General features: G+C 50.9%; 83 protein-coding genes. 34 read left to right on the top strand and 49 right to left on the bottom strand.

Annotation, left to right across the window (positions count from 1 at the left end; genetic code table 11):
• Positions 1-489 precede the first annotated feature (489 nt).
• The 7 genes from R2X38_RS22515 to gmhB all read right to left on the bottom strand — a co-directional run bounded on the left by R2X38_RS22515 (position 490) and on the right by gmhB (position 8,826).
• The gene (locus R2X38_RS22515) at positions 490-2,310 is read right to left on the bottom strand and encodes an extracellular solute-binding protein (protein WP_317524603.1); all 1,821 of its coding nucleotides are present in this window, start codon (positions 2,308-2,310) and stop codon (positions 490-492) included.
• A gap of 72 nt (positions 2,311-2,382) precedes the next feature.
• Positions 2,383-3,219 carry an ABC transporter ATP-binding protein gene (locus tag R2X38_RS22510; protein ID WP_317524601.1) on the bottom strand — a complete coding sequence of 279 codons (837 nt, stop codon included), beginning with the start codon at positions 3,217-3,219 and terminating at the stop codon, positions 2,383-2,385.
• 33 nt (positions 3,220-3,252) lie between these two features.
• Positions 3,253-4,119, bottom strand: a complete 867-nt coding sequence (locus R2X38_RS22505) for an ABC transporter ATP-binding protein (RefSeq protein ID WP_317524600.1) — start codon at positions 4,117-4,119, stop codon at positions 3,253-3,255.
• Positions 4,120-4,131: 12 nt separating this feature from the next.
• Positions 4,132-5,958, bottom strand: a complete 1,827-nt coding sequence (locus R2X38_RS22500; RefSeq protein ID WP_411185773.1) for an extracellular solute-binding protein — start codon at positions 5,956-5,958, stop codon at positions 4,132-4,134.
• A 45-nt stretch (positions 5,959-6,003) separates the two neighbouring features.
• Positions 6,004-7,047 carry an ABC transporter permease gene (locus tag R2X38_RS22495; RefSeq protein ID WP_317524597.1) on the bottom strand — a complete coding sequence of 348 codons (1,044 nt, stop codon included), beginning with the start codon at positions 7,045-7,047 and terminating at the stop codon, positions 6,004-6,006.
• Between the two features lie 2 nt (positions 7,048-7,049).
• The gene (locus R2X38_RS22490) at positions 7,050-8,075 is read right to left on the bottom strand and encodes an ABC transporter permease subunit (protein ID WP_317524596.1); all 1,026 of its coding nucleotides are present in this window, start codon (positions 8,073-8,075) and stop codon (positions 7,050-7,052) included.
• 196 nt (positions 8,076-8,271) lie between these two features.
• On the bottom strand, positions 8,272-8,826 hold the full coding sequence (gene gmhB / locus R2X38_RS22485; protein WP_317524595.1) for a D-glycero-beta-D-manno-heptose 1,7-bisphosphate 7-phosphatase: 555 nt from the start codon (positions 8,824-8,826) through the stop codon (positions 8,272-8,274).
• Positions 8,827-9,161: 335 nt separating this feature from the next.
• On the opposite strand from gmhB, the gene metN reads away from it, so the two are divergent.
• The 3 genes from metN to R2X38_RS22470 all read left to right on the top strand — a co-directional run bounded on the left by metN (position 9,162) and on the right by R2X38_RS22470 (position 11,784).
• A complete protein-coding gene (metN, locus tag R2X38_RS22480) occupies positions 9,162-10,196 on the top strand; it encodes a methionine ABC transporter ATP-binding protein MetN (RefSeq protein ID WP_317524594.1) in 1,035 nt (344 codons plus the stop codon).
• Positions 10,186-10,872: a methionine ABC transporter permease gene (locus R2X38_RS22475; protein ID WP_317524593.1), complete on the top strand. Its 687-nt coding sequence runs from the start codon at positions 10,186-10,188 to the stop codon at positions 10,870-10,872. Before metN ends, R2X38_RS22475 begins: the two co-directional genes overlap by 11 nt.
• Before the next feature lie 96 nt (positions 10,873-10,968).
• On the top strand, positions 10,969-11,784 hold the full coding sequence (locus R2X38_RS22470) for a MetQ/NlpA family lipoprotein (protein WP_317524591.1): 816 nt from the start codon (positions 10,969-10,971) through the stop codon (positions 11,782-11,784).
• Between the two features lie 106 nt (positions 11,785-11,890).
• Here the strand turns inward: R2X38_RS22470 and R2X38_RS22465 are convergent, their stop codons facing one another.
• The 3 genes from R2X38_RS22465 to fabV form a co-directional block, all read right to left on the bottom strand.
• Positions 11,891-12,943, bottom strand: a complete 1,053-nt coding sequence (locus R2X38_RS22465; RefSeq protein WP_317524590.1) for a helix-turn-helix transcriptional regulator — start codon at positions 12,941-12,943, stop codon at positions 11,891-11,893.
• A gap of 349 nt (positions 12,944-13,292) precedes the next feature.
• Positions 13,293-13,775, bottom strand: coding sequence for a hypothetical protein (locus tag R2X38_RS22460; protein WP_317524589.1), 483 nt, complete (start codon positions 13,773-13,775; stop codon positions 13,293-13,295).
• Positions 13,776-13,914: 139 nt separating this feature from the next.
• Positions 13,915-15,051, bottom strand: a complete 1,137-nt coding sequence (fabV, locus tag R2X38_RS22455) for an enoyl-ACP reductase FabV (protein ID WP_317524588.1) — start codon at positions 15,049-15,051, stop codon at positions 13,915-13,917.
• A gap of 542 nt (positions 15,052-15,593) precedes the next feature.
• Here fabV and R2X38_RS22450 point away from each other — a divergent pair.
• From R2X38_RS22450 to fadA, 3 genes are read left to right on the top strand one after another with little or no spacing between them, the layout of a single operon-like run.
• On the top strand, positions 15,594-16,901 hold the full coding sequence (locus tag R2X38_RS22450) for an acetyl-CoA hydrolase/transferase family protein (RefSeq protein WP_317524587.1): 1,308 nt from the start codon (positions 15,594-15,596) through the stop codon (positions 16,899-16,901).
• Between the two features lie 31 nt (positions 16,902-16,932).
• Complete coding sequence (fadB, locus tag R2X38_RS22445) at positions 16,933-19,074, top strand: fatty acid oxidation complex subunit alpha FadB (RefSeq protein ID WP_317524586.1); 2,142 nt, start codon at positions 16,933-16,935, stop codon at positions 19,072-19,074.
• Between the two features lie 15 nt (positions 19,075-19,089).
• A complete protein-coding gene (gene fadA / locus R2X38_RS22440) occupies positions 19,090-20,253 on the top strand; it encodes an acetyl-CoA C-acyltransferase FadA (protein ID WP_317524585.1) in 1,164 nt (387 codons plus the stop codon).
• Positions 20,254-20,377: 124 nt separating this feature from the next.
• On the opposite strand, the gene ykgO is transcribed toward fadA, so the two are convergent.
• Together ykgO and R2X38_RS22430 are read right to left on the bottom strand one after the other, a co-directional pair.
• Positions 20,378-20,518 carry a type B 50S ribosomal protein L36 gene (gene ykgO, locus R2X38_RS22435; RefSeq protein WP_317524584.1) on the bottom strand — a complete coding sequence of 47 codons (141 nt, stop codon included), beginning with the start codon at positions 20,516-20,518 and terminating at the stop codon, positions 20,378-20,380.
• A 1-nt stretch (position 20,519) separates the two neighbouring features.
• The gene (locus R2X38_RS22430; protein WP_317524583.1) at positions 20,520-20,783 is read right to left on the bottom strand and encodes a type B 50S ribosomal protein L31; all 264 of its coding nucleotides are present in this window, start codon (positions 20,781-20,783) and stop codon (positions 20,520-20,522) included.
• Positions 20,784-20,925: 142 nt separating this feature from the next.
• On the opposite strand from R2X38_RS22430, the gene tsaA reads away from it, so the two are divergent.
• From tsaA to R2X38_RS22400, 6 genes are all read left to right on the top strand, one after another.
• On the top strand, positions 20,926-21,630 hold the full coding sequence (gene tsaA, locus R2X38_RS22425) for a tRNA (N6-threonylcarbamoyladenosine(37)-N6)-methyltransferase TrmO (protein ID WP_317524582.1): 705 nt from the start codon (positions 20,926-20,928) through the stop codon (positions 21,628-21,630).
• A 204-nt stretch (positions 21,631-21,834) separates the two neighbouring features.
• The gene (locus R2X38_RS22420) at positions 21,835-23,550 is read left to right on the top strand and encodes a proline--tRNA ligase (protein ID WP_317524581.1); all 1,716 of its coding nucleotides are present in this window, start codon (positions 21,835-21,837) and stop codon (positions 23,548-23,550) included.
• A gap of 224 nt (positions 23,551-23,774) precedes the next feature.
• Positions 23,775-24,908, top strand: coding sequence for a patatin-like phospholipase family protein (locus R2X38_RS22415; protein WP_317524580.1), 1,134 nt, complete (start codon positions 23,775-23,777; stop codon positions 24,906-24,908).
• Between the two features lie 79 nt (positions 24,909-24,987).
• Positions 24,988-25,848 (top strand): GGDEF domain-containing protein, encoded by an 861-nt coding sequence (locus R2X38_RS22410; RefSeq protein ID WP_317524579.1) that lies wholly within the window; start codon positions 24,988-24,990, stop codon positions 25,846-25,848.
• A 118-nt stretch (positions 25,849-25,966) separates the two neighbouring features.
• Positions 25,967-26,173, top strand: coding sequence for a YaeP family protein (locus R2X38_RS22405; RefSeq protein ID WP_317524578.1), 207 nt, complete (start codon positions 25,967-25,969; stop codon positions 26,171-26,173).
• A complete protein-coding gene (locus R2X38_RS22400; RefSeq protein ID WP_317524577.1) occupies positions 26,173-26,361 on the top strand; it encodes a DUF4250 domain-containing protein in 189 nt (62 codons plus the stop codon). The genes R2X38_RS22405 and R2X38_RS22400 overlap by 1 nt, the downstream gene beginning before the upstream one ends.
• A 127-nt stretch (positions 26,362-26,488) precedes the next feature.
• On the opposite strand, the gene R2X38_RS22395 is transcribed toward R2X38_RS22400, so the two are convergent.
• The 20 genes from R2X38_RS22395 to rpsB form a co-directional block, all read right to left on the bottom strand.
• Positions 26,489-27,700, bottom strand: coding sequence for an aromatic amino acid transporter (locus R2X38_RS22395; protein ID WP_317524576.1), 1,212 nt, complete (start codon positions 27,698-27,700; stop codon positions 26,489-26,491).
• Between the two features lie 236 nt (positions 27,701-27,936).
• Complete coding sequence (locus R2X38_RS22390) at positions 27,937-28,248, bottom strand: cytochrome c (protein WP_317524575.1); 312 nt, start codon at positions 28,246-28,248, stop codon at positions 27,937-27,939.
• A 139-nt stretch (positions 28,249-28,387) separates the two neighbouring features.
• Positions 28,388-29,710 carry a tRNA lysidine(34) synthetase TilS gene (gene tilS, locus R2X38_RS22385; protein WP_317524574.1) on the bottom strand — a complete coding sequence of 441 codons (1,323 nt, stop codon included), beginning with the start codon at positions 29,708-29,710 and terminating at the stop codon, positions 28,388-28,390.
• 158 nt (positions 29,711-29,868) lie between these two features.
• Complete coding sequence (accA, locus tag R2X38_RS22380; RefSeq protein ID WP_317524573.1) at positions 29,869-30,828, bottom strand: acetyl-CoA carboxylase carboxyl transferase subunit alpha; 960 nt, start codon at positions 30,826-30,828, stop codon at positions 29,869-29,871.
• A 60-nt stretch (positions 30,829-30,888) separates the two neighbouring features.
• Positions 30,889-34,368 (bottom strand): DNA polymerase III subunit alpha, encoded by a 3,480-nt coding sequence (gene dnaE, locus R2X38_RS22375; protein ID WP_317524572.1) that lies wholly within the window; start codon positions 34,366-34,368, stop codon positions 30,889-30,891.
• 145 nt (positions 34,369-34,513) lie between these two features.
• A complete protein-coding gene (rnhB, locus tag R2X38_RS22370; RefSeq protein WP_317524571.1) occupies positions 34,514-35,119 on the bottom strand; it encodes a ribonuclease HII in 606 nt (201 codons plus the stop codon).
• A 1-nt stretch (position 35,120) separates the two neighbouring features.
• On the bottom strand, positions 35,121-36,260 hold the full coding sequence (lpxB, locus tag R2X38_RS22365) for a lipid-A-disaccharide synthase (RefSeq protein WP_317524569.1): 1,140 nt from the start codon (positions 36,258-36,260) through the stop codon (positions 35,121-35,123).
• 1 nt (position 36,261) lies between these two features.
• Entirely contained in the window at positions 36,262-37,050 is a 789-nt protein-coding gene (gene lpxA, locus R2X38_RS22360) for an acyl-ACP--UDP-N-acetylglucosamine O-acyltransferase (RefSeq protein WP_187461378.1), read from the bottom strand.
• Positions 37,050-37,502: a 3-hydroxyacyl-ACP dehydratase FabZ gene (fabZ, locus tag R2X38_RS22355; RefSeq protein WP_039458239.1), complete on the bottom strand. Its 453-nt coding sequence runs from the start codon at positions 37,500-37,502 to the stop codon at positions 37,050-37,052. The genes lpxA and fabZ overlap by 1 nt, the downstream gene beginning before the upstream one ends.
• 94 nt (positions 37,503-37,596) lie before the next feature.
• Positions 37,597-38,622, bottom strand: a complete 1,026-nt coding sequence (gene lpxD / locus R2X38_RS22350; protein WP_317524568.1) for a UDP-3-O-(3-hydroxymyristoyl)glucosamine N-acyltransferase — start codon at positions 38,620-38,622, stop codon at positions 37,597-37,599.
• 278 nt (positions 38,623-38,900) lie between these two features.
• Positions 38,901-39,410, bottom strand: a complete 510-nt coding sequence (locus R2X38_RS22345; RefSeq protein WP_317524567.1) for an OmpH family outer membrane protein — start codon at positions 39,408-39,410, stop codon at positions 38,901-38,903.
• 19 nt (positions 39,411-39,429) lie between these two features.
• Complete coding sequence (gene bamA, locus R2X38_RS22340; RefSeq protein WP_317524566.1) at positions 39,430-41,835, bottom strand: outer membrane protein assembly factor BamA; 2,406 nt, start codon at positions 41,833-41,835, stop codon at positions 39,430-39,432.
• Positions 41,836-41,870: 35 nt separating this feature from the next.
• Positions 41,871-43,223: a sigma E protease regulator RseP gene (gene rseP / locus R2X38_RS22335; RefSeq protein ID WP_317524565.1), complete on the bottom strand. Its 1,353-nt coding sequence runs from the start codon at positions 43,221-43,223 to the stop codon at positions 41,871-41,873.
• Positions 43,220-44,416 carry a 1-deoxy-D-xylulose-5-phosphate reductoisomerase gene (gene ispC, locus R2X38_RS22330; RefSeq protein ID WP_317524564.1) on the bottom strand — a complete coding sequence of 399 codons (1,197 nt, stop codon included), beginning with the start codon at positions 44,414-44,416 and terminating at the stop codon, positions 43,220-43,222. Before ispC ends, rseP begins: the two co-directional genes overlap by 4 nt.
• A 112-nt stretch (positions 44,417-44,528) precedes the next feature.
• Positions 44,529-45,392, bottom strand: a complete 864-nt coding sequence (locus R2X38_RS22325; RefSeq protein WP_317524563.1) for a phosphatidate cytidylyltransferase — start codon at positions 45,390-45,392, stop codon at positions 44,529-44,531.
• A 129-nt stretch (positions 45,393-45,521) separates the two neighbouring features.
• A complete protein-coding gene (locus tag R2X38_RS22320; protein ID WP_317524562.1) occupies positions 45,522-46,286 on the bottom strand; it encodes an isoprenyl transferase in 765 nt (254 codons plus the stop codon).
• An 80-nt stretch (positions 46,287-46,366) separates the two neighbouring features.
• A complete protein-coding gene (frr, locus tag R2X38_RS22315) occupies positions 46,367-46,924 on the bottom strand; it encodes a ribosome recycling factor (RefSeq protein ID WP_107301033.1) in 558 nt (185 codons plus the stop codon).
• Between the two features lie 82 nt (positions 46,925-47,006).
• Positions 47,007-47,735, bottom strand: coding sequence for a UMP kinase (pyrH, locus tag R2X38_RS22310; RefSeq protein ID WP_222552711.1), 729 nt, complete (start codon positions 47,733-47,735; stop codon positions 47,007-47,009).
• Positions 47,736-47,826: 91 nt separating this feature from the next.
• A complete protein-coding gene (gene tsf / locus R2X38_RS22305; RefSeq protein ID WP_317524561.1) occupies positions 47,827-48,672 on the bottom strand; it encodes a translation elongation factor Ts in 846 nt (281 codons plus the stop codon).
• A 114-nt stretch (positions 48,673-48,786) separates the two neighbouring features.
• Positions 48,787-49,515 carry a 30S ribosomal protein S2 gene (gene rpsB / locus R2X38_RS22300; protein WP_281026495.1) on the bottom strand — a complete coding sequence of 243 codons (729 nt, stop codon included), beginning with the start codon at positions 49,513-49,515 and terminating at the stop codon, positions 48,787-48,789.
• 326 nt (positions 49,516-49,841) lie between these two features.
• Here rpsB and map point away from each other — a divergent pair, with 326 nt between their 5' ends.
• The 3 genes from map (at position 49,842) to R2X38_RS22285 (ending at position 53,952) form a co-directional block, all read left to right on the top strand.
• Positions 49,842-50,717 (top strand): type I methionyl aminopeptidase, encoded by an 876-nt coding sequence (map, locus tag R2X38_RS22295; protein ID WP_317524560.1) that lies wholly within the window; start codon positions 49,842-49,844, stop codon positions 50,715-50,717.
• 163 nt (positions 50,718-50,880) lie between these two features.
• A complete protein-coding gene (gene glnD / locus R2X38_RS22290; protein WP_411185771.1) occupies positions 50,881-53,454 on the top strand; it encodes a bifunctional uridylyltransferase/uridylyl-removing protein GlnD in 2,574 nt (857 codons plus the stop codon).
• A gap of 117 nt (positions 53,455-53,571) precedes the next feature.
• Positions 53,572-53,952, top strand: coding sequence for a DUF3461 family protein (locus tag R2X38_RS22285; protein ID WP_317524558.1), 381 nt, complete (start codon positions 53,572-53,574; stop codon positions 53,950-53,952).
• A gap of 96 nt (positions 53,953-54,048) precedes the next feature.
• Here R2X38_RS22285 and R2X38_RS22280 read toward each other — a convergent pair whose 3' ends face one another.
• The 3 genes from R2X38_RS22280 to R2X38_RS22270 form a co-directional block, all read right to left on the bottom strand.
• The gene (locus R2X38_RS22280) at positions 54,049-54,513 is read right to left on the bottom strand and encodes a flavodoxin (RefSeq protein WP_317524557.1); all 465 of its coding nucleotides are present in this window, start codon (positions 54,511-54,513) and stop codon (positions 54,049-54,051) included.
• 128 nt (positions 54,514-54,641) lie between these two features.
• Positions 54,642-55,385 carry a tRNA pseudouridine(65) synthase TruC gene (gene truC, locus R2X38_RS22275; protein WP_317524556.1) on the bottom strand — a complete coding sequence of 248 codons (744 nt, stop codon included), beginning with the start codon at positions 55,383-55,385 and terminating at the stop codon, positions 54,642-54,644.
• A 2-nt stretch (positions 55,386-55,387) separates the two neighbouring features.
• A complete protein-coding gene (locus R2X38_RS22270; protein ID WP_317524555.1) occupies positions 55,388-55,708 on the bottom strand; it encodes a YqcC family protein in 321 nt (106 codons plus the stop codon).
• A gap of 192 nt (positions 55,709-55,900) precedes the next feature.
• Here R2X38_RS22270 and R2X38_RS22265 point away from each other — a divergent pair, with 192 nt between their 5' ends.
• From R2X38_RS22265 to R2X38_RS22250, 4 genes are all read left to right on the top strand, one after another.
• The gene (locus tag R2X38_RS22265) at positions 55,901-56,944 is read left to right on the top strand and encodes a DUF3549 family protein (protein WP_317524554.1); all 1,044 of its coding nucleotides are present in this window, start codon (positions 55,901-55,903) and stop codon (positions 56,942-56,944) included.
• A 58-nt stretch (positions 56,945-57,002) separates the two neighbouring features.
• On the top strand, positions 57,003-57,308 hold the full coding sequence (locus R2X38_RS22260) for a DUF3301 domain-containing protein (RefSeq protein WP_317524553.1): 306 nt from the start codon (positions 57,003-57,005) through the stop codon (positions 57,306-57,308).
• A 1,602-nt stretch (positions 57,309-58,910) separates the two neighbouring features.
• On the top strand, positions 58,911-59,141 hold the full coding sequence (locus tag R2X38_RS22255; protein ID WP_317524552.1) for a DUF2789 domain-containing protein: 231 nt from the start codon (positions 58,911-58,913) through the stop codon (positions 59,139-59,141).
• A gap of 101 nt (positions 59,142-59,242) precedes the next feature.
• Positions 59,243-59,521: a hypothetical protein gene (locus tag R2X38_RS22250; protein ID WP_317524551.1), complete on the top strand. Its 279-nt coding sequence runs from the start codon at positions 59,243-59,245 to the stop codon at positions 59,519-59,521.
• Between the two features lie 71 nt (positions 59,522-59,592).
• Here R2X38_RS22250 and R2X38_RS22245 read toward each other — a convergent pair whose 3' ends face one another.
• Both R2X38_RS22245 and syd read right to left on the bottom strand, forming a co-directional pair.
• Positions 59,593-60,369 carry a Zn-ribbon-containing protein gene (locus tag R2X38_RS22245; RefSeq protein ID WP_317524550.1) on the bottom strand — a complete coding sequence of 259 codons (777 nt, stop codon included), beginning with the start codon at positions 60,367-60,369 and terminating at the stop codon, positions 59,593-59,595.
• Between the two features lie 3 nt (positions 60,370-60,372).
• Positions 60,373-60,939 (bottom strand): SecY-interacting protein, encoded by a 567-nt coding sequence (syd, locus tag R2X38_RS22240; protein ID WP_317524549.1) that lies wholly within the window; start codon positions 60,937-60,939, stop codon positions 60,373-60,375.
• A 63-nt stretch (positions 60,940-61,002) separates the two neighbouring features.
• On the opposite strand from syd, the gene queF reads away from it, so the two are divergent.
• The 5 genes from queF (at position 61,003) to xni (ending at position 68,477) form a co-directional block, all read left to right on the top strand.
• Positions 61,003-61,848, top strand: coding sequence for an NADPH-dependent 7-cyano-7-deazaguanine reductase QueF (gene queF / locus R2X38_RS22235; RefSeq protein WP_317524548.1), 846 nt, complete (start codon positions 61,003-61,005; stop codon positions 61,846-61,848).
• 175 nt (positions 61,849-62,023) lie between these two features.
• The gene (locus R2X38_RS22230) at positions 62,024-64,303 is read left to right on the top strand and encodes a GGDEF domain-containing protein (protein WP_317524547.1); all 2,280 of its coding nucleotides are present in this window, start codon (positions 62,024-62,026) and stop codon (positions 64,301-64,303) included.
• Positions 64,304-64,440: 137 nt separating this feature from the next.
• On the top strand, positions 64,441-65,997 hold the full coding sequence (locus R2X38_RS22225; protein WP_317524545.1) for a GGDEF domain-containing protein: 1,557 nt from the start codon (positions 64,441-64,443) through the stop codon (positions 65,995-65,997).
• A gap of 229 nt (positions 65,998-66,226) precedes the next feature.
• On the top strand, positions 66,227-67,603 hold the full coding sequence (ppnN, locus tag R2X38_RS22220) for a nucleotide 5'-monophosphate nucleosidase PpnN (RefSeq protein WP_317524543.1): 1,377 nt from the start codon (positions 66,227-66,229) through the stop codon (positions 67,601-67,603).
• 100 nt (positions 67,604-67,703) lie between these two features.
• Positions 67,704-68,477, top strand: a complete 774-nt coding sequence (gene xni, locus R2X38_RS22215) for a flap endonuclease Xni (RefSeq protein ID WP_317524542.1) — start codon at positions 67,704-67,706, stop codon at positions 68,475-68,477.
• 190 nt (positions 68,478-68,667) lie between these two features.
• On the opposite strand, the gene rlmM is transcribed toward xni, so the two are convergent.
• From rlmM to R2X38_RS22195, 4 genes are read right to left on the bottom strand one after another with little or no spacing between them, the layout of a single operon-like run.
• Positions 68,668-69,750, bottom strand: coding sequence for a 23S rRNA (cytidine(2498)-2'-O)-methyltransferase RlmM (gene rlmM, locus R2X38_RS22210; protein WP_317524541.1), 1,083 nt, complete (start codon positions 69,748-69,750; stop codon positions 68,668-68,670).
• Positions 69,751-69,759: 9 nt separating this feature from the next.
• On the bottom strand, positions 69,760-70,143 hold the full coding sequence (locus R2X38_RS22205) for a DUF423 domain-containing protein (protein ID WP_317524540.1): 384 nt from the start codon (positions 70,141-70,143) through the stop codon (positions 69,760-69,762).
• A 3-nt stretch (positions 70,144-70,146) separates the two neighbouring features.
• Positions 70,147-70,818, bottom strand: coding sequence for an alpha/beta family hydrolase (locus tag R2X38_RS22200; RefSeq protein ID WP_317524539.1), 672 nt, complete (start codon positions 70,816-70,818; stop codon positions 70,147-70,149).
• Positions 70,819-70,842: 24 nt separating this feature from the next.
• Positions 70,843-71,763, bottom strand: a complete 921-nt coding sequence (locus tag R2X38_RS22195; RefSeq protein ID WP_317524537.1) for a transcriptional regulator GcvA — start codon at positions 71,761-71,763, stop codon at positions 70,843-70,845.
• 432 nt (positions 71,764-72,195) lie between these two features.
• Between R2X38_RS22195 and csdA the strand changes: the two genes are divergently transcribed.
• The gene (gene csdA, locus R2X38_RS22190; RefSeq protein WP_317524536.1) at positions 72,196-73,416 is read left to right on the top strand and encodes a cysteine desulfurase CsdA; all 1,221 of its coding nucleotides are present in this window, start codon (positions 72,196-72,198) and stop codon (positions 73,414-73,416) included.
• Positions 73,417-73,424: 8 nt separating this feature from the next.
• A complete protein-coding gene (csdE, locus tag R2X38_RS22185) occupies positions 73,425-73,856 on the top strand; it encodes a cysteine desulfurase sulfur acceptor subunit CsdE (protein ID WP_317524535.1) in 432 nt (143 codons plus the stop codon).
• A gap of 82 nt (positions 73,857-73,938) precedes the next feature.
• On the opposite strand, the gene tcdA is transcribed toward csdE, so the two are convergent.
• Positions 73,939-74,751 carry a tRNA cyclic N6-threonylcarbamoyladenosine(37) synthase TcdA gene (gene tcdA, locus R2X38_RS22180; RefSeq protein ID WP_317524534.1) on the bottom strand — a complete coding sequence of 271 codons (813 nt, stop codon included), beginning with the start codon at positions 74,749-74,751 and terminating at the stop codon, positions 73,939-73,941.
• Between the two features lie 123 nt (positions 74,752-74,874).
• Positions 74,875-75,963, bottom strand: a complete 1,089-nt coding sequence (gene mltA / locus R2X38_RS22175; protein ID WP_317524533.1) for a murein transglycosylase A — start codon at positions 75,961-75,963, stop codon at positions 74,875-74,877.
• 259 nt (positions 75,964-76,222) lie between these two features.
• Here mltA and R2X38_RS22170 point away from each other — a divergent pair, with 259 nt between their 5' ends.
• A complete protein-coding gene (locus R2X38_RS22170) occupies positions 76,223-76,456 on the top strand; it encodes a hypothetical protein (RefSeq protein WP_317524532.1) in 234 nt (77 codons plus the stop codon).
• Here R2X38_RS22170 and R2X38_RS22165 read toward each other — a convergent pair.
• Complete coding sequence (locus R2X38_RS22165) at positions 76,453-76,872, bottom strand: DUF2850 domain-containing protein (protein ID WP_317524531.1); 420 nt, start codon at positions 76,870-76,872, stop codon at positions 76,453-76,455. The two genes, R2X38_RS22170 and R2X38_RS22165, sit on opposite strands and share 4 nt — an antisense overlap.
• Before the next feature lie 235 nt (positions 76,873-77,107).
• On the opposite strand from R2X38_RS22165, the gene argA reads away from it, so the two are divergent.
• Positions 77,108-78,433: an amino-acid N-acetyltransferase gene (gene argA / locus R2X38_RS22160; RefSeq protein WP_317524530.1), complete on the top strand. Its 1,326-nt coding sequence runs from the start codon at positions 77,108-77,110 to the stop codon at positions 78,431-78,433.
• A 183-nt stretch (positions 78,434-78,616) separates the two neighbouring features.
• On the opposite strand, the gene recD is transcribed toward argA, so the two are convergent.
• From recD to R2X38_RS22140, 4 genes are all read right to left on the bottom strand, one after another.
• Entirely contained in the window at positions 78,617-80,716 is a 2,100-nt protein-coding gene (recD, locus tag R2X38_RS22155) for an exodeoxyribonuclease V subunit alpha (RefSeq protein WP_317524529.1), read from the bottom strand.
• Positions 80,709-84,323, bottom strand: coding sequence for an exodeoxyribonuclease V subunit beta (gene recB / locus R2X38_RS22150; protein ID WP_317524528.1), 3,615 nt, complete (start codon positions 84,321-84,323; stop codon positions 80,709-80,711). Before recB ends, recD begins: the two co-directional genes overlap by 8 nt.
• A 294-nt stretch (positions 84,324-84,617) precedes the next feature.
• On the bottom strand, positions 84,618-88,076 hold the full coding sequence (gene recC / locus R2X38_RS22145; RefSeq protein ID WP_317524527.1) for an exodeoxyribonuclease V subunit gamma: 3,459 nt from the start codon (positions 88,074-88,076) through the stop codon (positions 84,618-84,620).
• Positions 88,077-88,218: 142 nt separating this feature from the next.
• Positions 88,219-89,199: a TDT family transporter gene (locus R2X38_RS22140; protein ID WP_317524526.1), complete on the bottom strand. Its 981-nt coding sequence runs from the start codon at positions 89,197-89,199 to the stop codon at positions 88,219-88,221.
• A 130-nt stretch (positions 89,200-89,329) separates the two neighbouring features.
• Here R2X38_RS22140 and R2X38_RS22135 point away from each other — a divergent pair, with 130 nt between their 5' ends.
• Positions 89,330-90,250, top strand: coding sequence for a LysR substrate-binding domain-containing protein (locus tag R2X38_RS22135; RefSeq protein ID WP_317524525.1), 921 nt, complete (start codon positions 89,330-89,332; stop codon positions 90,248-90,250).
• Here the strand turns inward: R2X38_RS22135 and R2X38_RS22130 are convergent.
• The gene (locus tag R2X38_RS22130) at positions 90,247-90,933 is read right to left on the bottom strand and encodes a DNA-3-methyladenine glycosylase I (RefSeq protein WP_317524604.1); all 687 of its coding nucleotides are present in this window, start codon (positions 90,931-90,933) and stop codon (positions 90,247-90,249) included. The genes R2X38_RS22135 and R2X38_RS22130 overlap by 4 nt on opposite strands.
• Positions 90,934-91,016: 83 nt before the next feature.
• Between R2X38_RS22130 and R2X38_RS22125 the strand changes: the two genes are divergently transcribed.
• The 5 genes from R2X38_RS22125 (at position 91,017) to R2X38_RS22105 (ending at position 95,091) form a co-directional block, all read left to right on the top strand.
• Positions 91,017-91,316 (top strand): YebG family protein, encoded by a 300-nt coding sequence (locus tag R2X38_RS22125; protein WP_317524524.1) that lies wholly within the window; start codon positions 91,017-91,019, stop codon positions 91,314-91,316.
• A 254-nt stretch (positions 91,317-91,570) separates the two neighbouring features.
• The gene (gene dapD / locus R2X38_RS22120; RefSeq protein WP_317524523.1) at positions 91,571-92,602 is read left to right on the top strand and encodes a 2,3,4,5-tetrahydropyridine-2,6-dicarboxylate N-succinyltransferase; all 1,032 of its coding nucleotides are present in this window, start codon (positions 91,571-91,573) and stop codon (positions 92,600-92,602) included.
• A gap of 254 nt (positions 92,603-92,856) precedes the next feature.
• Positions 92,857-93,156, top strand: coding sequence for a hypothetical protein (locus tag R2X38_RS22115; protein ID WP_317524522.1), 300 nt, complete (start codon positions 92,857-92,859; stop codon positions 93,154-93,156).
• Positions 93,157-93,509: 353 nt separating this feature from the next.
• Positions 93,510-94,709, top strand: coding sequence for a multidrug effflux MFS transporter (locus tag R2X38_RS22110; protein ID WP_317524521.1), 1,200 nt, complete (start codon positions 93,510-93,512; stop codon positions 94,707-94,709).
• 37 nt (positions 94,710-94,746) lie between these two features.
• Positions 94,747-95,091, top strand: coding sequence for a hypothetical protein (locus R2X38_RS22105; protein WP_317524519.1), 345 nt, complete (start codon positions 94,747-94,749; stop codon positions 95,089-95,091).
• Positions 95,092-95,312 lie beyond the last annotated feature (221 nt).

Below are 95,312 nucleotides of genomic sequence, written 5' to 3'. Positions count from 1 at the left end.
TTAGGCCTGCCGCCAGCGTTCAATCTGAGCCATGATCAAACTCTTCAATTAAAGTTTTGGCTCAATGAATACTGTTATTACTTCCAATTTATTTCACTTTAAAAAGTGAAGACAAAAAGTAAGTAAGAATTGACTGTGCCGATATAGCCGAAGCTATTTCGTATTGGTCACTCAGTTTCATTGATAATGCTTTTGTTGACTATCATTTCACGAGTGCCCACACAGATTGCATGGTCAAATTGTTAAAGAACAATACTGATTGGTCAACGGCTTAAGTTGCCGTACTCCGTGTCAGTGAGGCGGCATTATAGAGAGTTGAACGAAGCTGACAAGCCCTAAATTCATAAAAAAATGCCAAAACAAAACAACCGCGTGTTTTTTGCACAGTTACTTGTTATTTAGTTTGTAAATGAAACAAGCCACCCTCACGAGTGCCTGGATATATCCGATACGCTTAGCCGACTAAGGTTTGTGGCTCTGATTTGTAGACTATGGTTTATATCTGGTGTCCATAACCGTGACAGGCTCAAAGCTCTGCCCTTGCTGCACTGCCTTTTGTGTCGCTTTTTTCACCTCTTGGTCAATCCAATAGGTTCCAAAATCATCCATACGGCCGATAGTGAACAAAGCCTCGGTTTTCTTCTGCATCGGATTGGCTGGGTATTTCATCCAACGCCAGTAGCCTGCACGAATGTACGGTGACATTACACCGGGCACAATCACGGTCGCATCATGTACCTGCCGCTGAATCTCACGAGACAACCTCTCTTTTTCCTTACTTGAGAACACCGAGCGAAATTGCATAATCAATTCGTCTAACTCCGGCGTACTGTAATTAGTAAAGTTGTTATTCTGAGGTTTGCCGGCATTGGCGCTGTGGAAATACTCCCAGTATTGCGGTCGAGGTGCAGTCCCCATCGAGTGATAGGAGATTTCATGCTTTTTCTCAAGCGCGAACTTAAAGGCCGACGAACCGTCTACCAGATTCATGGTCAATTCTAACCCGGCGGCTTTCGCTTGCTCTTTTAGGTAAGCCAGCTGCGGCGTAACCACCTGCTGGCTATAGGTCACCGCGAAACTCAGGCGCTGATTATCCTTATTGACACGGATACCGTCAGCAGCAATACGGTCAAACCCTGCCAGTTCGAAATACTTAATCGCCGCTTCCGGCTCAAAAGGTAGTGGCGATAACTCCTTATTGGTAAAGGCTCCCAACCCCACACCGAGCCCATTCGGTTTACGGCTAAAGTCTCCCCGGAAAATTTTTTCGTTCAGACCTTCCACATTCAATGCATGGGCAATCCCTTTGCGGATATTGATGTCATCGAGCATCGGTTTATCTGTATTGAGCCAAAAGCCCCCAGCCCCAACTTCCATTTGGTTATAGCCCCAGAAACGGTGGATATAACCATTCTTAAATGGCTTTGACTGACTTTTATCGTACCAGAGCTCAGGTCGCCCCAGAGAATAGACATCCAGGTTACCCTTTTCGAAGTGCTTAAACGCAATATCCTCATCACGGATTATCTTGATACTCACTTTCTCTACGTTATAGCGATTCTGGTAATAGCGGTTAGTGTAGCCCCACCAATCCTCACCGACGTGCTGCATGGTGATGGATTTGCCTTTGCGCACCTTCCCGACATGGTATGCCCCCAGTGTTGGCTCAGGCTTGAAGTTAAAGCGGCGTACGAAATTATCATCGACACCATCATTATTCTTGTCTGTTTTCGGTTTCAGGAAGTGCTCAGCGCGCGGCTTGAGGCGGTGGGTAAAATACAGCAGTGCCTCATTATCCAACTCCTTGGCAAATACCACCTCGATTGTGTGCTCATCCAGAGCATCAATGCGATCGATTTGGGTACGGTAATACGTGTTATACCAAGGGTCTATAATATCCTTGGAACGGTAGAACTGAAGCATATAGCTAAAGTCCGATGCCTTGAGAGGCTCGCCGTCCGACCATTTCGCTTTGGGATTCAGCTTGAGGTAAATGGTCTTGTTATCATCACCAAAAGCCCAGTGGGTGGCGATATCCGGAATGTAATTCAATGTATCTGGATGGCGCTGCAGCAACTGCGGCTGCTTATCAAGCAACCACACCCTGAATGCACCATTACCATCCGGGCCAACGGTACGGAACGTTTGTGGAAAGCTCGGCATAGATGTACGCAACGTACCGCCAAACTTGGCCTCTGGGGAGGCAAACAGCGGCTCATTATTGTTAGTGATCCATTCAAGGTTGTCGGGCAACACGGCCCATGACACCGCCGGGAATAATATAGCTGTGGTGAGTAGCGTCCTTTTCATTCTGTTTCTTCCTTTTTGCCGCTAAGTTCTGCCGGCAATTGCCATTATTCAATTACTCACTCAAGGTCGTGGTCAGGCGACATGGGGACTTTTGTCCGCCCGCCTCTTACGCTTCCTGTCTTTCGGGTGGGTGATCGGAATTGCCGATAACAACTTCTTGGTGTAATCCGCCTGGGGGTTGGCATAAATCTCGGCGGCCGGCCCCATCTCGACAACTTTGCCAAAATACATCACCACCACGTTGTCCGAGACATGCTTGACGACCGACAAATCGTGGGAAATGAAAATGATTGCCAAATTCATCTCTTTCTGTAACTGCAATAACAAGTTGAGGATCTGTGCTTGTACAGAGACATCCAGGGCAGATACCGACTCGTCACAAATCAACAATTTTGGCTTCAAAGCAATGGCGCGGGCAATACCGATGCGCTGCCGCTGCCCTCCCGAGAACTCATGGGGGTAGCGGTTTGCGGCGCTTTCAGACAACCCGACTTTAACCAGCAGCTCTTTCACCCAGACCTTGCGCTCCTGCGGTGTACCAATCTTATGAATGATGAAAGGCTCTTCCAAAATCATGCCTATAGTATGGCGCTGATTCAGAGACTCCATTGGGTCCTGAAATACAATCTGCATGTCTTTGCGCAGCGGTCGCATAGCCTTGGCCGACAAGTCGGTGATATCTTCACCTTCGAAGAAAATCTTGCCTTCGGTTGGCTCGTAGAGTTTCAAAATGGTACGACCCAAGGTACTTTTCCCGCACCCGGACTCCCCGACCAAGCCCAGGGTTTCCCCGCGAGAAACAGAAAAGGAGACGCCGTCTACCGCTTTGACGGTATAGCCTTTTTTGAAAATTCCCTTCCCTGAGACAAAATGCTGCTTGAGGTTTTCTATCCGTAATACTTCTGTCATAACGTCCTCTTTTACATCACCGCGCCCGGTGGCCTAACCTTTAAACTCAGGAAATTGGGTGATATCAATCGGTTTGATTTCAATCGGCTGCTTCGGCTCACTCTCCAGGCTTGGCATCAGCCCCATCAATCGCTCGGTATAGGGATGCTGGGGGTTGTCAAACAAATCAAAAATATCTGCATATTCAACAATTTTACCTCCATACATCACGGCCACATCATCACAGATCTCTGCCACCACCCCCAAGTCATGGGTGATGAAGATCATTGCCATACCCGTTTCTTCCTGCAGCTCATTCATCAATTCTAGGATCGACGCCTGTACCGTTACGTCCAACGCGGTTGTCGGCTCGTCACAAATAAGTATGTCAGGTTTACAAGCCAGTGCCATGGCGATCATCACCCGCTGGCGCATACCACCCGAAAGGTTATGGGGGTATTCATTGAGCCGCTTTTCCGGCATCGGGATTTTGACCCTCTTGAGCATCTCCAGCGAATACGCGGTACGCTGCGCCTTATCTAGGTCTGGGCGGTGGAGCTCTAGCACCTCATTGAGCTGGCGGCCAACACTGTGGACCGGGTTCAAGGCGGTCATCGGATCCTGGAAGATCACCGAGATCTTGTTACCGCGCATCGCATACATCTCTTCAGGAGGCAAACTCACCAAGTCTGTCCCGCGGTAAAGGATCTGCCCCTTGGTAATTTGCCCATAGGGTTTGGGCAGCAGCCCCATAATGGACATAGAGGTCACGCTTTTTCCACAACCTGATTCGCCCACCAGCCCTAGGGTCCTGCCTTTGCGCACATCGAAATTCACCCCGTGAAGGATCTTCACGACGCCATCATCAGTAGTAAATTCCGTTTCTAGATCGCGAACACTTAAAATCACATCATCTTGCATAATAGACAGGCCTTACAGCTTATAGGTGTCGTCGATCACAGTGACCGGCTCAAAGGTTTTGCCTTTCTTCATCGCTGATTGGGTCGCTTTCTTTTCATCTTCATCAATCCAGAAGGTCGCCAAATCAACCACAGAGAACATGGCCTCGGTTTTTTTTGTCATCGCAGGGGTCGGGTACTTCATCCAGCGCCAGTACCCCTCACGAGTATACGGCACCATGTAACCAGGAATGATCAGGTACTCATCTGAGACGATTTTTTGGATTTGGTGGGAAATGGCTTGCTTCTTTTGCAGTTCAAATTCTTTGGTATAGCTGTCGATCAACTTGTCCATTTCCGGTGAGCGGAAATTGGTATGGTTGTTGGTTTGGGGTTTGGCATTGACCGAGTGGAGGTACTCCCAATAGGCCGGGATCTCCCCTCCCCCCATATTGATAAAGGCCAGGTCATGCTTCTTTTCCAGCACGTACTTAAAGGCCGAAGACCCATCTACAAGGTTGAGGGTAAATTCAAGACCCGCTTGCTTTGCTTGCTCTTTGAGATAAGCAATACGTGGTGTGTGCGGCTGATAACCATAAGTAATGGCAAAGCTCAAACGCTGCCCCTTGTCATTGAGCCGGATCCCATCCGGCCCAATCTTGTCGAACCCGGCTTTGGCAAAATACTCTGCCGCCTTTTCTGGTGCAAAAGCCGGAGGGCTATTATCACTGCGGTCATAGCCACCATGGCCGAAGCCTAAACCATGGGGCTTGCGGCTGTAATCGCCACGCAACACGTTTGCGATCATGCCATCAAAATCCGTCGCATAAGTGATCCCTGCGCGGATGTTACGGTCATCAAGCAATGGTTGGGCCGTATTCATCCATAGCCCACCCGCCCCTTGGACTGCCTGGTTAAAGCCCCAGAATTTATGGATATAGCCATTTTGGTAAGGCTTAGTATTTGCTTTCTCATGCCACAGACTTGGCAGGATCAAGCCAAAGGTATCTAGGCTGCCTTTCTCAAAATGCTTGCGGGCAATATCACTGTCGCGGATCACGGTGTAGCGTACTTTTTCTACGTTGTAGCGGTTTTGGTAATAGCGGTTACTGTAGCCCCACCAGTCTTCGCCAACATGCTTGAATGTAACACTCTTGCCTTTTCTAACCTTATCCATGTAATAAGGTCCGGTGGTAGGCTCACTTTTGAAGTTATAACGGCGGACGAAGTCATCATCGATACCGTCATTGTTTTCATCCTTCTTCGGTTTGAAGAAGTGTTCCGGCCGAGGCTGCAAGCCATTGCTTGGTAGGTTGATTTGAACCATCAGCTCATCATCAGTCATCTTGACGGCTGACTTCACGGCAATGGTGTAGTCATCAAACTTGACGACATCCTCAATCTTGTTGGTAAAGAAATCGTTGTACCACGGCGAGATAATATCTTTGGAGCGATAATACTTGAGCATGAAGAGGTAATCGTCGGCCGTCACCTTCTCTCCATCCGACCAACGGGCTTTAGGATCCAACTTGAAGTATACGGTTTGGTTGTCATCATCAAAGGCCCATTCCTTTGCCAGTTGAGGGATCCATTTATCGGTATTAGGATGGCGGGCTGCGAGTTTGGGCACCCCGTCCATGAAGTGATGGCGAAGCCCCGAATTCGAATCCGGCCCCACACTGCGCAAAGTCTGTGGAAAGCTGGCCATATGGGTGCGCAAGGTTCCACCAAACTTGGCATCAGGGGAGGCAAAGAGAGGCTCCTCCATGTTTGACTCCCACGACAAACCTGCGGGTAACTCTGCCGCTGTTACCGCACTACCAAGTGCAGCCATAATCGCGGCAGCTGAAAATGAGAGCATGTTTTTCATTATTAATATCCTTATTACAACAGCTGCAAACAAAGTTTAAACATAGCGGGTAAATTTCTTCGGATCGAAAGCAGCACGGATTGCTTCACCGATGAAAGTCACCATCACCAACACCAATACAATGGCACTGACAACCGAGGTTACAATCCACGGTGAGTCGAGGTTGGACTTCCCTTGCTGCAACAGCTCCCCCCAGCTCGGTGTCGGAGGCATCAGGCCGAGACCCAAGTAGTCCAGCGCAGTCAGGGCCGTGATGTTGGCCGCGATAGTAAAAGGCGCCAAGGTCACAATCATTACCATGGTGTTAGGCAAGATATGGCGAAAGATAATACGCAGGGTTGACGCCCCCAGAGCCTTGGCTGCCATAACATATTCCCGGGCCGATTCTTTGTAGGTCATGGTCCGCATATACCAGGTCATCCCCATCCAGCCGAACAACACGTTTATTCCAACGAACAAAGCGAATGTCGGCTGGGTGATCGACACCAAAATCATGATGACATAAAGGAAAGGCACCATTGACCACACCTCGATCAAGCGCTGGACAAACAAGTCAAACTTTCCCCCGAAAAAGCCCATGGCACAGCCGACCGCCGTACCAATGGCGTACGAGACTGCCATCGTGATCAAGGCAAACCCCATGGCGGTTCGAAAGCCGTAGACCAAACGGGCCAGAATATCGCGTCCGATCACATCGGTTCCGAGGTAGTGTTTATCGGCAGCACTCGGCGCTGTCGGCGGGTAATCGCCGGAAAAGTCCTGCTCATACGGATTCCAAGGCACCAGCGGCATCACGACAAAGTTGCCTTCGCCCTGCTCGGCAAAGAGTGCCTGCAGTTCGCGGTAATTTGCCTCACTCGACGACGATTGACCGAATTCACTGCCAAGGCGAACTTCCGATAGTACCGGGAAGCTGTACTCCCCGTTGTATTTGACAATCAGCGCCTTGCCATTAATCAACAACTCGACAAACAGGGACAGCACCAGCAAGCAGGACAGCAGCAAGAAAGACCAGTAGCCTCGCTTGATTTCCTTAAAGCGCTTGATCTTTTTCAGTGTCAGGGGGGTTAAGTTCAACATGATCAGGCTCCAAACTTCACTCGAGGATCAACGAGGGCAACGCAAATATCGGAAATGATATTGCCCATCAACAGCATGCCGGCATTGATGGCGACAATGCCCATCACCACCGGATAATCACGCTCGATGATCGACTCGTAGCCAAGCAGGCCAATACCGTCAATATTGAAAATAACCTCGATCAGGAACGACCCGGTCATGAAGAACAGCAACGAGTTACCGAAGTGGCTGGCAATCGGGATCAAACTATTGCGCAGGGCGTGCTTGCGTACCGCTTTTTTGAACGGCAGCCCCTTGGCGATAGCCGTACGGATATAGTCAGAAGACAAGTTCTCCATCAGGTTGTTTTTCATGGTCATGGTCAGGGTGGCGAAGTCACCGATCAAATAACAGATCAGCGGCAGCACCGCATGCCACATCACATCTTTGGCCCGCTCGAAGAAGGTGTCATAGTCATCAAAGTCGTCTCCGACAAAGCCCCCCATCGGGAACCATTCCAAGTGATAACTAAACAGGGTAATAAGCAGGACACCGACCACGTATCCGGGTAAGGCATAACCGACAAAGATCAGGATCGATGAGCCGGAATCAAACACCGAGCCGTGTTTGAGAGCCTTGTAATAACCGAGGGGGATAGAAATAAAATAACTAATAAAGAATGTCATGCCGCCGTAGAACAGTGAAACCGGCAACCGCTCGGCAATCATGTCAGAGACGGGCTCGTAATAACGGGTGGATTCACCGAAATCCAGTACCATCAATTTACCCAGCCATTCGGTATAGGCCTCCAATACGGGTTTATCCAACCCATAGAAGGCATTCAACTCGGCAATTTGATCTTCAGACAGTGCCGAGTTGCCCCCGGCAGAGGTCATGGCTGCAGAGCCATCTCCCTGGGCCTGCATATTGGCCAGCATCCGCTCCACCGGCCCGCCAGGAACAAACCGGGTAATGGCAAAGATTAGGATAGTGATCCCCAAAAACGTCGGGACAACCAATACAAACCGACGCAAGAAATATGACAGCATGTTTTAACTACTCCATGTTAAACAGGCAAAGTACATAACCTCGATACCACCATCCACAAATGGCGATAAAACAGCGTCGAAAAACGCCCGGTTAATTTAACTTTATAATAACAACGGCGTAGAGGAAGAGATTTAGCAGGAAAAAGATAAAAATAAAGGCCGCAGAATGCGGCCTTGATAACAAATGAAGGTTAGATTAACGCGCAGCTAACCAAGCCGGTACATCAGCGACACTATCGAGTACAGCATCAGCCAGCTGCTCACCTTCTTCGGTGATTGCTTTACCGGTACGGACCAGGATTTTGGTCCCCACTTCGGCTGCGCCAGCGGCTTTCATGTCATCGGCCTTGTCACCGATCATCACCGAGCCGGCCATATCAATCTTGAGGAAGTCACGGGCAGAGATAAACATACCAGGCTTAGGCTTGCGGCAGTTGCAATCCTGCAGGTAGTCACCCTTGCCTTCTGTTGGATGGTGAGGGCAATAGTAGATGCCATCGAACTCAACACCATTGTCGACAAAATTCCAATCCATCCATTCTGTCAGGGTCAGGAACTCGTCTTCGGTAAACATACCACGGGCAATGCCAGACTGGTTGGTCACCAACACCAACATGTACCCCATTGCCTTAAGTTTCTTACAGGCTTCAAACACACCCTCGACATATTCGAAATCATCGGTAGTGTGGACATAGCCGTGATCAATGTTAATCACGCCATCACGGTCAATAAAAACTGCTGGTTTGGCCAAGCGTCAGCCCTCTGTCTCGCTGTATTCGTTATGCCCCAAATTATGGCACGGCTGGCAATGGGATTCACCTGTTTCTCTCAACCCTATAAAGAAGAACAACCTATAATAATCACACTGGCACTATGGCTATAAAGCCATTTAGACGTCCAGACGTAAAAATATCTATTGACTTCATTTATGTTAGCCCATAGCATCAAAGCCATAGATGCAATTGGCAGACAGGCTTCAAGCATCAATAAAATAATGCAAATGCAATACACAACATAACAATATACCGGTCGCAGCCACTGATGGGCGTGCCCGTCATCAACACGGTATAGGATTTGGGAAAAACGATGATAGAAATAAACAGAGTCAATAAAGTCTTCTATCAAGGGGCCAAGGAGATCCACGCTCTGCGTGAGATCAACCTGACCATTGAACAGGGCACCATCTTCGGGGTAATTGGTTCTTCCGGTGCCGGTAAAAGTACCCTGATCCGCTGTGTTAACCTGCTCGAGCGCCCGACCAGCGGCCATGTCATTGTTGATGGTATCGACCTGACGCAACTCTCAAACAAAGAGCTGACCCAGGCTCGCCGCAAGATCGGCATGATCTTCCAGCACTTCAACCTACTGTCATCCCGTACCGTTTTCGACAACATAGCCCTGCCTCTAGAGCTAGCAGGTACCAGCAAAGCAGCCATTAAGGCCAAAGTCGACGAATTGCTAGAGCTGGTTGGTTTGGCTGACAAGAGCGAGTCCTACCCATCCAACCTCAGTGGTGGTCAGAAACAACGTGTGGCGATTGCCCGTGCACTGGCTTCTGATCCGAAAGTGTTGCTGTGTGACGAAGCCACCAGCGCCCTTGATCCAGCGACGACCCAGTCGATCCTGACACTGCTTAAAGAAATTAACCGCAAGCTCAACCTGACTATCTTGCTGATCACCCACGAAATGGATGTCGTCAAAAGCATCTGCTCCGAAGTGGCGATCATCGGTGGCGGTGAACTAGTCGAAAAAGGCCCGGTCGGCGACATCTTCGCCCACCCGAAAACCGAACTGGCGCGCGAATTTATCCGCTCAACCTTGGATCTCTCTATTCCGGAAGACTACCGTGCCCGGATGGTTGAATCCCGCGTCGACAACAGCTACCCGCTGATCCGCCTAGAGTTTACCGGTGCATCGGTCGATGCCCCGCTGATTTCCCAGGTGGCCCGAGAGTTCAACATTGATATCAGTATCCTGAGCTCAGACATGGATTACGCCGGCGGCGTCAAGTTCGGTCTGATGCTAGCCGAGTTCTTCGGTACCGAACAAGCGGCAGAACAAGCCATTAATTTCCTTCGCGATCACAAAGTAAATGTAGAGGTATTGGGCTATGTTGCTTGATTCAATTACCACATGGTGGACCCAGAACGAACGTTTGGTTGATCTGCTGATCGATGCTCTCGGCCAAACCCTGATCATGGTCTTCGCCTCAGGCCTTATTGGCTTTTTGATCGGTATCCCGGTCGGCGTTGCCCTGCACCTGACCAAAGAGAATGGCCTGCTGGCCAACCCGGCGCTCAACAAAGTGTTGGGGATCGTGACCAACATCGGCCGCTCGATCCCATTTATTATCCTCTTGGTGGCGATAATCCCGTTCACCCGCTTCGTGGTGGGCAGCTCAATCGGTACTGCGGCAGCTATCGTGCCATTGACCGTCGGCGCGATCCCATTTATTGCCCGCTTGGTTGAAGGTGCGCTATTGGAGGTCCCAACCGGTTTGGTGGAAGCGGCACAGGCAATGGGGGCGACCCCACGCCAGATCATCAGCAAGGTACTGCTGCCTGAAGCACTACCGGGCATCATCAATGCGGTTACGATTACCCTGGTGACCTTGGTGAGCTACTCGGCGATGGCCGGTACAGTCGGCGGCGGCGGCCTCGGTGATGTCGGTATCCGCTACGGCTACCAGCGTTTTGACGGTACCGTTATGCTGATCACCGTGGTGATGCTGGTTATTCTGGTTCAACTGATCCAGTCTGCCGGCGACCATCTGGTCAAGCGCTTCGACCACAGGTAAGGCGCAGCAAGAATAACGAACAATATCGACAACAAACACAGAATAACCATATTCCATCTAGTATTACGGAAAACCCCAGTTTTAAGGAGAAGTAACATGGCTTTTAATTTGAAGAACCTATTCGCCGTCGCCGGCCTGGCATCTGCATTGGTACTGACCGGTTGTGGCGAAAAAGAAGCAGTGGTTGATAACAGCAAGATTAAAATTGGGGTAATGGCTGGCGCAGAAGAGCAAGTCGCAGAGATTGCAGCGAAAGAAGCCAAGGAAAAATACGGCCTGGATGTAGAGCTGATTACCTTTACCGATTACGTGTCACCAAATGCTGCTCTGGAAGAAGGCTCTATCGATGCCAATGCCTTCCAGCACAAGCCATACCTTGACCAGCAAATCACTGACCGCGGCTACAAATTCGCTGTTGCCGGAAACACGTTTGTCTACCCAATTGCCGGCTACTCGAGCAAAATCGAATCTATCGATGAGCTAAATGACGGCGACCAGATTGCAGTACCAAACGACCCAACTAACCTTGGCCGTTCGCTACTTCTGCTTGAGCAGAAAGGCCTGCTAACACTGAAAGAAGGTGTTGGCCTGACAGCAACAGTACTGGATATCGCAGAAAATCCGAAGAACCTGAAAATTGTCGAGCTAGAAGCTGCCCAGCTTCCTCGCTCCCTGGATGACGTGCAGCTGGCCATCATCAACACCACTTACGCGAGCAGCATCAACCTGACGCCAGAGCGTGACGGTGTCTTTGTTGAAGACAAAGAGTCTCCTTACGTAAACCTGATTGTTGCGCGCGAAGATAACGTTAACAATGAAAACGTTCAGACCTTCATCAAGGCATATCAGTCTGAAGTGGTTTACGAAGCAGCTAAAGAAATCTTCCAAGGTGGCGTTGTGAAAGGCTGGTAATCCCTCCTCAAGTAACAATTTCTCTAATAAAACAAACAAGCCCCTCAATCGAGGGGCTTCAGATGACTGAAAAAGGTCTATACCCAAGTTACTTCAAGGTGCTGGCTCAATACAATAACGCTTTATTGATAGCATCATATTGCTTAAGGCTCTTCTCGCGAAAATCAGATGGTGATTCTCCAGTCCACAGTTTAAAAGCTCTTGAGAAGCTACTCAGCTCAGAAAACCCTAACTGGTAGGCAACCTCAGTATTATTCACATCTGGATCCGATAGCAGCAGTAAGGCTTTTTGCATACGGTATAATTGAAGCAAATTTTTGAATGTAGTATCAACTTGGGAAAGACGTCGGCTCAGCGTTCTCGGTGTAGTAAGCATCTCATGTGCTACATGATTGAGAGTGATGTCAGCCAGTGACTTTTGCTGATCAAAAATAGCAAAAATCTGCTGACGCACATCATTGGTGCGTAATTTATACGCCACTTTGCGAACGGCAGCTATGTTACATTCGTACGTATCACGGCAATAATTAGGGTTTTTTATATCAAGTTCATGGCGCTGAAATCGAATTTTACGCACCCCTCCTTTGTGGATATGTCGGCAATTGTAACGTTGCTTAAAATGCTCAACCTCTTCATTTGGTATTTCGATTTTTCTTACAAACAACTCACAGGCAATACTTTGGTTGTGATTCACGATTTTTAGAGTCTCTAGAATTATTGATATGACGAGAGCGATCCCCAGCGAAGTGCTTCTATAAGAAGTAGGATCAGAGTTATCAAGTAAGAAGAGATCAACATACTGATCAGAGACCTTTAGGACTAGATCCAATTGTCCGGCAACATAAATGAAGTAGGCTTCAAATACTTTAAGCACATCAAGTAAAGATTCTGCTGTATGGGTGGCCACAGAAAAGCAACCAAAGGTCAGAGGATCTAAACCAGCAGCGCTTCTAATCGATGGTACTTTTCCTGTTTTATTAATAATATCTTGATGAACTTGCAGAACATAGTTGATGTCATTAGCTTGCTCTGGGTATTGCTGGAGCAGTTTTTGGTATTCGACACGATAAGAAGAGGTGTTAAACGCATAGTTGGTTAGGAGCTTTAACCAGCCTTGATGGATGCGAAATCGAGGGTCAACGGTAGTGATATCAGTCATTAGTTCCGCTCTTTGTCATACAATGCAAGTCTTTTTATGTTTATAATAATACTTAACGTTTGCAATAAATTATAATAGCGGAAGTCTGAACCGTGATTTTAATCAAGAAGAAGATAGAAGCCCGAACACAACACTTAATAAAGTGTTATTTTTAATTAAAAATTGTAAGATTACTATTGTTACAAGAAGTAATACCTACTCACCTATATCAAACATAAATACAATCATAACTATCAATTTAATATCATGAGTGATGGCTACAATATATAAATATAATTTTGTATGCCCATCACAATAGAGTTCGTAATGGGCATCGTTTGTCAATTTGGGGGATAAGGAAACAAATCGGTTATTCAGCGGCGAGCTTAGGTAGCACTTTATAAGTAGCAATATACAAACAGCCTATGATGAAGCTGCCACCGATAAGGTGAGTTAAGAGCCAAGTGAAACTCTCTGCCGCGGCAACATCGATGTATAGCAGGCTTAGTAGACCATAAGCGAAAGTCATTGGGTTAAAATAGCTATGGGCAATTGGTTTCATTCCAATAACAATTGCTAAACTTACTCCTAAAACAATGTAGTAACCTAGAGACGGACCAAAGCTTTCAACCAATGCTGGCATGGCAAAAGTGAAACCATAACCAAAGAAAAGACCAACCACACCACTACCCATGATTGATGGGATCTTTTTATTATCAAACTCACTAAGGAAATAAAAGATCACAGCAAGAAAAGCAGGCCAAGGCACAATATGCATCTCATGCATTACAACAGTACCAATCATTAAAGCAGATACGAGAATAAAAGTTGTTTTAAAGTGCTGAATGTTCATGATTGAGTCTCATTAAATATTAATTATTTAATCAGCCAGAAAAATAGAAATAAGAAAGTGTCTGGCAGAGGTTTATATTTTAAATATGTAGTGTTTTGATAAAGCACTGCCCTAATAATTAGGGCAGTGCTGAAAAAAATTATGCGGCAAAACCGTTGATTTTCATAAACTCAGAAACGAAACCCTGATAGTCCCCCACTTCAGGAGACTTGAAGTTTTCATGTGTGATTTGAGCCATCATCTCTTTCACTTTTTCCTGAACTTCTGGGTTGAGCTCATAGTTGTCTGGACGTAATAGACGACTATCATCCACCTGAACGCCCTCCTCGTTATACAAGAAATCGGTCATCAAGCGGTGCATGTGCTCAGCACATGTTTCGTATTCACCACGCTCTTTCAGTAGCTTAAACAGGGCAAGCATGTAGCTTGATAGGCCAGGGATGAACACTGATGCCTTTGATACGATTGATTTACAGATACCGACGTATGCGCCGCCATCCAGATCTTTTAGTTGTGCATCCAGGTCATCCGCTGTTGCATGAAGGTGCTGCTTCGCTTTACCCAAAGTACCACCAAAATAAACTGGGTAAGTGATCTCTGAACCAATGTAAGAGTAAGCGACCGTTTTCACGCCTTTCTCCAGTACATCCGCTTCTTTTAGGCAGCTGATCCACTCCTGCCAGTCTTCACCACCCATCACTTTTACGGTGTTATTCACCTCTTCCTCAGAAGCAACAGGTAGAGTCATTTCAACCATCGCTTCTTTTTCAATATTGATGAAGTTCCCCGTGAAAGGCTGGCCTAGCGCTTTTAGCGATGATTGCCACATACCACCTTCTGGATTTGGACGCACACCCGTTGCAAGGCTGTAAACGACACAATCTAGCTTGCCACCGAACTCATTTTTCACATATTCGATCACTTGCTTGCGCAGCTCTGGAGAGAAAGCATCACCAACGAAATTCTTTGCGATCAGACCTTTTGCTTCCGCAGCTTCAGTGAAGGCGATGTTATTGTGCCAACCAGCAGTACCCGTGTGATCTTCTGAAGGTGGACGCTCGAATGAGATACCAATTGTGTCAGCATTACCACCAAAAGCGAGTGAAACGCGAGAGCCTAAACCTAGACCTGAAGAAGCACCAATAACCAATACTTTTTTCGGCGCATTATTAATTGGTTTCGCTGCAAGGACTTCATTAATTTGTTCCTGAACGGCTTCTTTACAACCTTCTGGATTACAGTTCTTAGCAATTACACCTTTAATAATCGGCTTCATAATATTTACCTTAATTTATTTAGATTAATGTTTAACTGGCGAGAAATATAATATGGCTTGTATTAGAAAAAATAGAGGCGGATCACCTCCAAGCGTAATGGCATGTTTTGTCAAATCATTGGCAGAGAATGACTATTGGAAGCAGTGTAATTTCTCGCAAGTCAACATTGATATCGTTAAATTCATGCTATCTAGTGTTAAATATTAACAGAACAACCTCAATTAATTAAAAATTCTGGCGCCCATGTAAAAACAATGATCACTTGTTAGGCATTTGTTGGCGCCTTGTTGCTCTGTGATCGCGATAACAATTGATGATGATAAAGTGTGAGGATATTCAAAGAAGGGTTGGGATGGCGAGTTTTGTCAAACTACTGACCGAATAAGTCAATCTTGAAAAGCTAGTTTATGGATATAGTGAATTCATCGGTTAGATAGAGAGATTTAATAATTAATAATCTTTTTCTATTTATTATTAATTTATTTTAAAGCTGTCATCTATCTAAATAAAACTAATACTATACCCTACACGAGGTTATTCCATGAACTGGAAGAATAAGTATCAAGACAAATTAATCACTCTTGAAGAAACCGCTAAAAAAATTAATTCTGGTGACAAAATATGGGCTGGTGGTTTCTTGTCTGTGCCAGTATTGGCGCTGCAAGAGCTTGATAAAGTCGCTCTTGAACTAGAAGGTGCTGAGCTATATGCGGGTTTATTGACGTACCCATATGAGTTTCTAAAACCTGACTACCTAGGAAAGCTAACATACCGTAGCCTTTTCATGGGGCCTCTAGAGAAAAAATTCCAAAATGGCGGCAATGCTGAAATCATTTGTTACCACCTTTCTAATGTTAAAGAAGTGCTAGATCGTATCGATTTCAATGTTGTTGTAGTTGAAATGACGCCACCAAACGAAGAAGGCTTCATGAGCATGGGCGCTTGCGGTGGTGTTGGTAACAAAGCTATCTTGGATCGCAATATCGATACAGTTATCGCTGTGATCAATGACCAACAGCCGTTTGTTGGCAATGCCGAGAACCTTGTCCACATCAATGACGTAGATTTCATTGCAGAAGGCAATCATCCGATTGGCGGCCCGAAACCTGCTGCACCTTCTGAGACAGAAAAGCAAATCGCGAGCCATATCCTACCGATGATTAAAGACGGTTCGACGATTCAAATCGGCATTGGTACTTTGTCTGATGCAGTTGGCATGGGACTTAAGAACCACAAAAATCTAGGTATTCATACCGAGATGTTTACCGAATCTATGATGGAGCTTTGCAAAGCTGGCGCAGTGACTGGTTCAGAAAAAAATTACCAGCCAAATAAAATCATTACCGCATTCGCTGCAGGCTCTCAAGAGCTAATCGATTTCATTGATCACAATGAGCAAATTGAAATCGGCGATGTTGTTACAGTTAACAACCCAACTGAAATCGCGAAGAATGATAACTTTGTTTCTATCAACACCTGCATCATGACCGATTTAACCGGGCAAGTTGCATCTGAAGGTGTGGGCCACACCCAAATCTCAGGTTCTGGTGGTCAAGTTGACTTTGTACGCGGTGCTCGTATGTCCAAAGATGGCTTGAGTGTGATTGCATTGGCGTCGCAATACCGAAGCAAAGACGATATTGAGTCAACCATTAAACTGGCTCTACCTCAAGGCACACCAGTAACGACATTGCGTAATGATGTTCAAGTGATTGTTACAGAGCATGGTGCCGCTGACTTGCGTGGTCTAAGTACAGCGCAGCGCGCTGAAGCACTGATCGCCATTGCCCATCCAGACTTCCGCGAGTCACTTCGTCAAGAAGCGAAAGCAATCAACCTAATCAAATAATCGCTGCAAGCGCATTTCTGAGGATAATATTATGTACCAAGGACAACACTTTCAGGTCGCTAAACGTGGCCAATTTGCTGACCTTATTTTTGATGCACAAGAGAGCCCTGTAAACATTCTGAGCAAAGAAGCGCTACAGGACTTGGAGCAGTGTGTTGAAGTCATTCGCCAAAGCGATTGCCGTGGTTTGATGATTCGTTCTAATAAGCGCGGGTTTAGTGGCGGTGCGAATGTTAAAGCGTTCCGTGAACTATTTAAAGGTGACACAAGCGTACTTGAAGAATACATCACCTGGGTTCATTCGATCTACAATGGTCTTGAAGATCTGCCAATGCCAAAAGTTGTGGTAATGAACAACTCTGTGGTAGGTGGCAGCCTTGAGCTTGCACTATTGGCTGATTACCGTCTTGCTACAGAAGATGCGCGCCTTAACTTCCCTGAAGTAAAACTGGGTATTCTACCGGGTTGGGGTGGTGTAACTCGTATGCCACGTATCGTTGGTCTAGACACTGCGCTAGCTTGGACTACAACAGGTAAAAACTACCGTGCAGAGCAAGCTCTAAAGGATGGCGTTGTTGATGGCATCATCGCAGCCGATCAAGACCCAATTGCACAAGCTGAAGCCTTGCTTGAATCTTGTATCAATGGTGACCTGGACTGGAAAGGCCGTTATCAAGAAAAACAAGCGCCACTGATGCTCAACGATTATGAGGTTGGTATGTCCATCAATGTCGCTAAAGGCATGGTGGCTAAAGCGGCGGGTAAACACTACCCAGCACCACACATCATTGTGGATGCTCTGCATAAATCAGCTAAATTAAGTCGTGATGAAGCTATTGCCGTTGAATTGCAGGCTTTCCTTAAATGTGCGACTTCAGGTGTTGCAGACGCGCTTGTTTCAGTGTTGCTAAATGACCTAGATGTAAAAGCAAAAACTAAGAACATTATTAAAGGCGCAGAGTCTGCCCAAGAAGTTGGCGTCATTGGCGCTGGCATCATGGGCGGTGGTGTTGCTTATGTAACGGCAGACAAAGGCATGGATGTTGTCCTGAAAGACATCAACAAAGCTGGTCTTGCTCTGGGTCTCGATGAAGCGAACAGCTTGCTATCTAAACAAGTTGAGCGTCGTCGTAAGACTCCTAAAGCGATGGGGGACACCCTGAATCGCATTCAACCAACGCTACACAATGAATCACTTCAAGCTACTGATATGATTATCGAAGCGGTAGTTGAAAACCCGAAAGTAAAAGAAGTCGTTCTCGCTGAACTTGAGCAAGTAGCGCCAAATGCGGTTATCGCATCAAATACGTCGACACTGATGATCAGTGGCCTTGCACAAGCACTGAAGAAACCTGAAAACTTCTGTGGAATTCACTTCTTCAACCCAGTGCCTAAAATGCCATTGGTTGAGGTTATCCGTGGTGAGAAAACCAGCGATGAAACCATTCAACGTGCCGTTAAGTACGTAGCACAACTGGGTAAGACGCCAATCGTTGTTAATGACTGTGCGGGCTTCCTAGTCAACCGCTGCCTAGCGCCTTACTTCCACGCGTTCAACCAACTGGTTGTCGATGGTGGTCATATCCCAACCATCGACAAAGTGATGAGCAAAGAGTTCGGTTGGCCAATGGGTCCTGCGTATCTACTTGATGTTATTGGTCTAGATACGGCTGCTCACTGTTTGGATGTAATGGAAGAAGCTTTCCCTGGCCGTATGACGAAACCTGAGAAAAACCTTATCCAAGCGATGGTGGACTTGGATCATTACGGTCAGAAGAACAAACAAGGCTTCTTCACGCACACTCCAGACAGAAAAGGCCGCCTGAAGCCATCTGGTAACGAAGCTGCGGATCAACTAGTGGCATCTATGGCTGCTCCAGCTCAAGAGTTTACGGCAGATGACATCACGATGCGTATGATGCTGCCAATGATGTTTGAAGCAATCCGTTGCCTAGATGAAGGCATTGTTGCGACTCCGGGTGAAGCTGATATTGCAATGATTTACGGTACGGGTTTCCCTCCATTCCGCGGTGGTATCTTCTACTACATGGATCTAATTGGTCTAGATAAGTTGCTAGAAGCCTCAGAGAAATATGCGCACCTAGGTGAGCTATATCAAGCGCCGGCAAGTCTTGTCGCTCGTGTTGAAAACAACGAGAAATTCTACGCATAATTAGGGGTATTTGAGATGAAAAATGTAGTAATTGTAGATGCAATCCGTACCCCAATGGGTCGTTCAAAAAATGGTGTTTTCCGCCATACTCGTGCCGATGATTTGTCTGCACACCTAATGAAGTCAATGTTTGCGCGTCAGCCAAACGTTAAGCCTGAAATGGTTGATGACATTATCTGGGGTTGTGTGCAGCAAACAGGTGAGCAAGGTGCCAACATGGCACGTCTTGCGGCTATCCAAGCGGGACTTCCAGTTGAAGTACCAGCAACAACGGTTAACCGTCTGTGTGGCTCTTCAATGGACGCACTGCACATGGCAGCTCGTGCTATCAAAGCTGAGGATGCAGAAATTGTTCTCGTGGGTGGTGTTGAGCACATGGGCCACGTGCCAATGACTCATGGTTTGAACTTCAACCCAGCGGCGGACAAGCATCAAGCTCAAGCATCAAACGCAATGGGTATGACAGCAGAAGCACTGGGTAAACTGCACAAAGTGAGCCGTGAAGATCAAGACGCACTGGGCGCACGTTCTCACCGCCTTGCTCATCAAGCCACGCTAGAAGGCTCTTTTGACAATGAAATCGTCCCAACAATGGGCCACGATGCGAACGGCTTGCCTACACTGATTAAGCACGATGAAGTGATTCGTCCTGAAACCACAGAAGAGAGCCTAGCCCAACTTCGTCCAGTGTTTGACCCTGTAACAGGTACAGTCACAGCAGGTACTTCTTCAGCGCTATCTGATGGTGCATCTTGTCTGCTTGTGATGAGTGAAGAAAAAGCAAAAGAGCTTGGTGTGACACCACGTGCGCGCATCGTGTCTATGACGACAGCGGGTGTACCAGCAGCAATCATGGGTTACGGCCCAGTACCGGCAACACAAAAAGCACTCGCTAAAGCAAACTTGACGATTGAAGACATCGATTTTGCAGAAGTTAACGAAGCCTTTGCAGCGCAAGCTATCCCATGTTTGAAAGACTTAGGTCTTTGGGATGTACGTGAAGACAAAGTTAACTTACACGGCGGTGCAATCTCTCTAGGCCACCCACTGGGTTGTTCTGGTGCGCGTATTGTCGGCACACTGATGAATGTGATGGAGCAACGCGACGGTAAATATGGTCTAGCAACCATGTGTATCGGTATGGGTCAGGGCATTGCCACTATCATTGAGCGTGTTTAATCACTTTAAACATCATACTAACTTGGGGCTGAGTTTCTGAGCCCTAAGGCGACTAACAAAGGTCTAGCTTTCAATCTGAAGCCCCTCAATCGAGGGGCTTGTTTATTTCTGGTCTTTCCTATCACTACTTCTTTTTTACCCTGCCCTGTACCGCTTTGAGGCGCGGATTCGACTTACAAATAACGTATATACGGCCACGGCGCTTTACCACCTGGCAATCGCGCTGCCGGTTTTTGGCACTTTTCAGCGAACTCAATACCTGCATCTTATTTACCTTTCTTACCACCAAACTGGCCAAAGCGGCGGTTGAAGTTAGCCATCCGCCCTTCTGAGCTGATCACGCGTTGCTTGCCGGTGTAAAACGGGTGGGATTCAGACGACACATCCAGCGTGAAATACGGATACTCCTTGCCATCTTCCCAGGTAATGGTTTTATCGGTTTTCAGTGTAGAACCGACCACGAAATACTTATCAACACTGGTGTCGTGGAACACCACGGCTCGATACTCGGGATGAATACCTGCTTTCATTTTCTTGTCCTCAGAGAGCAATTAACACATTAGATATGTTATAACATATCACTTGATAACTATTATCAACAAGCGCTATTTGTTTTTTTATGGTATTTTCAGCGTCAAATAAACTAGCCAGCTGTAGAGCTAAGCAAGCAAGATGCACTACCAGATTGAACCTATCGGCATTGTCCGCTCCCCGTACAAAGAAAAATTTGCCGTCCCGCGCCAGCCGGGATTGGTTCCCAGTGCACGCTCTGAAATCGTCCTGCAAGGCGAGGCCAATGCCCTTGAGGCCGTTCGTGGGCTAGAGCAGTTCAGCCACTTGTGGCTGCTGTTTTTGTTTGACCAGAATTTGGAAGCAGGCTGGCGACCAACCGTGCGCCCGCCACGCCTTGGCGGCAACGAGCGTATTGGGGTTTTTGCCAGTCGGGCAACCTTCCGCCCCAATGGCATTGGCATGTCTGCCGTCGAATTGCTGGGTGTGCGCCAGCAAGGCAGCGACGTCATCATCGAGCTCGGCGGGGTAGATTTGGTCGACGGTACCCCGATTGTCGATATCAAGCCCTACATTCCCTACTCCGATAGCCTGCCTCATGCCCATGGTGGCTTTGCCGATGGCGAGCCGACAACCTTGCCGGTGGTCTTTAGTGGCAAGGCCGAGAGCCAACTCAAGGGAAAACAACTCGCACGCCAACGAGCCGTTATTGCAGAGGTACTGGCACAGGATCCGCGCCCGGCCTACAAAAAAGGCAAGGAAGACAGCAAGGAGTATGCGGTCCACCTGTTCGACTACAATGTTAAGTTCACCGTTGCCAACGATGTAGTGACCGTGACGGCATTGGATAAGCCCATAACAAAATAATCGCCAAACCTTAGCCAAATAAATACCAAACCACCGTCAAATAACCCGGGGCTATCGATTTAGGGGCATTTTCCCTACTGCGGTTATCCAATCCCTTTGGCTAACGGGCAATTGGCTGGTAGTATATGCGGTTACCGCCGTTATCGGTGGCTGGGGCCTGTCCCCCACAATTCTTATTTTCATCTAAACAAACGGATACCATCAATGCGTACCAGTAACTATCTTCTTTCTACTCTGAAGGAGACTCCAAATGACGCAGAAGTTGTTAGCCATCAGCTAATGCTTCGTGCAGGTATGATCCGTAAGCTGGCTTCAGGTCTTTACACCTGGCTGCCTACAGGTCTGCGTGTTTTACGTAAGGTCGAGAACATTGTTCGCGAAGAAATCAACAATGCAGGTGCTGTTGAGACTTTGATGCCCGTGGTTCAGCCGTTCGAACTATGGGAAGAGACAGGCCGATCTGAAAAGATGGGTGCTGAACTACTTCGCTTTACTGACCGTCATGAGCGTCCGTTTGTACTTAGCCCGACAGCTGAAGAAGTGATCACTAGCCTTGTGCGAAACGAAGTGAGCTCTTACAAGCAGCTGCCGCTGAACCTATACCAAATCCAGACTAAATTCCGTGATGAACGCCGTCCTCGCTTCGGTGTAATGCGTGCACGTGAATTCTGCATGATGGATGCGTACAGCTTTGACATCGACAAAGAAGGTTTGCAGAAGTCTTACGATGCCATGCACGAAGCATACTGCAAGGCATTTGACCGTATGGGTCTTGACTACCGTCCAGTATTGGCTGATACCGGTGCCATCGGTGGTAGCGGCTCTCACGAGTTCCACGTGCTGGCTGAGAGCGGCGAAGACTTGATCGCTTTCTCTACCGAGTCTGACTACGCGGCAAACATCGAAAAAGCAGAAGCACTAGCCCCTGCGACCGAGCTGGCTGCGCCAACTCAAGAGATGACGCTGGTTGACACACCGAACGCGAAAACTATCGCTGAGCTGGTTGAGCAGTTCGACCTGCCAATCGAGAAAACCGTTAAGACGCTATTCGTTAAGGCTTCTGACGAAGTCGACGCAGAGCTTGTTGCCCTGATCATCCGTGGTGATCACGAGCTAAACGAAGTGAAAGCAGAAAACCTTAAAGACGTTGCTTCTCCGCTTGAGATGGCAACCGAAGAAGAAATCCGTGCCCTTATCGGTGCCGGCCCAGGTTCACTAGGCCCTGTTGGCCTGAAGCTGCCGTTCATCGTTGACCGCTCAGTAGCGGTAATGAGCGACTTTGGCGCGGGTGCTAACGTTGATGACAAGCACTACTTCGGTATCAACTGGGGGCGTGATGTTGAGCTTGGTCAGGTAGAAGATCTACGTAACGTGGTTGAAGGCGACCCAAGCCCATGTGGTCAGGGTACTATCCAGCTTAAGCGTGGTATCGAAGTAGGCCATATCTTCCAGCTGGGTACAAACTACTCAGAGAAGATGAACTGTGGCGTCCTTGGCCCTGACGGCAAGAACGTTATCCTAGAGATGGGCTGTTACGGCATCGGTGTATCCCGTGTGGTTGCTTCTGCTATCGAGCAGAACAGCGATGAAAACGGCATCATCTGGCCTGACGCGATTGCCCCATTCCAGGTATCTATCGTACCGATGAACATGGCGAAATCGGCTGAAGTGAAGGAAGCGGCTGAGAAGCTATACGCTGACCTAACAGCTGCGGGTATCGAAGTGCTATTCGACGATCGTAAAGAGCGTCCAGGTGTCATGTTCGCCGACCACGAACTGATCGGTATCCCGCACACTATCGTGATCGGTAACCGCAGCCTAGAAAACGGCGAGATGGAATACAAAGACCGCCGCGCCGGCACCAAAGAAGGTGTTGCTGTAGCTGACATCGTTGAGTTCGTTAAGCAGAAACTGGCTTAATCGCAAATCGATTTCCGTTTCAAAAAGCCTCCCTTCACTTGCGGAGGCTTTTTTATATCACTTTCTCAACCAAACTGAACCGCGCCAGTAACCGCCCCCTAGAAAACTTCGAACATATCAGCCCAGTGAAGGAACAAGACTCCCCCCGATAGCATCGAGATAAGCCTATATTCCACCATAAAATAGGGATATAGTTGTAAATATAAGCAAAAGAAAGGAGCGCTATGGGCAAGGAAAAGCCAAAGATCAGCCTGCTCCTCACCGGAGGGGGAGCGCGGGCAGCCTATCAGGTTGGGGTACTCAAGGCTATTTCGGAATGGTACCCACGGGTTCACCATAGCCCGTTCAGTATTTACTGCGGTACCTCGGCAGGGGCTATCAATGCCACGTCGATTGCCTGCTATGCCTCCTGCTTCAGACTCGGGGTCAAAAAACTCGAGTGGATTTGGTCCCGGCTACACAGTCGGCGTATTTTTGCCACCACTCCACTCGGTATGGGCGGCTACCTGGCCAGCCAGTGGTTTGCCCGCCTCCAGGCCCACCACCACGAACGGCCCCCCTTCGGCTTGCTCAACAACCGTCCCCTGCGCCAGCTGCTCAACCAGGTCAACAACTACTCCCGTCTGGAAAACCAGATTGCCACCGGTGCCCTCCACGGCATTTCCATTACCGCCTCCAGCTACAAAAGTGGTCACTCCGTCAGCTTTTTCCAAGGCCAGCCAGAGATCCACGAGTGGGACCGGGCCAAATCGAAAGGCCGCCGCTCGCTGATCACCACCGATCACCTGCTGGCTTCCTCTGCGATCCCCTTGGTCTTTCCTGCTACCCGTATCGGGCAAGCCTACTATGGGGATGGCTCGATCCACCAGCTGGCACCACTGCGCCCGTCACTGAAAATGGGTGCCGATAAAATACTGATCATCGACCTCATCAACCAGAAACTCGGTAGTCCGGATCATACCCGGGCTCCCGGGCTGGCAGCGTTGGGCGGGCACCTTATGGATACCATTTTCAGTGATACCCTCACTGCCGATTTGGAAAACCTATCTAGGATCAATACGTTAATCGATAGTTTACCTGAAGCTGAAACCAAACAAAAACTGCGGAAAATTGAGCATATCCACCTGTCACCCAGCCACTCTTTTGAACAATTGGCCCGCGAGCACTACTGCCACCTTCCTCCCATGACCCGGGGGCTGATGCAGTTGATAGGAATAAGCCCTAAAGATGATGCGGCCATCACCAGCTATATCCTGTTCGAACCAGCTTATATCCATGCCCTGATCAAGATGGGATATCAAGACACCCTGGAAAAAGAAGCCCATCTTCGCAGTTTCTTAATTAAATCAGATGATTAATAATATAAACTCGGTTTAGGTATTGAAATGGCTTAATATTTGCCTATAGTAACTTCCCTATTTATTTTTTGACACATATATGGATCCACTCCACTGGAACGATAAGCTGGCCGATAGCCAATATGCAAAACCAAGGACCAAACCCCTTGGGGCTGATCAGCGCCTGCTGCTTTTACAAAAACTCCAGGGGAAGCTGGATATCAGCTTGTTGTTTGATATCTTCAGTCGTGAGGTTGAAAAGCAGATAGATATCAGCAGGTTAATATGGAACTCGGACAATACCACAACTCTTGTACGTCAAGGTGCCAGTAGTCAGTTCCGACAAACTTTCATCCTGCGCTTCAATAAAATTGAGCTAGGCAAGCTGCAATACCACACGCCTTACGCCCTCGACCAAGACGAAGTCAACCTGCTTCATACCTATCATCGCCTGTTTGCCGGACCGCTAGCCTGTGCTTTGGAATATCGCCGAGTCAAAAATATGGCACTGCGTGACTACCTCTCAGGTCTTGGCAATCGCAACAGCTTCGAGCAAGATCTCAATCACGCGATTGCGATGAGTGAAAGGCGTAACATCGGTCTGGTATTGGCGATGTTCGACCTCGATAATTTCAAACAGGTCAATGACCGCTTCGGCCACCCCGATGGTGATAAGGTGATCCGTCACTTTTCGCTACTGTTGAAAAAGTCTGTCCGTGCCACCGACCGCTGCTACCGTGTCGGCGGTGATGAGTTTGCTGTACTACTGCAACCGGCAACCGATACCTCTGCCCTACATGTGATCCGAAGGCTGGACACCCTGATGGCAGATGATTCAACGTTGCGAACATTGAAAATCGGCTGCTCCAGTGGCTTCAGTGTTTACCAGAAAGGCGATACCAATATCACTCTGGTCGACCGCGCTGACCGTCATCTGTACAAACAAAAGCGTACCCGCTAAATCTCCCTGCCGTCCCCTGCCAGTCTTTGGTATAGTAAAAACCTGATAAGCATGTTTTCGCCAGTCTACTGTATCTTCCCAGCCGGCTGCCGAAATCACTGTTTATGAAGGACAAACTATGAAAATTTATGAGTGCTGCGAACAAGTACGCATGATCTACGCGCAGATCGGTGGTGGTGAACTGGGCTACATTCCCAATGCAATTCATTGTGCCGTCAAGGCACTGAATGATATCGCCGCCAATGACACGCTACCGGAAGATATTCGCGAGCGTGCTGCCTTTGCTGCGGCCAACTTGCTGATGAGCGACCACGAGGACGCATAATGGATTTAAACAAATACGAGACCATGGATCCTGTCATGCTGATGAGCATCGTCAACATGAAGATCCGTGATGAGTTCGGCGATCTGGATGCCCTGGTCAAATACTACGATATCGACAAGGATAAACTGGTTGCCAGGCTCGCAAGTGCTGGCTTTGACTATCTGCCGGAAGCCAAGCAATTTAGGTAAGTGCTGGCAATTGGCGATTGGCGATTGGCGATTGCAAAATCGAGTACGCTAACCAATAAAAAAACGGAAGCCTCGGCTTCCGTTTTTTGTATCTCTATAACTGAATGCTCAGTATTAACTTAGCTTTTTAGCCACTAAATACCGGCAGTAACTTCGCCATTGCCATGAGGTGGAAGGCTGCTGTCAGTACCCCGAAAGCAATGACGACATAAATTGTTGCATTGCCGCCCGGAACCACGAAACCTTCTTGCTCTGGTGCACGCTGGCGCAACGTTTTTGCCAGTGTCGCCGGGATGATACAGGTCCAAATTGTCGCCGCCGCACCCGCCAAGCCAATCGCCGCAACAAAACCAAACGGTGCAACTAGTGAGAACACCAATGGCGGCAGAAAAGTCACGCCCCAGGTTTTTAGGCGGCCTTGCTTGGAGTCTTCGAAGCCAAACAGATCAGCCAAGTAATCGAACACACCCAAACCAACACCAATAAATGATGAGACAATCGCCGCAATGGAAAAGATATGTAGCGCTTGTTTGATGCTGTTCGAATCAATAGCCGTTGTCAGGGCCGCCATCAGGGCATCTACGCCACCACCAGCAGTGACAACCGGGCCGAAGTCTTGACGCGGTAGGTTACCGAAGATACAGATCACCCAGCCCAAGTAGAATGTCAGGGCGATAACCGTACCACCTAGGATCGCTTTTTTAGCACGGTGCTCATCCTGGTAGTAGTCGCGCATGGTACTTACTGAATGGTGGTAGCCAAACGAGGTCAACGCTACTGGCAGTAAGGCTAGCGCATAGGCAGAATAAGAGCTTTCAGCTTCGCCTTGGGCGAACAACGTCGGCACACTGATATTTGAAGCCAGACCGGAAACCCCCAGCACAAAGCTAATGATCATAAACAGGATCAGCACAATGGAGATACGGTCCACGGCACGGGTCGAATGCAGAACAAAAGCCGAGCAAAGTGCAACGAACAATACCGAAGCCAACTCTCGGGTCATACCCAGTATTTCACTGAAAATCATACCTGACGATGAAATGTACGCGTACAGCAGAATACCACCGACGAAATATAGAGATAGGTTATTGACAAAATTAACTTTTTTACTCAATACGTCTTTGGCAACAGTATTAAATGAAGCTTTAAGCTCGTAATGTTTAAGCGCTTCCAGCAATAACCAGCCAGACAGCGTCATCATGATCATGGTGAAAGAAATGGCGATCACACTCCATAACGTCCACGCACCCGCACCTGCACTTGGCAATCCAAGCATGCCTGCCCCAACACAAACACTGGCGATAATACACGCGCCCCCAAGTGTGGATGGTTTACTCATAATGACTCCTAAACAACATTAACGTATCAGCGTGCTAGTACAATAAGGTGTTCTGTGATTTTTAGCAACAACAGAGGAATCATTTGGGCAAAAGATAATCAGCCAGATGGAAATATTAGTTTACGCTATTCATTCATAAAAAATCGCCCCGCCTTATTGGTATAAAGGCAGGGCGATTCATCGTCTGGAGTCATGCCAGGCTTTATTGCAAAGAAATGAAGCCAGGCAAAACAGGTTTACTTCATCTGGGCAAAATACGCTGCAACATTGGCAATATCAGTATCGCTGAGCATCGAAGCCTGCGGCTGCATCACCATCGCCATACCGCCAGTGCGCTCTTTGTTTTTGTACGCCTTCAGCGAGCTAACCAAATACTGCTCATTCTGCCCTTTCAGATTCGGGTAGCCGGGAATAACGGCCATGCCATCGGCGCCATGGCAGGCGGCACATACCGTGGCTTTCGCCTTCCCGGCAACCGGATCGCCTGCAGCCATAGCAGGACTTGCCATCACGGCAGCGAACATCACACAAGCTAGAACTTTCTTCATCTGGTCCTCATTATTATTTCTGTTATCCGTACTGTTCCCAGTGACTGGGTATATTTTGCTGGCACGACAAGACACGCAGCTTGCTAAATTGTGCCTTTTTTCAACAACAAATACTAAATAAAGTCATAATATTGTGCACTCATTCCTGCTCGTAGTGCCAAGTTAGCTCACACTCCTTGCCCGCAAACGCCTCGACGACAAACAGCCCAGCCACCGCCACCAACTGTTCCCCATAAAACAGCAATGGCGTTCGCCGCCGCAGCCAGCTCGGCACACCATACTCCTGAAATAGTTTCTTCAGCTTGCGCTTGCCTACCCGCCCCACAGGCTGGACTTCCAATCCAGCAGGTTCGAAGCGCACCGTTACCGGCTCATCTGCTCTTGGCAAGCGAAGCTGACCAGCTCCTGACTCCGACAACGACAGTGACCCAATCGCGGCAGGAAGCCGACAGGCTTGATTCAATTGCAAAGCAACCACCGCATCAGATATATCCTCATAAGGCTGAATGACATGCAAACACTGCCTGAAGCGTCGTACTTCGACTTCTCCCCAGCCTACCTTGGGGTTGGCATCTGGCTGGGCCAAGACCACGGAGTGCCAAACCTGCTCCAGCTGCGCTTGCGAAGGCATTTTCACGCCAACAGCCGCCAGCCAATGACGTAACAGTGCTTTGCCCCGGCGCTCACTGCCCGGCTTCTCCGGATGCAAGCAGGCGATATCCAAACTTTGGTCGGCTGACATCGCCTGGCCGAGCTGCTCGGCCAGCAGCTCCTGCAATAAGGCTTCCTGCTCAGCGCAAAGTGCGGCACTGCGGGTCACCGCCTTGCGGATCCCCGGCCAGCGGGTATTCAACAACGGTGTAACCTGATGCCGGAGGAAATTGCGGTCATAGCGCTCGTCGCTGTTGCTCTCGTCTTCGACCCAGTCAAGCCTATGCTCACTGGCATACTGCTCAATGGCCGTGCGAGGCTGATCGAGCAAAGGGCGAACATGCCAGCCAGTCGCAAAAGCCGTGCATTGCGGCATGGCTGACAGTCCTGCCGGCCCACTCCCCCGCTTCAAGGCAAGCAGCACGGTTTCCAGCTGATCATCAGCATGCTGGGCCGTGAGCAGGACATCGCCGAGCTGGATGTGTGCCCGCAAAGCGGTGTAGCGGGCATCCCTCGCCTGCTGCTCGACGCTTGTCCGCTTACCCAGTGCCAAAGTCACTTTCTCGAGTACAAAATCTACCCCCGCTTCCGCAGCCCAACGGGCACATAACGCCGCCCAGTCATCCGCATTCGCACTCAAGCCATGATGCACATGAACCGCTTTACAGGAAGCTTCTGGATATCGCTCAAGGTAGCGCCCCATCAAATGCAGCAGTACCCGTGAATCCATTCCCCCGCTGAGGGCAAGAACGAAACGGGCTGAAGGGGTCGTAAGGGTGGCAAGATTGGCTTCTAGGTTGGCATAAAGCATTGAGCGACATCCGAAATAACACACAGCAAAAGTATACCCTTCCCGCCCCAGTAAAGGTAAACCCAGAATAAAAAAACGGGCCAGCCCGAAGGCTGACCCGTTCTATTCAAAGTCTAACTCACTGAGCTAGCAAACTGGCAATTAGCAGTAAGCTTTGATTAACAATAACCGTAGCTCATCAAGCGCTGGTAACGGCGCTCAAGCAGTGCTTCGGTATCAAGCTGATCAAGCTCTTCTAGTGTTGCTAGGATCTGCTTCTTCAACGACTCAGCCATCTCAACCACATTGCGGTGTGCACCACCTAGCGGCTCTTCGATGATGTTGTCGATAAGCTCAAGCTCTTTCAGACGATCAGCAGTCATGCCCATCGCTTCTGCTGCCTGAGGTGCCTTGTCAGAATCACGCCACAGGATAGAAGCACAACCTTCAGGCGAGATCACCGAATAGGTTGAGTACTGCAGCATGTTCACGCAGTCACCCACACCGATCGCAAGAGCACCCCCAGAACCGCCTTCACCCACAACGTTACAGATAACAGGAACAGTAAGACCGGCCATCTCTTTAAGGTTGGTTGCAATCGCTTCTGACTGACCGCGCTCTTCCGCACCGACACCAGGGTATGCACCCGCGGTGTCAATGAAAGTCACGATAGGCATTTTGAAGCGCTCAGCCATCTTCATCAGGCGAAGGGCTTTACGGTAACCTTCCGGCTTTGGCATACCGAAGTTGCGCAGCACTTTCTCTTTGGTCTCACGGCCTTTCTGGTGGCCAATCACCATCACTGGGCGACCGTCAAGGCGGGCAATACCGCCAACCAGGGCTTTGTCATCAGCAAACGCGCGATCACCAGCCAGTTCGTCGAACTCGGTAAACATGTTCTCGACATAATCGAACGTGTATGGGCGCTGTGGGTGACGTGCCAACTGAGCCACCTGCCAAGCACCAAGATCACCAAAGATTTTCTTGGTCAGCTCGAGGCTTTTCTTTTCCAGTTGCTCAATTTCTTTATCCAAATCAACCGATTTAGATTCATCACGACGCGATACGTCACGCAGTGCTTCGATTTTTGCTTCTAGTTCAGCAATCGGTTGTTCAAACTCAAGGAAGTTCAGGCTCATACCATTTCAGTCCTTTTGCTCATAATTCTGGGTATCTATAACAGATAACTATGGGCTATTTTAATTAAACTCAAGCTCAACCTGCTTATCACCCAGCAAAATTTTGAGATCAGAGATTAGTTGATCTGCCGGGGTAACACGCCACTCTGTTCCCAGAGTCAATTTGGCGCGGGCATTCGAGCGCTGATAGTACACGTTGACAGGTACGGTACCTGCACGGTGCGGTTCCAGCACTTTGCTGAAACGTTCAAAAAACTGTTCATCAATTTGCCTCTCTGTAAGCGAGATGGCAAGGCCGCGTAGGTGCTTTTCTCTCGCATCTGCGATGTCTAGCACTTCCCGGGCCGACATTTTAAGGCCGCCATTGAAATCATCAAAGCTGACCTGTCCGGAAACGACCAAAATTCTATCTTTTTCAATCAAATCCAAGTGACGTTCCAATGCTTCTGAGAACAACATCACTTCCATCCGGCCACTGCGGTCATCAAGAGAGAGAATTCCAATCCGGGTGCCGCGCTTGGTCGTCATCACCCGGGCTCCGATAACCAACCCGGCAACCGTGACGACTTTGTCCCGTCCGGTCGGATGGGCATCCTTCAGACGCCAAGTGGTGTAGTGCTTGAGCTCCGGCACGTAGGCATTGATCGGGTGGCCAGTCAGGTACAGCCCGAGAGTCTCGCGCTCTCCTTCCAGCCAGACTTTATCCGGCCATTCAGGAATATTGGCATAGGCGTGCTCCACCTCTTCCGGCGCAGCCGTCAGTACACCGAACATATCCGTCTGACCAAACGCCTCGGCCTGATGGTGTTGGCTCGCGGCACGGATAGCGTCGTCCAACGTTGCCATCATGGCGGCACGGTTCGGGCCGAGGCGGTCCATCGCGCCGGATTTGATTAATTTTTCCAGCACCCGCTTGTTGACTTTCTTGGTGTCAATTCGGGCACAAAAATCAAACAAGTCCTTGAAGTGGCCGCCTTTCTCGCGGGCGGCAATAATATTTTCAATCGGGCCTTCACCAACCCCTTTCACCGCACCTATACCGTAAACAATGGCACCGTTATCATCGACATTGAAGCGATACAGGCCCTTGTTGACATCAGGCGGCAGCAGCTCAAGCTTCATGCGGTGACACTCATCGACCAGACCGACGATCTTGTCGGTGTTATCCATATCGGCGGTCATTACCGCCGCCATGAACTCTGCCGGGTAGTGCGCTTTTAGCCACAATGTCTGGTAGGAAACCAGTGCATAGGCGGCGGAGTGGGATTTGTTAAAACCATAACCGGCGAACTTCTCTACCAAGTCGAAGATCTTCATCGCCAGTTCGCCGTCGACGCCGTTCTTTATCGCACCTTCTTCGAAGGTGGCACGCTGCTTGGCCATCTCCTCCGGCTTTTTCTTACCCATCGCACGACGGAGCATGTCCGCGCCACCCAGGGTATAGCCAGACAGGACCTGGGCGATCTGCATCACCTGCTCCTGATAGAGGATGATGCCGTAGGTCGGCTCGAGAATTGGCTTCAAGCTCTCATGCTGCCAGGTAGCATCCGGGTAGGACACTTCCTCGCGGCCGTGCTTACGGTCGATAAAGTTATCTACCATGCCTGATTGCAACGGGCCCGGACGGAACAGGGCTACCAGGGCGATCATATCTTCGAAACAGTCCGGTTGAAGACGCTTGATCAGATCTTTCATCCCGCGCGATTCAAGCTGGAACACCGCGGTGGATTCCGAGCGCTGCAGCATGGCGAACGACTTGGCATCGTCCATCGGGATCGCCGCGATGTTAACCGGCTCCTTACCCTGGGCTTCAAGGCGAGGGTTAATCATCCCCAGCGCCCAGTCGATGATAGTCAGGGTGCGCAGACCCAAGAAGTCGAACTTAACCAGACCGGCAGTTTCAACGTCGTTCTTATCGAACTGGGTAACCGGGTTGGCACCTTCGGCATCGCAATACAGCGGGGCGAAATCAGTAATTGTGGTCGGGGAGATCACCACGCCACCGGCGTGCTTACCGGCATTTCGTGTCACACCCTCAAGGATGCGACACATGTCGATCAGATCTTTGACTTCCTCATCGGCCTCATACACCTGTGGCAGTTGCGGCTCGGCTTCAAAAGCCTTGGCCAGCGTCATGCCGGGCTCAGCGGGTACCAGCTTGGATATGCGATCAACAAAACCATAGGGATGGCCGAGTACACGGCCTACGTCACGGATAACCGCCTTCGCCGCCATGGTACCGAAGGTGATGATCTGGGATACCGCATCCCGGCCATACATCTCGGCAACGTGATCAATCACCTGATCACGCTTGTCCATACAGAAGTCGATATCGAAATCGGGCATCGAAACACGTTCCGGGTTAAGGAAACGTTCGAACAGCAAGTCGAACTCCAGCGGATCAAGATCGGTAATATCCAGTGCATAGGCCACCAGGGAGCCCGCACCCGAACCACGGCCCGGTCCCACCGGCACCCCGTTGTCCTTCGACCACTGGATGAACTCCATAACGATCAGGAAGTAGCCCGGGAAGCCCATCTGGTTAATTACCTTGAGCTCGATATCGAGGCGCTCGTCATACTCAGGACGGCGCTCAGCACGCTCCTTCTCATCCGGAAACAAGAAGTTGAGACGGCGCTCGAGCCCTTCTTTCGACTCCTTGATCAGGAAATCTTCGATGGTCATCTCCCCGGTCGGGAAGTTCGGCAGGAAGTACTCACCGAGGCGGACGGTCACATTACAGCGCTTGGCGATCTCGACACTGTTTTCCAGCGCTTCCGGGATATCGGCAAACAGCTCGCACATCTCCTCTTCGCTGCGCAGGTACTGCTGATCGCTGTAGAGCTTCGGCCGGCTAGGATCGGCAAGGGTATAGCCGTCATGGATCGCCACGCGGATTTCGTGGGCATCGAACTGATCTGGCGTCAGGAACCGTACATCGTTGGTCGCCACCACTGGCAGCTCGGCTTGCTCGGCCAGTTCAATGGCAAAATGCAGATAGGCTTCTTCATCGGCACGGCCGGTACGTACCAACTCGAGGTAGTAGGCATCCGGGAAGTGCTCCTGGTAGAACTCAACGCATTTGCTGACCAGCTGCTGGTTACCCTTGAGCAGGGCCTTGCCGACATCGCCGCTCTTGCCGCCAGATAGCAGGATCAGGCCTTTTTTGTGCTCTACCAGCCACTCCTTATCCATCACCGGAAGGTGCTGGACATGGCCGCGCTGGTAGGCCTTGGAAATCAACATGGTCAGGTTCTGGTAACCATCGTTATCAGAAGCCAGCACGGTTAAATCGCACAACTCGTCGCCCATCTCTTCGGACATCACTTTAAAATCCGCCCCGATGATCGGCTTCATGCCGGCACCATGGGCAGCAAAGTAGAATTTCACCAAGCCACACAGGTTGGTAAAGTCCGTCAGTGCCATTGCGGGCATCCCCATACCAGCCACGGTTTTCACCAGCGGCGGCACTTTGGACAAGCCGTCTACCATAGAGAAGTCACTGTGGACACGGAGATGAATAAAACGAGGTTCAGCCATGACTAACCAGAATAGAGTTGTTCAAGAAACAAGAGGGTGATTATAGCCCAAAGCACCATGGCTGTTGACTCTAATCACCATCTTTTAATGCCGCGGAAACTAAAGGGATGCAAAAATCCGCGGGTTGGCAGGATTATAACCGCCTTCAGTCCAGCCCGAGGATGCGCTTGACCGGTTTGAAGCTTTTGCGGTGCTGCTCGATAGCGCCATGCTCGGCCAGGGCCTCGAAATGCGCCTTGGTTGGATACCCTTTGTGCTTAGCAAAGCCATATTGCGGATACTCGGCATCCAATACTTCCATCTCGCGATCGCGGGTGACTTTCGCCAGGATAGATGCGGCACTGATCTCAGCGACTCGCAAATCACCCTTCACTACCGCCTGCGCCGCCATCGGCAGTTCAGGAATACGGTTACCATCCACCAGCACAAAATCAGGTTGGACAGACAACCCGGCGACCGCACGCTGCATTGCCACCATGGTCGCCTGCAGGATATTAAGCTGGTCGATCTCTTCCGGCTCGCAGCGGCCCAATGACCACGCCAGTGCCTTCTCTTTGATTTCATCAAACAGCAGGTTGCGCTTTTTCTCGGTCAATTTCTTCGAGTCCGTCAGCCCCTCGATAGGGTTGGCCGGATCCAAAATGACCGCGGCGGTCACCACCGCCCCGACCAACGGGCCACGGCCAACTTCATCGACACCGGCAATACAGCTTGCTACCGGGTACTCAAACGGTTCTAATTCTTTGCTCATGTCACTTATCAATCAGTTGTAATACCGCCTCTGCAGCCTTCTGATCCGCATTACACTTGATCAACTGGTGCAGACGGTTAAATTCAGCCATCAGCTCGGTGTTATCGGCCTCAAGAAAACGGTTCACCTCTGCAGCCAAGTTTTCTGGCGTACAGTCTTCCTGCAGCAACTCAGGTACCAGCTCGCGATCGGCAAGGATATTGGCAAGCGACACATACTTGGTCTTAAGCATCTTCTTGGCCAGCCATGCGGTCAGTGGCTTAACCCTATAACCCACCACCATCGGCCGTTTGACCAACATACACTCCAGCGCCACCGTGCCGGATGCCAGCAATACCGCATCAGAGGCAATCATGACATTGCGCGCGGTATCGTCGACCAACACGAAATCGAGCTCAGGCGCGGTTTCACGCCATGCCTGCTCAAACTGGGCCCGGCGCTTCTGGTTAACCAGGGCGACGACAAACCCGAGATCCGAGTGCTGCGCCTTGAGCAGTTTGCAGGTTTCAATAAACGGGGGCGCCAGCAGCTCCATTTCCCCGCCGCGGCTACCCGGCAAGACCGCCAGCCAGCGTTTGTCCTGCTCAAGTCCTAATAACTCGCGCGCAGCAGCCTGATCGGTTTCCATCGGGATCGCATCCGCCATGGTATGGCCGATAAACTCACACGGGACGTTGAACTTGTCGTAGAAGGCTTTTTCAAACGGCAGGAAGGCCAGCACCAGATTGGTTGCCGCTTCGATTTTGAAGATCCGTTTCTGCCGCCACGCCCAAACTGACGGGCTGACGTAGTGCACGGTTTTGATCCCGGCATCTTTGAGGTTGCGCTCAAGCCGCAGGTTGAAGTCCGGCGCATCGATACCGACAAAGACATCCGGTGGATTATCGGTAAAGTATTTGACCAATTCGGCCTTGACCTTGAACAGCCGAGGCAGGCGACCGAGTACTTCGACAATACCCATCACCGCCAGCTCTTCCATATCAAACAGCGTCTCGCAGCCTTCGGCCTGCATCCGCGGCCCGGCAATACCAACAAATTCGGCATTCGGATACTGTTCACGCACCGCCTTCATAAAGCCGGCACCTAAAATATCGCCGGAGATTTCCCCGGCGACAATTCCTATTCGAAGTGGCTTCGTCATCTTAACGAATAATTCCGCGTTCGGTGTTATTCAGTGCATCCAGGAACAAACCAACAGACGGCCACTCTTCGGCCATCTCGGCCAGTACCGGCTTCACTTCTTCCATGGTTTTACCTGAACGGTAAATTTCCTTGTAGGCACGGCGCAGTGCATGTAGCTCTTTTTTCTCAAAGCCATTACGCTGCAAGCCAACCAGGTTCAGACCGTAAGGTGTTGCGTGGTTACCCTGCGCCAGAACATACGGCGGTACATCCTGAACCACAGCCGAACAACCACCAACATAGCTGAAGGCACCAACGGTACAGAATGGGTGAATGGCAGATAGCGCCATTACGCCTGCATGGTCGGCAACCGTAACATGGCCACCCAGAATCGAGTTGTTGCCGATGTGAGTATGGTTACCTACCACCACGTCATGGGCGATGTGAGCATTAACGCACAGCAGGTTATCGTTACCTACGATAGTTACGCCTTTGTCCTGGATGGTACCACGATGGATCTGAACGCTTTCGCGGATCACATTGCGATCACCAATTTCCAGGCGGGTCGGCTCGCCGTTGTACTTCTTGTCCTGGCACTCTTCGCCGACAATCGCATACGGGAAGATACGGTTATCGTTACCGATCTTGGTCGGGCCCTTGATCACGACATGTGACATGATCTCGTTTCCGTCACCGATTTCGACGTCTTTGCCGATATAGGTAAACGGGCCAACCGTAACATTGGCGCCAATCTTAACGCCTTCTTCAATCACCGCCGATGGGTGAATCTGCGCAGTTTCGTGGATCATTAAAACTCTCGTCTTGCACATTTGAGCTCAGCAGAACAAACCACCTCGCCATCAACTTTGGCTACACCATTAAACATAGCAATACCGCGGCGCTCCTTCAGGAATTCCACCTCGATGACCAGCTGATCGCCCGGTACAACTGGCTTACGGAATTTACCGTTATCTACGCTAGCAAAGTAGTACAGCTCATTTTCCGCTGGCGCGCCGAACGTTTTAAATGCCAGCAGGCCCGTTGCCTGAGCCATCGCCTCAAGGATCATCACGCCCGGGAAAACAGGCATTTTTGGAAAATGACCCGTAAACTGAGGTTCGTTAACCGACACATTCTTGATACCTGTCAGGGTTTTGCCTTCTTCGTAATGGGTTACGCGATCAATCATCAAAAACGGGTAACGGTGCGGAAGAAGCTCTTGAATCTCTGTAATATTCAGCGTTTTATTTTCGCTAGTCAAAACTGAATTCCTGTTTGAAAAATTAAAAATGCGGTTCGCTCGAAAAGCAAAGCAGCCAATCTACTTGGCCGCGAAGACGGTTCCTGGCAGGCGCTTATTCGCCTTTTTCCAGTTGCTTTTCAACGGCCTTAAGACGCTTGTTCATCTCGTCAATCTTCATTGTACGAGCGGCAGTCTTACGCCATTCCTTGTTTGGTTGAAGCGGGATACCAGAAGAGTACATGCCCTTCTCTTCAATGCTGCGCATCACCATACCCATACCAGTAATGGTCACGCCGTCGGCGATTTCGATATGGCCATTAAGCACTGACGCGCCGCCGATAATACAGTATTTACCAATTTTGGTACTGCCAGCAACAATGGTACCACCGGCCATGGCCGTACCATATCCGATCTGCACGTTGTGGGCGATTTGCATCTGGTTATCGATGATCACGTTATCTTCGATGATGGTATCGTCCAGTGCACCGCGGTCAATCGTCGTACAGGCGCCAATTTCGACCCGGTTGCCGATACGTACACTGCCCAGCTGCGGGATCTTCACCCACTCGCCTTTATCATTGGCATAGCCAAAGCCATCGGCACCAATTACGGTGCTCGACTGAACCAAACACTGCTCACCCAGCACCACATTATGGTAAATGGTGACATTCGCCCATAGCTTGGTGCCTGCGCCAATCTGGGCATTCTTACCGATAAAGCATCCCGCACCAATTTGAGCGTTAGCACCAATACGTGCGCCGGCTTCGATAACAGCGTTGTGGCCGATAGAAACATTCTCACCAAGCTGCGCGGTTGGATCGACATAGGCCGATGGCGCAATATCAGAAGCAGCGGCAGGTGTGGTATCCAGCAATTGAGCTACTTTGGCATAACCCAGGTAAGGGTCGGCCATCAGCAGGGCATTACCTTCGAAGCCCTCGGCATCCGCCTCTTTGAGCATTACGGCTGCCGCTTGGCACTCCGCCAATTGCTTACGGTACTTACTGCTCGACAGGAAGGTGATCTGGCCTTCTGTGGCCGTTGCCATCCCCGCAATAGATTCGATAACTACTGTGCCATCACCACGAAGTTCAGCACCCAGCTTAGTTGCTATATCAGCAAGAGTCATTCCAGCCATTCGATACCTTATATTTTCTAATTCTTTGTTGGCATACCTGGTATTTAACAGGGAGACATCCCTGATTGGTATACACCACCAACCGGTAATTCTATCTTGTTACAATATAAACACTACCTATGGAGCATCTATGTTGACGCAGAATACCATTCCACTTGGTAAGACCAGTATGCTAGGGGCTATCCGCCCAAAATAAAACAAGTCGAAAGATGAAGTTTACCAAAGTATCCCCCATTCTTTCGACTTATATGAAGAGTTTCTGAGATGTTAAGGCAAGCTTACTTAACGGCAGAAATCACTTTCGAAGACAGATCGTCGCTCGGGCTTGCGTACAATACCGCATTAGCATCAACAACTAGATCGTAGCCTTCACGCTTGGCCACATCCTGAATCGCAGTACGCAGCTTCTGAACCAGCTTCTGCTCTTCTTCTGCACCACGGCGGCGCTGATCTTCTTGCAGGGCTTGTGCCTTCAGCTTGTAATTCGACTCCAACTCCTGCATTTCGCGCTGCAGCTTGGTCTTCTCGCTTGAGCTCATCAGCTCGCCATCACGCTTGATTTTATCGACTTTGGTCTTCATGCGACCTTCGATGCCACGAAGCTCATCGATGCGATCTTTAAACTCATTGCGTAGCTTTTCAGACACATTATAACGCTGAGCCAGCTGCGCCATTGCCTGGCCAGTCGCCACATAACCCACCTTTTGTGCGGCTTCTGCAGCTTGGGCGTAAAATGACGACGATAGAATCACAAGGCTTAGGCCAGCCGCTTTCATCCACTGTTTCAAAGGGTATCTCCTCAAATATTTAGAATGTTCGACCAATGGTGAAGGTGAAGAATTCTTCATCATCACCCTCGTATTTCTTGATTGGCTTAGCAACCGAGAATACGAGCGGTCCCATTGGCGACATCCACTGTAGGGCTGCACCATAAGATGCACGAATCAAAGACGGATCGGAATAATCATTAATATACTTGCCTTCCGCACTGCTCGGTACATCATATTCCGTATCCCACACCGTACCGGCATCGACAAACACACTGGTACGAATTTGGTTGCGGACCTCATCAGACGCAAATGGCGTCGGGACGATCAGCTCCATACTGGCCAGTGCAACGGCATTACCACCAGCCGCGTCATCTGAACCAACATACGTATTGTTGTTACCGTCACCTGGATTTATATAGATGGCCTTAGGACCGACCGTGTTCGAGCGGAAACCACGCAGGGTCGAGAAACCACCGGCATAGTAGTTTTCATAGAACGGCAACAGCTGATCACTGCCGTTATCCGTCGTGCCGTAACCATTACCGTAACCCACCCGGCCACGCAGCAACAAGCTGTAGTCGTGGTCTTCGGTCAGCGGGAAGTACTGGCGCACATCATACTGGGCCTTGAAGTACTGGGCATCCGATCCCGGAATCGTCATCCGGAATGTCGCACGCTGGTGATTACCTGCGGTTGGGAAGTAGCCACGGTTGAGATTATTTCGGGTCCAGGATACCGACCAGTTGAAATCATCCAGCTCGATAACATTATCGCCTCGGTCAAAGCCGTGAATGCGCTTGAATTTCTCGATCTGAACGTATTCCTGGGTATTAGAGATCTTGTTGTGATCATAGCCCAAACCGAACTCGAAGAAGTTTAGCTCATCAAACGGGAAACCCCACGTCAGGCTAGCACCGTAGCTCTGGTTGGTATAGTCGGAGATGTTGGCGTCGGAGGCCTCAAACTCGTTGTAGTACACCTTACCACCCAAACTGATACCATCGAGCGTGAAATACGGATCACGGTACTCCAAGCTGACGTTTTTCTGGTAATCGTTCATCATCGCATTGATACCAAAACGATTACCGGTACCTAGGAAGTTATCCTGCTGGATACCCGCCTGGAAGCTGATCCCCGATTCGGTACCATAGCCAACACCAAAGTTGATGTTACCGGCATTGGCTTCTTTAACGCTGTATTGCAGATCAACCTGATCATCGGTACCCGGTACACGAACAGTCTGTACATCAACGGTTTCGAAGAAGCCGGTACGGCTCAAGCGCTCTTTACCACGCTCAACCGAGCGGGAGTTCAACCAGCTACCTTCCATCTGGCGCATTTCACGGCGCAAGACTTCATCTTTGGTCGAGGTGTTGCCCGAGAAACCGATGTTGCGGACATAGATACGCTTGCCAGGCTCAACGTTGACAATCAGCGCGACTTCTTGGTTGTCATCATCAAAATCAGGAATGGTATTGACCTGCGGGTAGGCATAGCCAAGCTCGCCGAGCTTGCGCTTGAGCGCCTCCTCCAGTGCAGTCACTTCAGCACCGTTGTAGACATCGCCACCTTCGATAGCAACCAGAGATTCCAACTCAGCGCTCTTGCCCAGCAAGTCACCGCGCAATTCTACGTTCTTGATTTTGTACTGCTCACCCTCATCAACTTTCAGGGTGATATAGACCCCTTTCTTGTCCGGAGAGATGGCAACTTGAGTCGAATCAAGACGGTACTTGAGATAACCATTGTTGAGGTACATCGAGCGCAGGGTCTCCAAGTCCCCTGCCAGCACCTGCTTCTGGTATTTCTTGTCAGCAAAGAAATTCCACCACGATACTTCAGACTGAAGCTTGAATTTGCCGCGTAGTTCTTCATCGCTGAACACATCATTACCGATGAAGTTGATCTGCTGGATTTCAGCCGAGACCCCTTCGGTAAACACAAACTTCAGGTCGGCTCGGTTACGCGGCAGCGGCGTCACAACCGCCTGTACTGTCGCGTTGTATTTACCGACACTGTAATAGAAGTCTTCCAACCCTTTTTCAATTTTGCTCAGGGTCGTACGGTCAAGCGATTCGCCGACACGAATACGGGAAGCGTCGAGGTTCTCCTTCAGCTGCTCTTCCTTGATAGCCTTGTTGCCAGAAAAGGTAATACTGGCAATCGTCGGACGCTCCTGCACCTGCACCAACAAGGTGTCTCCATCGCGGAAAACTTGGATATCCTCGAAATTACCCGACGCAAACAGCGACTGGATCATCTCGGAAATATCACCCTCATCGACATTGTCCCCAACCCTTACCGGCATTTGGAGCAATGCGGCACCGAGCGTCACACGCTGGAGGCCCTCAAAGCGGATATCGTCTACTACAAATTGTTCCGCACTCTGCGCAACACTACTGCCTAGCAGTAGCGATGCGACCAACAGTTTTTTCATCGCCATTACTGTTCTGATTATTCCTTGCTAAAACGCTCTTATTAAAGGCGGGTAAAATCATTGAATAGCGCCACAGCCATTAATGCAACCAAAATAGCTGAGCCCACTCTATAGCCTATATCCTGAACACGTTCAGAAACAGGACGACGTGTTACCGCTTCGATGGCAAAAAACATCAAATGTCCACCATCCAATACCGGCAGCGGCAACAGATTGACAATCCCCAGATTGACACTGATCAAGGCCAAGAAACCCAGGAAGTACACCACACCGTAGTCGGCGGTCATCCCTGCTCCTTTGGCAATCGAGATCGGGCCACTCAAATTTTTCATTGCCACATCACCGGTCACCAACTTGGTCACCATATCAAAGGTCAATGTGACTAGCTGCCAAGTTTTTTCGGCAGCCTTACCCACCGCCTCAATCGGTCCATACTGCAAATTAATGCGGTAAGATTCAGGCCATGGTTCGACTTTCGGTGCAAACCCTGCATAACCTACCTGCTCTTCACCCGCCTCTTTCGCCGCTGGGGTCAGTGACAGTACAACCGGCTCACCGCCACGCAATACTTCCATTTCCAGCGCCTGCTGAGGATGGGAACGCACGGCATCAACCACTTGCTGCCAGTCGGTCACGCTTTCCCCGTCGATTGCAATAATTTCGTCATTTAAACGTAAACCGGCGGAAATTGCTGCTCCGTCTTCCACAAGTTGTGAAATGACCAGAGTAATTTTAGGCGAGTATGGTGTGATCCCCAATGTGGTAAGCACGCGCTCACTTTCCGGGTCAAACGACCAGCTAGACAAGTCGAGTTGCTTCTCGATTTCGTAGCTGGTGCCTGGCTCGGTAACCGTCAGCACCATCTCTTTATCGCCAATGTGGGAAATCATCGCCATATTAACGGATTCCCAATCAGCGGTTTTGATTCCTGAAATGGTCTTTAGTTCCATTCCACTTTCAATTCCTGCCTCAGCAGCAATCGATTGTGGCGCGATTTCACCAATTACCGGCTTCACAGCAGGCACACCAATCAGGTAAACAACCCAGTAAGCGACAATAGCAAACAAGAAGTTAGCCAAAGGCCCGGCAGCGACGATGGCACTGCGCTGCCATAGTTTCTTGTTATTGAACGCCATGTGGCGACGGTGTGAATCAACCGGCTCGACGCGCTCGTCGAGCATTTTGACATAGCCCCCCAAAGGGATCATGGCCAGGGTATATTCGGTACCGTCCTTGCCTACTTTGCGCCAAAGGGCCCTGCCAAAGCCAATAGAGAACTTCTCGACATAAACCCCACAACGGCGTGCAACCCAGAAATGCCCATATTCGTGTACAGCAATCAGTATCCCGAGAGCGAGTAGAAATGCGCCTAGGTTCCACAATATTCCTGTCATAACGATACCTTACGTATTACTTCCTGTGCCAAGACTCGGGTCATTCTATCTAGCTCAATAACGCTTTCCAAGTCGGTTGGCTCAACCAGTGAGGCAGACTCCAACACCTGGCTATTCACCTTGGCTATATCGGTAAAGCCAAGGCGCTTATCCAAAAACGCCGCAACGGCCTCTTCATTGGCCGCATTAAGTGCTGTTGTCGCCGCCTGGCCGCTAAAACAGGCATCCATCGCCAGCTTCAAGCACGGATAGCGCGCAAAGTCGGGCTTGAGGAAGGTAAATTCACCGACCTGACTGAAATCCAATGGCGCAACACCCGCATCCACTCTTTCAGGATAGGACATTGCACAGGCAATCGGGGTTCTCATATCGGGTAACCCCATCTGGGCCAGTACCGAGCCATCTTTATACTGCACCATCGAGTGGATAACAGATTGCGGGTGGATAATCACATCCATCTGCTCGCGTGAAGCATTGAACAGCCAGCGCGCTTCGATAAACTCCAAGCCCTTGTTCATCATAGTGGCCGAGTCGACCGAAATTTTCGGCCCCATCGACCAGTTCGGGTGGGCAATCGCCATCGCCGGCGTTACGGCTGCCAGCTCCCTGATATCGGTATAACGGAACGGGCCGCCAGAGCCGGTCAGTAAGATTTTACTCACCCCCGCAGCGTCGAGATCGCAGTAGCCCATCGCACGCTGGACTTGCGCCGGCAGGCTTTGGAAGATGGCATTGTGCTCACTGTCTACCGGCAGCAACTCGGCACCGTATTCACGGCAGGCATCGATAAACATCTGCCCGGACATCACCAGGGCTTCTTTGTTGGCCAGCAGGATACGCTTACCCGCCTTGACGCCGGCCATCGTCGGCATCAAGCCAGCCGCACCGACAATCGCCGCCATCACGGTATCAACTTCATCGAGTGACGCAACCTGGCACATCCCGGCTTCACCAGCCAGCACTTCGGTCGCCACACCTTGTTGCTTTAGCAGTATGCGCAATTGCTCTGCCGCACTTTCCGAGGCCATTGCCGCGTACTTCGGCTGCCACTGGCAGCACAGCTCGAACATTTTCTGGCTATTGCTGCCTGCCGCGAGGGCTACAACATCAAACAACTCGGGATTTTGTGCAGCAACAGCCAATGTGCTGCTCCCTATAGATCCCGTCGCACCAAGAATCGTTAACTTACGCATACTATCACTTAACAACAAACAATCATTGACTGGCCAATTGAGCATGGCACTCAAGCCGGCAGCAAACAAGTAAGTAATGACTTACACTGCCGGCATGAAATAGAAAGCTGGCTTACACCAGCCATAAATACAGTAGGGCAAAAACAGGAAGGGCGGCTGTCAGGCTATCGATACGGTCAAGAATACCGCCGTGGCCAGGCAGGATATTGCCGCTGTCTTTGATACCAGAGACACGCTTGAACATGCTCTCGACCAAATCGCCCAGTACCGAAGCCACCACAGTGACAACTGCAATCAACAGCAGACTGGACAAGCTCGCAAATGGGATCCCCATCAATGCAGCGCCGCCCCAGGTCACCGCGACGGCCAGTAAGGCACCGCCAACCAGCCCTTCAATGGTCTTGTTCGGGCTTACCGCCGGGGCCATCTTGTGTTTACCAAAACGCTTACCGGAGAAATACGCACCGGTATCTGCGGCCCATACCAAGAAGCACACCAACATCACCAGTTTGGCGCCATGGTATGGGTTATCAAGGTAATTTACCGCACGGAGCATCAAGACGCTCCAGAAGAAAGGTAGCAAGGTCAACAAGCCAAAGAGGTGCTTTAGAGGGGGGGCCGAAGACCAGTACTTGGTGCTATTCGGATAGCTAATGGCCAATGCCGAGGCGACAATCCACCATAAGCCGCCAATCAGTAGCATCGACTGGTGGGAGGTTGCCAGCGCTGACAACGTCTCGACATCGGTTGGCATAAACACCAGTGAAGCCAACATGGCCGCCACCGGAAGAGCCATCGCTACTAGACGCGATTTTGTTTCAACAAATTGTGTCCACTCCCAGAAACCCAACAGGGTAATAGCCGCAAGGGCGGCAATGAAAGCAGGAAAAGGCAAAAGGAAAATTCCTGCGATAACCAAGGGAGCGAGAATGACTGCGGTAATAATACGTTGCTTAAGCAAACTGCGTCCTCTCATTTTTCTATTGTGACCGTGCCCAACGGCGACGGTGTTTCGGGTAATCCAGTTACCAGTAAAAAAGGCATCGAGACCATAGCCAGATGCCCTATAAAATACATAATCCTGTCAGCGCCGACGAGCGAAAAGTTACTTACCCATCAACGCTTGGATTTGTTCACCCGTACAGCCAAAGCGACGTTCCCGGTTAACAAACCATGTAACAGCCTCGACGAGACTATCTTCATCGAAATCCGGCCAGTGCTGTTCGGTAAAGTAAAGCTCTGCGTAAGCCGTCTGCCACAGCATGAAATTACTGATTCGGCATTCCCCGCTGGTGCGGATCAAGAGATCAACATCGGGTTGGCCGGCTGTGGATAATCCTGAAGCCAGCATGTCTTCAGTGATATCTGACTCTGTGAGTCCTTGCTCAGTTGCTTGCTGAACAAGTTGCTTTGCAGCCTGTAAAATATCCCATTGGCCGCCATAATTAGCTGCCACGTTCAGCACCAAGCCGGTATTGTCGGCAGTCAATGCTTCTGCATCTGCGATTTTTTTCTGCAAGCGCTCGCTGAACCGGCGGGTATCACCAATAATCCGCAAGCGAATATTGTTCTTGTGCAGGCGCTTCACTTCACGACTGAGCACAGTCATGAACAATTCCATCAGCAAAGAGACTTCGTCTTCGGGGCGGCGCCAGTTTTCACTGCTAAACGCAAACAGTGTGACACACTGGATCCCCAGGCGACTTGCGGTCGAGACAGTCTTACGTACGGCTTCAACGCCGGCCTTGTGGCCAAACACTCGAGGCTTGCCCTTGGCTTTTGCCCAGCGTCCATTACCGTCCATAATCACGGCAACGTGCTTTGGCAAACTGTCAGTGCCAAGTGCAGTGTCGATTGTATGCTCTGCCATACATCTCCCTCAAAAAAAAGCGCTGTGCTGCACGCACAGCGCCCTAAACCATATCAAGCAATTGAAATTAAGGCGAAGCCTTAAACTTCCATTAGCTCTTTTTCTTTCGCTTCTAGGATCACTTCGATGTCCTTAACCGCTGCATCAGTCAGCTTCTGGATATCGTCCTGTGCGCGACGGTCGTCATCTTCAGAGATTTCTTTGTCTTTCAGCAGTGCTTTCACGTCTGCGTTTGCGTCACGGCGGATGTTACGTACAGCAACACGGCCCTGCTCAGCTTCTGCGCGAACGATCTTAACCAGATCACGACGACGCTCTTCTGTTAGCGGTGGCAATGGAACGCGAATAACAGTACCGGCTGACATTGGGTTCAGGCCCAGGTCAGACATCATGATCGCTTTTTCCACTTTCTGCGTGAGCTCTTTGTCGAAAACAGTGATCGCTAGAGTGCGAGAGTCTTCAGCAACAACGTTTGCAAGCTGCTTAAGCGGCGTGTTTGCTCCGTAGTACTCAACGTAGATAGTATCTAGCAGGCTTGGGTGTGCACGGCCAGTACGTACTTTAGCCAACTGGTTTTTCAGCGCTTCAACGCTTTTGCCCATGCGCTCTTGCGCATCTTGTTTGATTGCATCAATCACGATTAATACCCTTAATGATTCGGTAAAGACGGGAGCCTAGTCGCTCCCGATAAGAATAAGTGGCGTCACTTACTCGCAAGACTTAGTCGTTAGAGATCAACGTACCTTCCTGCTCACCCATTACCACACGGCGCAGGGAACCAGGTTTGTTCATGTTGAACACGCGAATTGGCATGCTGTGGTCGCGAGCAAGCGTAAATGCGGCCAAATCCATCACTTTCAGTTCTTTCTCAAGAACATCTTGATAGCTTAGCTTATCATAAAGAACAGCATCTGGGTTCTTAACTGGGTCATCTGTGAACACACCGTCAACTTTTGTCGCTTTCAGTACCACATCGGCTTCGATTTCAATACCGCGCAGGCACGCTGCAGAATCGGTTGTGAAGAACGGGTTACCGGTACCGGCAGAGAAAATTACCACGCGGCCCTGGCGAAGCTGGCTGATCGCATCAGCCCAGTTGTAGTTGTCACAAACGCCGTTCAAAGGAATTGCTGACATTACTCGAGCGTTCACATAGGCACGGTGTAGCGCATCACGCATTGCCAAGCCGTTCATCACGGTTGCAAGCATACCCATGTGATCGCCCACAACTCGGTTCATACCTGCTTCAGCTAGGCCTGCACCACGGAACAGGTTACCACCACCGATAACAAGGCCAACTTGTACACCTAGTTCAATCAGTTCTTTGATTTCCTGAGCCATGCGGTCAAGAACTTGTGCATCAATACCAAAACCTTCCTCGCCCTGCAGTGCTTCCCCACTGAGTTTGAGCAGAATACGTTGATAAGTCGGTTTAGGATTCGTGGTCATTAGTTTACCTTCCAGGCTTACAAATATAGATACGGAGTTGTAAAAAGACCGCAGCCTAGGCTACGGTCTTTGGAGTTCTTAGCAAGAAGGATTAACCCTTCTGTACTGCTGCTACTTCTTCAGCGAAGCTCATTTCTTGAGCTTTCTCGATACCTTCACCCACTTCTAGGCGGATGAAGTTAGAAACTGTAGCGCCTTTCTCTTTAAGGATGTCGCCAACAGACTTCTTAGGTTCCATGATGAATGGCTGACCTGTTAGAGAGATTTCGCCTGTGAATTTCTTCATGCGGCCAACAACCATCTTCTCTGCGATTTCAGCTGGCTTGCCTTCGTTCATCGCGATTTCAACCTGAACCTGACGCTCTTTTTCAACTACGTCTGCAGGTACATCTTCTGGGTTTACGAACTCAGGCTTAGAAGCAGCTACGTGCATAGCGATGTGCTTCAGAGTTTCTGCGTCGCCGTTACCAGCTACAACAACACCGATGCGGTCGCCGTGACGGTAAGAAGAGATGTTCTCGCCTTCGATGAACTCAACGCGACGGATAGAGATGTTCTCACCGATCTTAGCAACTAGCGCTACGCGAGTTTCTTCGAACTTAGCCTGAAGAGCTGCAACGTCTAGGCGCTCAGCTAGAGCTGTTTCTAGAACTTCGTTAGCGAAAGCTAGGAAGCTTGCATCTTTAGCAACGAAGTCAGTCTGGCAGTTAACTTCAAGAAGAGCTGCAACACCGTTCGCGTCTTTGATTAGGATTGTACCTTCAGCAGCAACGTTACCTGCTTTCTTAGCAGCTTTAGCAGCGCCGCTCTTACGCATGTTTTCGATCGCTAGCTCGATGTCAGCGTTAGCTTCAACAAGCGCTTTTTTACATTCCATCATGCCTGCGCCAGTACGTTCACGCAGTTCTTTAACTAGGGCAGCTGTAACTGTTGCCATTGTTATATCCTCAGTTTTGAATACTTGGTGTAAAAATCAGGGGCCATGATCGGCCCCTGGTAACCATTCTTAGTTTACACAAGGTAACTTAAGATGCTCAAAGGAGCGCGGCTATTATTCAGCTTCTACGAAACCGTCTTGCTCAGCTTGAGCAACGATGTCTTGGTTGCGGCCTTCAGTAACAGTCTGAGCAACAGCACCAGTGTAAAGCTGGATAGAGCGGATTGCGTCATCGTTACCTGGGATAACGAAGTCAACGCCGTCTGGGTTAGAGTTAGTATCTACAACAGCAAATACTGGGATACCCAGGTTGTTCGCTTCTTTGATTGCAATGTGCTCGTGATCAGCATCGATTACGAACATAGCGTCTGGTAGGCCGCCCATGTTCTTGATACCGCCTAGAGACTTCTCAAGCTTCTCCATTTCACGAGTACGCATTAGCGCTTCTTTCTTGGTTAGCTTGTCGAAAGTACCGTCTGTAGACTGAGTTTCAAGATCTTTTAGACGCTTGATTGACTGACGAACAGTTTTCCAGTTAGTCAGCATACCACCCAACCAACGGTTGTTTACGTAGTACTGGTCACAGTTAACTGCAGCTTCTTTGATAGATTCGCTGGCTGCACGCTTAGTACCAACGAAAAGGATCTTGCCCTTGCGAGCAGCAATCTTGTTGATTTCTGCTAGAGCGTCGTTGAACATTGGTACAGTCTTCTCAAGGTTGATGATGTGCACCTTGTTACGAGCACCGAAGATGAATGGCTTCATCTTAGGGTTCCAGTAACGAGTTTGGTGACCGAAGTGAACACCAGCCTTAAGCATGTCGCGCATTGATACAGTTGCCATTGAATATTCCTCTATGGGGTTAGGCGTCCACATATCCCATCTTACCGACCCAGACAACGCCATGGGCGTTACAGCTTCGCGAAAAACTGCTGGGCACCCCGGAAGATGTGCCGATATGTGTGAGTGATTAATAAAAGTTTAGTGCAATCGACGTAAATGAATCGAAATCCAATTACCCGATTACGGCGCGCTTTATACCATATTTTCGCAACCAAAATCCAGCACCAATATCTTCAATTCAGTGATTGTGCCGAATCTTGGTTTCCATCCAGCCCCCTCACTGTTACCATGTAAAGAAGAGGTAACAATCAAACAGAGAAGATTGAATGAGCATCAAGATCAAAACGGCTGAAGAGATCGAAAAAATGCGCGCTGCCGGCCGTTTGGCCGCTGAAGTGCTGGAAATGATCGAACCTCACATCAAAGAAGGTGTGACGACAGATGAACTTAACCAAATCTGTCATGATTATGCGTTGGAGAAAGGCGCCTACTCGGCCCCGCTTGATTACCACGGTTTTCCAAAATCTATCTGTACGTCTATCAACCACATCGTGTGCCACGGCATCCCTGCCAGCCAGGATGAGATGGGTAGCAACGGCCAGCTAAAGCCTGCGGTACTGAAAAACGGCGATATCATCAACGTTGATATCACGGTGATCGTCCCGAATGACGAAAACGCCGACCTAAGCGTCCGCCCTGCAGGCTACCATGGCGACACATCAAAAATGTTCCTGGTCGGTGATGTTTCACCAGCAGACAAACGCCTGTGCCGCGTGACCCAAGAAGCGCTTTACGTTGGTATGCGTAAAGTGAAACCGGGTGCCCGCGTGGGTGATATCGGCACCGCGATCGAGAAATTCATCAAGGACAACAACAAGAAGAATCCACTGAACAAGTATTCGATTGTTAAGGATTTCTGTGGCCACGGTATCGGCAGCGAGTTCCACGAAGAGCCGCAGGTGGTTCACTACCGCAACGGCGACCGTACCGTGCTCAAAGCGGGTATGTGTTTCACCATCGAACCGATGATCAATGCCGGTAAGTTCGGCTGTACGGTTGATGCTCAGGATGATTGGACGGTCTACACCGGTGACGGCAAGAAGTCAGCCCAGTACGAGCACACTATTGTTGTCACTGAAACGGGCTGTGAAGTACTGACCCTGCGCAGCGATGACACGATTCCACGCCTGATGAACAACTAAGCCGTGCATAGCATGACTTAATCTGTTGCAGAGCCGACCTTTGGGTCGGCTTTTTTATTGCTATCAGTCCCGACCGTGATAGGGTTATACCAAGAGTAATGACTATGCATGGACGGCAATGACAGATCCTATTTCTCACCCAGAGACCGAACAGGTTGATCCGATGGCACCCGAACAACTTCGCCTCGAGCTCGACCAGTTTACCGACAACCAGAAAGCCCAATTTCTGGCCCATGCCCCGGTGACCAATTTAGTCGAAGCCCGCTCCCGTTATATTGATCACCTGCTTGAGCGATTGTGGCAGCATTTCGGCTTGACGACTCACCCGACCCTAGCGCTGGTCGCTGTCGGCGGCTACGGCCGTGGTGAACTGCACCCGCTATCGGATGTCGACATCCTGATCTTGAGCCAAACGCCCATCGATGACAGCACCGGCAATACCGTCAGCGCCTTCCTCACCCTGTTGTGGGATCTCAAGCTTGATGTCGGCCACAGTGTGCGCAGCATCGATGAGTGCATCAATATCGGCCAGGATGATCTGACCGTCGCGACCAACTTGCAGGAATCGCGCTGGCTGTGCGGCAATCATGATACCTTCCAACAGCTAGAGGAGCGCTTGAACGACGGCAGTTTCTGGCCCAGTGAGCAGTTTTACCAGGCCAAGCTGGACGAGCAGAAAACCCGCCATGCCCGCTATCACGATACGACCTATAACCTTGAGCCGGATATCAAATCCAGCCCGGGTGGCCTGCGTGATATCCATACCCTGAGCTGGGTGGCCCGTCGTCACTTTGGTGCCACCAGCCTGCTGGAAATGAGCCGTTTCGGCTTTTTGACCGACGCCGAATACCGCGAGCTGGTCGAATGCCAGGACTCCCTGTGGCGGATCCGCTTTGCCCTTCACTGCGAGTTGCGCCGTTACGACAACCGCCTGACCTTCGGCCACCAAGCCTCCGTCGCCGAACTGCTCGGCTACCAAGGAGAAGGAAACCGCGGGGTAGAAATGATGATGAAGGATTTCTACCGCACCCTGCGCCGTGTCGCCGAGCTCAATAAGATGTTGCTACAGCTGTTTGACCAAGCGATCCTCAACAAAGGCACCTCTCCGGAGCCTGTAGTGCTTGATGAAGATTTCCAGCTGCGTGGCCACTTGATCGAAGCCACCAAACCGGCACTGTTCCAGGCCCGGCCGGAAACTATCCTCGATATGTTCCTGCATATTGCCCGCAACTCGCAAATAGAAGGGATTGCCGCCCCGACTTTGCGACAACTGCGTACCGCACGACGCCGGCTCAACCGCTTCCTGATCGAGATCCCTGCTGCACGGGAAAAGTTCATGGAGTTGGTTCGCCAGCCAAACTGCCTGCTGCGCGCGTTCAAGTTGATGCACCGTCATGGTGTGCTCTCTGCCTACCTACCGCAGTGGAGCCAAATCGTCGGCCAGATGCAGTTCGACCTGTTCCATGTCTATACCGTTGATGAGCATACTGTCCGGCTACTCAAGAACATCAACAAGTTTAGTGATCCAGCAAACCGTGACCGCCACCCGATCTGCTGCGAAGTCTACCCGCGCGTCAGCAAGAAAGAGCTCCTGCTGCTGGCGGCAATCTTCCATGACATTGCCAAGGGCCGGGGCGGCGATCACTCCGAGCTCGGTGGCGTCGATGCCTATGAATTCTGTATCCAGCATGGGCTGTCCAAGCCCGAGGCCAACTTAGTCAAATGGTTGGTTAACCAGCACCTGCTGATGTCAGTAACCGCCCAGCGCCGCGATATCTACGATCCGGAAGTGATCACCGAATTTGCCAAGGAAGTGCGAGACGAAGAGCGGCTGGATCACCTGATTTGCCTGACCGTGGCCGATATCTGCGCCACCAACCAGGAGCTGTGGAATAGCTGGAAGCGTACCCTGCTGGCTGAATTATACTACTCCACCCAGAAAGCCCTGCGCCGCGGATTGGAAAACCCGCCAGATATGCGCGAGCGGATCCGCCACAACCAACAGATGGCCTCGGCCCTGCTGCGCAGCGAAGGTTTTGCCCCGCGGGATATCGAAGTCTTGTGGCAACGCTTCAAAGCCGACTATTTCCTGCGTCACACCCACAAGCAAATCGCCTGGCATGCTGAAGCGATCCTCAAGCACGAGGATCACAGCAAGCCACTGATCCTTATCAGTCAGAAGCCGACCCGCGGTGGTACCGAGGTATTCGTGTATTGCCAGGATAAACCCAAGCTGTTTGCCATCGTGGTTTCCGAACTGGACAAAAAGAACCTCAGTGTTCACGATGCCCAAATCATGACCAGCAAAGACGGGTTTGCGCTCGATACCTTTATGGTGCTAGATCCAACCGGTAAAGCGCTGGGCGAGAACCGCCACCAGACCGTCCGCCGGGCGCTGGTCAATGCCCTGACCCATATGAAGTCCGATCGCAAGAAAAAGCGGCCGCCATACAAACTGCAGCACTTCAACGTCAAAACCAAGGTGGATTTCCTACCAACGAAATCGGGTAAGAAAACCATGATGGAGTTGGTGGCGCTGGACATGCCAGGCTTACTGGCCCGTGTCGGCTCAGTATTTGCCCGCCAGGGCATCAGCCTACAAGCGGCCAAAATCACCACCATCGGCGAACGAGCCGAGGACTTTTTCATCGTCACCAACCAGGACGGCGAACAACTCAACGAAGAACAACAAGAACAGCTTAGAGACGCTCTGATTGCGCGTTTGGAAAAGAAATGATCCCATCGGAGGGCTAGCCAGTCTGGCCCGACCGTTAAACTGCCTTTGGTAGTATTACATTAATTTTAAAACCAATAACAATTTCAATATCCATAACAGCAGAAGTACGAGGCCAATATGTACCCAAACCTCACCGCCATCGGCATCGAAAAGCCGGACACCATTGAACGCTACAGCCTGCGGCAGGAAGCCGCCAACGACATTTTGAAGATCTACTTTGCCAAGCAGAAAGGTGAGTTGTTCGCCAAAAGCGTGAAGTTTAAATTTCCCCGCCAGCGCAAGTCCGTGATGGTGAACAGCGGTAGCCGGGAGTACAAGGAAGTCACCGAGATCAACCGCACCCTGACCTTTATCATCGATGAGCTCGATCGCATCACCAACAAGAAGCACAGCGAAGTCGATATCAAGAAAAAGATCCTCAGTGACCTGCGCCACCTGGAGCAGGTGGTAAGCCACAAGATCGCCGAGATCGAGGCGGATCTGGAAAAGCTGAAGTGATCGCCCCTATCATTTAGCTTATTGCCACAGAAGATTACATGGAAAAAGCGCAGTTGCCGCTCCAACCCGCTAGTGCTTGCGGGTTGGATTTAAGTTCTAAGCCGCATCTGCCTGCTTGGCCCAGCCCTCAAGCCAAGGCATCGCTACTTCCAGCGCATCGAAGTTGACACAGGCATCAACATCCAGCCGTTCCGTCAGCGGCTTAGCCTGGAGCTGAACCAACAACTCATCAAATTGCCGTCCCCCACCACAAAATCGATCTTCGCCATAGCTAGAATCACCGAGGGCGATGACCCCGTAACGAAGCTGGGGCATCAAGGGAAAGGTATCGTTGAGTGCCTGGTAAAGTGGCAGTAAATTATCGGGGATCTCGCCCTGACCAGTCGTTGACGATACCACCAGCGCCAGATCCTGCTGGTAACCGAGAAACTCTTCCAAGGTTGGCTCCAAAAACAACTCGACCTGATGGCCAGCCTCAACCAAATAGCGCTCTACCTCTTGGGCAACCTCCTCAGCCCCGCCGAACACAGAGCCGACAAACACACCGATCTTCGCCATCATCCAACACCATCCTTTGTGTTAACTACGTTACTTAACTGTGGTCTTTGAAGAGGTTAGATGCAAGTTTATTGGCTATCTGACATTACAAAGCGCCCAAGTTACTGGACGCAGATGTTACGAAGCATCAGTTACGAAGCATCAGGCACCATCAAAGCCGGAGCCCAGCCGAAAGCATCCATCACCCGCATCCACGCCTCGTCAACACCGGCACGAATATCCAGTTGCTCGCCCGTCAGCGGATGTTGTAACTGAAGACGCGAAGCATGCAACATCAGGCGGCGACAGTCATAGTGTTCACGGAACATCCGGTTATGACGGCCATCACCATGGTTCACATCGCCGATAATATGATGGCTTAAGTGGTGCATATGGCGACGAAGCTGATGCTTGCGCCCAGTCTCCGGCTTCATCTCCACCAAGGTATAACGGCTAGTGGCATAGCGGCCAACCGGAATATCAGTTTCTACCTTGGCCAACGGCGCATAGGCGGTGATGGCCTCTTTGGCTTCTTTGTCTTGGTCAGCATCTTTATCGGCAATTTTATCCAGCTCTTCTTTGAGCGGGTAATCCAATACCGCCGCTTCTTTGACCCAGCCGCGAACCACTGCATGGTAGGTCTTTTTCACATCACGTCCGGCAAACATCGGCATCATCAGCGAGGCCGTTTCACTCGACAGGGCAAACAGTAGTACCCCAGATGTCGGTCGATCCAAACGGTGCACTGGGAACACGTGCTGGCCAATTTGATCGCGCAGGGTCTGCATCACGAACACAGTTTCATGGCGGTCGAGCCACGAGCGGTGTACCAGCATACCTGCTGGCTTGTTGACGGCGACCAGGTTTTCATCGCGATAAAGGATCTCGAGTTCCATCACTACTTACTCTTAAATAATTGGTCAAGTTCACGAGTAACCGCCAAGATAGCCGCCCGGCCCTTGGCTTCTTTCATCGCTTCCTCAACATAGGGGGAAATTTCAACGGCGGCAGGCAATGCCATATTCATTGCAACCATATGGCTGAGCTTGGGAATAAAGATCCACTGGAGCCATTGCTCGCAACGCAGGGTGTCAATGGCAAACGGCTGGCTGCTGCCGAGCGCCTCAACCGAGGGTTGTTCGGCCTCCCAATAATCATTTTCTTGCAGCACTGTAGTGAGTTTTTCCAATAACAGCTGGCAATGCTGGGCTCTATCCATCACGGGACCTCTACAATGATTATCTTCGAAATAAGGGATTGTCTGGATTTAGGCGGCGAAGGATACCACCTCCGAAGCGCCAGCCCAAGGTAACCATAATGGCTGCCGAGCGAGAAAGTGTCACGGCAACTGCACCGCAATAGGGTTTGGTATATACTCGTTGTCCTTGATTGAGGAGCACTGAGACTGCCCATGGATAATTTTCATACCCTTACCCAACTCTTAGACAACGCTGGCTGCCAGTACAAGATTTTCGATCTTGGCCGTCGGGTCAATGAGATCGACGTCGAGCAATTCAAGGCAGTGGAGGAAAACCGCCAGCCTTATCCATGGCCGCTGCAGCAGCATGCCCACCTGTCTATTTCATTCTGGCAAGCGGGCAATCCGCCGTGGATTTGGTTCCTGCGCTTGCCACTTGACGAGCGTGGCTTGCTCAAACAAGCCGCTGTCGGCGATTTCATCAAATATGTCATCGAAGCCATGGGCGCCACCCTCAATAGCACGCCGACCGAAGATGAGCAGGAGAAGCTGGCTGCCAATCCGTATACCTTCAAGCCAAGCGATGACAAGATGGCAATTTTCCACGCCCAGTTGCGTAGCCAGCTTGCCCTCTCTGCCAGCCAATACTACGAACAAGCCCAGCATTACCTGACAGGAGAGCTGGGATGGGACAAATGGCAAGGTGTTGGCCTGCAGGGACTGGCCGATGTCTGTGCCCGTATCAAGCACGAAAACAATGCCACCTTGCTGCGAAAAGCCATCAACAACCTGCCCCTGACCCCTTTGTATGCCTTGCTTGGCTGCCTCGAGCATTGCCAGCTACCGGAGCCTTTGGCTGCGCGCTTGGCCGAGCGCCTTGATGAGGAAACTGCAGTCGATACCCCGGATCTATTCTTGGTCGCGGCATTGATCCGCGCCATGTCAGGTGCCGAAGCATCGCTGCTTCGCCAACAGCTTGAAAAATTGTTGACCCAGCCTGAGCTTTGCCACCCGGAAGTCTTGGTCGCCGTTGCGGGCCGTTGTTGGAATGGTTTGGCCGATATCCAGGTAGCCACCACCTTCTTGCTACGCCTTGCCGAGGCCGGCGAGCAGGCACTGTTTAATCAGCTGTTTGCCGATTTGGTCATGCTGCCGATGCTGCGCGGGATCATGCTGCAGGTGCTGCATGGTCAGGCCGACCCAGCGCTGGTTGATGCCATCACCAAGCTTCAGCAACACGCCCGTAGCACTCAGTAACTTGATAGAACCTTTCCCCGGCCCATCCAGCCGGGGGAAAGTAAAAGGATATTTTGATATGGAGAATCTGCTGGGGATCTTGCTGCTGGCCATTGTTGGCTATCTGTTCTGGCAGCAGAGACGACAAACCGAGCTGGCCAATTACTTCATCAACCAGCGCTGCGAACACCTGGGGCTGCAACTGCTCAATACGGCAAGGGGAGAGCACCGCCTGCGTGATCGCAACGGCCGCTGGGGCTGGCATACTATTTATTTATTTGAGTTTTCCGCCGATGGCCAAGATGCCTACCAGGGGCACATTGTGATGAAAGGCTTCCACCCGTTGACGATCCATGTGCCGCCGCATAGGATGCCGGGAGAGTAAAAAAAGAACGGGCGCAACTTGCGTTGCGCCCTTAGGTCTTACATGCAGCCATCCTGCTACGATAGTGCTCCCTGCGACTGTCCTTGTTTTTCTAAATTCCTTAGCGGTAATCCCTAAACCCCATCCCCGGGTTGTCCTTGGTAGTTCCTTGACCCGTCGCGTTATCCCTGTGCGACTCTCTCATCCATCCTGGCGGTGTCCCTGCCTTCATCCTGAAGGGTTCCTAGAACTTATCCTTAAGTTGTCCTTTTGCTCTATCCTAGAGCGCTATCCTTAAGCCCCAATCCTTGAGGTGTTCCGGCTTATCCTAAAGCTGTCCTACTCATCCTGACGGCAATCATCCTGATCCCCGACGGTATCCATTCCGTGTCCGTGACTTCGTGTCTGCTAACGGCCTTGTTAGCACTGCCTTTCCTAGGCTTGCAGCATCCTTCTGCTTTCCAAATCCTGTGCCAACTCCCTGTCGACGAAGACCATATTACGCCCATTGCGATTTCATACAATTGACTATCAGACACCATGGTTCGAAAAAGATCATTCACCATAAAAATGCAACATTTAAGTACTTGATCTATATTTATAAAATCCAAGCGACCTACCGTTTCATCCAGTTCCGTTGTTAGTTAGTCTCACAGCTTTGTAAGAGATCTCTTACAACACAGCAAGGCCATAACTGCACCTCGTTTCACAAGGGTATTGTTCTGCGTTTCATTTGAGTTACAGAGATTAGCCCAAAATATGACAGCCTTGACCCTATAATATAGAGGTAAGTGGTTGTTTTAGAGGCTAGAAGCTAGAGGCTAGAGAATTTTTCCAATCGCCTAGTGCCCATGGCCAAGTGCCGGTGCGATATTTTCAAGGAAAAGTGAATAAGCCAAAGCAATGGCAAATGGATATCGGAAGTATTTTTGCTGACGCAAAAAAGAACGGGCGCAACTTTCGTTGCGCCCTTAGGTCTTACTTGCAGCAATCCCGCTACTATGGTGCTCCCTGCATCATTCCGTTGACAGCTGTATTCCTTCAGCATTGTCCTTTTTACTTCGTCCTGAAGTGATCCTGTGGCCATCCTGACCCGTCAGTCCATCCTGTCCTGACTCTCAACATCCATCCTGGAGGTGTCCCTAACTTCTTCCTGAAGTGGTCCTTGTGTCATCCTGACTGGTAAACGTCCTGCTTACCGTTTTGCCGTTCCTCGGCTATCCCTTCACAGTCCTTGTTCGACATACCATCCTAGTACACCGGTCTCTTCCTGAGACAAACCAAGTCCTTGGCTTATTTCCTGTTCCGTTCCGTCAGTTCCTTCCGACAGGGTTTATATTACGTATTTCCCCTCCGGCAAAACAGCCGCTATCGCAAATTTCTTTCAGCCGACGATACAGTAAAAATCACCACCCAACAAAAAAACACATAATAACAATAACTTAATATTAACGGTGCGTTTATTCGTATCTCTTATTTCCTTGATGTCCCACGTCCTTGTAAGAGATCTCTCACAAACACACGAGATGAATAGGAATACCATGAACATGAATGGGAGCTGTCAGGCTGTAAAATTTCTCTATAATTAGTCATAAAACAATTTGCGCTAGCCAAGGAGTGTCCATGGAAACCTTCAACCACAACCTTGCTTCTCTTTTCAGCCAGTTGGGATTGAACAATTCCAAAGAGTTTATCGAAACCTTCTTGGCCGAACATCATCTTGCCCAGCATGAGCAGTTATCAGAGGCCCACTTCTGGCAGCCGGCGCAAAAACGTTTTCTCAAGGAATCACAAGAGCAAGATGCCGACTGGTGCGAGGTCATCGATCAATTGGATGCCCTGTTGAGGAAATAAGAAAGAAAATAGGCAAGAAAATAGCCCATGGCTTTGCTGTTGTATCCCAGGGCGTGATTGAGAGAAAATAGCCTGATAAAAGACAGCAACAAGGAAACAGCATGTCATCTGAAATTACCCAAGCCCTGACTGATGCAATCGATGCCCTGGTCGCCGAAGGCAAAGAGCCCTCGGTGGCACTGATCAAGTCACGGTTGGCTGATCCGTTACCGATGCCACTGATCATCAAAGCATTACAGAGCTGGAAATCGAGTGCCCGCGTACCGAAAATTGAAAAGGTGGAGAGCCAGCCTTCAGCCGAAGCGCGCATAGCCGCATTGGAGCAGCAAGTGGCCGCCCTTACGGCACGACTGGAAAAGCTGGAGAGCCAGCAGCCTTAGTAACCTAGTGCTTAGTAATAGGTGTCCAATGAACATGAAATAGAAAGCGCAGAACCCTCTGCGCTTTTTTATTACTGGAAATCCCAAGACAGGTTGGAGACGATACGGCACTTGTCGCACTTGTAGTGGAAAATACCATGCAGCGGTTCGTCCAGCCGCCACTGGCCGCCACATTTAGGGCACGGACGGTTAAGCTCGCTTTCAAGGCTTTCACCGCCGACTCGGTATTGATAGTAATAAGTCGGAATTTTGGTGATGTACTCGATCCGCCCGCGCAAGTCCCACCCCCGGCGGAAGATATCACTGTCGGCATCACGGATTTCATGCAGGGCGGCATGTTCAGCCTGACAGGCCCCAGCCATTTGTATTTCATCACACGCCTGCCATTCGGTCTGCCATTTCACCACCGCTTTGTGGTCACCGTTCAGCGTTGGCTCGGGCAAGCGGTATAGCGGGATCGGCATTAACGTCTCACCGCAGCGCAACGGCGAGCAAGTATGGACATAGGTGGTATAAATCACCTGCCAGCTCGGCGTGAAATTCTCGGCGGCAGCCTCGGAATTCAAATCCCTTCCCAGCAGCTTCACTTTAGGGCTGAGCAAACTAGCCTGACTCAGGCGATTCAAACAGGCCTTTACCTGAGGACTGTGGAAACGGGAATGCAGGCTTTCTTCTTCAGGACAAACCGCCCTTACCTTGAATGTGCCTTCATCCATGATGATAGGAAATTCGCGACCGAGCACCTGGCCATTATAACGCAAGGCATCCATCAGCCCATTGATGGCAGTGTCTACCGCTGCGACTGTCGTGTTATCAAAACACTCAAATTGCAATTCGACTACGTACATAACTTACTCAGCTTTGACAACAGGCTCTAGGGCCGCAAGGAAATCCTCAAGATTCGGGGAAAGCACTTCGCGATTGTCTTTCCCCAAGGTTTCTAAGACCACCTCTCCGGTGAGGTTGCACACCGAAATCACCTCACTTTCGGAGTCCATCGCCCCGATAAACACGGTTGGCTTTAGCTTCAAGCGACGCTGGGTCACCAGATGCCCCAAAATGTTTTCCTGCAGGCGCAACACATCGTCTTCACTGAATGCCTGCAGCAAATCAAATTCAATTGTACCGGTCACGGTTTGGAATCTGGCAGCCATGTCGCCGCTGAACTGAGCGCCGTAGAAGGCAACAATGTCTTCGTGCAGACGAAGCTCGATCCCTTTTTCGACACCGGCAAGATCCCCCACCGGCGAGCGTAAGGCTGGCTGCCAAGTGACTTCATAGCCATCATCCGCCTTGACGCAGGGTGATGAAAGGCCCACAAGATCATCACTGCGAGGAAAACCTTGACCTGCATCACACCATGCTTGCAAAAAACGGGAAGAAAAATCGGATAACGCCGCTGCAACGGGATGATTCATTCGCAACCTCTCAAAAGATTAAGTAAACTTTGGCTATTCTAATCCAAGTGTGTCCAGGACAGTATGAGCAAATATCAAGACGCGAAAGAATTAGCCGGTTTAACCCTAGGTAAAACGACGGAATACAAAGATCAGTATGACCCATCTCTTCTTCAGCCAGTACCACGTAGCCTGAACCGAGATGATCTGTCCCTTGGCGATACCCTACCGTTTACCGGTTATGACATCTGGACACTCTATGAGCTGTCTTGGCTAAACAAAAAAGGCCTGCCACAAGTGGCTATCGGCGAAGTTCGCCTACCTGCCGACAGTCCTAACCTGATTGAATCAAAGTCATTCAAACTTTACCTCAACAGCTTCAACCAAACCAAGTTTGACAGCTGGCAGCAAATTGCAGACACCCTGCAAAAAGATCTGAGTGAGTGTGCTGGTGCCGATGTGGATGTAACAGTGCAGCCGCTATCAGACTTTGACGATCAGCCAATCGCCAACTTCTTCGGCGAATGCATCGACGATCAGGATATCGAAATTACCGATTACGAGTTCGATCCATCGCACCTAGAAGGTGCTGCGTCTGAAGAGACGGTAACCGAAATTCTGCACAGCCACCTACTGAAGTCTAACTGCCTGATCACCAGCCAGCCAGACTGGGGCAGCGTGCGTATTTCCTACACCGGTCAGAAAATCGACCGTGAAAAGCTGCTGCGCTATCTGATCTCGTTCCGCAACCACAACGAGTTCCACGAGCAGTGTGTCGAGCGTATTTTCACTGACATCATGAAGTACTGTAAGCCAGAGCTGTTGACGGTTTACGCCCGCTATACCCGCCGCGGCGGTTTGGACATCAACCCTTACCGTACCAATATGGGCAAAACACCAAGTGACAACTTCCGTTTAGCTAGACAATAATTCTGCGAACTGATGACACCAAGCTGATTAATACAGACAAATGTGCAAAATATTACTCAGTTTGGTGTATGCCCGAGTTACTTGGGAAATAGTCCAGCAAAATCGAAGACTTTGCTGGACTTGGTAGGCTAACCCTTTAATATTGGTGGTACTGTTTTTTTGGGTTTTTGAAAGTATGTCTGCTAGCCGTTGGCTGATCCGCTTGCTGTTCATTGGCATGGTCTCGTTCAGCACACAAGCTAAAATTTTTACCACGCCAATTCTGGCAGAAGCTAATGAATTGCTCCAAACCAATCCAGAGCAATCCCTAGCTATCACAACCCGCTACCTCAACCAGCGCCGCCTGAGTGCACCCAAAGAAACGTCCCGCGTTCATATCAACGACGAAACCGATCATTCGGTCAGAACCCCACTGAGCACCGTCAATGCGTTGCAGATTTTGGCCAAAGCCCACTCACTGCTTAATCAACCCGAAGAAGCCATGGCTGCCGTCAAACAGGCCGAGAACCTCTCTGCAGAGGAAAATCTCACGTTCAGCCGACTCGAGAGCCAGTTGATCCATGCCGATATCTACTGGGGCAACCTGAAAAACAATGCCCGCTCGCTCAAAATGCTGGATGAAATTGATACTGATATTGCCGCCAGCTCCAATCTGATGCTCGACAGCCAGATCAAACGCCTGCAATACCAATCTCTGATGCAGCGCTCGGTGATTGAGTCAGCGACCGGTCAAGAAAGCAAGGCAGAAAAAGGCTTCCTGAAAGCCAAACGCTACCTGCTCAACCTTGACGATCCCGGCGAGCTGATTCACTACCAACTAGTCGTTGGCAGACACTACTTCGAACACGGCCATTATGATACGGCTCTCGACCGCCTACTGAGCGGCTACTGGCTGGCGGTGGAAAACGATGACCAAGCCCAAACCGCAGTGGCCAACTACGAATTAGCCATCCTGTTCGAGCAACGCAAGGTATTCGACAAGGCCCTTGAGCATGCGACTCAGGCCGGTGAGTTCTTCGAGCTTTACGATCGCAGTCGACCACTGGCCAAGACACTGGAACTGATCGCATCCATTTATGAGCAGCAAGGCCGCTTCAACCTGGCACTGGTCCATTACTTCAATGCCTTGGATCAGGAAAACCAGCTCGACAGTGATATCCGTTCGGCAAGACTGCGACTCAACATAGCCCGAGTATACCTGCAACTTTACAACTACCCGAAATCTGAGCAGTACCTTCACCATACCCGATTGATCGCGACCCAAACCGGTAACGAAGCCATAATGGCGGAGGCGCAGATCCTCCAGGGCGAACTTGGTTTAGCTGAAGGCAACCTTGAAGAGGCAGTTTCCAACCTGCAAACCGGACTGATTGCAGCCAGCCGCATCGGCAATAGTGAGCTCCAGCTGGAGGGAGAAAGTCTGCTCTCCAAGGCCTTCGAGCAACAAAACGATTTTTACAATGCCCTACTCAGCCAACGTCGATATGAGCAGCTGTTTAGTACCAAGCAGCAGGCGCAGGTGAAGAGTAATGTCGAGGTGTTCAAGCAACAACAACGCATGCTTGAGCGCTCGTTGCACCTTGAAGAGCTGGAACGCCAGCAATTCGAAAGCAGCAAAGCCTTGTACAAACAGAAGAATGTGACTATTTTCCTGTTCTGCCTCAGCGGCGTGATCTTCATCCTACTGATGCGGCGCCACAAAACCGCCAAGCAGCTTCAGGCCCGCCTACTGCGTTTGCGTAACGATTTCTATACCCACCCTCGCAGTGGGCTGAGAAACCTGCGGATGCTCACGGCCAAACTGCCTAACTCCCTGCAGCAAAGTAGCGCCAACTTCGAGCAATGGCACCTGGGAGAGATCATCAACGAGCCACTGAGTGACCGTCTCCGCTTTGCCTTGTTCGAGGTACCTTTCCTCAAGCATATTTATCTCAAGCACGGCTACCAGCAAGGCCTCGATCTCGAGCGCCAGTTCGGTGAATACCTCAACCAGCAGATATGTGAACCGGCAAGGCTTTACCACTTCTCCGATGCGATGTTCTTGTATATCGAGCCGAACTCACGCTTGGACTCGGCACCGGATCAGCTGGCCAACTCACTCCAGCAATTGGTTGATCGTTTCCTCGAAGGTAAGCATATCGATAACCGCGTCAGGATCGGTATGGCGGAATACCCATTCCTGCCAAGGGCCTACACGGCGATTAATGACCATGAGCTGCTCGATATTCTGCTGATGGCAACCAACGCTGCCCGAGAAATCAGCAAACAGGAGTCCGGCAGCCAATGGGTTCACCTCAGTGCCATTGATGCCGCACCGGCCGCCAGCTTTGCCAGCGACAATATTCGCCGTTCATGCATCCAAGGCATACACAATGGGCTAGTAAAAGTACAAACTTCAGGAAGTTGCGACATTAGCTGGAACAACGATCACGTTTCTGACAAAAATATCAGTTAATCTGATGGAATTATTCGGTACATGGCCGATAACAATGAATTAAGAGATAGTTTTTGTTAGCATGAAATTTCCTATCATTTATTTAACCATATGATAAGAAACAAGTTTACCACCATCATGGACTGCGCTTTAGCCCTGTGACAGACATTAATGCCGTAGCTTCGCAATTGAGTCAGCTGAAGCTGCGTTTGGATCAAGCTCAACTCTCACACCGAGACGCTTCGTTGAAATCTAGGCGAGAATTGGCGATCCTCAAACGCCTGATCAGCAGGCTGTCTGTTGCCTGTCGCGGTATCGACACAGAACTTGATGAAAAGCTGGCAATACTGCGCCAAGACTTGGAGCAGCAGAAAGATATCAGCCAGCTGATCCCGCGCATCGCCGTCGTCGAAAGACTCGCCAACCGGATGGGAGAAATTCAGCCCAAAGAGCGAGAACAGCTGGATAAACAGTTCCAGCGCAGTAGCGAAATCTTACGCCGTTTCCCAGGATTACCTGCCCAGCTAAAACGCGACCTTAATCAACTTCTTTCCCAGCCAGCCACCTCACTCTCAGGCTCCTTCGAACAAGTGCTCGGATTGATGACCTTGTATGAACGTGCACTTAAGCTGGTAGCCACCAAGGGGCTGCAAAACAATCCGGCCGCGATACAGCAAGACTTGCTGATGAAGCTGACGGCTGAGCTCCAGCACCTGATCACCGAGCTCGACTTCGATGGAGAGGCCGGCGACAAACTGCTGACGATTCGCAACCAGTTACTCAAAGGGGTATCACCGTCATCGCTTTTGGAGATTGCCCTTGAGGTTCTGCGTCTGGTGCTTGATGGCACCCACCAGGAACGCCACACCTCACAGCAGTTCCTTGACAATGTAAATGGTGAGCTGGGTACCCTGAGCAAGACCACTCAACAGAGCGCCGAGCAAAGCCACACCATCTACGAGCACCGTGGTGAGATGACCAATGAACTGGCCGAGCTGGCACAGTCAATCAAGTCAGGACTGCAAACTCACAAGCAGCTCGATAGCTGGCGACCTGAGCTGACGCACCTCACCAAGGAGCTTCTGGTACTTGCCGAGCGCAACAAGGCATTGGAAAAACGTGAAAAAGCCTTGTTGGAACAGCTGAACTACAACAAATCAAAGATAGAGCACCTGTACGAACAAACGCAGGATTACCGCCAACGGCTTACCGCCCAAGAACAGCGTATCTTCCTCGACAACCTCACCAAGGTGTACAACCGCAGTGCCCTCAATGAACGGCTTGAGCATGAATACCGTCGCTGGCTGCGCTATCAGCACCCGCTATGCGTAACTTTGGTGGATATCGATAGCTTCAGTGCGGTGAACCAGCAATACGGTCATCAGGCTGGTGACAAAATTCTCAAGATCATCGCCCGTACCATTCGCAAGCAACTTGAGCCGACCGATTTTATCGGCCGTTTCGGCGACGATGCCTTCATGTTGATCCTACCGGATGTCAACGAGGAGCAGCGCAACCAGCGCCTGGCGGCTATCCGCCAAGCCGTTGCCCAGCTACCGTTCCGCTTCCGCGATAACAATATCTCCATCACCGTTTCGATGGGGGCGACCTTGTTCGAGAGCAATGACACCCCAGCCGATATCATCGAGCGGACCGATAAAGCCCTCACCGGTGCACGCAGCGCCGGTAACAACCGGATTTTCTGGATTTTCTGATCCCACCTTAAATCATCAGCCTATCAATGGCTGGTAAAAACGGGCTACTCTGTGTATGGTAAATATATCAGTCACTTGTATTTCACTTTTCTCATAGGCTGATCTTCAGGAAACAGAGTGTACTCCCAACCGGTTTACTTTCTGCTTCATCCGGCAGTATTCACCGATTCTTCCTACAATGAATACACCCAGTGGATACCGCCGCCTTGTCATGACCAGGGAGGTAATCATGATCACTCATATCAGTCCCGTAGGTGCAATGGACCTACTTTCCCAACATGAAGTCGATTTACTCAAAGCAACGGCTTCTAGTGACATTTATCGTCTGTACCGGAACTGTTCACTGGCGGTACTCAATTCAGGCAGCCACACCGACAACTCAAAAGAGCTGCTGGAAAAACACAGAAGCTTCGACGTCAACGTCATGCGCCGCGAGCGCGGCATCAAACTTGAGCTAATGAACCCGCCAGAGCATGCGTTTGTCGATGGCCGGATCATCCGCGGGATCCAGGAGCACATGTTCGCCGTCCTGCGCGATATCGTGTACGTCAACATGCATGTCCAGCAGCGCAAGGACATCAACCTCACCAGCTCACCGCACATCACCAACTTTGTCTTCAGTGTGCTGCGCAACGCCCAAACCGTTCGCTCCGGTGAAGATCCCAACATCGTCGTGTGCTGGGGCGGCCACTCCATCAACCCGGTCGAGTACCAGTACACCCGCGAGGTCGGCAACGAACTTGGACTGCGCGAACTCAACATCTGTACCGGTTGTGGCCCGGGAGCAATGGAAGGGCCAATGAAAGGTGCTGCTATCGGTCATGCCAAGCAGCGCTTTCCCAATAGCCGTTTTATCGGCCTGACCGAGCCTTCGATAATCGCTGCTGAGCCACCAAACCCGATCGTCAACGAGTTGGTGATCTTGCCGGATATCGAGAAGCGTCTGGAAGCCTTCGTCCGGGTCGGTCACGGTATTATCATCTTCCCGGGCGGTGCCGGTACCGCCGAGGAGCTTCTCTATATCCTCGGTATTTTGATGGAGCCGCAAAATGCCGACCAGCCAATGCCTGTGGTACTGACAGGGCCGAAAGAGTCCGAGCCTTACTTCCGCACCCTCGACAGCTTTATTCGCGATACCCTGGGTGAAGATGCCACCAAGCATTACCAGATCATCATTGACGATCCAGAGCAAGTTGCCCGGGTAATGAAGTCCGCCATGCCGCTGATCAAAGAGCACCGCCTGGCAACGGGTGACGCCTATAGCTACAACTGGTCATTGGCTATTCCACCGGAGTTCCAGCTACCTTTCGAACCAACCCACGAGTCAATGGCCAGCCTCGACCTGCACATGAACCAGCGTCCTGAGCACCTCGCGGCTAACCTGCGCCGGGCCTTCTCCGGTATTGTGGCAGGTAATGTCAAGGAAGAAGGGATCCGGGAAATCGAGCGCAAAGGCCGCTTCAAGATCAATGGTGATAGCATCCTGATGAAACGGATGGACAAGCTGCTCGCCCAGTTCGTCGAACAGCAGCGAATGAAGCTACCCGGCAGCCATTACGAGCCGTGCTACGAGATCATCACTGCACTACCGCCAATTGCGAAATAATCGCGGCCACCAGCCAGATGGCGGTGCACATTGCCAGCAACTATGCGTACAATAAAGGGTCTGTTGACCCTTTTTTCTTTACTGCTACACGGTTTACGCTATGTCGTCTATCCACCTTGTCATCATTGATGCCCTCAACCTGATCCGCCGAGTTCATGCCGCCCAGCACGGCGAACCCGATGTCCACAACACCGCCAAAGTCTGCTGCCAGGCGCTGGGCAAAATCATCAAAAGCAGTCAACCAACCCACATCGTGGCGGTGTTCGATCACCATGGCGAAGACCGCGGCTGGCGTGCCGAATTGCTGCCCCATTACAAGGAAGGGCGCAAGCCCATGCCGGATGAGCTGATGACGGGGATGGATATTATCCAGGACGCTTTCATGGATATGGGGATCGACTCGCTACTTTCTGACGGTGATGAGGCCGATGATTTAGTGGCAACGCTGGCACTGAAAGTGGCCTCCCGCGGCCAGCAAGTCACCATCATTTCCACCGACAAGGGCTATTGCCAATTGCTACAGCCAACCTTGCGGATCCGTGATTACTTCCAGCAGCGCTGGCTCGACAGCCCGTTTGTCGAAAAAGAATTCGGCGTCAAGCCCGAGCAACTGCCAGACTTCTGGGGCTTGGCAGGGATCAGCTCAAGCAAAATCCCCGGTGTTACCGGGATCGGCCCCAAGGCCGCAGTAGAGCTGCTTAGCCTCTACCCGAACCTCGAAGCTATTTTGGCAGCAGACGACCTACCGCCAAAATGGCAGAAGAAAATCGATGCCAGCCGCGATGAAGCCGTTGCTTCCAAGCAGGTTGCCTCACTGAAAACCGATTTGGTGCTGGGGTTCAATTTGCAGGATATACGCTTTACGGTGGGATGATAGGAAGAGCGGGTCCTGTGGTCCTGTGGTCCTGTGGTCCTGTGGTCCTGTGGTCCTGTGGTCCTGTGGTATTAGGCATTGAGCATAAAAAATCCCCAAACAAGTTTGGGGATTTTCAGAAATATCTTCGCTGACCATTTTAGTGCTTTCAAACCATAGCACCATAGAGCCATAGAGCCGCTTGTTGTAATTAATGCGGCGAGCGGTTATCTAGGCGTTGGATATGTACCGTGATTTCCTCGCGGTCGTGGTACAGGTGTTTGGCCTGCAGCTTGAATTTCACCCCATTCTGGATCAAGTATACTTTCAGGTTCTCGATATCCTGCAGTACCTCGTCATAGCGGCCTTTCATCGGTAGCTTGAGGTTGAAAATCGCTTCTTTCGCCCAGCCTTTGATCAGCCAGTCACCCATCAGGTGAGCGACTCGGGCCGGCTTTTCAACCATGTCACACACAATCCAGGTCACGTTCTTACGCGGCGGCTCAAATTTAAAGCCGTCAACCATGTGGTGCTTGACCTGTCCGGTATCCATCAGGCTCTGTGCCATCTGACCGTTATCAATCGCGTGAACAAACATCGAACGCTTCACCAGCTGGTACGTCCAACCGCCCGGGCAAGCACCCAAGTCAACACCCCACATACCCGCAGCCAAACGCTCATCCCACTCATCACGCGGGATAAACACGTGGAAAGCTTCTTCCAGCTTCAGGGTTGAGCGGCTTGGTGCATCCGATGGGAACTTAAGGCGTGGGATACCCATGAAGAACGGCGAATTGTTGGTGGTGTAGGAATAACCGACAAAGCAGCAGCCCGGCGCAATGAAGCACAGGTGCAGAACCGGCTTTTTCGGGTTGTCCTTGGCGTACATCGCACCAGACTTACGCAGCGCCTGGCGCAGCGGCACAGTAAACTTGCGGCAGAATTTCAGCAGTTCTTTGGCTTCGTTGGTATCTGGCGTTTCAACACGCAGATCACCACAGCGAGGGAAGTCTGCCACCATTTCCATGATTGGCGAGATACGGTCTTCCTGCGGCAGATCTTCAAGCATTGGCATTACCGCAATCATCTGACGAGCAAAGATCAGCTCGGAAAATGGCTGCTGCTGGATAAACGTATCCGCATCACCCGGCTGGTAGAACTCAAACAATACATAGCCGGTATTGTTTTTCGCGCGAGGAAAGCCATACAACTCCAGTGCATTTGCTTTGTCTTGAACTTCACCGGCACATTCCTTCTCGAAGCCGGGACGGCAGTACAACAGAACTTGATTCACTCTCAACCCTCAAGCTGAACGCCAGGCAGCCACTGCGAGCGCTACCCAGCCTATGATAAAACAGACGCCTCCCATCGGGGTGATGGGGCCAAACCACTTGATACCCGTCAACGCCAGCGCATACAGACTGCCGCTAAAGAGTATGATCCCTGCCACAAAAAACAGGGCTGCGTATGATACCCCTTTTGACGGAAGAATGCGTGCCAATATTGCACAGCCGAAAATCGCCAAGGTATGCCATGCCTGATACTGGACACCAGTTTCAAACACCCCGAGCAAATACGGCGGCAAATGAGCCTTCAATCCATGGGCAGCAAACGCCCCCAGTGAGACTGTCACTGCCCCGCTCAATGCCGCAAACACCAGCAACAAGCGGCTTGCTTTATTGTCCATGCCTTACTCCTTGGCCGTACAAGCGTTGATAAATGCAGCCAGCGCTTTTACCGCCAGCTGACGGTTGCCCGGCTCGGTATGGCCAGATACCTTGCGCGGCTTGAAGCTGTGATCGCCGTCCGGCAGGAAGCTGACTTCAACATTCTGGGCATACTCCCAGCCTTCGACTTCACTTCGGGTCCCGAAGGTATCTCGCTCGCCTTGCAGAATAAGTGTTGGCAGGCCAATCGTTCTTAGGTGGTCGCCACGGAAGTTCTCGGGCTTGCCCGGCGGATGGAAGGGAAAGCCTAGGCAAGCGACACCTTTGACCTTCTCTTGGCAGTTCGTCACATCCGGTGATTCATCCGCGATGTCGGTGACAATAAGGCTCGCCATGCGTCCGCCCATCGATTTGCCGCCAATCACCAAATTTCCTTGCTCGGCAAACGCCTCGATATGACGTTGGAAATCCAGCAACAGCTTAGGCTGCCTATCCGGCGGACGTTTCTTGCCATCTTCGCGGCGTTTTACCATGTAGGGAAAATCAAACCGCACCACCCTGATCCCCTTTAGGGCTAAGCCTTTGGCGATATCAGCCATGAACTCATGATCCATGCCGGCCCCAGCACCGTGGGCAAACAGGAAAGTTGCGTTGTACTCACCGTTTGGCGGGGTATCAATAATATATTCAGTCATCGTTTTTTCAGCCTCTTCCCTGTATTACAGACCATCTTCCACATCCGGCATATCTTCCTGCTCGCGGGCCGCTTTCGCCAATACCCAATCACGGAAGACCTGGATACGCCCGGTTTCGGCCTGGCGCTCCTGGCATACAAGGAAGAAGGCGTTCTTGCTCATCAGCACTTCGTCGAACGGACACACCAAGCGGCCAGCTTCCAACTCTGGCTGCGCCAATACGTTGTTGCCAAGCGCAATCCCCTGACCATGTGCCGCCGCCTGTAACACCATGGTCGAATGGCTGAAGATCGGCCCCTGGTTGACGTTGGTGCCCTCGATACCGTGGTGGCGGACATAGTTTTTCCACTCTTTACGCGAGGTATCGTGCAGCAAGGTGTGGAGTTTAAGATCGTCCAAGGTGCGTAACGGTTTAGCGCCGTTAAGCAGCATCGGTGAACACACCGGCAGAAGGAATTCTTGGTAGAGCTTATCGGCCCGTAGTCCCGGCCAATTGCCCCGACCGTAATAGATAGCCACATCGACATCTTCCGTCAAAGAGCCCTCATCCAAATCCACCGCTTTGATCCGTACATCGATATCCGGATGCTGCTCGTTGAAATCGGCCAATCGCGGCACCAGCCACTGGATGGCAAAACTCGGAGGTAAACTAATGGTTAGCGCCCCTTTCGCGCCGCGTTCCAAGACCTTATCCGTGGCATCTGAGATTGCAGAAAAGATATCTTTTATGTCAAGAAAGTAGCTTTGCCCCTCTTCAGTTAGCAATAAAGAGCGATTACGACGGCGAAATAATTTGAGCCCCAAAAATTCTTCAAGCGCTTTAATTTGGTGGCTTACAGCAGCTTGTGTGACAAATAACTCTTCCGCTGCACGGGTAAAGCTGAGGTTTCGGGCCGCCGCTTCGAACACCTTTAGTGAATTGAGTGGAGGGAGACGTCTAGACATACTATTCCTGCATTAGTTTTTTTTATGGGAAACATTATAAAATGTCCATTGTTCAAGTGCTACATAAACCATATGATTTGCCCCGCAACGGTGAGCAAGGCCAAGTTTTTAGCCCTCAGGCTTTTGGCCGACCGCACCGTTGCGATGTTGTGTTTGCATATTGTCCGGGTTATGCCGGATCGGTAGTCAATCTACCAATTTTACTTCCTGTATTTTTGACCTGTCTGTCAAAATTAATTCTTGGCACTGCGCCCCAACGCAGTGCCTTTTTTTTGCCTTCAACTTATTAGCTTACGGGGGAGTGATGATGCTGTCTAACCTCGACGTGCCGTTTATCCACCACTTATAATTGAAGCAACCGGAGAAATACTTGCCCTATTGTTTTTTTCGCCGCATGATCTCCCCCTTGTCTTTTTTGCTATGTGACACACCATGACTGCCCAATTTGATATCCAGCGTATTCGCCAGCAATTTCCTGCCCTGGCCCAAGAATGCAACGGCCAGCCACTGGTCTACCTCGACAGTGCAGCCACCACCCAGAAGCCTCTTGAGGTGATTGAGACAATCCGGCAGTACTACAGTGGTCACAATGCTAACGTCCACCGTGGCAGCCACACCCTTACCGCCGCTGCAACGGCACAGTTCGAGCAAGCAAGAGAGACCGTACAGCGCTTCATCAATGCCGCCGACAGCAAGGAAATTATCTGGACCCGCGGCGCTACCGAAGCCCTTAACCTGATCGCCCAAACCTATGCCCGCAATACCCTGCAGGCAGGCGATGAAATTCTGGTTAGCGAACTGGAGCACCACGCCAATATCGTGCCGTGGCAGATCGTCGCCGAGCAGACCGGGGCCAAAGTGGTGAAAATTCCAATGCACGGCGATTGCACCTTGGATATGGATGCTTTTGCCCAGCGCTTAACGGCTAAAACCAAGATTGTGGCCGTTGCCCATGTCACCAATGTGACGGGCACCCGCAACCCGGTCGAAACCCTCATCAAAGCGGCCCACGATATCGGGGCAGTTACCGTGATTGACGGCGCCCAGGCAGTGGCCCACGAAACTGTCGATGTGCAGGCACTTGATGCTGATTTCTATGTTTTCTCCGGCCATAAAATCTTTGCCCCGGCAGGCATTGGCGTACTTTACGGCAAGAAAGCCCTGCTAGAGGCGATGCCGCCTTGGCACGGCGGGGGCAAAATGGTGGAAAAGGTCAGCTTTGACGGCACTACGTTCTCTGCCCTGCCGGGCAAGTTCGAAGCCGGTACGCCCAATGTGGCAGGCAGCCTAGCGATGGCCGCGGCCATCAACTGGTTGGAAAGTCTTGACCGAGAAGGTGCCGAGCAGCATATCCACGCCCTGCGCCAGCGTGCTATTGAAGGTATCCAGGATATCGAAGACTTGCAGATTGTCGGCCTGCAGCCTAGTGCCAGCCTGTTTTCCTTCGTGGTGGAAGGTGTACACCATCAGGATATTGCGACCTTGCTTGATCAACAAGGCATCGCCCTGCGCGCTGGTCACCACTGTGCCCACCCTATGATGGATGCCCTCGGTGTTAGCGGCACACTGCGGGTGTCGATTGCGCTGTATAATACCGAACAAGATATTGACCAATTCATTGCTGCGCTGCACAAAGCCTGCAGCCTGCTTTAGGAGAGATTATGACGCTGCCAAGCCACCCTTTTGGTACCGAAATTACCTGCGAAGCGATTATCGCGCAAATGAGCCAGGCCCACGGCTGGGAAGATCGTTACCGCAACGTGATCCAACTGGGGAAGAAACTACCTGCTATGCCTGAAGAACTAAAGCAGGACGAGCTCAAGGTCAGTGGTTGCGAAAGCCAAGTATGGCTCACCCACCAGCAGCAGGAAGACGGCAGTTTCCATTTTGCGGCAGACTCTGATGCGCGTATCGTGCGCGGCCTGATCACCTTGGTACTCGCTGCCTATGAAGGCAAGAACGCCGAGCAGATCCAGGCGTTTGATATCGATAGCTATTTCGAACAGCTTAACCTGATCGCCCACCTTAGCCCTTCGCGCGGTAACGGGCTCAAGGCAATTGTCGAGCAAATCAAAGCATTGGCTGAAGGGTAAAGCAATACCTGGTACCAAGCTAACAAGATCGAAAAAGCGAGGCGAGCCTCGCTTTTCTTTTATCTGATGCTGCCCGAATACTTTATTTCTGCAGGTACTTATCGACCAGTTTCTGCAAAATTCGAGAGACAGCAACAAAACCGAAAGTCGCAGTCACCATGGTCGCAGCCCCGAAACCGCTGGCACAGTCCATTCGTTTCGGTCCTTCAGCGGTCGATTTCACACCACACACCGAGCCATCCGCCTGTGGGTACTTCAACTGTTCGGTCGAGAAGACACAATCAATACCAAACTTGCGCTTTGGATTCTTCGGGAAGTTGTGGTGGCGACGCAGGGTGTCACGCAGCTTCTTCGCCAACGGATCCTGAATGGTTTTGGTCAAGTCCGCAATTTGGATCTGGGTCGGATCAATCTGACCGCCCGCGCCACCTGTGGTGATCACTTTGAGCTTGTTGCTTTTGCAGTAAGCTAACAGCGCCGCTTTCGGCTTCATGCTATCGATAGCATCCAGCACATAGTCATAACGACCGTCGATGTACTCAGACACATTTTCCGGCGTGATGAAGTCATCAATCAAATTGACCTTACACTCAGGGTTGATCAGCTTGATACGCTCAGCCATCACCTCGATTTTGCTCTGGCCTACCGTGCCCGACATGGCATGGATCTGACGGTTGATGTTGGTAACACAGACATCATCCATATCAATCAGGGTCAACTCCCCGATACCTGAACGTGCCAGCGCTTCTGCGGCCCATGAGCCCACACCGCCAATACCAATTACGCACACATGTGCGGCACGGAAAATTTCCACTTCGCTGTTGCCGTAAAGGCGACGAGTCCCGCCAAAACGCTGGTTGTAATTGTCTGATGCTGGGGTATCTAGTTCTCGCATGGCTGTTCCGCGCTGATTAACACATTCATAAAGAAAGAGTGCGATTTATACGCACTCTTAGGGAAATTGTCCAGTCGGTAAAAGTTAAACCGAAAGGCTAGACTAAGGAACTAAACAGCTACACTACGGCGTGGCCCACGGTTGCTCAGTTTGCGAGCCCTGAAGGCCTAGTTTCCAGACCCTGCCAAAGTGCTTGTAATGACCGGCATCCACGCCAGCTTGGGCCCCCATGCCATGGTATAGGTCAAGGTGGTTTTTCTTCACCGCCCCGCCGGTATCAAGTGCCATTAATAATTTAAGCACATGCTTTCCATTCCAGTTGCCAGCTTCATCGAGTTGAGGCACTTCAGCCAGCAGCACGCTGCCCATCGGCAAATAGTCGCGATCCGCCGCAACCGAAGCATGCGCCTGTAATGGGATCCCTGCGGTACCCATTACGTCGAGATTGTCCTGCGGTTTAAAAAAAACATAAGACGGATTCTGCTCCAGCAGCTCGCGGACAGTCTCCTCATCCTGCTGGCTTACCCACTCATCAATCGCCCTGAGAGACATCTTTTCACGCGGCACTTCCCCGCGCTCGATAAGGATGCGGCCGATACTGACGTAGCGGTGACCGTTTTTCCCTTTGTAGGCAAAGTACTGAAGCTGGTCATTGTCATCGAAATGAACAAAACCACTGCCCTGTACTTCCATCATAAAGACATCAAGCATTGACGCGCTATAGCCAAGCTCAAGCCCTTTACCTTCAAGCGCCCCGGCATAGATCTCTGCCCTGCTCGGGCATTTCTCTTCACACTCTGGCATACCGTACACAGGGTAACGGTATTTCTCGTCCGGCTGATGGCGCAATTCGATCACCGGGGAAAAGTATCCCGTGAACATCACGTTACCATAACCGTCTCCGCCCCCCATCTGGGCAACGTCGATGCCGTAATTGCCCAGATCAGACAACTCACTTCCAGCTGCAACCCAGTTTTCTATCTGTCGATAAAGGGCCTGATAATTCGCCGCCATTGACGGAGATCGCTCGATGACTTTCTCCATCTGGTTGGAAAACTCGCTAAAATCTTTCGGTTTATCAGACTCCACAACCGAAACTTGGTTGAGTACCTGGTCAAACTCACCATCTAGGTATTGCTGACCACGATCAGTTGGCTTGGCACAGCCCACCAACCCCATAATTAAAAGAGCAATCGTTGCTTTTCGAAACACCGTGAATCCTATATCGTCTTATGTGGAATCCAATTTTTCCTCAGTGTAACCAACTGAGGCACTCCCGCCTACAAGTGGTTACGCCCGAAAACTATTTTGCCGATCTTTTTCTTATCTGTGTCAGCAGTTTGTCTGAATTGACTCGCATTATTCAACCAAACACAACCATATGCCATTGCTGTCATATTTGTGTCATAGTTGTCCTGTAATTAATAAAAACGTCACGGAAATGTCATCAAAGATCGCATGGAGGCGTTACATGGACCAACCATTGAAAATAGGCAAAGACACCCTATTAGACATCAACTCAGTTGAATACCAATGGATACGTAACTTGGTGAATGAAGGAAACTCGCCACATCAGGTCAATACAGTGATCCAGCGCTGCTTGGGAGGCAGTTCGGATACAGCAGATATCATGAGAAAGGTGGCACTCAAGCAGATCCCGGTCAACCAGTTACTGCGCAGATTACCGACGCCACCAATGAACTAGTTAGACGGCCTTATGTCCATCATCTTTTGGCGTGAAAAAGTTGAAATGTAATGGGCTGGACTCTGGCGGATCAGCCGACCCGAAAGATAGGAGTAAATATAAAGATCATCACCACGCAAATACTTCAGTTTGCTGCCATCCCATTGAAATTGGGTATTCACCTGACGGCCGTTGACAAACACGCCCTCAGGGCGGATTTCAAAGCTGTCCGCAGCATAAGGGGCTACATCCTGCTCGGTCCAGATCCCGTTGATATCTGGCAGATGCCTATCTTGTGCGAGTGTGTTATCAAACAAGCCAGCCAGCAACAAACCCAACGCAATTGCGCCGGTGACGGCTACTGCCATGGCAAAACTGATCAGTCGGTGAGTAAACAAGGGGGTCTTTTGCTTTGTGGCCATAACTCTTAAAAACATAGCGCGTTTCCACGCCAATATACCCCAAAGCAACTATCTTTCGGTACTTATCTGCTTACCATGGCAAATAACGAGATCTTCTCCCCAACTTTTATCTGGGTATTACATATCGATAACATCGACAATCAATGAATTTTTATTGACATAAATCGCATAATCATTAATAACATCTCTATTACCTCTGCGTGAGGCATAAGCCCGCACATTTGCCACACAGCTACAAGGAAAGCCAGCCGTGAAGTTCAGAAGTACCGCCTTGGTCAAAGGGTTCCGCCAGTCGGCCCCCTACCTCAACGCCCATATTGGCAAAACCATTGTCATCATGGTTGGCGGGGAAGCCATCGCCCATGAAAACTTTTCCCATATCGTCAATGATATCGCCCTGCTCAACAGCCTTGGGCTGCGTATTGTGATGGTGTATGGCGCCAGACCGCAGATCTCGAGTCTGGCCGAGCAAATGAACTACACGACGCCCTACCACAAGGGAGTGAGGGTTACTGACGAACGGGCGCTGGAAATTGCCAAGCAAGCGGCGGGCCACCTCCAGCTCGATATCACGGCAAGATTCTCGATGGGCTTGAACAATACACCGATGGCAGGCTCGCAAATCAATATTGTCAGCGGCAATTTCGTTATCGCCCAGCCCCTGGGTATTGATGACGGTGTGGACTATGCCCACAGCGGCCGGATCCGCCGCATTGATACCGAAGCTATCCATCGCCAGCTTGATCAGCGCGCCATAGTGCTACTCGGGCCCATTGCCAGCTCGGTAACCGGTGAGTGTTTCAACCTGACCTCGGAAGAAATTGCCACCCAACTGGCGATAAAGCTAAAAGCAGACAAGCTCATCGGCTTTTGTTCCGAGCAGGGGGTGCTGGACAGTGAAGGGAGCGTGGTGTCCGAAATGCTGCCCATTGAAGCTGAGCATGCCTTGCAGCGGCTAGTCGAGTTACAACAGGAGGAACGAGGCACCGGCCGCTTTCTGCGTGGTGCGATCACAGCCTGCCGGGCGGGGATCCCCCGTAGCCACCTGATCAGCTACAAGGAGGACGGCGCCTTGATCCAGGAGCTGTTCTCACTCGATGGCATCGGCACCCAAATTGTGATGGAGAGTGCCGAACAGGTTCGTCAGGCGACGATTGATGATATTGGCGGGATCCTTGAGTTGATCCGCCCATTGGAGCAAGACGGGATCTTGGTCCGCCGCTCGCGGGAGCAGCTGGAGCAGGAAGTAGAGCAGTTCACTATTATTGAGCGTGATGGTCTAATCATAGGGTGCGCGGCATTGTACCCATTCCCTGATGAGCGTATGGCTGAAATGGCCTGTGTCGCCGTACACCGCGATTTCCGTGACGGTGACCGAGGAGCCTTGCTGCTAAACCAACTCAAACAGCAAGCCAAGCGGATGGGGCTGGCCTATCTGTTTGTCCTCACGACCCGCAGCCTGCACTGGTTCCGGGAGCAGGGCTTCAGCGAATCCAGCGTCGAAAGCCTACCGGTCGCCAAGAAGGCGCTGTACAACTTCCAGCGCCGATCCAAGATTCTGATTTTGGATTTGTAGATTGCCAACCAGTAAGAAAAACAAAGCCCGCTTACAACTGGCTGAAAAATAAAACTCCCAAAACGCACGAGTACATCCATGTAGCTCCAACCCATCTTCCCTGATGGGTAGGTTTGGGAGTTTTATTCAACAGCCAGCTATTCAAGTTCCTCAAAAACTATTTCAAATAACCATTTAAAATAACTACTTCAACAAGCTCGCCAAGCCACTCGCCCGCTCTGTCCGCATCGTCACGGAGCGGTTAAGTACATCTTTGGTCGCAAACATATACAGCTTGGACTTGGCCCGCGTTACCCCGGTATACACCAGTTCACGCGTCAATATCGGGCTGAAATCTGGCGGCAGCACCATCAAGGTATCGGCAAATTCCGAGCCTTGTGATTTGTGGATAGTCATGGCGTAAACCGTGTCGTGTTCAGGCAAGCGGCTTGGCAACACACCACGGATAGTGCCGTCCGGCATCTCGAAGTAGACCCGTAGTGGTCGGTTGCCCGTCACAGGGTCTACCTCACTGTCATACATGGCTATCCCGATATCACCATTATACAGCCCCAAGCCGTGATCATTCTGGCTGATCATAATCGGCCTGCCGACATACCAGGTATCTTCGCCCGGGGCGATTTTGCCCTTACGTGCTAGCGCCTTTTCAATACGCTGGTTCAAGCCAGCAACACCAAAGTCACCTTCCCGCACCGCACAAAGCAATCGAACCTGGGCAAATGCCTTTAGCACGTCGCCTGGATCCTCGCCTTTTTCAATCGCTTCAAGGTATTTACTGTAAAAAGCCACGACATAGGTGATCATGGTTAGGTAGGACTCACTACTCAGCGGGTGATGCTGGAGATCTTTAAACCCCTTATCCCACACCTGTTCAACCTGATAAGGCTTGCCGCTGTTGATTGCCTTGGCTAACTGGCCAATCCCCGATTGGGCATGGAAGCGGTAACTCTTTTGCAGCATACACAAACTATCGGCAACCGCGGCGGGGACCGCTTGTGCCTGCTGGAACTGGAAACCGGTCAACTGACCCAGCAACTGGCTTTGTGCCGGGGTATAGCCCTGCTCGGCAAAACCACAGATATCACCCAGTACCGCACCTGCTTCGACCGATGCCAGCTGATCCCTATCGCCAAGCAAAATCAGTTTGGCATGCGGCGGCAAGGCATCGAGCAAGCGTGCCATCATAGGCAAGTCGACCATCGAGGCTTCATCAACCACCAGCACATCCAAGTGCAGCGGATTGTCCCGATTATGGCGGAAGGCAACCCGGTTAGGGATAGCACCCAACAAGCGGTGAATGGTACTCGACTGGGTCGGAATATTGCTTTTCACCACATCATCAACGGCTAACGAGTCTACCGCCGAGCCAATCGACTCGGTCAACCTGGCTGCCGCCTTACCGGTCGGCGCAACCAGCTTGATGTCAGGCAACTGAAGCGCGCCTTGCTCATCCCTTTCATCTCGCTGAATAGCCTGGGTCACCAACGCCGCCAGCAATTTCGCCACTGTAGTTGTCTTACCGGTACCCGGACCACCCGAAATCACCGCAAACTGGCGGGTAAGGGCAACAGCTGCGGCAACTTTCTGCCAGTTCAGGCAACAGCTCGTAGGCACCAAGGCATCTAGTACCGCTAATTCATCCACGCTAGCAGCCGACTGGAGTGCGGTATCAATTGCCGACCAATCGAGCATTTGCGGGGTGACAACATCCAACTTATCGCAGACTTCACGCTGTCTGTCCGCTGGGGTGCCACCAGACTGTACCAACTGCTGGAGGGCAGCAAACAGGTAACGGTAATCGCGGGCAAACAGCTCATCGAGCTTGGCCGCCATCAACTCAGGCTGCAAGCCATCTTCGCCGCTTTGTGCCCGCAGGCGCAGCTGGTTGGCAACCATTTGCTCGAACTGCCAGTAACGGTTGAGATAAACCCTATCGCCATCCATCACCAGCGGTGTCGGCCGGCTGCCATCAGAAACCGCTTCTGATTGAGCCAGATGCGATTGCCATAACTGAGGCTCTGGTAGCCCATCAACCAACGGTAAGCTGAGCTTAGCCGGCAAACCAAATAGCCTTGCGGTATCAAGCTGTGACAACAACAGACAGACATGGCCTTGCCCCAACTCATAACTCGCCAATGCCGCGACGAGCGCCACTAGCTTATCGCCCTGGGCGACAAATTTGGCAAACTGGTGATCCAGCGGGCGCAGGTAACCTTGACGAACAAGATTTTCAAGCTGAGCCAAGCTCGCAGGGGAAGCGTTGCTCTCAAGGTGATTAGGCATCTGGGAATTCTCCGTCAATCAAGCTCTCCATTTCGGTCAGCAGAGCCAGCGACGGCTTGGCTTTGAATATGCCGCTATCGCTGCCGGACTTCACGCCGCGCAAGAAGATGTAATACACGCCACCGAAGTGGTCATCGTAGTTGTAGTTGGCCTTACGGGCCTTGAGAAAGCGGTGCAGCGCCAGTGCGTAGAGCTGGTACTGCAGATCGTAGCGGTGCTCGATCATCGCCTGATCCAACATGTCATCACGGTACACGCCCGGATCGTCACCGAGCCAGTTAGACTTCCAGTCCAGTACGTAGTAACGGCCATCGTGCTCGAACACCAAATCGATAAAGCCCTTGAGCATCCCGCTCACGGTGGCAAAGCCCAGCTCACCGGCTTTAGCCGACAAGTTATCATGACGGGCAATCACTTTGTTGAGCAGTGGAGCCGAAAGCAGATTGATCGGCAGCATGAACTCCATCTCGGTAAGGCGCTGAGACGGAGCCAACTCGCCCAGGCGCATCGCATCGCCATCAAGCGGGCACGTCAGTACATCACTGATCATGGTCTGCAATACCGGAAGCCATTCCTCGTCGTAGTTCTCAAGTCGAAGCAGTTCGAGGATCTTTTCCGTGGTTTCCGGGCAGTCGACCGGAGCCGTAAACTCAATTTCCTCAAATAGGGTATGCAGGAAAGTACCCGGACGCGCTCCCTTCGGAAAGGTGTAAATCGATCTAGCCGGCTCGACTTCCTCATCCCCCAAGGCTTCATCGCCCGAGGAATCAGTATCGAAACCCGGCAGCTCGAAAGACGCATCATGGTGGCTATGGCCTTGCTTGATCAACCCCGAGTAACTGGTGATCCACCAGCTGCGGTCGATGTCTTTATCAAATACTGACGCCGACAGCTGCGGCTTTTCTTCCTCGACTGGCAACCAAAGTTCTTCTGGCAAAGATGGCGGCGGCAATACGGTCACAGCCTCGGATTGTGAAGCCAGTGAATTCAAGGCATTGGCCAACTCAGTCAAGCCCCCTTCCTGGGCATTTTGCACCAGCCAACCAATTGCCGAGCGGTGCAAGCCGGTTGGCTCCTTGCGGCTTAGTCCATTACGAATTGGCGACATACCGATATAACAGCCATAAACCGCACGAGTTAGGGCTACATACAGCAGACGCAAATCTTCAGCCAACCGTTCTTTTTCGGCCAGCTCCATACTCTCTTCATTAGCGGCAATATCCAGCACTGATTGCTGGCTCTGCTCGTCGTGGAACAGCGCTGTACTGGCTTCGCGGTAGCTACAAACAAAAGGCAGGAACACAATGTCATATTCCAGTCCTTTGGACTTGTGGATAGTAACAATCTGCACCAAGTTTCGGTCTGATTCCAAACGCAATTGCTGCTCATCGGCATTGCCATTGGGCTCTTCGATATGCTCCGCCAGCCAGCGTAGCAAACCATGGTCACTGTCCAGGGTCTGGCTCGCCTGCTGCAACAACTCACCAATATGCAAGATATCGGTCACCCGGCGCTCTCCCCCATTTTGGCTCAGCAAAGTCTCGGGGATCTGACGCTGGGCCAGCATAAATCGCAACATTGGCAATACCCCACGGGTTTGCCACAGCTTGCGGTAAGCGCGGAACTCCGACACATATTGCTCCCAGACGCTTTCGCTGGTGTTCATCGCATCCAACGCCTGTGCTGTCAGTCCAAACAGGCTTGAAGCCAATGCCGCCCGCATATTGCGGTCATCTTCAGGGGTCAGTACCGCCTGCAGGAAACGCAAGATATCCATCGCCTCGGTACAGGCAAATACACTGTCACGATTGGACAGGTAAACACTGGCGATCCCCTGCTCAGCCAAGGTACGGCGGACCAATGCCGCTTCACTGCCGGTTCTCACCAATACCGAAATATCGCTGGCATGGATAGGACGAGTCTGCTCGCCATCCACCAGTGTTGCCATGCCCTGCTGCGATAGAGTAAGGATTTTTTGAATTTCTGCCGTGGTCGCCTCGGTCATCACCTGCTGGTAATCACCTTTTTTGATTGGCTCCTCGGCTTCTTGATGCCAAAAGCACATTGCCGGTTGCTTCACACCGTCAAGCTCCCAGCCTCGCCCCTGTGCTTTGGGGCTGTGGTCAACCGGCAGGAAGGTAATATCTTCGTCGTAGATAAACGGACGGTCAGGATGCTGGAAGATGCGGTTTACCGCCCCGACCATTTCAGCTGTCGAGCGCCAGTTGGTACCCAGTGTGTAGTGGGCTGTCACTTGGCGACGCGCTTGGATATAGGTAAAGATGTCGGCACCACGGAAGGCATAGATAGCCTGCTTGGGATCGCCAATCATGAACAAACCACAAGGGCTGCTTTCACCTTCCGGCGGTGCTTGTTCCATGCGCTGCTCGCCGTAAATCGTGCTAAAAATACTGTACTGCAGCGGATCGGTATCCTGGAATTCATCGATCATCGCCACCGGGAACAAATGGCGGATACGGCTCGCCAGCAAGCCACTCTCATCCTGACTCAAGGCCGCTGACAGCTGGGTCAGCAAATCATCGAACGATAACCAGCCCTTGCGCTGTTTGGCTTCGATAAGTAACTGACGGCACTCCTTGATCGCATGGGCCAATAGAGGATCACGCACATTAGGCTTGTTAGCCAACAGCTCTCCAATCGCCACAAATACCGGATGCTCCGGTGGCTGTCCCTTACTGGTCTTGTCAAACAGCACCTGCTGATCAAACTTATCCAATGATTTTGGCAGTTGGTAGCCGGTGTTATCCCGCTCGGCCCACTCACCCACTTCTGCCAGTGCCTTTGGCAAACTGGTCTTGGTATAGCTGCGTTTGTTCACGCCGGAGCTGGCAATGATGTCATGCAAATCGCCGGCACTCTCACGCCACAGCTGCTTCACATGGTTAATTCGCTGCAGGTTATCTTCGTGGACCTGCTCGAGGCTGCCTGATAGCTCGGGGGCACGTACTGTTATTTCGGCCCCGGACAAGAACCGGTTGATCTCAGAGAGCAGCGCACCGGGGGCCGCCCATAGCTTGCGTACTTCTGCCGCCAGGCTTCGAGGTAATGGGTAGAAATTACGGCGCCAGAAGTCGGCAACCACCTGCGCCCGCAAGTGGCTTTCTTCGGTGACAAACTCATTGTTGAACAGACTGCCCGACTCAAAGGCATTCTGGGTAAGCATCCGCTGGCAAAAACCATGGATGGTAAAGATCGCCGCTTCATCCATCTGGCGCTCGGCCTGTAGCAAGATAGCCGCTGCCACTTTGTGATCCCTGATATCTTCCAGCAAAGGCTTGATCACCGGATCACTGCTGCTGCCACGACTGAAGGCCAAACGGGCATCGTGGATCCGGCGCCGGATCCGGTCTCGAAGCTCTGCCGTCGCCGCTTCGGTAAAGGTCACCACCAAGATCTGGTCAACCGTCAGCTCGCGAGGGAAACGGGTCTGGTCATCACCATGGCCAAGCAGCAGGCGCAAATACAAACTGGCGATGGTGAAGGTTTTTCCGGTACCGGCCGATGCCTCGATCAAGCGGTTGCCGTGAAGAGGAAAACGCATCGGCTCCAGCGGCTCCGGAGTGATGAGAAGTGAATGTTGAGTCATAGAATACGCCGATTCCTATCAGTGAACTGGGCCACGGTTTCATTACAAAACCCAGCCCGCCCGAAATTATTTTTTGTGATCTAGCACGAATTCAAATAAATATATCGAATTTCAGCACTAACCCATCTATCAATATGAGAGACGTTTCACGGTTTCCGCCTATCTGGTCCGCTAGTATCTGAGCCACGAAATTTGGTCAACCTCTGGACCGGTGGCCGTACAGCGAACACCCTACAATCAATAATGATTTGCTGGCGGCCACGCTACACCTCCCCTGCTTTATTCTCAGTGTGATCAGCCCTGTTCAACCTCTCGCAACTGCTTCACGGCAGGCTTCAATATCTGGTCTTCCCATAGCTGTAACTGTTCAGCCAGTTCGTCGTCCCACAATGGCCACACCCGGTAGATGTAACTGTTGTTACCTTCACCGTCGAACATATAGCCACCGTTAAAGGCTTCCGCTCTTTTGCCTGCCGCCTTTGCCAAGGTGGCATCATCATCACACCACTGACCTTTCTTATCGATACATGCTTGGATCCCGGCATGGGCTGTGCGAGGGAAATAAGGCAAAGGCTGGGTCAAACCACTGTCATAACCTTCAATTAAAACTGCCAATTGCTCCACAGCATACTGGGCAGAGACAGGCTCGAGCTGCCAGGTACCATCAATGCCAATCAGGTAGGTTGGCTGGCTAGGTTTCATTACCGCCAAGCAAAGATGATCGAGCCAACAAGCCAAAATGTCCTGGGCCCGAATTTTTCCCGGACGATAGCGAACAAGCCCCTGCGAGGTCATATGCTTAAGCCAACCTTGCAGTCGGATCCCACGTCCGGAAACGGTTACCACACAATCGACCTCGACATCTGGCAATGGCTGGGACATATACTGAACCACGCTGTCGGCCAGTTGCTCTATCTGCCCACGCTCTTCCATCAGTTCCAACTCACCAAACTGGGCGACCGGTAGGCCTCCAGCAGCCTGCTGATAGCGGGCGAACTGCTCGAACGCCTGATCGCGGCTAACTGCTTGTTGGCCTTGTGATTGCCTCTGGCAATCGAGGAATGTCGTCAACAGGGCTTCACGCAACTGATAGCGGCCCAAGCCATCGAGCGCAAATGGCTCATCGTCTTCCGGCCCGCCCTGCTGGCCATCGAAGAAGACTTTCAGGCGGCGGTTGAAGAAATACTGCACTGGCAGACGCCAGAAACGCGATAGCTCTGCCAGTTCAAGAATCCCCTCGGCACGGTCATCACTCAGATCCGGCTCTAGCGGGGACGATTGGAACTCTTCTGGCTCGATAAAGGCCTGGTTGGCCACCGGCAGCCATTCTGCGGCATAGCTATGCTTGCCACCACTGAACGCCTGCGGACTAAACGGCACCAAGGGGTGGGTTTCGGTAAGACTGGCCACCAGCCTGTTTGCCGACTCATCAACCGGCAACGCCTCATCACCAGCAAGGCAATATCCCTGCTGGCAGTATTCAAGCAGTTCACTGACCAGTACCGACGGGACCTTCTCGCTGTTGTCCTGGATAGAGCGCCCCACGTAGCTGATATACAGCGCCTGCTGGGCTGACTGGATAGCCTCCAGGAACAGGTAACGGTCATCATCCCGGCGCGAGCGGTCACCATGGCGATTACGACCAGCCATCAAATCAAACCCTTCCGGCGGGATTGAGCGCGGGTAAACACCATCGTTCATCCCCAGCAGGCACACGACCTTGAACGGGATCGAGCGCATTGGCATCAAGGTACAGAAGTTAACCTGTCCGGCCAAAAAGCGCTGGCTGACCCGCTCGCCGGATAGTTTGCCGTTGAGGTAATCGCGCATCACCGCAGGAGTAATGTCCGAATCATAGCCGGCATCGGCCAGTTGCTGTTCAAGTTGCTGTACCTTGTCGCGGATCATCCTCAGTACCAACTCACCGTCGATATCCACCGCAAAGCAGTCATCGAGCATCTGATTGAGTACCGCAATCCAGCGAGTGATCGGTTGTGGCTGGGCTAATTGCTGGCGGTAACGCATCAGGGTTTCGATGAACAGGCCAAGCTGGCCGGCCAATTCGGCATCCAGTCCTTGTACCTCTTCATAAGCCAACACGCCTTGGTACAAACCGGCTTCCTGCGGCATCGCATAACCCAGCAGCATACGCTGCAACCCGAACAGCCAGGTATTCTGCTGCTGACGTGGCAAGGCAAACTCTTCGGCAGTGTCATCATCCAGCCCCCAGCGGATCCCTACTTCCTCGATCCACAATTTGACCCGCTCGAACTTATCGCTATCGAAGCCAAACCGAGCCATCACAGCCGGCACTTCAAGCAGCTCCAGCAATTCCGAGGCCTGACAGCGGCTTTCCGGCAGGGCCAGCAAACGCAGGAACGCAAGCAATGCCGGGTTTTCCTGATCGGCACTGCGATCGGAAATTGAGAACGGGATATAGCGATCACCCGGCGCATTGCCAAACACCGCTTGGATATAAGGGCTGTAGCTGTTGATATCCGCTACCATCACCACGATATCACGCGGTGAAAGATCAGGGCTGTCGGCCAGCATCGCAAGCAGATTATCGTGCAGCACCTCCACCTCGCGCATCGGCGAGTGGCAGGCATGAACACTCAGTGAGGAGTCGTCAGCAGATATCGCCAGCTTGTGATGGCTGGACTCGGTGATTTCGTCATTGATCCGATCATCAAGGTTGAGAATGTCAGCCTGGACCGCATGGAGCAAGGAATCGGGCTCGATATCGACAAAGGCTTCGACTTCATAGGCTTCCATATCCGATAGCAGATACAGGTTATCGCGGCCCAGCTTACCCAGTGATGCCAGCAAAGTATTGCCAACCGCGCCCTCGTGGGTTTCGTCGACCACGTTGGCTTCGATATCACCCTTGAGCGGTGAGATCACCGCGCCGTGTTCACTATGATCGGCACACCACTGCAATTGCTGGCGCTGCTTGGCTGCCAACCGGGCAAGAAACTTCCTATCACGGACATCACCCCAGTAATGACGGCAAGGGTTGGTAAACATCAAATGCACGTCGATATGCTTACCCAGTGCCGCCAACGCATCGAGGTAACGCGGCGGTAGCGCCGAGATACCGAATACGAACAAGCGCTTCGGCAAGCCTTCCGGCAATGGCGAGCCGCTTTGAAGGTAACCTTCGAGGGTTTCGATGAAGTTATCGTACAGGTTGGCACGATGATACGGCGACTGCCCCTGCGCGAGGGTATGATCATAGAGCGCCTGCCACAGCAACGGCTGCCATGGGTGCTCTTCCACCAGCTCAGGGTCGATGATATTGGACTCCCAAGCCTGGATCCACTCCGGCCGATACACCAAATACTGATCAAAAATATCGGCAATTTTCTCTGCCAGCTGGTAGCTTTTAACCTGATTGGGATCATCACTCAAATAGTTGGCCAGCGGCGCAAATTCGGGTTGCGATAACTGCTCCGGCAACACCTGAAGCAATTTCCAGGTCATCGCCTCTTTGTTGAAAGCACTACGCTCTGGCACATCACTCAACACCTTGGTGAACATATTCCAGATAAAAGTTGCTGGCAGCGGAAACTCGATATTGGCAGCGATCCCCTGGGACTTTGCCAGTTCCAGTTTCAACCACTGTGACATACCGGGACTTTGGACCAAGATCTGCTCTTGCTCGAACGGATTATCGAGAGGTTCGAGGCGAACTAGTTCGACAAGCAGGGATTTAAGAAGATCCAGTTGGTTGGAGTGATAGACAGTAAACACGCAGGTGACTCACCGGTAGAGGAAATTACCTTTGATTGTCTACCATCAATGGATTAGCTGCAAATTCAAATCATTAAAATGCCCAGCGTTGCTGGGCAATTAATCAGGTGGCTTTTGTAACACCTAAGGGCAAGTTGAGATCTTAAGCGCGACTTGGTGTCAGGCAATGCAGCAACTGAGAGATCGGGCGATAGAATGCAGCATAACGAAGCGCCACATAACTCACGACTGCAGTGGCAACATACAGCTCCAAATGAGCCAGTGATGACACCTGATTGACATACTCAATTCCGTATCCCTGAGCTGACATCCATGCCGCTGTTTTGAACATCGCAGTAGCACCGATCACCAATGGGAAGGTAAATGCCGCGTAGCCTGGGCTAAATGACAAACGTAGCAAGCGGACAAGGGCCAAATAAATCACGAAGGTCATCAATACCGCAATTCCACCGAGCAAAGCAATCATAACCGGAGATGGCACTTGGGTTACCGTTAGATAGCCCGCTAGAGACAGACTGGCCGGTGCTGCCATAATCGCAATGGTTGGTTTCGCCGCATCTGGGATCTCATGGCTGAAAATCAAACGGTATACCATCAAAGGCAACATGACCGCGTAGATCCCCATACCGAACAGCTGCAGGCCTTCTGCCAACGGGCGTAATGCCCCACCTGGAAAAGCAACGTCGGCGACGATAATACCAATCGGTGGTACGAACCAGCTTGGTACCATGTGGTGCAGTTCAAAATCCTTTACACGGTGATAAGTGAACAGTGCCAAGAAAATAAGATGCAAGACAACGGCTGCTAGCCATAGTGCCTGCCCTGCAATTGGGTAGTAAATCCCCAGCGCCTTGGACACCACCATGGTTCCCATCGCAAACGTCGGTACAACACTGCCCACTACCGGATGGCTGAGATCTTGCCACAAGGCACGCGGGTGGATAACAAACTTGAACAGCAACACGACCAATAAAACACTAGCTATCCCTGCACCGATGAGCTGTCCTCGACCACCAAGATCGGCGGCGTTTTCCCAGCACCAACCTAAGCTAGCGATACCTAGTGCTAGCCCAGCCATTGGAGTTGGAGCGCCCAGCACTTTTTGTTTTGTTACTGTAATCATTACGTTACTCCCCCAAAGACTGTTACGTCACTACTTTTGAACACCCGGGTAGTGTAACGGCTGTTTATGGTTTAGGATAATTGAATATATTTAATGTGCGGTTAAGAAAAAAAGAACAAGAGCCAACCCAATGAATATCGCCTTACGCCAATTGAAATTATTCGTCACCGTGGCCCAGGAGCTGACGATCACCGCCGCCGCAAAAAAGCTGTTCCTCTCCAAACCAGCGGTCAGTATGGCGCTTTCAGAGCTGGAAAAGCAGCTTGGCCACAAGTTGTTTGACCGCAACAACAACCGCCTGCTTATCAACGAGCAAGGTAAACGCTTATTGCCATTAGCCGATGAATTGCTGGCTCGAAGCCAGGATATCGAGCAGCTGTTCAGCCAGGAAGGCCCGGTAACCGGGAAGCTGAAAATTGGCTCGAGTGACACCGTGGGTAACCAGGTCACCCCTTTTCTGCTGCGGGATTTCCGCCAGGATTCAGGCCACTGCGATCAAAGCCTGTTCATTGCCAATACCGCCCAGATCTGCCACATGTTGGGAGAATTCGAGCTGGATATCGGTTTAGTTGAAGGAAAAGTACAGGCAGACAACTTGGCAGTGATCCCTTGGCTAGGCGATGAAATGGTGGTTGCCTGTCATCCAGATCACCCACTAGCGCAAATAGACCAACTCAGCCTGAGCGATCTTGAACATAGCGAGTGGATCCTGCGCGAGCACGGCTCTGGTACCCGTGAATATTTCCTCGGTCGTCTCGCACCAAGGCTGGAAAACTGGCACCAGGCCTTTGAGCTCAACAACACCGAAGCCATTATCAACTGTACAGCTGCTGGCCTCGGGCTCACCTTGCTGTCGCGCCGCGCCGTTGAGCACGCAGTGAAAGACAACCGCCTGACGATTCTGTCACTACCGCTTGATATGCACCGTCAGTACTGGTTGCTCTACCACAAAGAGAAGTACCAAAGCCCACTGCTTAAACTGTTTATCGAGTTTTGCCAGCAATGGAACTCTCCGCTATGCCAAGCCAACCTTGAAGCAGCGGCTGATTAAACGCGGTTATCACCACAGCTAAAGGCGATGATCTGGCTGATCTGACACAGCGGTCGGCCAGATTCCTGTTGCCACTCACTAAAAGCATTCTGCGCTGCCATCAGAGACTTTTGAGTATCCCGCCCACCATCAATGATGCCAGTTTGGCGCAGGTAGGCTTCAACATCCCCACTTAAAATAAACGTGTCTTTGCCCATAATTCGCAAAGTATAAGGGCCTGTATTGCCGCCTAGGCGCTTGCCATGTTTTTTCAGGTAACGCCAAAGACCGGTAATATCGTCCTGCGGCCAGTTTGCGACCATGGAAGAGAAAGAGCCATGCTCAACCGCAGCTGCGTGAATCATATGAGCATTTTCAGGAATGGTCATCACTTTTGCCAAGTGGCGAATTATCGCCGGGTCGGTCGCTTTACGCTCCCACATTTCAGTCGGCATCAACAGCATCTTCTCGATATCAAAACCGAAAAAAACCTCTTCGAAATTTGGCCACTTGTTTCTTACCACTTGCCAGCTGATCCCCGATTGAAACACCTTCTGGGTAAACGCAGCCAACCAGCGATCATCACCAATCAGCTCAAGCTGTTCAGCAGACAATGGGCTCGCCAACATGCTTTCTAGCACACCATCTCCACCCTTACGCTCCGCGGCTCGGGCATATATTTGCGAAAATTTTTCTCTTGCCATCACATTAACACGCTTATCACTGGACATTGCCCTTAATGCTACTGTATAAACAGCCAGTAAATCAATTTCGGGAGAGGGTGACCATGGCTGTTATCGTCAAATATGTAGTTGAGCGCAACGGAGAAGAAAAGATGACTTTCACCTCTAAGTCCGAAGCCGACGCATACGACAAGATGCTAGATATGGCTGACGAGATGTTTACTTTGCTAGGCGAAAGTGAGCTTTTCGAGGATGAAGCCAAGCAAGAAGAGCTTTCGCTATTCTTGGCACAGAAACGTGAAGAAGTGCTAGTTGCACTAGGAGCGAAAAAGAAAGCCGCTCCGAAGAAAAAAGCGGTAAAGCCTGAGCTTGTTGCTGAGCAGAAGGATGACGCTGCAGCTTAATCACTAAGCCTGCCATTTTTCTTCATGATAAACCTCCTTTTCCAAGGAGGTTTTTTATTGCCTGCAGCTATAAATCCCGACGTTGAATTTATCAACAGCGCGAGCGTTTTCCCATTGTCATAATTTCATCATTTTTCACCGATTGCCTCCTCCCCCCTTCAATATCGGCGCAAGTGTCTTTATGATGGGTTCATCACACTTTGCCGGCCAACATCGCCCGGCATAAATTACTTTGACATGGAGAACCAACAGTAATGGCCAGCTTTTCACTAGCCCTTGGTACTGCAACCAAAAACCGCGATAACAAAATTATCGAAGCGTTTTTCCCAACCCCGATCCTAAACCCAGCTGACGCGCTAGTTGATGCCATTGCCGCTATCGTTGATTACAAGGAAGGTAACCAGGCTATCGAAGTCACGGCAGCCCAGTGTGCCGATCTTGCCTCAGCATTCAACGCTGCAGGTGAAGAAGCCAGCGCAAACTTTGCAACCAAAGCTGCTGCATCAGAGCAACCGCTGGTTGTTGTGATCCTTGCAACTGACGAAGCACCAGCTTCAGTTGCTGAAGGCTTCCTGAAACTTCAACTTATCTCTCACCGCCTAGTTAAGCCTCACGGCGTGGTGCTAGACGGCATTTTCGGCCTGCTGCACAACATCGCTTGGACCAACCAAGGCCCAATCGATCTGCCAGAACTGGCAGACCGCCAAATGGAAGCTCGCCTAAACGGTGAAACGATCACTGTCGATTGTGTCGACAAGTTCCCTAAAATGGTCGACTACGTGGTACCAACAGGCGTTCGTATTGCTGACACCTCTCGTGTTCGTCTGGGCGCGCACGTGGGTGAAGGCACAACGGTTATGCACGAAGGCTTCATCAACTTCAATGCTGGCACAACCGGGGTGAGTATGGTTGAAGGTCGTATTTCAGCAGGTGTTGTTGTCGGCAACGGCTCTGACATCGGTGGTGGTGCCTCTATCATGGGTACACTATCTGGCGGCGGTAAAGTGGTTGTTTCTATCGGTGAAAACAGCCTGCTAGGTGCCAATGCCGGTCTTGGCTTCCCAATGGGTGACCGTTGTACGATTGAATCTGGCCTGTACGTTACTGCTGGCTCTAAAGTACGCATGCTGGACAAGAGTGGTCAGGAAGTCGAAGTCGTGAAAGCTCGCGATCTTGCTGGCGTCTCTGATCTACTGTTCCGCCGTAACTCAATGACCGGTCAGATTGAGTGCCTGGCAAACAAATCAGCGGTTGAGCTGAACAGCGAGTTGCACAGCAACAACTAATCGCCTGTGAAAAACGCCTCTTCTGAGGCGTTTTTTGTTTCAACACAACTTAGTCCCTCCAAATTATCCCCTGGATGCGTCGCCCTTGAGCGACCTCTCCCCCTCTATTCATAATCCGCCAGAGCTAACCGTTATTTCAGGTCTTAAAATGTAACAAAACGGCATACTCGATCAGTCACAAAGTCTCCTCGTCAGATTGCCAACTGACTGGCGTTTATGAGAGGGTATCGGCAAACAACAACAAGGAGAGAGAAATGTCATTTTTCTTTGAACGGGAAGAGACTGATAACCAAGTTAAAATTGTCCTTAAGCCCCATTCGCTGTACGTGATGCTGATAATGTTGGCAGTGTGGCTGCTCAATGAAATGGTGCTGCATATCATGCCAGTGACACAAATCATCATGCCGGTATTTATTGTCTTCATGGTGATCCGCTTCTTTTCCCTGGTCAAGGTTCAAAAAGAAGTACTAGTCGCCATGAAACAAGGGAAAGTACAAACTAGCGGTAGCAAATTTTCATTCTCGAATCCATTTACCTACATCATCAGCAAGTAATAATCCGCTCGTTCCTTTTGGGAAATAATCCATTGAGCCCGCGCTGCTTATCCTTCCCCGCCTAACCGTGCATAATATTGATATCCAAGTCACTTAAATATGCTTGGTTCGGTGAGAATGACAATAGTTCCTGGATAAGCAGCATTTACCCATTGCGCCGCTTTTTACCACAACAATTCCAAATCATCTCTCGCCCTTCGAGAGCTAATCCGTGCCCCCATTTCAATGTCCAATAACCACGCAATAGACTAGCTATTCCATTCGGTTATTTACTTGAACTGAGCACATTGATTTCGCTTTGAGCTCAGCAAGATCAAGCCACTGGGTATCATTCACATTACAGGAGGGGGAAAATGGCCGGATTTAACTGGAAACCACTATTACTTGCATGCTTGATTGTCAGCATTGGCCAGTTAAGCCTTGGTTTGGTTTTTCCTGCACTCCCTGCCGTCGCCCACTCTCTTCAGCTCTCAACCGAGCAAGTCCAATTGCTGGTTTCGGGATACTTATTCAGCTTTGGCGCCTCACAACTTCTCTACGGTCCGTTATCCGATGTTTTTGGCCGCAGGCCCGTATTGCTGGCTGGTTTATTGATTGCAGCCTCCGGGCTGACAGTCGGTGTTCTGCGAGCCGACTCATTCCATTGGCTATTGCTAGGGCGAATTATCCAGGGGATGGGAGCAGGAAGCGTAGCCGTCTTGGCCCGCGCGACTATTCGCGACAGCTACCAACGGCAAGATCTAGTCAAAGCGATGACTTGGGTCGCGATTGTCGCAGCGTTTACTCCTATAATGGCTCCTGTTGTCGGCGGTATCGTCAACCACCACTTTGGCTGGCTAACTGTCTTCGTCGTCCTGCTCGGTTACATCGCCGTTGTCTGGTTATTATTGCTGTTTAGCTTCAGCGAAACCCTCGCTACAACCCAACGTCCCCCGTCGGTCAGCCAATTGGCAAAATCCTACCTATTGTTGATTCAAGAGCGTCACTTCCTGTCCTTTGCCGGGATCGGGTGGGTTAACTTCGCACTGGTTGTCCTGTCAATTTCGATGATGCCATTCATTATGCAGGTACAGATCGGGATGAGTTCCGAACGCTACGCCCTTTGGGCGATGGGGCCAGCATTTGGCTTGCTCTGTGGCGGTTTGGTCTGCCAGCGATTACGGCCAAGGCTCGGTACGCAAAAGATGCTGATGCTCTCGCCACTACTGCACTTTGTCGCCGGCTCGGTATTAATTGCGGCACCAGTTTCACCTCTCTGGATGGTCACCGGCCACTTCCTGATGGCGATGGCCAACGGTATAGCCTTCCCTTGTGCCCAATCTTTGCTGCTTGTTCCTTATGGCAATAAGGCCGGTACAGTCTCCGCCCTGTCTGGTGCCTGCCAGATGGTTTTTGCTTCCCTGCTCAGTAATGGCTTGTTGAAACTTGGGATCAGCCAAGCTTGGCACTTGGGCGGCATCATGGTAATCGGCGCAAGTCTAGGGCTGCTACTCGCGATGCTCGGCACCATGAGCGAAAGCGGCCGCCGGGCAGTGGCAACTCTCAACGGATAAACCATAATTAACTCAGTCCTTTCATTGAGGAATCACCATGACTAGGTTATCGAAACTATGTCTTCTCGGCCTCTTTCTGACTATCACCGTCGGCTGTGCCGCCCAACATGAAGCAGAGCTAGCGGACAACAAGCAATGGGAAGCGCTCGGAGTCTATCATGGTGAGCAAGGCTACCGGGAATGGGGAAAAATCGAGCTAGGAAAACGCGGAGGCTTCTCTGAAAAGGACTACGAAAAATACCGTGCCGGTTACCTGCAAGGTAGGCTCGATTATTGCGCTGGCAAGCAAACGGTGGGCACCGTGATCAACCCGGGCTATCCCAATGACTGCCAGGATAACCAAGAGAGCTCGAGCTATGGGTTGACCGAGCGGGGGTATTGAGGGGAGATTGGCGATTTTTTGCCAGAGCCAGACCAAGTCAAGAACGTGTTCTGCCAGTTATCTAACCGCTTTGCCTATCGCCTCAAGCCAATATCCTCTGGCCTGAAACGTAAAAAAGCCCAAGTCTTTCGACTTGGGCTTAGTATAAGTGGCGGAGCGGACGGGACTCGAACCCGCGACCCCCGGCGTGACAGGCCGGTATTCTAACCAACTGAACTACC

The organism is Photobacterium rosenbergii, from assembly GCF_033022775.1.
GTDB classification, from domain to species: Bacteria; Pseudomonadota; Gammaproteobacteria; order Enterobacterales; family Vibrionaceae; genus Photobacterium; species Photobacterium rosenbergii_A.
The sequence above is the reverse complement of the archived record's forward strand: the minus strand, read 5'-3'. Positions and strand labels throughout refer to the sequence as shown.

What these genes read in the sequence shown, in the direction of transcription:
- R2X38_RS22495 (WP_317524597.1), bottom strand. Translation starts at nt 7,047, where the DNA reads ATGTTGAACTTAACCCCCCTGACACTGAAAAAGATCAAGCGCTTTAAG.
- lpxD (WP_317524568.1), bottom strand. Translation starts at nt 38,622, where the DNA reads ATGGCTGGAATGACTCTTGCTGATATAGCAACTAAGCTGGGTGCTGAA.
- R2X38_RS22260 (WP_317524553.1), top strand. Translation starts at nt 57,003, where the DNA reads ATGGAGAATCTGCTGGGGATCTTGCTGCTGGCCATTGTTGGCTATCTG.
- ispC (WP_317524564.1), bottom strand. Translation starts at nt 44,416, where the DNA reads ATGCGTAAGTTAACGATTCTTGGTGCGACGGGATCTATAGGGAGCAGC.
- R2X38_RS22205 (WP_317524540.1), bottom strand. Translation starts at nt 70,143, where the DNA reads ATGGACAATAAAGCAAGCCGCTTGTTGCTGGTGTTTGCGGCATTGAGC.
- R2X38_RS22410 (WP_317524579.1), top strand. Translation starts at nt 24,988, where the DNA reads ATGGATCCACTCCACTGGAACGATAAGCTGGCCGATAGCCAATATGCA.
- R2X38_RS22170 (WP_317524532.1), top strand. Translation starts at nt 76,223, where the DNA reads ATGGACCAACCATTGAAAATAGGCAAAGACACCCTATTAGACATCAAC.
- lpxA (WP_187461378.1), bottom strand. Translation starts at nt 37,050, where the DNA reads ATGATCCACGAAACTGCGCAGATTCACCCATCGGCGGTGATTGAAGAA.
- R2X38_RS22490 (WP_317524596.1), bottom strand. Translation starts at nt 8,075, where the DNA reads ATGCTGTCATATTTCTTGCGTCGGTTTGTATTGGTTGTCCCGACGTTT.
- dapD (WP_317524523.1), top strand. Translation starts at nt 91,571, where the DNA reads ATGGCCAGCTTTTCACTAGCCCTTGGTACTGCAACCAAAAACCGCGAT.
- recB (WP_317524528.1), bottom strand. Translation starts at nt 84,323, where the DNA reads ATGACTCAACATTCACTTCTCATCACTCCGGAGCCGCTGGAGCCGATG.
- ykgO (WP_317524584.1), bottom strand. Translation starts at nt 20,518, where the DNA reads ATGCAGGTATTGAGTTCGCTGAAAAGTGCCAAAAACCGGCAGCGCGAT.
- csdA (WP_317524536.1), top strand. Translation starts at nt 72,196, where the DNA reads ATGACTGCCCAATTTGATATCCAGCGTATTCGCCAGCAATTTCCTGCC.
- tsaA (WP_317524582.1), top strand. Translation starts at nt 20,926, where the DNA reads ATGCACTACCAGATTGAACCTATCGGCATTGTCCGCTCCCCGTACAAA.
- R2X38_RS22390 (WP_317524575.1), bottom strand. Translation starts at nt 28,248, where the DNA reads ATGAAGAAAGTTCTAGCTTGTGTGATGTTCGCTGCCGTGATGGCAAGT.
- R2X38_RS22125 (WP_317524524.1), top strand. Translation starts at nt 91,017, where the DNA reads ATGGCTGTTATCGTCAAATATGTAGTTGAGCGCAACGGAGAAGAAAAG.
- R2X38_RS22420 (WP_317524581.1), top strand. Translation starts at nt 21,835, where the DNA reads ATGCGTACCAGTAACTATCTTCTTTCTACTCTGAAGGAGACTCCAAAT.
- csdE (WP_317524535.1), top strand. Translation starts at nt 73,425, where the DNA reads ATGACGCTGCCAAGCCACCCTTTTGGTACCGAAATTACCTGCGAAGCG.
- R2X38_RS22285 (WP_317524558.1), top strand. Translation starts at nt 53,572, where the DNA reads ATGTACCCAAACCTCACCGCCATCGGCATCGAAAAGCCGGACACCATT.
- metN (WP_317524594.1), top strand. Translation starts at nt 9,162, where the DNA reads ATGATAGAAATAAACAGAGTCAATAAAGTCTTCTATCAAGGGGCCAAG.
- rpsB (WP_281026495.1), bottom strand. Translation starts at nt 49,515, where the DNA reads ATGGCAACTGTATCAATGCGCGACATGCTTAAGGCTGGTGTTCACTTC.
- R2X38_RS22265 (WP_317524554.1), top strand. Translation starts at nt 55,901, where the DNA reads ATGGATAATTTTCATACCCTTACCCAACTCTTAGACAACGCTGGCTGC.
- dnaE (WP_317524572.1), bottom strand. Translation starts at nt 34,368, where the DNA reads ATGGCTGAACCTCGTTTTATTCATCTCCGTGTCCACAGTGACTTCTCT.
- R2X38_RS22140 (WP_317524526.1), bottom strand. Translation starts at nt 89,199, where the DNA reads ATGATTACAGTAACAAAACAAAAAGTGCTGGGCGCTCCAACTCCAATG.
- fabV (WP_317524588.1), bottom strand. Translation starts at nt 15,051, where the DNA reads ATGAAGCCGATTATTAAAGGTGTAATTGCTAAGAACTGTAATCCAGAA.
- recD (WP_317524529.1), bottom strand. Translation starts at nt 80,716, where the DNA reads ATGCCTAATCACCTTGAGAGCAACGCTTCCCCTGCGAGCTTGGCTCAG.
- R2X38_RS22195 (WP_317524537.1), bottom strand. Translation starts at nt 71,763, where the DNA reads ATGTCTAGACGTCTCCCTCCACTCAATTCACTAAAGGTGTTCGAAGCG.
- R2X38_RS22500 (WP_411185773.1), bottom strand. Translation starts at nt 5,958, where the DNA reads ATGCTCTCATTTTCAGCTGCCGCGATTATGGCTGCACTTGGTAGTGCG.
- R2X38_RS22505 (WP_317524600.1), bottom strand. Translation starts at nt 4,119, where the DNA reads ATGCAAGATGATGTGATTTTAAGTGTTCGCGATCTAGAAACGGAATTT.
- R2X38_RS22475 (WP_317524593.1), top strand. Translation starts at nt 10,186, where the DNA reads ATGTTGCTTGATTCAATTACCACATGGTGGACCCAGAACGAACGTTTG.
- R2X38_RS22280 (WP_317524557.1), bottom strand. Translation starts at nt 54,513, where the DNA reads ATGATGGCGAAGATCGGTGTGTTTGTCGGCTCTGTGTTCGGCGGGGCT.
- R2X38_RS22470 (WP_317524591.1), top strand. Translation starts at nt 10,969, where the DNA reads ATGGCTTTTAATTTGAAGAACCTATTCGCCGTCGCCGGCCTGGCATCT.
- R2X38_RS22130 (WP_317524604.1), bottom strand. Translation starts at nt 90,933, where the DNA reads ATGGCAAGAGAAAAATTTTCGCAAATATATGCCCGAGCCGCGGAGCGT.
- R2X38_RS22270 (WP_317524555.1), bottom strand. Translation starts at nt 55,708, where the DNA reads ATGGATAGAGCCCAGCATTGCCAGCTGTTATTGGAAAAACTCACTACA.
- map (WP_317524560.1), top strand. Translation starts at nt 49,842, where the DNA reads ATGAGCATCAAGATCAAAACGGCTGAAGAGATCGAAAAAATGCGCGCT.
- R2X38_RS22230 (WP_317524547.1), top strand. Translation starts at nt 62,024, where the DNA reads ATGTCTGCTAGCCGTTGGCTGATCCGCTTGCTGTTCATTGGCATGGTC.
- R2X38_RS22415 (WP_317524580.1), top strand. Translation starts at nt 23,775, where the DNA reads ATGGGCAAGGAAAAGCCAAAGATCAGCCTGCTCCTCACCGGAGGGGGA.
- R2X38_RS22400 (WP_317524577.1), top strand. Translation starts at nt 26,173, where the DNA reads ATGGATTTAAACAAATACGAGACCATGGATCCTGTCATGCTGATGAGC.
- accA (WP_317524573.1), bottom strand. Translation starts at nt 30,828, where the DNA reads ATGAGCCTGAACTTCCTTGAGTTTGAACAACCGATTGCTGAACTAGAA.
- R2X38_RS22245 (WP_317524550.1), bottom strand. Translation starts at nt 60,369, where the DNA reads ATGTACGTAGTCGAATTGCAATTTGAGTGTTTTGATAACACGACAGTC.
- rseP (WP_317524565.1), bottom strand. Translation starts at nt 43,223, where the DNA reads ATGACAGGAATATTGTGGAACCTAGGCGCATTTCTACTCGCTCTCGGG.
- R2X38_RS22395 (WP_317524576.1), bottom strand. Translation starts at nt 27,700, where the DNA reads ATGAGTAAACCATCCACACTTGGGGGCGCGTGTATTATCGCCAGTGTT.
- R2X38_RS22165 (WP_317524531.1), bottom strand. Translation starts at nt 76,872, where the DNA reads ATGTTTTTAAGAGTTATGGCCACAAAGCAAAAGACCCCCTTGTTTACT.
- fadA (WP_317524585.1), top strand. Translation starts at nt 19,090, where the DNA reads ATGAAAAATGTAGTAATTGTAGATGCAATCCGTACCCCAATGGGTCGT.
- ppnN (WP_317524543.1), top strand. Translation starts at nt 66,227, where the DNA reads ATGATCACTCATATCAGTCCCGTAGGTGCAATGGACCTACTTTCCCAA.
- R2X38_RS22250 (WP_317524551.1), top strand. Translation starts at nt 59,243, where the DNA reads ATGTCATCTGAAATTACCCAAGCCCTGACTGATGCAATCGATGCCCTG.
- rnhB (WP_317524571.1), bottom strand. Translation starts at nt 35,119, where the DNA reads ATGAGCAAAGAATTAGAACCGTTTGAGTACCCGGTAGCAAGCTGTATT.
- R2X38_RS22405 (WP_317524578.1), top strand. Translation starts at nt 25,967, where the DNA reads ATGAAAATTTATGAGTGCTGCGAACAAGTACGCATGATCTACGCGCAG.
- R2X38_RS22110 (WP_317524521.1), top strand. Translation starts at nt 93,510, where the DNA reads ATGGCCGGATTTAACTGGAAACCACTATTACTTGCATGCTTGATTGTC.
- R2X38_RS22115 (WP_317524522.1), top strand. Translation starts at nt 92,857, where the DNA reads ATGTCATTTTTCTTTGAACGGGAAGAGACTGATAACCAAGTTAAAATT.
- R2X38_RS22450 (WP_317524587.1), top strand. Translation starts at nt 15,594, where the DNA reads ATGAACTGGAAGAATAAGTATCAAGACAAATTAATCACTCTTGAAGAA.
- R2X38_RS22325 (WP_317524563.1), bottom strand. Translation starts at nt 45,392, where the DNA reads ATGAGAGGACGCAGTTTGCTTAAGCAACGTATTATTACCGCAGTCATT.
- R2X38_RS22320 (WP_317524562.1), bottom strand. Translation starts at nt 46,286, where the DNA reads ATGGCAGAGCATACAATCGACACTGCACTTGGCACTGACAGTTTGCCA.
- R2X38_RS22135 (WP_317524525.1), top strand. Translation starts at nt 89,330, where the DNA reads ATGAATATCGCCTTACGCCAATTGAAATTATTCGTCACCGTGGCCCAG.
- tsf (WP_317524561.1), bottom strand. Translation starts at nt 48,672, where the DNA reads ATGGCAACAGTTACAGCTGCCCTAGTTAAAGAACTGCGTGAACGTACT.
- R2X38_RS22515 (WP_317524603.1), bottom strand. Translation starts at nt 2,310, where the DNA reads ATGAAAAGGACGCTACTCACCACAGCTATATTATTCCCGGCGGTGTCA.
- xni (WP_317524542.1), top strand. Translation starts at nt 67,704, where the DNA reads ATGTCGTCTATCCACCTTGTCATCATTGATGCCCTCAACCTGATCCGC.
- R2X38_RS22200 (WP_317524539.1), bottom strand. Translation starts at nt 70,818, where the DNA reads ATGACTGAATATATTATTGATACCCCGCCAAACGGTGAGTACAACGCA.
- R2X38_RS22460 (WP_317524589.1), bottom strand. Translation starts at nt 13,775, where the DNA reads ATGAACATTCAGCACTTTAAAACAACTTTTATTCTCGTATCTGCTTTA.
- queF (WP_317524548.1), top strand. Translation starts at nt 61,003, where the DNA reads ATGAGCAAATATCAAGACGCGAAAGAATTAGCCGGTTTAACCCTAGGT.
- glnD (WP_411185771.1), top strand. Translation starts at nt 50,881, where the DNA reads ATGGCACCCGAACAACTTCGCCTCGAGCTCGACCAGTTTACCGACAAC.
- pyrH (WP_222552711.1), bottom strand. Translation starts at nt 47,735, where the DNA reads ATGACCACGAATCCTAAACCGACTTATCAACGTATTCTGCTCAAACTC.
- R2X38_RS22510 (WP_317524601.1), bottom strand. Translation starts at nt 3,219, where the DNA reads ATGACAGAAGTATTACGGATAGAAAACCTCAAGCAGCATTTTGTCTCA.
- tilS (WP_317524574.1), bottom strand. Translation starts at nt 29,710, where the DNA reads ATGCTTTATGCCAACCTAGAAGCCAATCTTGCCACCCTTACGACCCCT.
- syd (WP_317524549.1), bottom strand. Translation starts at nt 60,939, where the DNA reads ATGAATCATCCCGTTGCAGCGGCGTTATCCGATTTTTCTTCCCGTTTT.
- bamA (WP_317524566.1), bottom strand. Translation starts at nt 41,835, where the DNA reads ATGGCGATGAAAAAACTGTTGGTCGCATCGCTACTGCTAGGCAGTAGT.
- R2X38_RS22465 (WP_317524590.1), bottom strand. Translation starts at nt 12,943, where the DNA reads ATGACTGATATCACTACCGTTGACCCTCGATTTCGCATCCATCAAGGC.
- R2X38_RS22105 (WP_317524519.1), top strand. Translation starts at nt 94,747, where the DNA reads ATGACTAGGTTATCGAAACTATGTCTTCTCGGCCTCTTTCTGACTATC.
- fadB (WP_317524586.1), top strand. Translation starts at nt 16,933, where the DNA reads ATGTACCAAGGACAACACTTTCAGGTCGCTAAACGTGGCCAATTTGCT.
- truC (WP_317524556.1), bottom strand. Translation starts at nt 55,385, where the DNA reads ATGGAACTCGAGATCCTTTATCGCGATGAAAACCTGGTCGCCGTCAAC.
- R2X38_RS22255 (WP_317524552.1), top strand. Translation starts at nt 58,911, where the DNA reads ATGGAAACCTTCAACCACAACCTTGCTTCTCTTTTCAGCCAGTTGGGA.
- lpxB (WP_317524569.1), bottom strand. Translation starts at nt 36,260, where the DNA reads ATGACGAAGCCACTTCGAATAGGAATTGTCGCCGGGGAAATCTCCGGC.
- tcdA (WP_317524534.1), bottom strand. Translation starts at nt 74,751, where the DNA reads ATGCGAGAACTAGATACCCCAGCATCAGACAATTACAACCAGCGTTTT.
- R2X38_RS22430 (WP_317524583.1), bottom strand. Translation starts at nt 20,783, where the DNA reads ATGAAAGCAGGTATTCATCCCGAGTATCGAGCCGTGGTGTTCCACGAC.